The 115,343-nt window shown below is 42.1% G+C and carries 105 protein-coding genes, 1 riboswitch and 2 other annotated features (2 of these 108 running past the window's edge); of the genes, 77 read left to right on the plus strand and 28 right to left on the minus strand.

Features of this window, described 5'->3' with window-relative positions:
- On the plus strand, positions 1-1,367 hold the 3' portion of the coding sequence (gene recJ, locus NQ488_05220) for a single-stranded-DNA-specific exonuclease RecJ (protein ID UWN96696.1). 367 nt of this gene lie to the left of the window's left edge; 1,367 of the gene's 1,734 nt are visible here — the last part of the coding sequence; the start codon falls outside the window, past its left edge; its stop codon occupies positions 1,365-1,367.
- 56 nt (positions 1,368-1,423) lie between these two features.
- Here the strand turns inward: recJ and NQ488_05225 are convergent, their stop codons facing one another.
- The gene (locus NQ488_05225; GenBank protein ID UWN96697.1) at positions 1,424-1,951 is read right to left on the minus strand and encodes a YcxB family protein; all 528 of its coding nucleotides are present in this window, start codon (positions 1,949-1,951) and stop codon (positions 1,424-1,426) included.
- Between the two features lie 190 nt (positions 1,952-2,141).
- On the opposite strand from NQ488_05225, the gene NQ488_05230 reads away from it, so the two are divergent.
- Genes NQ488_05230 through NQ488_05240 form a run of 3 tightly spaced genes read left to right on the plus strand, consistent with a single transcriptional unit; the run spans position 2,142 to position 5,625 of the window.
- Positions 2,142-4,271, plus strand: coding sequence for an EAL domain-containing protein (locus NQ488_05230; protein ID UWN96698.1), 2,130 nt, complete (start codon positions 2,142-2,144; stop codon positions 4,269-4,271).
- The gene (locus NQ488_05235) at positions 4,268-4,912 is read left to right on the plus strand and encodes an epoxyqueuosine reductase QueH (GenBank protein UWN96699.1); all 645 of its coding nucleotides are present in this window, start codon (positions 4,268-4,270) and stop codon (positions 4,910-4,912) included. The genes NQ488_05230 and NQ488_05235 overlap by 4 nt, the downstream gene beginning before the upstream one ends.
- A 32-nt stretch (positions 4,913-4,944) precedes the next feature.
- Positions 4,945-5,625, plus strand: a complete 681-nt coding sequence (locus tag NQ488_05240) for a hypothetical protein (protein UWN96700.1) — start codon at positions 4,945-4,947, stop codon at positions 5,623-5,625.
- A 179-nt stretch (positions 5,626-5,804) separates the two neighbouring features.
- On the opposite strand, the gene NQ488_05245 is transcribed toward NQ488_05240, so the two are convergent.
- The 11 genes from NQ488_05245 to NQ488_05295 all read right to left on the minus strand — a co-directional run bounded on the left by NQ488_05245 (position 5,805) and on the right by NQ488_05295 (position 18,157).
- Positions 5,805-6,977 (minus strand): PD-(D/E)XK nuclease family transposase, encoded by a 1,173-nt coding sequence (locus NQ488_05245; GenBank protein ID UWN96701.1) that lies wholly within the window; start codon positions 6,975-6,977, stop codon positions 5,805-5,807.
- Between the two features lie 203 nt (positions 6,978-7,180).
- A complete protein-coding gene (locus NQ488_05250) occupies positions 7,181-8,035 on the minus strand; it encodes a hypothetical protein (GenBank protein UWN96702.1) in 855 nt (284 codons plus the stop codon).
- An 11-nt stretch (positions 8,036-8,046) separates the two neighbouring features.
- Positions 8,047-8,784: a hypothetical protein gene (locus NQ488_05255; protein UWN96703.1), complete on the minus strand. Its 738-nt coding sequence runs from the start codon at positions 8,782-8,784 to the stop codon at positions 8,047-8,049.
- Positions 8,785-8,804: 20 nt separating this feature from the next.
- On the minus strand, positions 8,805-9,134 hold the full coding sequence (locus NQ488_05260) for a hypothetical protein (GenBank protein UWN96704.1): 330 nt from the start codon (positions 9,132-9,134) through the stop codon (positions 8,805-8,807).
- Positions 9,127-9,462, minus strand: coding sequence for a hypothetical protein (locus NQ488_05265; GenBank protein UWN96705.1), 336 nt, complete (start codon positions 9,460-9,462; stop codon positions 9,127-9,129). Before NQ488_05265 ends, NQ488_05260 begins: the two co-directional genes overlap by 8 nt.
- A 55-nt stretch (positions 9,463-9,517) precedes the next feature.
- Positions 9,518-10,507: a hypothetical protein gene (locus tag NQ488_05270; GenBank protein ID UWN96706.1), complete on the minus strand. Its 990-nt coding sequence runs from the start codon at positions 10,505-10,507 to the stop codon at positions 9,518-9,520.
- Between the two features lie 23 nt (positions 10,508-10,530).
- The gene (locus NQ488_05275; GenBank protein ID UWN96707.1) at positions 10,531-12,288 is read right to left on the minus strand and encodes a DUF5048 domain-containing protein; all 1,758 of its coding nucleotides are present in this window, start codon (positions 12,286-12,288) and stop codon (positions 10,531-10,533) included.
- A gap of 3 nt (positions 12,289-12,291) precedes the next feature.
- The gene (locus tag NQ488_05280; protein UWN96708.1) at positions 12,292-13,209 is read right to left on the minus strand and encodes a hypothetical protein; all 918 of its coding nucleotides are present in this window, start codon (positions 13,207-13,209) and stop codon (positions 12,292-12,294) included.
- Positions 13,209-14,282 carry a hypothetical protein gene (locus NQ488_05285; protein UWN96709.1) on the minus strand — a complete coding sequence of 358 codons (1,074 nt, stop codon included), beginning with the start codon at positions 14,280-14,282 and terminating at the stop codon, positions 13,209-13,211. Before NQ488_05285 ends, NQ488_05280 begins: the two co-directional genes overlap by 1 nt.
- 22 nt (positions 14,283-14,304) lie before the next feature.
- Entirely contained in the window at positions 14,305-14,583 is a 279-nt protein-coding gene (locus NQ488_05290; GenBank protein UWN96710.1) for a hypothetical protein, read from the minus strand.
- Between the two features lie 25 nt (positions 14,584-14,608).
- Positions 14,609-18,157: a hypothetical protein gene (locus NQ488_05295; GenBank protein UWN96711.1), complete on the minus strand. Its 3,549-nt coding sequence runs from the start codon at positions 18,155-18,157 to the stop codon at positions 14,609-14,611.
- 59 nt (positions 18,158-18,216) lie between these two features.
- Between NQ488_05295 and NQ488_05300 the strand changes: the two genes are divergently transcribed.
- From NQ488_05300 to NQ488_05310, 3 genes are all read left to right on the plus strand, one after another.
- On the plus strand, positions 18,217-18,651 hold the full coding sequence (locus NQ488_05300; protein UWN96712.1) for a hypothetical protein: 435 nt from the start codon (positions 18,217-18,219) through the stop codon (positions 18,649-18,651).
- 134 nt (positions 18,652-18,785) lie between these two features.
- Entirely contained in the window at positions 18,786-19,223 is a 438-nt protein-coding gene (locus NQ488_05305; protein UWN96713.1) for a hypothetical protein, read from the plus strand.
- Positions 19,224-19,357: 134 nt separating this feature from the next.
- On the plus strand, positions 19,358-19,762 hold the full coding sequence (locus tag NQ488_05310; GenBank protein UWN96714.1) for a hypothetical protein: 405 nt from the start codon (positions 19,358-19,360) through the stop codon (positions 19,760-19,762).
- Between the two features lie 597 nt (positions 19,763-20,359).
- Here NQ488_05310 and NQ488_05315 read toward each other — a convergent pair.
- The 7 genes from NQ488_05315 to NQ488_05345 form a co-directional block, all read right to left on the minus strand.
- Positions 20,360-21,493: a phage tail tape measure protein gene (locus NQ488_05315; GenBank protein UWN96715.1), complete on the minus strand. Its 1,134-nt coding sequence runs from the start codon at positions 21,491-21,493 to the stop codon at positions 20,360-20,362.
- Positions 21,494-21,546: 53 nt separating this feature from the next.
- Complete coding sequence (locus NQ488_05320) at positions 21,547-21,822, minus strand: hypothetical protein (GenBank protein UWN96716.1); 276 nt, start codon at positions 21,820-21,822, stop codon at positions 21,547-21,549.
- Between the two features lie 18 nt (positions 21,823-21,840).
- The gene (locus NQ488_05325) at positions 21,841-22,155 is read right to left on the minus strand and encodes a hypothetical protein (GenBank protein ID UWN96717.1); all 315 of its coding nucleotides are present in this window, start codon (positions 22,153-22,155) and stop codon (positions 21,841-21,843) included.
- Between the two features lie 161 nt (positions 22,156-22,316).
- On the minus strand, positions 22,317-23,045 hold the full coding sequence (locus NQ488_05330; GenBank protein ID UWN96718.1) for a hypothetical protein: 729 nt from the start codon (positions 23,043-23,045) through the stop codon (positions 22,317-22,319).
- A gap of 47 nt (positions 23,046-23,092) precedes the next feature.
- Complete coding sequence (locus NQ488_05335) at positions 23,093-23,779, minus strand: hypothetical protein (GenBank protein UWN96719.1); 687 nt, start codon at positions 23,777-23,779, stop codon at positions 23,093-23,095.
- 96 nt (positions 23,780-23,875) lie between these two features.
- Complete coding sequence (locus NQ488_05340; GenBank protein UWN96720.1) at positions 23,876-24,730, minus strand: hypothetical protein; 855 nt, start codon at positions 24,728-24,730, stop codon at positions 23,876-23,878.
- Positions 24,723-27,290 (minus strand): hypothetical protein, encoded by a 2,568-nt coding sequence (locus NQ488_05345; protein ID UWN96721.1) that lies wholly within the window; start codon positions 27,288-27,290, stop codon positions 24,723-24,725. The genes NQ488_05340 and NQ488_05345 overlap by 8 nt, the downstream gene beginning before the upstream one ends.
- A 211-nt stretch (positions 27,291-27,501) precedes the next feature.
- Between NQ488_05345 and NQ488_05350 the strand changes: the two genes are divergently transcribed.
- The 11 genes from NQ488_05350 (at position 27,502) to NQ488_05400 (ending at position 40,850) form a co-directional block, all read left to right on the plus strand.
- Positions 27,502-28,083, plus strand: a complete 582-nt coding sequence (locus tag NQ488_05350) for a sigma-70 family RNA polymerase sigma factor (protein ID UWN96722.1) — start codon at positions 27,502-27,504, stop codon at positions 28,081-28,083.
- Between the two features lie 10 nt (positions 28,084-28,093).
- Complete coding sequence (locus NQ488_05355; protein ID UWN96723.1) at positions 28,094-29,047, plus strand: hypothetical protein; 954 nt, start codon at positions 28,094-28,096, stop codon at positions 29,045-29,047.
- A 70-nt stretch (positions 29,048-29,117) separates the two neighbouring features.
- Positions 29,118-29,214: riboswitch (THF riboswitch) on the plus strand.
- A gap of 69 nt (positions 29,215-29,283) precedes the next feature.
- A complete protein-coding gene (locus NQ488_05360) occupies positions 29,284-29,895 on the plus strand; it encodes a folate family ECF transporter S component (protein ID UWN96724.1) in 612 nt (203 codons plus the stop codon).
- 69 nt (positions 29,896-29,964) lie between these two features.
- Complete coding sequence (yfcE, locus tag NQ488_05365; GenBank protein ID UWN96725.1) at positions 29,965-30,534, plus strand: phosphodiesterase; 570 nt, start codon at positions 29,965-29,967, stop codon at positions 30,532-30,534.
- Between the two features lie 305 nt (positions 30,535-30,839).
- A complete protein-coding gene (gene ftsH, locus NQ488_05370; GenBank protein UWN96726.1) occupies positions 30,840-32,690 on the plus strand; it encodes an ATP-dependent zinc metalloprotease FtsH in 1,851 nt (616 codons plus the stop codon).
- Positions 32,691-32,974: 284 nt separating this feature from the next.
- Positions 32,975-34,537 (plus strand): helix-turn-helix transcriptional regulator, encoded by a 1,563-nt coding sequence (locus tag NQ488_05375; protein ID UWN96727.1) that lies wholly within the window; start codon positions 32,975-32,977, stop codon positions 34,535-34,537.
- Between the two features lie 33 nt (positions 34,538-34,570).
- Positions 34,571-35,314, plus strand: a complete 744-nt coding sequence (locus NQ488_05380) for a polysaccharide deacetylase family protein (GenBank protein UWN96728.1) — start codon at positions 34,571-34,573, stop codon at positions 35,312-35,314.
- A 35-nt stretch (positions 35,315-35,349) separates the two neighbouring features.
- Positions 35,350-35,582, plus strand: a binding site (T-box leader).
- 134 nt (positions 35,583-35,716) lie between these two features.
- On the plus strand, positions 35,717-38,398 hold the full coding sequence (locus NQ488_05385) for a valine--tRNA ligase (protein UWN96729.1): 2,682 nt from the start codon (positions 35,717-35,719) through the stop codon (positions 38,396-38,398).
- Between the two features lie 43 nt (positions 38,399-38,441).
- Positions 38,442-39,683, plus strand: a complete 1,242-nt coding sequence (locus tag NQ488_05390; GenBank protein ID UWN96730.1) for a DNA polymerase IV — start codon at positions 38,442-38,444, stop codon at positions 39,681-39,683.
- On the plus strand, positions 39,673-40,308 hold the full coding sequence (locus tag NQ488_05395; protein UWN96731.1) for an HAD family hydrolase: 636 nt from the start codon (positions 39,673-39,675) through the stop codon (positions 40,306-40,308). Before NQ488_05390 ends, NQ488_05395 begins: the two co-directional genes overlap by 11 nt.
- Complete coding sequence (locus NQ488_05400; protein ID UWN96732.1) at positions 40,308-40,850, plus strand: nitroreductase family protein; 543 nt, start codon at positions 40,308-40,310, stop codon at positions 40,848-40,850. Before NQ488_05395 ends, NQ488_05400 begins: the two co-directional genes overlap by 1 nt.
- 75 nt (positions 40,851-40,925) lie before the next feature.
- Here NQ488_05400 and NQ488_05405 read toward each other — a convergent pair whose 3' ends face one another.
- On the minus strand, positions 40,926-41,417 hold the full coding sequence (locus tag NQ488_05405) for an HD domain-containing protein (protein ID UWN96733.1): 492 nt from the start codon (positions 41,415-41,417) through the stop codon (positions 40,926-40,928).
- Complete coding sequence (asnB, locus tag NQ488_05410) at positions 41,398-43,254, minus strand: asparagine synthase (glutamine-hydrolyzing) (GenBank protein UWN96734.1); 1,857 nt, start codon at positions 43,252-43,254, stop codon at positions 41,398-41,400. Before asnB ends, NQ488_05405 begins: the two co-directional genes overlap by 20 nt.
- Positions 43,255-43,471: 217 nt before the next feature.
- On the opposite strand from asnB, the gene NQ488_05415 reads away from it, so the two are divergent.
- From NQ488_05415 to NQ488_05450, 8 genes are all read left to right on the plus strand, one after another.
- Positions 43,472-44,683 (plus strand): NADP-dependent isocitrate dehydrogenase, encoded by a 1,212-nt coding sequence (locus tag NQ488_05415; protein ID UWN96735.1) that lies wholly within the window; start codon positions 43,472-43,474, stop codon positions 44,681-44,683.
- Between the two features lie 21 nt (positions 44,684-44,704).
- Entirely contained in the window at positions 44,705-45,331 is a 627-nt protein-coding gene (locus NQ488_05420) for a CDP-alcohol phosphatidyltransferase family protein (protein UWN96736.1), read from the plus strand.
- A 28-nt stretch (positions 45,332-45,359) separates the two neighbouring features.
- Positions 45,360-45,953: a putative ABC transporter permease gene (locus tag NQ488_05425; protein ID UWN96737.1), complete on the plus strand. Its 594-nt coding sequence runs from the start codon at positions 45,360-45,362 to the stop codon at positions 45,951-45,953.
- Between the two features lie 73 nt (positions 45,954-46,026).
- Positions 46,027-47,325, plus strand: coding sequence for a GTPase HflX (gene hflX / locus NQ488_05430; GenBank protein UWN96738.1), 1,299 nt, complete (start codon positions 46,027-46,029; stop codon positions 47,323-47,325).
- Positions 47,325-48,152, plus strand: coding sequence for a thymidylate synthase (gene thyA, locus NQ488_05435; protein ID UWN96739.1), 828 nt, complete (start codon positions 47,325-47,327; stop codon positions 48,150-48,152). The genes hflX and thyA overlap by 1 nt, the downstream gene beginning before the upstream one ends.
- A gap of 56 nt (positions 48,153-48,208) precedes the next feature.
- The gene (locus tag NQ488_05440) at positions 48,209-48,697 is read left to right on the plus strand and encodes a dihydrofolate reductase (protein UWN96740.1); all 489 of its coding nucleotides are present in this window, start codon (positions 48,209-48,211) and stop codon (positions 48,695-48,697) included.
- 37 nt (positions 48,698-48,734) lie between these two features.
- The gene (locus tag NQ488_05445; protein ID UWN96741.1) at positions 48,735-50,402 is read left to right on the plus strand and encodes a zinc-ribbon domain-containing protein; all 1,668 of its coding nucleotides are present in this window, start codon (positions 48,735-48,737) and stop codon (positions 50,400-50,402) included.
- A gap of 76 nt (positions 50,403-50,478) precedes the next feature.
- Positions 50,479-50,688, plus strand: coding sequence for a hypothetical protein (locus NQ488_05450; GenBank protein UWN96742.1), 210 nt, complete (start codon positions 50,479-50,481; stop codon positions 50,686-50,688).
- An 83-nt stretch (positions 50,689-50,771) separates the two neighbouring features.
- Here the strand turns inward: NQ488_05450 and NQ488_05455 are convergent, their stop codons facing one another.
- Both NQ488_05455 and NQ488_05460 read right to left on the minus strand, forming a co-directional pair.
- Positions 50,772-51,785 (minus strand): ABC transporter substrate-binding protein, encoded by a 1,014-nt coding sequence (locus tag NQ488_05455; GenBank protein ID UWN96743.1) that lies wholly within the window; start codon positions 51,783-51,785, stop codon positions 50,772-50,774.
- An 85-nt stretch (positions 51,786-51,870) separates the two neighbouring features.
- Positions 51,871-52,197 carry a cupin domain-containing protein gene (locus NQ488_05460; protein UWN96744.1) on the minus strand — a complete coding sequence of 109 codons (327 nt, stop codon included), beginning with the start codon at positions 52,195-52,197 and terminating at the stop codon, positions 51,871-51,873.
- Between the two features lie 265 nt (positions 52,198-52,462).
- Here NQ488_05460 and NQ488_05465 point away from each other — a divergent pair, with 265 nt between their 5' ends.
- On the plus strand, positions 52,463-53,233 hold the full coding sequence (locus NQ488_05465; protein ID UWN96745.1) for a YdcF family protein: 771 nt from the start codon (positions 52,463-52,465) through the stop codon (positions 53,231-53,233).
- Between the two features lie 2 nt (positions 53,234-53,235).
- On the opposite strand, the gene NQ488_05470 is transcribed toward NQ488_05465, so the two are convergent.
- Positions 53,236-54,105 (minus strand): patatin family protein, encoded by an 870-nt coding sequence (locus tag NQ488_05470; protein UWN96746.1) that lies wholly within the window; start codon positions 54,103-54,105, stop codon positions 53,236-53,238.
- A gap of 246 nt (positions 54,106-54,351) precedes the next feature.
- Here NQ488_05470 and NQ488_05475 point away from each other — a divergent pair, with 246 nt between their 5' ends.
- The 22 genes from NQ488_05475 to NQ488_05580 all read left to right on the plus strand — a co-directional run bounded on the left by NQ488_05475 (position 54,352) and on the right by NQ488_05580 (position 77,731).
- Positions 54,352-54,864, plus strand: coding sequence for a hypothetical protein (locus NQ488_05475; protein UWN96747.1), 513 nt, complete (start codon positions 54,352-54,354; stop codon positions 54,862-54,864).
- A gap of 119 nt (positions 54,865-54,983) precedes the next feature.
- Positions 54,984-56,474 carry a threonine synthase gene (gene thrC, locus NQ488_05480; protein ID UWN96748.1) on the plus strand — a complete coding sequence of 497 codons (1,491 nt, stop codon included), beginning with the start codon at positions 54,984-54,986 and terminating at the stop codon, positions 56,472-56,474.
- 95 nt (positions 56,475-56,569) lie between these two features.
- Complete coding sequence (locus NQ488_05485; protein UWN96749.1) at positions 56,570-57,256, plus strand: methionine synthase; 687 nt, start codon at positions 56,570-56,572, stop codon at positions 57,254-57,256.
- 33 nt (positions 57,257-57,289) lie between these two features.
- Positions 57,290-59,722 (plus strand): homocysteine S-methyltransferase family protein, encoded by a 2,433-nt coding sequence (locus NQ488_05490; GenBank protein ID UWN96750.1) that lies wholly within the window; start codon positions 57,290-57,292, stop codon positions 59,720-59,722.
- Between the two features lie 74 nt (positions 59,723-59,796).
- Positions 59,797-60,435 (plus strand): redox-sensing transcriptional repressor Rex, encoded by a 639-nt coding sequence (locus tag NQ488_05495; protein UWN96751.1) that lies wholly within the window; start codon positions 59,797-59,799, stop codon positions 60,433-60,435.
- A gap of 17 nt (positions 60,436-60,452) precedes the next feature.
- Positions 60,453-61,061, plus strand: a complete 609-nt coding sequence (locus tag NQ488_05500; protein ID UWN96752.1) for a hypothetical protein — start codon at positions 60,453-60,455, stop codon at positions 61,059-61,061.
- Positions 61,058-61,423: a holo-ACP synthase gene (acpS, locus tag NQ488_05505; GenBank protein UWN96753.1), complete on the plus strand. Its 366-nt coding sequence runs from the start codon at positions 61,058-61,060 to the stop codon at positions 61,421-61,423. Before NQ488_05500 ends, acpS begins: the two co-directional genes overlap by 4 nt.
- 25 nt (positions 61,424-61,448) lie before the next feature.
- The gene (locus NQ488_05510; protein UWN96754.1) at positions 61,449-63,002 is read left to right on the plus strand and encodes a bifunctional ADP-dependent NAD(P)H-hydrate dehydratase/NAD(P)H-hydrate epimerase; all 1,554 of its coding nucleotides are present in this window, start codon (positions 61,449-61,451) and stop codon (positions 63,000-63,002) included.
- A gap of 26 nt (positions 63,003-63,028) precedes the next feature.
- Positions 63,029-64,204, plus strand: a complete 1,176-nt coding sequence (alr, locus tag NQ488_05515; protein UWN96755.1) for an alanine racemase — start codon at positions 63,029-63,031, stop codon at positions 64,202-64,204.
- Positions 64,205-64,295: 91 nt separating this feature from the next.
- Positions 64,296-64,649 (plus strand): type II toxin-antitoxin system PemK/MazF family toxin, encoded by a 354-nt coding sequence (locus NQ488_05520; protein UWN96756.1) that lies wholly within the window; start codon positions 64,296-64,298, stop codon positions 64,647-64,649.
- 49 nt (positions 64,650-64,698) lie between these two features.
- Positions 64,699-65,559 carry a hemolysin family protein gene (locus NQ488_05525; GenBank protein ID UWN96757.1) on the plus strand — a complete coding sequence of 287 codons (861 nt, stop codon included), beginning with the start codon at positions 64,699-64,701 and terminating at the stop codon, positions 65,557-65,559.
- Positions 65,556-66,836, plus strand: coding sequence for an O-acetylhomoserine aminocarboxypropyltransferase/cysteine synthase (locus NQ488_05530; protein UWN96758.1), 1,281 nt, complete (start codon positions 65,556-65,558; stop codon positions 66,834-66,836). The genes NQ488_05525 and NQ488_05530 overlap by 4 nt, the downstream gene beginning before the upstream one ends.
- A gap of 46 nt (positions 66,837-66,882) precedes the next feature.
- Complete coding sequence (locus NQ488_05535; GenBank protein ID UWN96759.1) at positions 66,883-68,700, plus strand: GGDEF domain-containing protein; 1,818 nt, start codon at positions 66,883-66,885, stop codon at positions 68,698-68,700.
- Complete coding sequence (locus NQ488_05540; GenBank protein UWN96760.1) at positions 68,700-70,109, plus strand: ATP-binding cassette domain-containing protein; 1,410 nt, start codon at positions 68,700-68,702, stop codon at positions 70,107-70,109. Before NQ488_05535 ends, NQ488_05540 begins: the two co-directional genes overlap by 1 nt.
- Positions 70,110-70,179: 70 nt before the next feature.
- Positions 70,180-70,674, plus strand: coding sequence for an acetolactate synthase small subunit (gene ilvN / locus NQ488_05545; protein ID UWN96761.1), 495 nt, complete (start codon positions 70,180-70,182; stop codon positions 70,672-70,674).
- 31 nt (positions 70,675-70,705) lie between these two features.
- Entirely contained in the window at positions 70,706-71,725 is a 1,020-nt protein-coding gene (gene ilvC, locus NQ488_05550; GenBank protein UWN96762.1) for a ketol-acid reductoisomerase, read from the plus strand.
- 100 nt (positions 71,726-71,825) lie between these two features.
- Complete coding sequence (locus tag NQ488_05555; GenBank protein ID UWN96763.1) at positions 71,826-72,350, plus strand: DUF1653 domain-containing protein; 525 nt, start codon at positions 71,826-71,828, stop codon at positions 72,348-72,350.
- 22 nt (positions 72,351-72,372) lie between these two features.
- Complete coding sequence (locus NQ488_05560) at positions 72,373-73,527, plus strand: glutamate-cysteine ligase family protein (GenBank protein UWN96764.1); 1,155 nt, start codon at positions 72,373-72,375, stop codon at positions 73,525-73,527.
- Positions 73,528-73,550: 23 nt separating this feature from the next.
- Positions 73,551-74,915, plus strand: a complete 1,365-nt coding sequence (locus NQ488_05565) for a hypothetical protein (protein UWN96765.1) — start codon at positions 73,551-73,553, stop codon at positions 74,913-74,915.
- 102 nt (positions 74,916-75,017) lie between these two features.
- The gene (locus NQ488_05570) at positions 75,018-76,385 is read left to right on the plus strand and encodes a citrate/2-methylcitrate synthase (protein ID UWN96766.1); all 1,368 of its coding nucleotides are present in this window, start codon (positions 75,018-75,020) and stop codon (positions 76,383-76,385) included.
- A gap of 30 nt (positions 76,386-76,415) precedes the next feature.
- Complete coding sequence (locus NQ488_05575) at positions 76,416-76,766, plus strand: DUF5640 domain-containing protein (protein UWN96767.1); 351 nt, start codon at positions 76,416-76,418, stop codon at positions 76,764-76,766.
- Between the two features lie 110 nt (positions 76,767-76,876).
- Positions 76,877-77,731 (plus strand): hypothetical protein, encoded by an 855-nt coding sequence (locus NQ488_05580; protein ID UWN96768.1) that lies wholly within the window; start codon positions 76,877-76,879, stop codon positions 77,729-77,731.
- Between the two features lie 125 nt (positions 77,732-77,856).
- Here the strand turns inward: NQ488_05580 and NQ488_05585 are convergent, their stop codons facing one another.
- Positions 77,857-79,056 carry a hemolysin family protein gene (locus NQ488_05585; protein ID UWN96769.1) on the minus strand — a complete coding sequence of 400 codons (1,200 nt, stop codon included), beginning with the start codon at positions 79,054-79,056 and terminating at the stop codon, positions 77,857-77,859.
- Positions 79,057-79,238: 182 nt separating this feature from the next.
- Here NQ488_05585 and NQ488_05590 point away from each other — a divergent pair, with 182 nt between their 5' ends.
- The 7 genes from NQ488_05590 (at position 79,239) to NQ488_05620 (ending at position 87,090) form a co-directional block, all read left to right on the plus strand.
- Entirely contained in the window at positions 79,239-79,595 is a 357-nt protein-coding gene (locus NQ488_05590) for a TIGR04086 family membrane protein (protein ID UWN96770.1), read from the plus strand.
- 123 nt (positions 79,596-79,718) lie between these two features.
- Positions 79,719-80,726 carry a deoxyguanosinetriphosphate triphosphohydrolase gene (locus NQ488_05595; GenBank protein UWN97111.1) on the plus strand — a complete coding sequence of 336 codons (1,008 nt, stop codon included), beginning with the start codon at positions 79,719-79,721 and terminating at the stop codon, positions 80,724-80,726.
- A gap of 34 nt (positions 80,727-80,760) precedes the next feature.
- The gene (dnaG, locus tag NQ488_05600) at positions 80,761-82,515 is read left to right on the plus strand and encodes a DNA primase (protein UWN96771.1); all 1,755 of its coding nucleotides are present in this window, start codon (positions 80,761-80,763) and stop codon (positions 82,513-82,515) included.
- A 273-nt stretch (positions 82,516-82,788) separates the two neighbouring features.
- On the plus strand, positions 82,789-83,883 hold the full coding sequence (gene rpoD, locus NQ488_05605; GenBank protein UWN97112.1) for an RNA polymerase sigma factor RpoD: 1,095 nt from the start codon (positions 82,789-82,791) through the stop codon (positions 83,881-83,883).
- A 36-nt stretch (positions 83,884-83,919) separates the two neighbouring features.
- On the plus strand, positions 83,920-84,627 hold the full coding sequence (locus NQ488_05610) for a class I SAM-dependent methyltransferase (protein ID UWN96772.1): 708 nt from the start codon (positions 83,920-83,922) through the stop codon (positions 84,625-84,627).
- A gap of 34 nt (positions 84,628-84,661) precedes the next feature.
- Entirely contained in the window at positions 84,662-85,468 is an 807-nt protein-coding gene (locus NQ488_05615) for a Nif3-like dinuclear metal center hexameric protein (GenBank protein UWN96773.1), read from the plus strand.
- Positions 85,469-85,476: 8 nt separating this feature from the next.
- Positions 85,477-87,090, plus strand: a complete 1,614-nt coding sequence (locus NQ488_05620; protein ID UWN96774.1) for a nucleoside kinase — start codon at positions 85,477-85,479, stop codon at positions 87,088-87,090.
- A gap of 9 nt (positions 87,091-87,099) precedes the next feature.
- Here NQ488_05620 and NQ488_05625 read toward each other — a convergent pair whose 3' ends face one another.
- Positions 87,100-88,200 carry a prephenate dehydrogenase gene (locus tag NQ488_05625; GenBank protein UWN96775.1) on the minus strand — a complete coding sequence of 367 codons (1,101 nt, stop codon included), beginning with the start codon at positions 88,198-88,200 and terminating at the stop codon, positions 87,100-87,102.
- Positions 88,201-88,355: 155 nt separating this feature from the next.
- Here NQ488_05625 and NQ488_05630 point away from each other — a divergent pair, with 155 nt between their 5' ends.
- The 5 genes from NQ488_05630 (at position 88,356) to NQ488_05650 (ending at position 96,499) form a co-directional block, all read left to right on the plus strand.
- Positions 88,356-89,408 (plus strand): PAS domain-containing sensor histidine kinase, encoded by a 1,053-nt coding sequence (locus tag NQ488_05630; protein UWN96776.1) that lies wholly within the window; start codon positions 88,356-88,358, stop codon positions 89,406-89,408.
- On the plus strand, positions 89,409-90,116 hold the full coding sequence (locus tag NQ488_05635) for a response regulator transcription factor (GenBank protein UWN96777.1): 708 nt from the start codon (positions 89,409-89,411) through the stop codon (positions 90,114-90,116). It begins immediately after the preceding gene.
- Between the two features lie 85 nt (positions 90,117-90,201).
- Positions 90,202-91,677 (plus strand): glutamate--tRNA ligase, encoded by a 1,476-nt coding sequence (gene gltX, locus NQ488_05640; protein UWN96778.1) that lies wholly within the window; start codon positions 90,202-90,204, stop codon positions 91,675-91,677.
- Positions 91,677-93,542, plus strand: coding sequence for an ATP-dependent helicase (locus NQ488_05645; GenBank protein UWN96779.1), 1,866 nt, complete (start codon positions 91,677-91,679; stop codon positions 93,540-93,542). Before gltX ends, NQ488_05645 begins: the two co-directional genes overlap by 1 nt.
- Positions 93,543-93,880: 338 nt before the next feature.
- Positions 93,881-96,499, plus strand: coding sequence for a cation-translocating P-type ATPase (locus tag NQ488_05650; GenBank protein UWN96780.1), 2,619 nt, complete (start codon positions 93,881-93,883; stop codon positions 96,497-96,499).
- An 88-nt stretch (positions 96,500-96,587) separates the two neighbouring features.
- Here NQ488_05650 and NQ488_05655 read toward each other — a convergent pair whose 3' ends face one another.
- A complete protein-coding gene (locus NQ488_05655) occupies positions 96,588-97,043 on the minus strand; it encodes an Lrp/AsnC family transcriptional regulator (protein UWN96781.1) in 456 nt (151 codons plus the stop codon).
- Positions 97,044-97,267: 224 nt separating this feature from the next.
- On the opposite strand from NQ488_05655, the gene NQ488_05660 reads away from it, so the two are divergent.
- The 10 genes from NQ488_05660 to rlmH all read left to right on the plus strand — a co-directional run bounded on the left by NQ488_05660 (position 97,268) and on the right by rlmH (position 105,948).
- Complete coding sequence (locus tag NQ488_05660) at positions 97,268-97,579, plus strand: DUF1292 domain-containing protein (GenBank protein ID UWN96782.1); 312 nt, start codon at positions 97,268-97,270, stop codon at positions 97,577-97,579.
- 28 nt (positions 97,580-97,607) lie between these two features.
- Complete coding sequence (locus NQ488_05665) at positions 97,608-98,555, plus strand: MoxR family ATPase (GenBank protein UWN96783.1); 948 nt, start codon at positions 97,608-97,610, stop codon at positions 98,553-98,555.
- Positions 98,556-98,569: 14 nt separating this feature from the next.
- Positions 98,570-99,688, plus strand: a complete 1,119-nt coding sequence (locus NQ488_05670; GenBank protein ID UWN96784.1) for a DUF58 domain-containing protein — start codon at positions 98,570-98,572, stop codon at positions 99,686-99,688.
- On the plus strand, positions 99,681-100,928 hold the full coding sequence (locus tag NQ488_05675) for a hypothetical protein (GenBank protein UWN96785.1): 1,248 nt from the start codon (positions 99,681-99,683) through the stop codon (positions 100,926-100,928). Before NQ488_05670 ends, NQ488_05675 begins: the two co-directional genes overlap by 8 nt.
- Positions 100,929-101,025: 97 nt before the next feature.
- Positions 101,026-101,312, plus strand: a binding site (T-box leader).
- A gap of 130 nt (positions 101,313-101,442) precedes the next feature.
- Positions 101,443-103,101 carry a 2-isopropylmalate synthase gene (locus NQ488_05680; GenBank protein UWN96786.1) on the plus strand — a complete coding sequence of 553 codons (1,659 nt, stop codon included), beginning with the start codon at positions 101,443-101,445 and terminating at the stop codon, positions 103,099-103,101.
- Positions 103,102-103,680 carry a Maf family protein gene (locus NQ488_05685; protein ID UWN96787.1) on the plus strand — a complete coding sequence of 193 codons (579 nt, stop codon included), beginning with the start codon at positions 103,102-103,104 and terminating at the stop codon, positions 103,678-103,680.
- The gene (locus tag NQ488_05690; protein ID UWN96788.1) at positions 103,670-104,326 is read left to right on the plus strand and encodes an HAD family hydrolase; all 657 of its coding nucleotides are present in this window, start codon (positions 103,670-103,672) and stop codon (positions 104,324-104,326) included. The genes NQ488_05685 and NQ488_05690 overlap by 11 nt, the downstream gene beginning before the upstream one ends.
- Positions 104,323-105,096: a Cof-type HAD-IIB family hydrolase gene (locus NQ488_05695; GenBank protein ID UWN96789.1), complete on the plus strand. Its 774-nt coding sequence runs from the start codon at positions 104,323-104,325 to the stop codon at positions 105,094-105,096. Before NQ488_05690 ends, NQ488_05695 begins: the two co-directional genes overlap by 4 nt.
- Positions 105,097-105,168: 72 nt before the next feature.
- Positions 105,169-105,435, plus strand: coding sequence for a glyoxalase (locus NQ488_05700; GenBank protein UWN96790.1), 267 nt, complete (start codon positions 105,169-105,171; stop codon positions 105,433-105,435).
- A gap of 30 nt (positions 105,436-105,465) precedes the next feature.
- The gene (gene rlmH / locus NQ488_05705; GenBank protein ID UWN96791.1) at positions 105,466-105,948 is read left to right on the plus strand and encodes a 23S rRNA (pseudouridine(1915)-N(3))-methyltransferase RlmH; all 483 of its coding nucleotides are present in this window, start codon (positions 105,466-105,468) and stop codon (positions 105,946-105,948) included.
- A 217-nt stretch (positions 105,949-106,165) separates the two neighbouring features.
- On the opposite strand, the gene NQ488_05710 is transcribed toward rlmH, so the two are convergent.
- Positions 106,166-106,846 carry a GntR family transcriptional regulator gene (locus NQ488_05710; protein ID UWN96792.1) on the minus strand — a complete coding sequence of 227 codons (681 nt, stop codon included), beginning with the start codon at positions 106,844-106,846 and terminating at the stop codon, positions 106,166-106,168.
- A gap of 191 nt (positions 106,847-107,037) precedes the next feature.
- On the opposite strand from NQ488_05710, the gene trkA reads away from it, so the two are divergent.
- The 6 genes from trkA to NQ488_05740 all read left to right on the plus strand — a co-directional run.
- A complete protein-coding gene (trkA, locus tag NQ488_05715) occupies positions 107,038-108,405 on the plus strand; it encodes a Trk system potassium transporter TrkA (GenBank protein ID UWN96793.1) in 1,368 nt (455 codons plus the stop codon).
- Between the two features lie 11 nt (positions 108,406-108,416).
- Complete coding sequence (locus NQ488_05720) at positions 108,417-109,862, plus strand: TrkH family potassium uptake protein (protein ID UWN96794.1); 1,446 nt, start codon at positions 108,417-108,419, stop codon at positions 109,860-109,862.
- Positions 109,863-109,892: 30 nt separating this feature from the next.
- The gene (locus NQ488_05725; protein UWN96795.1) at positions 109,893-110,882 is read left to right on the plus strand and encodes a peptidylprolyl isomerase; all 990 of its coding nucleotides are present in this window, start codon (positions 109,893-109,895) and stop codon (positions 110,880-110,882) included.
- Positions 110,883-110,909: 27 nt separating this feature from the next.
- Positions 110,910-112,832: a DNA gyrase subunit B gene (locus tag NQ488_05730; protein ID UWN96796.1), complete on the plus strand. Its 1,923-nt coding sequence runs from the start codon at positions 110,910-110,912 to the stop codon at positions 112,830-112,832.
- A 33-nt stretch (positions 112,833-112,865) separates the two neighbouring features.
- Positions 112,866-115,175 (plus strand): DNA topoisomerase 4 subunit A, encoded by a 2,310-nt coding sequence (locus NQ488_05735; GenBank protein ID UWN96797.1) that lies wholly within the window; start codon positions 112,866-112,868, stop codon positions 115,173-115,175.
- A 65-nt stretch (positions 115,176-115,240) separates the two neighbouring features.
- Positions 115,241-115,343, plus strand: the beginning of a protein-coding gene (locus NQ488_05740) for an HAD hydrolase-like protein (protein UWN96798.1). The gene runs 584 nt beyond the window's last position; 103 of the gene's 687 nt are visible here — the first part of the coding sequence; the start codon lies at positions 115,241-115,243; its stop codon lies off the right edge, out of view.

Here is a 115,343-nt window from a genome sequence, read left to right on the forward strand (position 1 = left end):
ATCTGATACGCAATGCGATTGCAGACGGCATAGACATGATTATAACATGTGACAACGGAATTGCAGCATATGATGCGATTGCATATGCAAAGGAAAATGGTATAACCATTATAGTAACAGACCATCATGATGTGCCATTCAGGGAGAACGCAGACGGAACAAGAGAATATATCATCCCGCCTGCAGATGTTGTGGTTGATCCCAAACAGTCAGACTGCGGATATCCGTTTAAAGAATTGTGCGGTGCGCTTGTAGCATGGAAGATGATACAACATCTGCTTGGGCAGAAGCCCAAGGACAGTGAATTTCTGATGTATCTGCTTGAACTTGGAGCGATTGCCACGGTCGGGGATATAGTAAGTCTTCAGGGAGAGAACAGGACAATAGTCAAGCAGGGACTGCGGCATATTCATGCGGGAACGAGAAATGTCGGACTTAAGACACTAATGGATGTGTGTGGAGTTGCAGAGGCTGATTTTAATGCATATCATATAGGATTTGTTGTCGGACCGTGTCTTAATGCGAGCGGAAGGCTTGACAGCGCGGTTAAGGCGATAAGGCTTCTTGAGACGGATGATGAAAAGCAGGCGCAGGCGCTTGCTGCTGAATTAAAGCTGCTTAATGACGAACGCAAGGATATGACGGAAAGGGGAGTCGAGAATGCATGCAATACGGTTGAGCGTGAGTATGGAAACAATATACCACAGATTATAGTTGTGCATCTCGATAACTGCCATGAGAGCGTTGCCGGTATTATAGCGGGAAGAGTAAGAGAGAAATATTACAGACCGTGTATAATATTCACGGATTCAATAGGCGAGCACGGAATATACAAAGGTTCAGGAAGGTCAATTGAGCCTTATGATATGTTTGCAGGAGTTAACAGATTCAGGGATATGCTGGAGAAGTTCGGTGGACATCATATGGCAGCGGGAATGAGCATAAGAAGCGAAAGATTTGAAGAGTTCAGGGAATGTCTTGTGAATTCAATGGACATGAGCGATGAAGAACTTACACCGGTAACATGGATAGATGTGCCGATGCCGCTGGACTATGTGACAGAAGAGGTGACAGAACAGCTGCAGCTGCTTGAGCCGTTTGGTAAAGATAATCCCAAACCTGTTTTTGCAGATAAGAATCTTACAGTTGTAAGAAAGAATATAATAGGAAAAAACCGCAATGTACTCAAAATGATACTTCAGACTGTCAACGGACGCAGACTTGAGGCTGTGAAGTTCCACGTCACGCAGGAAGAGGCAGATAATATGAAGACAGGGGATATTATTTCAATTGTTTATTATCCTGATATAAATACATTCAATGGCAACAGCACGCTCCAGATGATTATCTCTGAAATAAAACATTAAAAATATCCCCCGGATGACAGGCGTGGTACGGTCTGAAATCCGGGGCGTATTTTGTATTATGAACGTTTTATCTTTATAAGACATTTATTCTGGTCAGCGTGCTCGAATATGTAATCAATAAAAGTTTTTTTGAATTCTTCCGGAATGTCAGCCTTGCGTATCATGACAATCATCCGGCCTTTGTTAAACATCATGTAGTATCCGAGCTTATCATATATTGTGGTAAATTCATCCCAGTTGTAGGTGTAGGATATGTTAAAATCCTTTATCTCTGCGAGAATTCCTGTTGGCATAAGTGTAATCTCACATGGGGCACTCTCTGATGCATCACGGTGTTTCAGATGGTAGCTGATGCTGCTTTTGCACTGTGAAAATATGAAAAACGGATATGCACAGAATATTACATAAACAATCATTAAAAATGATGAACGGAATCCACAGGCAAAGAGCACAATCGATGCTGCGGCCGGAATGCACGAAAGGATGAGTTCAGTCTTATTGCGCCAGAAACGGTTCCAGTATACAATCCGGGAGTATTCTTTGCCATCAGCCTTTAGCCTGGTATTAAATTTTATAATATCCATTATATAAATCCTCATTTCTGCTAAAAAATAATCTTTGATTAATATAACACACGCTGCAGCTTTACTCAATAAAATAATAATAAAATCGTAATATAGCTGTTCCAAAAAGGGAGAATATAGAGTATAATAAAAAAATAATTAATCAGATAAATATGCGGCGGTAATGCCAGTGTGCGGGGGAGATTTTGTTGTGGAAAAAGACAGCGTACGCGATATTGCAATGACTAACATTGTCAGCAGGCTTGACAAGGAAGGAACATTCACGGAAGTAGTATATGAGATTCTGCAGGAGACTCAGAAGTATCTTGAGGCTACATGTGCAGCACTTATGCAGATTAATTCATCACAGACTAAGATAGGTACTGTAATAGCATGTAATTCTGCAGGTAATTCCAATTATGTGCCTCCTGAAGTCAGGCTCGAAGGAATGCAGGGAGTATTGTTTACGGAAGAGACAACAGTGTATCAGAAGTCAGAAGCTGACAGAGTTCAGTCAGAACTTCTTGAGCAGCTTGATGTAAGCTGTATAGTTACTGTTCCTATTGTAATCAATGACATGATTGCGATGTATTTCGTGATATTTGAGCAGAATGAAGAACATGCATATGATGACAGGAAACTCCAGTTTATACAGGATACGGCCAGGATTATTCAGAGCATTGCACAGAAGAAGATAATTAACAACTCATTGCTTTCTTCGTATGAATTGTTAAGAGAGATATTGAGTAATATAGGAAGCGGGATTATTGTCTGCAGTCAGGAGAATGGCAATGTGCTTTTTGAGAACGATATTGCACAGAATGCAGATGAAGTCCGCAGAACAATGAAGGAATGTATTCAGGATTTCTTCGATAAGGGATGTCCTATGGAGGATATCAGACCCGTTGAGAATTACGATGCACAGTCAGGCCTCTGGTTCGAGGTAAGATTTGCTCCGCTTAACTGGCTTGACGGCAGTCCGGTAATTATATGTACTGCAGTTGACATTACACAGAAAAAGAAGAATCAGCAGAAGATAGAATATCAGGCTCATAATGATTTTCTTACAGGTCTTTATAACAGAATGAAGTGTGAAAGTGACCTGCGCAAGGTTATCAAGAATGCGGTAAAGGATGGCACTACAGGTGCTGTAATGTTCATTGATCTTGATAATTTCAAGCATATCAATGACGGATTGGGACATCAGTATGGAGATGTTCTTCTTCAGCAGGTTGCAGCAGGAATCCAGGGGATAGCAGGGCTTCGTGGACACTGCTACAGAATGGGCGGCGATGAGTTTGTAATAATAATAGAACCGCAATTATATGACCAGCTTGACAGGTTGGTAAGAATAATTTCTGATATGTTCAACAGATCGTGGTATCTTATGGGAACGGAATATTACTGTACAATGAGTATGGGTATTGCACGTTTTCCTGAACATGGGAGCGATGTTAATGAGCTTATCAAAAAAGCAGATATTGCAATGTATGAGGCCAAGAAAGGCGGAAAGAACCGATATGCTTATTACAGTGCCGGCAATGATAGTGGCTCGATAAAGCAGCTTGATATTGAAAATAATATGCGTCAGGCAGTAGCTTCGGAATGTGACGAATTCATTGTATTCTACCAGCCTGTAGTGGATGCTGTTACGAGAGAATGCGTATCATGTGAAGCTCTTATAAGATGGAACAGTAAGGCACTCGGATTTATGGCACCGGGAGAGTTTATACCCCTTGCGGAATATCTTGGACTTATTACATCAATAGGTGACTTTATACTTGAGGAAGCGTGCAGGCAGTGTAAGGACTGGAACGAGCATGGTTTCCCTGATTTCAGGATTAATATTAACCTTTCGGTTGTACAGCTTATGCAAAAAGACGTTGTTGACAATGTTAAGAAGATTCTTGACAGAACCGGCGTTAATCCGCATAACATTGTCCTTGAGATAACGGAATCATTTGCAATTAATGATATGGAGAGAGTCATGAATATCGTTAAGGGATTGCGAAGGCTTGGTCCTAAGATTGCACTTGATGATTTTGGAACAGGATATTCATCGCTCAATTACATAAAGCAGCTCCCACTTGATATAATAAAGGTGGACAAGACATTTATAGATGATATAGTTGATGATGATTACGCAAAGGCATTTGTGAAGCTTATAGTAGAACTTTCCAAGACAATAGGCACTAAGATATGTGTAGAAGGCGTTGAATCAAGAGAACAGTATGAGGTACTGTCACAGATTGGTGTTGACTACATTCAGGGATATTATTTTGGAAAACCTGTACCTGTAGGAGAATTTGCTCACAGAAATCTCCGGAGGGATGCGCAATGAATGCAGATAATTCATATGAAGGAATAAAGAAGCGCAATCTGTCAAAGGAACTTGACAGACTGATAGGCTGTATATCGGCTGAAGATATAGTGCCAAAGCTTCTGCTGCACAGTTGCTGTGCGCCATGCAGCAGCTATGTAATAGAATATCTTTCACAGTATTTTGCAATTACGGTTTTTTATTATAATCCCAATATATCCGAGCGGGAAGAATACACGAAACGTGTTGAGGAGCAGAAGCGTTTTATCAGTGAGTTTCCGGCGAAGAACAAAGTGAACTTTATTGAAGGTGATTATGAGCCTGATGTATATTATGCAGCTGTAAAGGGATTTGAAAAGTGCCCTGAGGGAGGCGACAGATGTTTTATCTGTTATAGGATGAGGCTTGAGGCAGCTGCGGAACTTGCTGCCAGGATGGGTACATTTGATTATTTTACGACAACTCTCAGCATAAGTCCGCTTAAGAACAGCGCAATGCTTAATTCTATTGGATATGAGCTCGGGAAGAAGTACGGAGTTCCATATCTGCTATCGGATTTTAAGAAAAAAGAGGGATATAAGAGGTCAGTAGAGTTATCATCTGAATACAATCTGTATAGACAGAATTACTGCGGATGTATATTCTCAAAAACAAACAAATAATATCAAAACAACAGCAAACAGGAGGTATGATTATGGCAAAGAAGGGTTCATTATTAAAGACAGTAATAGGTATTGGTTCACTTGCAGTGGCAGGTAAGGTAGCATATGACAAGTACAGGAACACAAAGGAAAAGTATGTAAAAGAAGAAAAAGAGAGTGCTGACGATGTAGTTAAAAAGTATAATGCAATTGCAGAGTCTAAGGTCATCGAGATACAGGATGAGGAGTTCGAGGGATGCGAGATTAAGGCTTCTGCATCAAAGGTTGTTCTTGACTTAAGTCTTGCCGTGATTGAAAAAGATGTCTATATTAATTTTAAGAGCCAGGCAAGCAGCGTTGTTATTGTAGTACCGGAGGGAGTTAATGTTACATGTGACATTGAGAAGGTAGCAAGCCGTGTACGCAATGAAGTCATAAATGTTGATGAAGAAGGAATTCACACTGTATATGTTATAGGTAATGCGAGTGTAAGTAATGTTGATATCATTCCTGTTGATTTCTATGGTGAAGACGAAGACTTTGAAGACGAGGATGTGGAAGCTGAGGCAGACGAGAGCAATACAGATGATGCCGCAGATGCAGGAGAATCAGGGGAAAATACTGTAGAAGCAAAGCCTGAGGTTAAGGCAGACGTAGATGAAAAGGCAGAAAAGTCAGACGGTGATAGAGATGACACTGATGAGACTGACGAGATTCCGCTTCAGGAAGTATAATTGAATAATGAGGCAGAGGCTTTGCTGATATGTGGTTATGTATCATGTATCAGTTCAAGGCCTCTTTTTTTAATTAGGAGTCGGGAACTTGCTGAGCCAGTGAAGTACGCACAATCATTACTACCCGTCAAACGGGTAGTAATGATTACAGTCTGATAAGATACATGGTTATATATAGCTTAACTGTTGTGTGCTAAAGCCTCGGCTAACTGAGCTCTGAGTTGGGCTATTACAGCATCCTTTTCATTAAGCTGGGAATTGGCCTCATCAAGCTGGGAATGAGCATCGTTAAGCTGGGAATTGGCCTCATCGAGCTGGGAATGAGCATCGTTAAGCTGGGAATTGGCCTCATCGAGCTGAGCATTGAACAGATTCAGCCGTTCTTTAACTTCACTAAGTGCTGCCCGTGTGCCATCAAGTTCAGCTCTGGAAGCTTCAAGCTCAGCCTTGGCATCTTCAGCTTCTTTTGTCATTGTATCAATCATAAGCTTGGTTGTATTCCTGTCAAGTATACGAAGTTCTTCGGAAAACATATTCATCACCTTCCCTACATCAGTACACATTCTGTAAATAATATCGTAGAGTGGCTTGAAATCAGGATACTTTGTGATGATTTCAATAATGCGTTCAGGTGAATCATCACTCAGAAATGTAAGCCATGCCTCTTCGATAGTTTCTATAGGTTTATTGTGCATGTGCTTATGAAAATTGTCAAGTGATATGAGAATAAAATCCTGTAACATATCAAGACTGATTCCTGTGTTGAAAGATGTCCTGCCGTAGTGTATATAACATTCCGGTCTGCCGGATAATTCATGTGGGCTGCGTTCATATAGGACGATAAGGTATACGGTTTTTACATCACGGTATGTAAAATCACGCTTTTTCTCGCTACGGATACGTTTATACTGACGCAGAAGCATATCAGCAGAATAGCAGGAACAGCGTTGCGCCGGAAACATATAACCTATACGCTGGACTTCTATGTTGGCAACAGAACCATCTTCAAGCTGTACGATAATGTCTGTTACAAGAAGAGAAGCCTCATCTGTAATTCGTGTGGTATCATTGGGAAGTACGTGAAGAATGTGGACCTTGCGCCCAAGAATTGTTGTTAGAAAACCCTCAAGAGGTTCGGGATTGCTTTCAGCATTCATAACTTCTTTAAAGAATGAATCATACATAATCTTAACGCCGCATGCTCCGGAACAAAAGCTTATAAATTCATTCTGCTCCTGCTCGTTCCATGAATAGAATATACTGCTGAGACCGGCGTTATTCTTAATCTCATCCATAATCTCATCACGAGACCTGATATATGGAAAGTATTCTTTTAATTCAGACTTATTCAATAAAAATCCTCCTTTGTAAATAATTAAAACAAATAATATCCGGATATTACTGAAAGTGAAATAATATTATCATGCAACGGCAGTAAAATACAATGGCAATAGTATATAAAAAAATAATTTATGTTTGGAATGGTTTAACAAAGTTTTATCAAAATTAAAAATAGTATCTGTAGATATAGAATATATGTATCTGCATGATACAGTTATATATATTCATCCCTGAATGCTTCGTAGTTTTCAGCAAAGCGTCTGCACATAAGCGATTTATTAAGCTCATAATGGAGTACATATTGTGCATACCACCAGTTGATTTCCGATTGGGCAGGGATTCTTCCAAGTATATCTGCAAAAAGAGTATATTTTATCCAGCGTTTGACGGCTTCCTCTGATTCCTGAAGCCTTTTGGTGAATTCATACCAGTCAAGCTGGCCTGTGCTGAGAAGTTCCACATAAGTGTCTGCATCACCGATTTCTCGACCAAGAACAGTCAAAGCATAGCGGTTTACCTCGTATTTTAACTGTTCAGGACTAATAGCTCTATTCATAATGTTGCCTCCTTCAAAGATTAAAGAATTGCCTATATCCGAAAAGTGTTCATTGATAGCGAAATAATCATGCCAGTCAGATACGGTTCTGCTCAATATCTCATCACCATACCAATGATTGTTTTTATATCCGCCATTGCCACGCGTGTCGAGGTGTACGGCGTTACCCATATAGCCAATGCCCTCGCATCCGAGATCCTGTGCGATACAGCATATAATACTGCCGGGAATCACGTCATTATCAGAGTAAAATACTATATCCGCAGCCATACCGTAAGCGTGGGCATCCTTATCAAGTCCGCTTATCGAACGGCAATAAGCTCCAGGTTCCCTGTAACCATCATTTACAGTGGCACTTGAAGCATCGCTCACCCTGAATACCTTTTCGAGCAGATCAATAAGTGCATCGTCAATAAGTACCTCATCACAGCCGTTACGGGACTGGAATTCGTGCAGCATAAAGTGAGGGGATAATTGTATATCCCCGTCAGAAAAATAATAACTGTTAATCATAAAAGCTCCTTTCATCCAACTGCAATAAGCGTCATTGATGTTGAAGAATCAGGTTCACCACGATAAAATGCAGCATTTCCGGAATGGTCCCACTTAAACAAATTTGCAGTAAATATTCCGGTATTGGTGTCATAACTGTAATCAATTATAAAACGGGTTGTTGAGTCACTGAAGAATGAGTAATTTATCTGACAATACACATTTGTGTAACCTTTACCTATGTTATATTTAAAAGTATGATTCCAATTCTCATAATGACCATCTTCATCTACGTCATCAGGGTTGGGATAATCATAAAGACTTACAGTGACAACCTTGTAGTCAGCCTTCCCCTTACTATAGCCGGCATTATACCCGCTCTTGTAGTTGGTGCTTCCGGTGTTGACACGGTTGTCGGCGGCAATAACGCCCTGTCCGAACTGATAACCTGCCATGAGTCTTACATTATCAGACATGACCTTAAAAGAAGCGTCAGTTGCCGTAGTAACACCCTTATCAGTGATGGCAGTGGCAACTGTACGTTTGCCGTCACTGACAGATTTTTTTAATTCGGCAATCTCCCTGTTGATTTCTGTAATTGAACCTGATGAGCCGCCGAGCTTCTCTTCAACATTGGTGCCATCCGAGAAAATGACATCAGAGGCATCGGTTACGAAGGAATATCTGTCATAGTTTCTTGTGCCGTCAGAGCTGGTGTCCTTTAATACTCTGTAATATTGTCCGTTTTTCTTGTTTTCTGTAAAATTCATATAAATAAACTCCTTTCAGATTATTCAGATATACTGCCGGATATCCATATGGATATTGCGGGGTTATCAGGCTGAGAATCTCCGTGGAATGAGATTACTGTTTTTGTAAGTGTTTTAACAAAAAGCTGAGTCTGATAGATTCTGTTTTCCAGCATATTAAAAAAGCCGGCATCGACAGGTGTGACTGCCGACCGGCTGTTAAGGTATTCATGCGCTTTGGCGTAGCTGCCATTGTTTGTAAGATTATTGTGCTGCCGTGATATTCCGATGGTATCAAGGGAGACATCCGATATAAACATAATGTCATCCACAGCCTGCGGATATGCTGAAGTGCTGTTATAACTACTCATGCAGACCTCCAATCCATACATCACCGGTTTCAATGACCTCCGGCTCAGTATCAGATATTCTGATGCTTTGGCATCTCTTGAGAGCAAGAATCTGTGTGTTACGGATTTCTTCCTGCAAGGTCATAAGAGTATCATTGCCTACAAGACATGAGTCAAAGAAATCACTGTTTCTTTTTGCGTAGGCGGCTGCCGAATCATACTGTCCGTTCCGGATGTATTTTCTGTAGGTGTTAATAATACCTGCATTTTCATCAGTGACATCTTTATAGTGCTTAAGAGTAATGAGAGCATCAGGAAAATGACTGTATTCGTGTGTGTATGCTGCCATAAAAAACCTCCTTGATTAGTAATAATTATATTAGTGAATTTTGATGAATAATAAATCATATTGAAAATGTTATTGACCAATTTACAAGACGTTCATAGATTCTGGTTGACCATCCGTCATAACGTGGACCTAATTCGATATCCTTCAAAGGCTTGCCATTAATATAAAATACAACATGATACAGATCATTTTCTGAATCATCGTCCACCTTTGAGGTATATCCTCCGGTTGTAAGAACTGCCGTACTGTTGGAAGCTTTACCCTGTGTGTAGCCTGAGTTGTACTGAAGCTTTGAGATAATACCGATATTATCGGTAAGTGTCTGAAATGCCGCATCAGCCGCCGTAGCTTTGCCGTTTTCAGTGATGGCAGCGGCGACTAAAGCTTTGCCATCACTGACAGATTTTTTTAGTGATGATATGGCATCATTAACGGTCTTCTGAGTTACGGAGCCATCTGTGGCTGAGCCGAGAGAGCTGTACAATTTTGATACTCCTGCGGTGCTTGAGCTGGCGGCAGAGTAGACAGTGTTGGCATCAGGACCCCATACGGCAGTGCCGTCAGCACTCCATCGAAGAATCTGACCGGCTTTGCCTCCGCTTGGAATATGCCGGTATCCGGATGTTGCGGGATGTGAATATACACAGGTGTCAGTTCCGTTAATCAGGATATTACCATTTACAGAAGAATTCCGGATATTAGTAGCATCTGTGCGTGCGTGAGCAGACAGACTGTGTGTGTACGCCGCATCATAACAGGATTTCAGTGCATTGGTAAGATTGTTGTCGGATAGTGCCTTGCCGTCTGTTTTGTCAACCTTGGTACTGCTTATAACACCAATACGGGTGTCGACATCAACAAGCTGCTTGTCAACATCATCAAAGTGTTTGTCAACATCATTAAAGTGCTGCGGGATTCCTGCAATAGCATTGCTGATATCAGTAATTGATGAGTCGATAATGTCTGCATTCTCATTGAAGAGCGATATATCATATTTGTCACTGATATCCGGTTTGTTAAGTTTGAGATTTGTGGTTGTTAGCATTAAGATTGCACCTTCTTTCTTTTTTAACGTGATTTTACAAGAGCAAGCTTCGCATGTGTGAAGCGGGAGAGCCTTGCATGGGAATAGGATGAGAGAACTCTGTATGTTCCGGATTCTGAATTGTCCTCATATAGCGGATAGAATGTATACATGCCGACAGTTGTAGTTCCGTTGGCAAAATCGAGGGATACGGATTTTGTTATATATTGTGAAGGAACATTATATTGGCGGCTTGTGTACTCTATCTTCATATTCTCCTTAAGCCAGGGGATGATTGTGTTAAGGGTGATGGTAATATCATCCGTAAGCCTGCTGTTTTTCCAGTTCTCATACCGAGCGCGTTCAAGTGCGAGAGAGTCAGAGGTGATATTGTCATATTCCTGACCCGACATAACGGCACATCTTTCGCCGATACGCTGTACAGTGAAGGGTGAATCGGGAACTATAGTCAATTCGACATTGCTGCAATTATAGACCGTCTCAAAATATTCGGAGCTGTACAGGTCAAGCACTGTTCCGTCCGGAGCAGTGTAACCGTCCTCAATGACAGAGCCGTCTGTTAAAACATTAACGGCATGGGGCTGCCATTGACCGAGAAGGTACAGCATGGTTACAAATGAGGCGGTATCCGTATCGTAGCGGCGCCTGCAACGGAAGGTATAGACATTTCCGGCAAGGCAGGCACATGCACTGATTGGATTATCAGTGTTTTCATCACATACCGGTACTATGCCAAGACCATTAATATTCACCTTCTGCGCGGCAGTATTATCCTTATCAACACGGAAAGAGATAATGTCACCTGTGTAGTATGATGTCTTGTAGTTGTCTATTTCGACGTTATAGCAGCCGTCCAAGGAAGAGCATTTTTCGGAATAAAAGTCAGTGTCAAAGGTTCTTCCCCACACCTCACATACATTGCGCACACAGGACAGGTCAGAGGAGATGCTTTCAGATATGAGAACCTCATTTATATCGGAATCATCCATGATGACCGGGTCACTGTAGCAGTCGGGAACAGGCTGTACTACAAATGTTCCGTTTTCGTCAAAAGCGGCATCATAGCCCGGATATAATTCAATCATGTCGGTTATGACAGAGCTTATGGAAGAACCGGATGAGTACTCAAGGTCATACGGCAGGCAGTTCCAGCGTGGATTATTGATACGATATTGCTGATAATCCGTGTTGTGTTCCCGGAATCCACGGTACTCACCAATGTCACATACGAGATAATTGCGTATTTTTCCGAAAGTTGATATTGCTAAGATGAGGGAGTCGCGGATAGTGTTGTACCGGTCATCCTTTACACTGCCGTCAGAATCCTCGGCATATGCGGGGAATACCGTCTTGTATGCGCCTAAGGCTCCGTTTATCGTACCATCGAGCGTCACATACAGATCACTGCAATTAATCGTTAAATTATCAGATGAGCTGTCATATGACAGGTTAGTGCCGGTAATCAGAAAAATGCCCTGATTATACCATGTGAACTGCTCCTGTCTCGGAGTGCGCACACCAAGCCTCAGCAGGCAGGTGCGGCCTGCCCAGCCGCTTATCCGTGTGCCGAGATTATAGTCAGTAAGGGACGGTGTGATTGTAATGCTGTATGTGCGCCGCACAGAGGATGAACTGTCAATGTTGAGAGTTCCTGCATTGGCAATTCCGGTCAGATCGTCAAAGACAGAATTATCATCATTCAGTATGAGTAATTTTACTGACAGCTCAAGCCATCTTGAAAATGCAAGCTGTCTGTCAGCAGATGTTATTGTATAATTCATAGCTTATCCTCCGTAACTCCAATATTCAGAATCAATGTCAATGAGATCCGCATCGTAGAGGTCACATTCATTCAGGCAGTCACCGGACTCAAACCAGTTAAATGAGGTCATACGGTGCTGCCAGTGGTCACCCTCATTATCACTCACAGAGCCGCCATCGACATTTATAAGCCACATACGGCCATCACTGACTTTAAGTATCTTGGGTCTGCCGTCAGTAAGAAAATCCATCAGCTCGTGCCTGTATGAGCAGGAATCATCGGGATGGAAGGCATGCCGTGCCGTATCATATCGGCAGAAAAATGCTTCAACTGAGCCGGAATCGTAATTGACCGAGGAATTGTATATTGCGCGCGGATATCTGTTACGAAGTGATGTCTGGCATATAAGGGAATTCTTTCTGGAAGTGCTGCATTTGATATCAAGAGTTGTACCGAACATTCTGTTTTTATCAAAAATGTATATGCCGTCAAAATCAGAATGTACGGACACAATGTAATAATTGCCCTCTGCACCGTTGAGAATAGGCACAAGAGCATATTCATAGTCTGTATTACCGGCATTGAAAAGGTCAATCCCGGCAAACTGAAGATCCTCCTTTGAATCAATATTGCGGACACATACGGTAGTCCAGTTAAAGGTACCGTATTTGCGGCGCCTGACGGCAAGCTGGCTGATTGTGGACAGAGAAAAATCAATGTTGCCGGCATTGATTGATTTTTCATAATCGGCGCAAAATACCGTATCTGTGTCCCAGATAAGGGAAGGAGGGTCAATAAGCGGCATTGCAGTGCTGCGTGATGCATATATGGAATCATATCTGCCTGTGCCAAGCTCCAGACCTGTCAGTTCCTCAGTCGGGACAACATACGGAAAATAAGAATAATCAGAGCCAAGCAGTAATAAACCTGAAATAAACATTATATTTCACCTCCTGTTGCAACGTACAGGCTGTACAGATTATTTTTCCGCCGGACATAGACAGTCCGCATGGCATCCTTATCGTAAAAGTCTGAGTAAAGAATGACAGGTGGAAGAACACCGTCGGATATGCTGAGACGGTAATGGATTCTGCCTTCATATTCCAGACTGCTGAGAGTTATGCGGCTGCCTGCTACGGAGGAATCTGTGTCCGGTGAGCTGTAGAGGCATACCGATGTACCTCCCATGAAGCGTACGGCAAATGTAAAATCAGACGTAATGCTGAAACCCGTGTTATAGTAAACGGTGCCGCTTATTATGTTAAGTATGCCGTTATCAATTACATATTCACCTGACGAATGCCCCTGCACATCGATTATATTAGTGCTGTACTTTACATAGCCGGCATCCCTGTCACAGACGGCATTAAGTGCCGAGCAGGACGCAGGGGTGCTGTAATATACACTGAATTCAATCAGCGGGGAGTGTATACATACATTGTCAATAGATATTACGTCAATGGAGAAGTAATATGTGCAGTCACTTATAAGGGACCTTAAAGGACATGTGATAATATTGCCGTCCCCGGCAGACTGATATTTTGAACCGCTTGAATATACCGGTGTCTTATATGAATCATACAGCGTGTAGGAATATTCACTGATCGGACGGTTTTCAGCCTGCGAATATGTTACCGTGACGTTGAAGCCCGATACATTAAGAATGGTCGAGCCGTCAGTCTCAAGCCCCGTGAATGTAAGAGCCGGGGCAGAGTAGCAGGAAAAATACTGCCGGTATGATATCTCTGACGGATTGCCGACTGAATCATACAGGATTATTACAGCGTAGTATGAATGGCTGTTTTTCAGCGTATTGGCAGGAATCTGCTGCCTGAGCCGTATGCTTTCGCAATATTGTGTGAAAACAGGCTGGCTGCTTTCGGAAGAGGCATCTGATTCATATATGTACAGCCGGCTTGCATAGGGCTGTATGCCCTGCCAGCAGAATTCTATATCTGCCGGCATTGATGCATCAAATACATCTATTTTGTTGATGGTGGGTCTGTTAACCAATTTTTATGTCCTCCTTAGAAAATTAGTGCGGCTGGCGGGGTTTTACAGCGATTATAAAGCGCTGCTTATAATCGCCGTCCGGTATGCATACAATGACGCGGGTACCCGGAGAAAAAGTCATTGCAGTACCGTTGGGAAGCTCATATTCCTGTCCGTCAATATTGCCGTAATAGCAGCCTTCCGCATTAATGCGGCTTATAATAACTGTTTTAAAAAGAGTGCGTTCTTTTTCAAAACGGTTAATAATGCGGAAAAACTGGTCTATAAGTGTAAATAAACCTTCTGAAGTCTTATCTTTCATAAATCCTCCATTCTTCGTAAGAGTATCAGCGGTAATTGAGCCGCTGTGTCACATAGTTGGGAACTATGCTGAGTATTGCTTCACCGACACGCTCTGCGTCATCAACCTCATTAAGCGTTATCGCACCGCTTTCAATATTGACAACAGGTGCGGACGAATAGCAGGAGATATCGCTGATATCTGATACAATAGCCGGTGCGTCAGGAATATCATGCAGATTCACTGACTGGACACTGAAGCCTGTGCTGTCCGGATGTACTGAAACTGTATCAAGGGCAGCAAGCTGTTCAAGGGCGTTACGGGCTTCGTCAGCTTTGGAGCGTATATCGTCAAGAGAGCCGCAGATGCTTGAGGATGATGCTGTTGTACTGTCAGCAAGTGAGAGCAGGGCGCTGCTTCCAATTTCCATCAGACTGTTAAGGGAATCTTCACCGGTCTGTCCGGAGGATTGCAGGACATTGCCCATCAGGGCTATCTCATCCGATGAGGCATCCGTTACATACTGAAGCTGTTCCTGTACTCTTGTATATTCATCGCCGAACTGTGTGAGCAGCTCCTCATCAAGGTTCAGGACACTGCTTTGCCATTCCTGCCCCAGCAGCATGGATGCATATATCTGATTCTGTGAATCCTCAAACTGTTGAGGAAGGGCAGCCCATCTGTCGCGGTACTGTGTAAGTGCCTGTATCTGTGCGTCAATCCCTGACGTTATGCTGTCGAGTTCTTCCTTTAGCGATGATATGGAGGAGCTGATTGCCGCACTCTTGTCATCAATGGCATTGATGCTGTCATCAAGAGAGTCAATCTGTTCCTGAACTGCTGCACGCTTCTGCTCGTCCAAAGCCTCATCAAGGGCTTCTGCGGCATCAGATACGGCAGAGGAATCATTGCGCCATATCATCTGGCCGTTTACCATAACGCGCATTGAATTCTGGTTCTCTGCCCGTGCAAGCTCATACTCCTTTTTTCGGAGATCAATGGAACGCTGTCGGGCCTCATTAGCCTTATTAATAGCGTTGAGCTGTTCCTCAAGCTCTTTCTTCTGGCCTTCAATGGCGGTCTTCTGTTCAAGCAGTGCAGCCTGCTCATCTTCAAGAGCCTCGATCCTTGCATTGTATTCAGCCTCCACGGCAGTTTTCTGAAGCTCAAGTGCTGACTGCTGCTCGTCAAGACATCCGGTAACCGCTTTGGCTGCTTTATCCATGCTGTTTAGCTGTTCATTAAGGGAATCCGTATAGAACTGCTTAAGGCCTGTATATATCTTCTCAGCATATGAGCGGTAGTCATCAAGATACTGCTCCTGATTGGCAAAATATTTTTCGTTAAGGACGTTAAGTGCGGCATAATATTTGTCCTCACTTATAAGTCCCATGTTGTGATGATGCTCAAGCAGTGCGAGCTGGCGGTCAAATTCCTCACGCCATGTATCAGTGACATTGCCGGCAGCATCGGAAGGGTAACCGGAGTCATCCTTAACCGTATTGTTATCCTGTACATTGTTCCATGAAAGATCCATTGAAGAAGCAATAGCCTGATATGCAGTATTGTGAAGCTCACGCGCAGGCTCTGTTATCTCCTTGAGACACTCCTTTTTCCGGTCAAATAATGTATTCAGCCGTTCAGCTTCTTCGGGATCATATAGTGCGAGGTCGCTGTCATCAAAGCTCATTGACAATATGCCTGACGCAGAATCGACAATGATGTTAAAGTAATCTGCCCATTCTTTGCCAAGCTCAGCCCTGAGGGCATCATCAATGGTTTTCTTGGCATCCTCTAAGGACTTCCAGTTAAGTACATCGTTACCGTATACAGCGGCAAGCTTATCAAAGAGAACAGGATAATTAGTTTTGATGGAATTGAAGAAATCCCTGTCAGCAGCCGATTTGCTTAAAACAGAATTAATATATTGCCTGCTGTCGCCGGCGTATATATCAGCCAGACTGTTGAAAAGCTCTTCTGATGACATCAGACCCTGTGAGAACTTCAGGACTGCATCGGTTGCTTCCGGAAATTGCTGAAGTATCTGTGAGAGAAATGAACTGTTCAGAGAGCCTGATCCGTCAAGCAGGCTTCTTATTGATGAGAGCGTGGAGGCCTCAGCGTTAAGATCTGCAAGAGTGGCAGAGGAGAGCTTATTGGTGGATTCTTTAAAAAGTGAGGATACGCTGCTTAAAGATTCGGATACGGCAGCAGTACCGCTGCCTGCATTCTTGAGGTACTCAAGAAACATATCGCGGGCAGATTTGCCGTCTTCAAGAATAAGACCTGATTCCTCAAGCTTTTTATTGAGCCTGTCAATCGAATCGGCTGAGGTATCAGCTTCTCCGCTCAGAAGGGCGCTGATATCTGTGGCGAAATCAGAATTGCCGGCTATTGATTCAAATATATGCTTGTTCCATGTGGAAGCTTTGCCGGTTATCTCATACATATACTTTTCAGCGGCATTAATGCTGTTCCACAGCGCCTGATCCGCTGTATTGTCAAAGGTTCCGTCAGACTTCATGAGCTTGATAAGATTTTCCTTGTAATCCGACAGTTCGGATATTGTGTCAAAGAATACAGTATTAAGCGAGTCGGTAATATACCGTGTATTTTCCTCCAACATGGATATGGCAGCTCTATTGGCAGGACTGTCATCTTTGGAACTCAGCTCTTGGAGCTTCTGCCGGTTGATTGCATAGCCGACAATAAGACTGCTTATATCAGAGCCTTTTTCATTAAGGTAAGCCGTGGCATCGGGAACATCATGGGAGCTGAGATAATCACGGGCAATATTTTCCGAGTCAGACAGCTTATCCATATCGAATTCCTTGGAAAATGTCTTTCTGTTTTGCTCTGACAGCTCCTTTGCTTCAGTCTTGACCTTTTCATTCTGAAGCTCTATGCTTTCGCGGAGAAGGTTGTTCCGTTCCTTAAGGCGCGCTATTTCAAGTTCCTGATCCGAAGAGAGGGACTTAGAGCCTGACAGTGTTTCAAGTTCATTTATGCGGCTGATATTGGAGCTTAGTTCGCTGTTATAGGAATTGAGCACAGAGGAAGCTTCATCAAAACTGTTGCTGACCTCTTTCAGCTTATCCTTTGCAATATCGAGGGCATGCGTGTAGTTGTGGTATACAGCTATGCCGCCGGCTACAACGGCAGTTAACGCTGATATGGCAATCGTCGGAAGATTGGCAGCCGCAAAGCTCTTCAGACTGAGCGCAAGTCCTTTAAGTGGGTCCGAAAGCCCTTTAAAGACGCTGCCGCCACCTTTTAAAGTGCCGATAAGTCCGTCAGAGGAAGCCCTGAACTCATCAGAGGCTGATGCGGCAGCCTTTTCTGCTTCAGCAATACGGTTGAGCTCAGTTATTCTGGAGAGCTCAGAGGTGGTGGATTGGAGAAGGTCGCCTATGTAACCGCGCGCTGTGAGAATACTTTTAATTGATTTGTCATCAAGTGTTGATTCGGATATGGCGGATTTCAGAACGTCAGAGGTGTATTTTTCCCCTATAGAATCTAAAATATTGCCAGACTTAGAGACATTATTTATATCATTCAGAGCATTGTTAATCTGGGCAAGAGATTTTAATTGCATATATAACTGATAATGATATAATTATATTAATGATAAATAAGTAGGAGGCGTATAAAATTATGACACCACAGCAAATATATGATGATTTTAATAAATTGGAAAGCGATTCAATGGGGGGATATATTTGGAAGGAAAATCCAAGGACGGGAGAGGCAATATATAATGAAATTAAGGAATTATATTATGCTGGCAAGGAAGAGGAAGCTGTTCAGTATATAAAAGAAGTTTATGAATGCGAAGAGGAGGTTGCACGTCAGGTATTCGATATATTTAAAAGCAAAACACATAAGGTAACTCCCCTGATGAAAGCAGAGGTCGAAGCGTATGAGAGAGCATGCAGAAACAAGAACGTCCCAAAGTGTCCTACATGTGGCTCAACCAATATAAAAAAGATATCATCAATGAGCAAGGCAGTGGGAATGCTTACACTCGGAATCCTTGACGCGGATATCCACAGAACCTTCTATTGTAAGAACTGCGGATATAGGTGGTAGGTATCACGTATAGACCGGTTGTATTACGATAATTTACAGTCACAGGGTAATTACAAGGTGCAGGGTAATGTGAATTACGGTGTAACGATAAATGATACAGTGCGATGACAAATAGGTAGGAGGCGTATAAAACTATGACACCACAGGAAATACATGATGATTTTAGTAAATTGGAAAGAGATCCAATGGGGGGATATATTTGGAAGAAAAATCAAAAGACGGGACGTCCAATAGCTACAGAAATTCTTGAGTTGTATTATGCTGGCAAGGAAGAGGAAGCTGTTCAGTACATAAAAGAGCTTTATGAATGTGAGGAAGAGGTTGCACGCGAGGTTTTCAAAATATATAAGAGAAAAATTGGAGAGCCACCAACTCCTCTGATGAAAGCAGAGGCAGCAGCATACTTTGGTGGACTGTATGAAAAGAACGTCCCAAAGTGTCCTACATGTGGCTCAACCAATATAAAAAAGATATCATCAATGAGCAAGGCAGTAGGAATGCTTACACTCGGAATCCTTGATGCGGATATACACAGAACCTTCTATTGTAAGAATTGCGGATATAGGTGGTAGGTATCGCAGTATAGTCCGGTTGTATTACGATAATTTACAGTCACAGGGTAATTACAAGGTGCAGGGTAATGTGAATTATAGCGTAACGATAAATGATACAGTGCGATGACAAATAAGTAGGAGGCTCATAAATTATGACACCACAGGAAATATATGATGAAATTAATTATCTGAAGGAAAATCCTAAAACAGGAAATGCAATATTTGACGAAGTTATTGCTTTATACTATGCAGACAAAGAAGAGGATGCCGTTCAGCATATAAAAGAAGTTTATGATTGTGAAGAGGAACTTGCACGTCAGACATTCGATATATTTAAAAGCAGAATAAGTAAGCCAACTCCCCTGATGAAAGCAGAGGCAGCAGCATACTTTGGTGGACTGTATGAAAAGAACGTCCCAAAGTGTCCTACATGTGGCTCAACCAATATAAAAAAGATATCATCAATGAGCAAGGCAGTGGGAATGCTTACACTCGGAATCCTTGACGCGGATATCCACAGAACCTTCTATTGTAAGAACTGCGGATATAGGTGGTAGGTATCGCAGTATTTCTTAGTATCGTATTATCTGTATTACAGGTTATTAATATTCTTTGGTAAAATCTGAATTTTACTCGCCGGATGTAACACGCATCCGGGCATATTACTGAAATTCATAATCGCAATATGCACTATGCATTATAAGCAGATGCTGCATTATGGCCGCAGCCTGCTCAGAGGATGGGTATGTCTGTGGGGATTGCTCTCTGTGCGCTGGCACAAGACTCTTCATTACTATATACAGTCATGCACATATGTGCAGAGTGCCGTCCTGCTCGTTGTCTGTTGTCAGGATATCCTGTGGCACACAGGCGTCTCAAGGGTCTCCCCCTGATTACCATATACCGGCATAATCAGTTATTTCTGCTTTCGCAACCCGATGAATGAATATTCAGGGGTCTGATATGCTCTGAGAGTTTCAAGCATTTACTCCTCCATGTAAGTTTATACTCCGTTAATTGTGTTATACAGAGTTTTTAATAAAGAATCCCATGTATCCGCAGACTTGTTCACAGCGCCATTATGCTGTGTCCTTATCTGCGATTGACCTGATAAAATCTCTTGCCGGATTTTATATGATTGTCACCTTAAAAGGTCAATCAAAATTCTTTATAAAGCTTGCGAGACCTGCGGCACCTGCACTGAGTGCGATGGCACCCTTGCCGCCGATAACGTCTGTTACGGATTCGACAACAGACAGAAGCTTGGTGAGCGCGTTGACAGCGTCAGCAATATCATCTGTATCGATAAGATTGCCTGCTGTGGCGTCCCATGCAGCGCTGAATTTGTTAACAGCCTTGTTAAGCTCAGATGATGTCGCGGCAGAGCTGTCAATTAAAGAAACAGCAGATGCCCGGTACAGTGCCAGATTATCGCTGTAGGACTTCATATTGGACATGAAAGCTGTGAGCGAGGCGGAATCCGTGCCGAGAATACCGGCAATGCTGTTCTTTGAAGAGCTGTCAAGAGTGTTGAATTGGTCAGCAAGCTCGCTGATTAGCTGTATTGGGGATCTGAGTGCATTACTCCCCTCCGATATTTCTGTAATTGATATGCCTACAGAATTCAGGGCTGAGATTATGGAAGGGTCGGTAAGATTACTGAGAGTGTTAAAAATGCTGTTAAGCATGCTGCCGGCTGCTTTGCCGGACATTGCTGTACCGTCCAGCGCGGTGGCTGCCAATGCAGAGAATTCATCTGCGCTTATACCGCACTGTGCTGCTGATGCGGCGGCAAGGATAGTGGCTTCAGCCATATCCTGAAGTCCTGCCGAAGTGCTGTTTATGATGCTGTTCTGACCGTCAAGAATATCAATAAGACTGTCCACGCCGTCATGCAGTGTGTAGGCAGAGTTGGCGGCAAGAATATAACCGGAGCTCATTTCCGATGACATTCCGGCAGAATTCTGCAATGCGGCACACAGGTCAGTTAGCTGTGCGGCATTGGCTGCACCGGAATCATAGATAGCTCCGGCAGCGGCAACATAATCAGATGCGTGCTTTCCGTACCGTGCTGCGGCGTTGGCGGAAGCAACGCTGATTTCATTAAGCTCCTTTGAAGTAAAGGATGACGTGCCGGCAACCTTTGAGAGAGCAGAGTTGTATTTCTCAAGCTCTGACGTTGCCGCAACAAGCCCTGATGTCAGTACACTGAGGAATTCCGAAAATGCTTTTGAAGTATTTCCGTTACTGAGACTCAGGATAATTGAGAGTAATGAGTTAAAATTCATGTAGTATTTAACCTCCTATCGTATAAATGCATAGATATAACTGCCGGACAATGTCAAAAGACACCGGGAAGGACATTGGCAAGAAGAAAGCCTGCAATGCCTGCGGCAAACAGCCAGATAAGCTTGTCTGAAAGCGAGTCCCAGCGTGCCTTTGTCTCAATTGCGGGGCGGTTTTCAAGAGTAGTGACCTTATCAGCAAGTTCACGTTGTGAATCCCTTATATCATGGATATCTGTTTTCAAATCTTCTATGCGAAGTTCTATAGAACGGCAGTGACTGTCAACATCCTGAAGCTTGACAGCCATTTCCATAAATTGTTTATCATCCATATATGAATACCTGCCTTGTCATATATTGGTAGCCGTTATATTTACACCAAGTATTTTACCGAGGGATATCATGGCTTTTCCCACATACAGACCTATAGCGGAGGTCATGATAAACATGGGTGTGACACCGGTTGCTGATAAGTCGGTGGCATCGAAGCAGTAGGCTGTTCCGATGAACATAAATGTTACGATTGCTGCCTTAAGGAGTCCTGATGCCAGCAATGACAATTCAAAATGCATCCGGCGTGTACCGATATTGTAGTACATTCCCGCAGCAATATTCATTGTGATTGCTATAGCAAGTGTTGGCAGCAGTGATATAAGCTCTTTCATACTAATCCTCCGTTCTTGCGCCGTCTTTGGCGCATACTAAGTTTGTGCTTGCAGGCACGGATTACGGAAAAACGCGGGCAGGCTTCATGCCTGACCCGCGTATGCTGTGTGGTGCCTGCATCACAGACAGCCTTGTGCAAAGCTGCTGTAAAGCTGCTGCACTATTCCTCAATCTCTATCATATCAATAAAGTTGTTATCCTTGTCAGAGAGAAGATCAAAGGTCATTGTAAGTGATGCAGGGTCGCCCTCACTTGACTGTGACAGTTCAAAGCTTCTCTGTGGCTGTGCCTTATAAAGAATAATCTTATAAGGTGTAAGGATATCATTCTCATCCTTCTCAACAGTGTTCATTGAGATATAGTATGACTTAGGGAGACGGCTGTTGTTGAATGAAATCTTCTTAACGCCTGAGCTCTTTGATGCAATGTAGCCTACCTCATACTCTTCACCGACAGCAATGTCGGATGCATTGGATGCTGTGAAACGGTTCTCCGAATATGTACCGCTGATCTCGTCATTGCCGAATGAGCCCTTGCAAAATGCAAATACCGTGCCTGCTATGGCATCCTCAGGAATTGCAAGAATACCGGCTTCGGTACATTTTATAAGCTCTCTTACAGGATAAGATGCAGTTGACTCTATTACACCGTCTGTCATGAGAGAATAGAATTCAAAAGGATATACCTGAGCTTCAATAGTTGCAGTACCTGTCATGGGATTTGAAAATGCGATTTTTCTTGAACCCTTAGACATTGCGTATACTGCATCGGCAGAGATGCTCTGTGTTGTTGTGTTGGCTGTTTCAAAAAACAATACCGGCTTCATTGTTGATACGTCACGAATATCTACGTCACATACCTGTCTGTTTGCTTTGTTGATTGTTGGCATAAAAAATTCCTCCTAAAAATAATTTTTATAAAAAAGGTCTGCAGCCCTTAGTTATCGGATACATTTGAAAACCATAGGGAATCATCAAACTTACTGTCCTTGTCACCCCATATGGAAACACTTCTTGAAAGTATATGGTAGTAGTCAATATACCGCTGTCTTTTAAACTGGTCATTGAGCTGGTAGACAGTCAGATCCCAGATGTTAATAATGTTAAGGCTGTTGTGGTGCGCCGCAAGCGCTGAAATAATATTTGGCATTTCAAGGCGCCTGTCTGCTTTTTTGACGCTTTTTGAGGCGCCCTTCCTGATTTTTGAAAGAAGACGTGCTGCGGTGCTGTTCTTAAGCTTAACATTATTACCTGTAACAGCTTCTTCGGATAAGCAGATACGCTGCAATATAACATCAGCAACTAACGGATAATTATCAGAAGCGATATATCCGCAGACAGAGCTAAGGTTATCCTTATACAGCACATATTTCTTTAAATTTTCTGAGTAGGTGACTGTTTCAACTATAAAAAAGTTGAGAGCGTCGCATAATAATCTGCATGTTGAATTTTGGGCTGTAAGGGCATCATAGCTGTTAAAAAGACATGACACATACATCATGTAGGTATTATAGGAAATTATTGAGATGTCTCTCAGAGTGGGGCATCTGATGTTTCCTGTCTGTGGTATGTACACAGGCTGTGGTGACAGAAGCGTAAAATAATCAAGTTTAATAGTAATCACCTCCAAGCTTTTGTGTGCCACATTGTGCGGCACTGTATCCACATATGAAATATACGAAGCAAAAAAGTGGATGCAGTGCAGCATCTGTGCGGATTGCTAAGAATTTTCAATAACTTCACAACTGCGTTTTTTCATCATTGACATGCGCTGCCATTCAAGCTGTCTTGCGTGCCTGCATTCGGGACAGTACATCGTGCGGCTGCCTTTTTTCTCGATAAGGCGCTTGCATATATGACATCTTATATAATGTCTGTGTTCTTTAAGACCAAGCTGCTGTTTCAGCCACCGCTTTATATCTCCGCTGAGTGAGCGGCAGATATATGCAGTATAGACATGATCCTCGCTTAAGAATTCAGGCTGCGGGCTGCTGTCCTCCGTCTCAGCCGCTTCATCGGTAAGACGGCAGTTTTCAAAGCATTTGCGAAGAAAAGGGGTAATAACATTCAGGTATTCGTCCCATGACAGCCGTGGTTTCTGCATGGAAAGCTTTTTCTTAAGCTGTACGGAGCTGTCAATGGCATCATCGATAAGTCCCGTAAGAACCTCAGGGTCTGTGTCAATACCCGATATCCATTCGTAATACAGTCGCTTTGGAGTCTTTATAAGCTGCATATATTCTTTGTCTACAACTATCTCAGGGTCAAAATAAACAGAATATATATTGTTGATTTTCTGGCGTATTATATCGCACCAGTTGTCTTTATCGGTCATTGAACGGTAGTAGGTGTATTCAACGTCTGACCATGCATCAAAAATCTTTCCTGTCTCAGTATTGATAAGATCATTTCTTACTCTGTAGCGTATGGTCTTTGTCATGCGTGTACGATTGTTGCCGCATGACCAAAGTGCGGAGCAGAAAGCATCGAATATTGCGTCTTTTTCTGAAATGTCTTCAGCATATTTGTAGTCCTCAAGAATTTCGTAAAGGTACATATCATTACAGTTATACATTGGAATCCTCCTCTTTAAGTTCATAATATCTGCCAAGATATTCATATGAATTATCTGTGGCGTGTGTCAGTTGGCTGATTGAAATATTTGGTCTGTCTGGTGAGTTGGCACGCAGATTATCAATGATATAATCGCTGTAGGCAGACCATGCAAGTGCTTTGCTTATGGATAATGACTTATATGAGACCTTAATGATGTAGTTGGCTGCTGTATTTTCATCAGTGCCAAGTTCACCGGAGATTTTCTCGCGGTACAGCGAAGCGAGATTACGGATGGCTTCAAGTCTGTCCTTTGTATCATTGTAATTAACATCATCATGAATGAGCTCTTTAAGTGCATCTGCATAACGGTTGACGAAGCGCCGGCACTGACGGAGTATTTTGTCATCCTCAAGCGTGAGGGAGTGGTCGAGCAGCAGCCGGAGGGATACATCGGGTGTGTTAATATTTTTGTCACGGATTATGTGTTTCTTTTCCCAGACTGATATATAATCGCAAAGCTCATTCATGGGTGACGGCGAGTGATAGGCATTAAGCTTTACCTGTTCATTGCTGTCGGGATTTTTGCTGCGTTTCGCAAGCATGTTTTTGTAGCGTTCCATTTCCTTCGGGTAGTTAAACAATAAGAAATACGGAAGCTGGCGTAGGTATTTCTTCAGGCCTGCGCCCATGTGCCACCTGAGACCTGTTTTTAAGAAATCAATTTCCTTGCCCTGATATATTCTCAGCAGCGAAGCAAAGTCAGAATAGAGGCTGCGGACTGCTTCATCGGTCGCGTAACGGTTTTCTATGCATGTAGCTGCGTTGGTAATATCCCCTATACGGTTATCACGGGTCATAAGCTCGTACTCGACAAGATTTTCAGCGGTATATTCCTTTGCCTGTGCGGTTGCCTTGTCATTAATGTCAAGAATTATAGGCTTGTCTGACTTTGCCTGAACAATATGAGGGTCATTGCATAACAGGAAAATGTCACCGTCAAAATCAGCTCCGCCCTGCTGTGGCGCGGATATATCATACGCATTGAACATTACGATGTCCTGATCCTTAAAATGTGCGAACCATTTGTCTGTAATGTCATTATGGACGATACGGACACGGTTGACCTCAGACGGGTCAACCAGGGGTGAACGCAATGACAGACAGTCACCGTCAGGCATGCAGCCACTGTACAGCTCATGTGCATTCAGACAGCCGACAGGCTCAAGTCCAGCCGCATACTGAAGATATGCAAGCATGTCACCCACACCTGTGTGATAGAAGCCTGAGCAGTATATCTTTCCGGTACGCGCTTCGTTAATTGCTTTGGACAGCTTCATATGGATATAATGACGCACAGCGGGGTCATGCAGCATTATGTCATTAATGAGAATTGCTTCGTTGTACCGGCTGTCAGTCTTGCAGTCCTTTGTGTCGCGGATACCGAGAAAACGGTAGGTGTAGAATTTATTTCCGTTTATGATATTTTCAAAAAGGTCTGTTGTGTATCGCGCAATGCTTACAATTCCGTCTCCGTCATTATCGGGATTGAGAATGTCATAGCTTTTGAAGGCTTTGTCCTCAAAGCATCGTATGTAGTTGGAATTCCATAGCTTGAGGCACTGGATGTACTGAAAATTCATGCGTGTATACAATTCAATGTCCTTTATATGATGGCTGTATTTGCTTATGCCGAGGCGGAGACTGTATTTATTGATGGCTGCCATATACATGTTCCATGCGTCACTGCCGTATTGCTTATAAAACATTGAATGTCCTTTGAACATTGATGTATTCCATATGCAGTCAATATCATCTATATGATGACTTACGCCGTATATATCAGTTATGTATTCAATATTCCATTCCCTGAGAATCTTTCTGAAAGGAACATATACGGAGTAGCCCTTTATAAACGGCATTCTTACCTGTACGCCGGCAGCGTTGTAATCAAGCTTAAGCCGGGAGCTGACGGTGTGCATAAAGCCTGCTTCATGGCAGCCACAGCCGTCAAAGGGTGAAAGCTTTATATCTGTATGGCCCTCGGCAACACGTCTGTTATCCGTAACATATCGTATGAAAATATCGTTCAGCGTCTTTTTGTATTCACCTATTATTACAATATTCGGCATATAGTCCTTTATAATCGTGCATGAGCTGAAGATAAGGCAGCGCTGCGCCTCATATTTGGATATTACACAATTAGCTACGGGAATATCCATCTGTGAAATCCTGTAAAGCACGTCATAATACTTGTCGCATACAAAAGCCGTTATGCCGTTCTTGGCCTGAGATGCGGATTTGCCGAATCTGCGGTAGTGAACACCGTTATAGGTGAAGCCGCATGAAAGTACATGCCTGAGGTCATCTTCGCCGGAATTTTTATTCCTTGAACGTATGAGTATCATTTCGGTGATATGGCTGCATGGATATCCTCTCAGACGTGCAAGCTGGTCAATTATGATTGAGTCCTCTGTGCTTACTATGTACTGCCTGGCAGCTTCTTCATCACCGGTTACATTCATGTTGAAATCACATGAGCTTAAGTCTTTTAGCGGAATTCTTATTAATGTGTATGTCATTGTCATTCTCCTGCCTGTAAAAAAGTTTTTGGGTTATATATAATAATTCACTACTTGGCGAACGAATGTTCATGAAAAATAATTAAATTAGTCTTATATAAAAACTATATTGACATATATGAACATTAGTTCTATCATAGAGACATGATACAGAAGGCGGTGTGAAAGATAATGAACAACATAACAAACATATTTTTGAAAGAAAGGAAAGATGAATATGAATCCAGAGAAGAAGGACAGGGTGCTGTCACGATATTGTGGTAACGGCATGGAGGGCTTGAGGAAGCTGTGTAATCCGCTTATAGCAAGGCTTGGAGGAATCACACAGGCAGATTATGATGATTTTTACAGCATAGCACTTGAGGTACTCAGCCAGAGTGTTGAACGGTATGATGAGAACACAGGATGTACATTTGCAGCATATTATATAGGGAATGTTGAGCGCAGATATATTAACGAGCTCAGAAGACGTAATACGAAGGGCAGAAGAAGTGAATATGGTATGGTTGACAGTCTGGACAGGTGTGTCGGCGAGGACGGATTAAGGCTGGCAGATACTATAGCATCGGATTTTGATGTGTTTGACGAGGTTATGGAGCATGAAGGCTGCAATTCGGACAGCATGATGATATATCTGAGCCGCCTTTCCATCATACAGAGAGCCGTGCTGATTATGATGGCAGAGGGCTATTCTTCAGATGAGATAAAAGAGGCACTGGCTATAGATGCCAGACAATATAGGGAAAGCATTGCGGCGATACGTGCATATGAGAATATACGCGTGCTTATGTGAGGTGACGGATATGATGGGGATAAAAGAGCAGTATATTACCGTGGCGGAATATCTTAAGAATATAAGGAAGGGAAGCATTGATGACAACGGAAGCATGAGAAGGGCATTCTGCTGGGATAACAGGACATTGAACGAGTTTATTATATCTATAATGGAAGATGCCTATATTCCACCGATAATATTAGCACCGGTGATTGAAGCTGATTCAGCGGTAATTGTGGACGGAATACAGAGAAGTGCTGCCATGATGCTTTTCAGATACGGCAATTACAGAATCACATCGGTTGTAGAGAAGCCTGTTATTGAACGTGATGATATTGCGCTTGACATGAGAGGTGCGGCATATGACGAGCTTCCTCTGCAATTCAGAAGGATATTTGACAGCTATAAGCTGAGAGTAGTTACAATAACCGGAAGTAATATTGATACAGGGAGGCTAATCAGAATCTACAACCGGCACAGTAAGTTGAACATTACACAGCATGGGCTTACATATCTGGGACAATATGCAGAAGGTGTGAGAGTGGCTGCAATGTCGGGCTTTTTCAGAAACTGCATGGAATACAGTGATGATGAACGCAGGAAGGGACTGTACGAGAGAATTGTATGTGAGGCTGTCGCATGGCTTTTTCACAGGGAGTATGCAGAATTGAATTTTACCAATATGTGTGACCGCCTGAGAGAACATATGTCATATGATGAGCTTGCTGAAGTGCAGTATTATCTTGATTGTATGGAGAGGATATGCGGAGATGATTTTAAAGGAGTGCTTACGGCAGACAGCGTGGTCATGTGGCTTCGTATATACAGGCACTGTGTAAGAAGCAGCCGTACTGAAGAGGATTTCTATAAGCTTATCTCATATATGAACGGCAATGACCATATGTACTCTGTGATGAAGAAGGACTTACGCAATGGAAAGCCTGTTGGAAAGTTTATTGATAAGCTTGTTGAAGCATATTGAAGTTCATTGATATGCTTGCCATTAACTGATGTATGTGCTATAATCAGTTTCGCGTAAAGCATAATTTAAGAGCAGAGTAGAATTTTGTGCGTTAAGTGCTGAGTGAACAGGGAGTTGTCATTCGGACGAAAAGATTTCTTGCGGTACAGAATTCGCATCCCGCTGCTACATAATATGATATGGACATCACATACCTCTTATGTAGGGCTCGGACTACTGCAAAGGAGGTATTTTTTATGAAAAAATTTGTAACAATGCTGTCAGAATCAGCTAAGGAACTCAGAAGTACACGCAATCTTACGTTGTGTGCCATGTTTGCGGCAATAGCTGTTGTGCTTGGATATTTTACAATCCAGATTTCAAGCTTCCTTAAGATTGGTTTCTCAGGAATACCGAATCAGATTGTGTCATGTCTGTTTGGTCCGGCTGCGGGTGCCATGTTTGGCGGGGCGCTTGATATAATTAAGTATATCATTAAGCCTACAGGTGCATACTTTCCGGGATTTACAATCAGTGCAATAGTGGCAGGACTTATATACGGTTCATTCTATTATAAGAAGAATCCGGGATTCATGCGCGTGCTTGCTGCATCATTTCTTGTTAATGTCATTGTTAACATCGGACTTAACACATTATGGCTTGCAATTATGTACAATTATGACGGCGTAAAGTATCTTGCCGTGCTTCAGACAAGAGCAATCAAGAATATAGTTATGACACCGGTAGATGCCATCGTATTCTGGACAGTCATGAGACCGGTAGGTGCGATAATCAGTGAACTTATGCCTGGACGCCTTACTAAGGAACACAGTAAAATAACAGCCGCTATATTCAGCAGCGGTAAGTAAAAAGATTTGTGCGTGCGCACAAACTTGGGATGCCCGAAGAAGCGGGCGGAAAAGGAGATTATACAATATATGAGACTTGTAATTGCATCAGACATCCACGGTTCAGCAAAGTACTGCGCACAGCTTCTTGAGTGCTATGATAAGGAGCAGGCAGAACGTCTTGTGCTTCTTGGAGATATACTTTATCATGGCCCGCGTAATGACCTTCCTGACCAGTATGCACCTAAGACTGTAATTGAACAGCTTAATGAGAGAAAGGACGAGATTATCTGTGTCCGTGGCAACTGCGATACTGAGGTTGACCAGATGGTTCTTAAGTTCTCTGTAATGTCAGGACAGGGCGTGATATTTGCAGACGGATATACATTTGTAATGGCGCATGGTCACAAGCTTAACGGGCCTGACAGACCGGCACTTTGTGATAAGGATGTGCTTCTGTGCGGACATACACATGTGCCTAAGGCAGAATGGCAGCCGGTAGACCCTGAGGATGAGACTAAGGGTACATATCTTTACCTTAATCCGGGCTCGGTATCAATTCCGAAGGAGAATAGCTGGCACGGATATATCCTTTATGAGAACGGAACATTTACAATGAAGGATTTTGAGGGCAATATCAAAAAGATAATAAATCTATAATAATAGTTTATATATTTTTAATGTGATTTTTCAGCTAATCATGGTAAAGTATGTCATGTAAGAAGTATTTAGTGGCGTTGAGGTATTATTGCGATGAACAGTTGGAAAGAAAAACTTCATGTTGTTATATTGAAAAGCATGAATAATATAGTCTTTAAGTGCCCTAACTGCGGCGCTAAGATAACGGTTCCGAGGGGGCATGGCATAATATGCATCAAGTGTCCTGAATGTAGAATAGAATTTAATAAAAAGACATGATTCTGATAACCATATAATTATCACGTGAATGTCAGAGGGAGGCGTTGATGAAGGAAGTCAAACAACCTAAGAAGCCGTTGATGTTTTACTATATGATTGCTCTTGCAATCATTCTTGTACTCAATATGGTAGTAATGCCATGGTTCTATGAGAAGAGTATTAAGGAAGTTGATTACGGTACGTTCCTTAATTGGGTAGACAGCGGTTCTATTGCCCAGGTAGAGATAACAGATAATGATATCAAGTTTACAAAGACAGATGAACAGTATGTTGTCTATAAGACAGGCAAGATGGATGATTATAAGCTGGTGGACAGGCTGTATGAGGCAAATAATAATATTAAGTTTACCAAGGAGATTCAGCAGCAGACATCACCTATAATCGAATTCCTGCTTACGTGGATACTTCCGATAGCGGTATTTGTAATTATCGGGCAGCTTCTTAATAAGAAGATGATGAACGGAATGGGCGGTGCCAATTCGATGAGCTTTGGCAAGAGTAATGCCCGCATATATGTCCAGTCTACAGGAGGTGTGACATTCAAGGATGTTGCAGGACAGGAGGAAGCAAAGGAAGCACTTACTGAGATAGTTGATTTCCTTCATAATCCTGACAAATATGCAGAGATAGGCGCGAAGCTTCCTAAGGGAGCACTGCTTGTAGGTCCTCCGGGAACAGGTAAGACTCTTCTTGCCAAGGCGGTTGCAGGTGAAGCGGATGTTCCGTTCTTCTCGATTGCAGGTTCGGAATTCGTTGAGATGTTTGTCGGTATGGGTGCATCCAAGGTTCGTGATCTGTTCAAGCAGGCGAATGAGAAAGCACCGTGTATAGTATTTATCGATGAGATTGATACGATAGGTAAGAAGAGAGACGGCGGCTCTTACGGCGGTGGTAATGACGAGCGTGAACAGACGCTGAACCAGCTTCTCACGGAGATGGATGGCTTTGACGGTAAAAAGGGTGTTGTAATTCTTGCAGCAACCAACAGGCCCGAATCACTTGATAAGGCTCTTTTAAGACCGGGAAGATTCGACAGAAGAATTCCTGTAGAACTTCCTGACCTTAAGGGAAGAGAAGCTATTCTGCGTGTACATGCTGATAAGGTAAGAGTTAACGAATCAGTTGACTATTCTGCAATAGCAAGGGCGACTGCGGGTGCATCAGGTGCGGAGCTTGCCAACATTGTGAACGAGGCAGCCCTTCGTGCCGTAAGACACGGAAGAAGAACTGTCGGACAGGAAGACCTTGAGGAGAGCGTAGAGGCAGTAATCGCAGGACAGAAGAAAAAGAACTCTTCAGTTACGAATAAGGAAAAGCTTATTGTATCATACCATGAAGTCGGACATGCACTTGTCGCAGCAATGCAGACACATTCGGCTCCGGTTACCAAGATTACGATTATTCCAAGAACCTCAGGAGCACTCGGATATACAATGCAGGTTGATGAGGATGAACACAATCTTATGAGTAAAGAAGAGCTTGAGAATAAGATTGCGACATTCACCGGAGGACGTGCGGCTGAGGAGCTTATATTCCACTCAGTAACAACAGGCGCGTCTAATGATATTGAGCAGGCAACCAAGCTTGCAAGAGCTATGATTACCAGATACGGTATGAGTGATTTTGACATGGTTGCATTTGAGACAGTCAGCAATCAGTATCTCGGCGGCGACACGTCGCTTGCATGTTCGGCACAGACGGCAGCGAAGATTGATGAGATGGTTGTAGAGGTTGTCAAGAAAGCACATGCAAAGGCAACAAAGATTCTTGAAGAGAACATTGGAAAGCTTCACGAGATTTCTAAGAAACTGTATGAGGAAGAATCAATAACAGGTGAGCAGTTCATGGAGCTGCTTTCAAGAGAGGTTATTGTGGATGATGCAGGCAGTGATGCATGATAGCATGAAAAGGATATGGGCTGTATAGCACAAGCTATGCAGCCCATATTCTTTTTTGGCATCCACAGTCTTTTCACGCCGCTAAAACGCCATTTCGTGCAAAATACGATACAACCGGAAAATAATGTTGTAAAATCACCTCACAAACATCAAAACAAAAGTGTGACAGGTGTTGGAACACAAAATCGAGAAGTTTTGTCACACTCGTTGTCACATATTGAAAAGTGTTTTTAGATGTGAGAAAATGGTAATTGTGATACATTTTACAGACAGAGGTGTTGAATATGAGCGGGTTCTCAGAATTGTTGACAGAGTACGTTGGACGAGGAGTATATAGTAAACGTCAGGTTGCGGAGATGTGTGGTATTGACCGTACCATGCTGCAAAAGATATTATCCGGTGGAAGAAAACCAAAGAATGAAGACTTCGTGATTAAGATAGGAAGCAAGCTTGCAATATCGGCAGAGGAGCTTAAGAGGCTGCTTGAAGAATATCATATTCTTGATGTTGGAACCGATACATACTATCAGAGAAAAGAAGTGGAAGGCTTTATAAAGGATTTTTATAAGGGAATCAAGAATCCGCCGAGAAGTGAGAAGTTCAAGATAGCCCCGTATGATGATAATGATGATGAGATATCATGCAAATGTGGTAAATACAATATAGCCAACAGACTGTACAATCTGCTCGCAAGAGAGCTTAATGATGATGGCGGAGATATACTGCTTTATATTCAGCCTGATTACAGTGACATTATAGCAGCGCTTCTCAATGTATGCGGAGAGAATACAAGAATGCGCCATATCATATGTCTGGGAAATGGAAGTGAACGTGATACGCTCAGACAGAACATGAGTATTTTTCATAAAATACTTCCGTTTGTTCTTACTGACAGTGAATATAATGTAAGATATTATTATGAAAATGTTCTGTCGCATAGAAACAGTATGCAGCTATTTACAAATTATATAATAGTGAACAGGACTGTGATAATGTTTGACTATAATGAGGACAATGCAATATTTATAAAAAATGAGGATGTGTACAATATGGTACACAACAGCTTTGAGAATATATGGCGTAATTCTGAAGTGCTTATAAATTATAATGATGATGCAACGGCATATGTTAAAAATATCTTCAGACCGGGAAGCTTACAGCACAGAATGCTCGAATATGGTCCTGATATCAGACTCGAACTTATAGATGGCATATGTAAGGATATTCTTGCGAATGATATTCCGGAGCGTGAGACTTACATAGACACCCTTTTGCAGGATATTGCAAAATTCAGGACAAGTATTGAGGAGGATGAGAAACCTGTTAAGGTGTATTTTACAAGGGCAGGGCTGAGACGCTTTGTTGAAAGCGGAAGAGTTGATAACATGCCGGTAAAACTGAAGAATAACAACATATCGCAAGAGATAAGATTTAAGCTTCTGGAACAGCTCATTGATGATATGGATAATAATATACAGAGCATATATATAGTAAATGATGACGTATTTGGCGTTACGGATAAGGAGATGCTGGAGCTTGATTCTAACGGACATCTTATAATGACACGGAGCTCACAGAGTGGTGGAATGCAGTTTATGGATGTAAGTGAGCAGGGGCTGATAAATGCATTTCATGATTTCTTTGAAAATCTGGAAACTGATTCCCGCGTGACAATGGGAGATTCCGCAAAGATGTACATACAGGATATTATTAATGAATATAATTCTAAATTATCATCCGGGGGGGGGTACAGCCTCGTAAAGGAACCGGAAGAATGGCAGGACGCACAACACCCACAACGGCCGGCAGCAGGAAATAATATAGAGAATAATATCAGCCCGGCGTAATATAATATACTGAGTTGCAACGGAGCCCGGTATATGAGTAGACACAGAAATATATTATTAATGGTAGTATTTGTTGTGATGACTGTTCTGGCATGTATCCCGGCAGAGAATATTAATGCTGATAATAAGTATAATAGCAGCGCGTGGAATGGAACAGCTGATGTGGCGGAAGAAACGGATGCAGGAGCAGATGCGCACCTCGAGTATCCGGAAGTATATACATACGAGAACGTAGTTGCCTTAACCTTCGATGACGGACCCGGGCAGTCAACAGAAAAACTGCTTGACGGGCTTAAGGAGAGGAATGTTAAGGCAACTTTTTTTCTGGTGGGAGAGAATATTGAAGGTAATGAAGAGATAGTAAAAAGGATGTATGACGAGGGGCATCTTATCGGCAATCATACATTCAGCCACGTTCAGCTTACGGCAGTATCTGAAGGAAAAGCCCTTGAAGAGGTGAATGAGACTAATGAGGCAATCAAAGCAATAACTGGAGTCCGGCCGTATTATATAAGACCACCATATGGAATGCTGAGTTCATGCATGGCAGAAGAGATTGACATGCAGTGTGTGCTGTGGACGGTTGACCCCGAGGATTGGAATACATCTGACTGCGGTGCCGTTGTCAGGCATGTTGTGAAAAATGCAAAGAATGGTGACATAATACTTATGCATGATATCTTTGACTCATCAGTGACGGCGGCTCTGGAGATTGTTGACAGGCTTAAGGAGCGCGGATATGTTTTTGTTACGGCAGACCAGCTTATTCTTGATTAGGGGTTGATTTTTTTATTGTTTCATATTATTATACAATAAATGCGGTGAGGAAGAGGAGTACCTGACAGCTATCGCAAGAGAGAACAGCTCACAGGCTGCAAGGCTGTTTCGTGAATGGTCAGGGAAGGTAGCTTCTTAGCAGCACATCTGAACAATCATAATCTGACGGATTGTGACTTAAGTAGGATGTGACGGGGTGACTGACGTTATTACAGTCGATAAGGCCGGAAGGTGAAGTAAGGTGGTACCGCGTTAATACGCCCTTGCATTGCAGAGTCTCTGTAGTGCAGGGGCTTTCTGTTTAGTTGGTGCATTTTTGCACACGTGATAATCAGATATTAATCTGATGTTCACACTAATATTATAAGATAAAGACAGATTGAAAAGAATGGAGAAGAGAGAATGAGCAGGAATCTCGAAAAGAATTATGACCCTTCTGCGATTGAGGACCGTCTCTACCAGAAGTGGCTCGACAAGAAGTATTTCCATGCGGAAGTAGACAGAAGTAAGAAACCATTTACAATAGTTATGCCGCCTCCGAATATAACAGGTAAGCTGCATATGGGACATGCACTCGATAATACGATGCAGGATATCCTTATAAGATTCAAGAGAATGCAGGGATATGAAGCATTATGGATTCCGGGAACTGACCATGCAAGTATCTCAACGGAGGTTAAGGTAATCAATGCACTTAAGGAAGAAGGCATTGATAAGAATGAACTCGGACGTGAAGGCTTCCTCAAGCGTACATGGGAGTGGAAGAAGCAGTATGGCGGAACAATAACAAGCCAGCTTAAGAAGATGGGTTCTTCCTGTGACTGGGACAGAGAGCGTTTTACAATGGACGAGGGCTGTTCTAAGGCTGTACAGACAGTATTTATCAATCTTTATAAGAAAGGTCTTATCTACAAGGGTTCAAGAATCATCAACTGGTGTCCTGTATGTAAGACATCTATCTCAGATGCTGAGGTTGAATATGAGGAGCAGGCAGGACATTTCTGGCATATCAAGTATCCAATCGTAGGAACAGATGATGCCATCATCATCGCAACTACACGTCCTGAGACACTTATCGGTGACTCGGCGCTTGCAGTAAATCCTAATGATGACAGATACAAAGACCTTGTCGGAAAGATGGTTGAACTGCCTCTTATGAACCGCCAGATTCCTATTATTGCAGATGAATATGTAGATATGGAATTTGGTACAGGTGTTGTTAAGATTACACCTGCACATGACCCTAACGATTTCCAGGTTGGCAAGAGACACAATCTCCCTGAGATTAATATGCTCAATGATGATGCCACAATTAATGAAAATGGCGGCAAATACGCGGGAATGGACCGTTACGAGGCACGTAAGGCAATGGTTGAGGACCTTAAGGCAGCAGGACTTCTTGTTAAGGTTGAGGACCATGTACACAACGTAGGTACACATGACCGCTGTAAGACTACTGTAGAGCCTATGATTAAGCAGCAGTGGTTCGTTAAGATGGATGAGCTTATTAAGCCGGCTGCAGATGCGGTTAAGAACGGCGATATCAAGCTTATGCCTGAGAGAATGGAAAAGACATATTTTAACTGGACAGATAATATCCGTGACTGGTGTATATCAAGACAGCTCTGGTGGGGACACAGAATCCCGGCTTATTACTGTGATGACTGTGGTGAGATGGTTGTGTCAGATACTGAGACAACAGTATGTCCTAAGTGTGGCGGACATATGACACAGGACCCTGATACACTGGATACATGGTTCAGTTCAGCACTCTGGCCTTTCTCAACGCTTGGATGGCCTGAAAAGACTGAGGAGCTTTCATATTTCTATCCGACAGATGTGCTTGTAACAGGATATGATATCATATTCTTCTGGGTAATCAGAATGATTTTCTCAGGCTATGAGCATATGGGCGAGAAGCCTTTTGGCAAGGTATTGTTCCATGGCCTTGTAAGAGATTCACAGGGACGCAAGATGAGTAAGTCTCTTGGCAATGGTATCGACCCGCTTGAAGTAATTGATAAATATGGTGCAGATGCACTCAGACTTACACTGATAACAGGCAATGCACCGGGTAACGATATGCGTTTCTACTGGGAGCGTGTAGAAGCAAGCCGTAACTTTGCAAACAAGGTATGGAATGCTACAAGATTTATCATGATGAATGACCCTGAAGGCAGGATTAAGCCTGGCAACATCAAGGTTAACGGCAATGGCGGAAGCAGCAGCGCATATAAGCTTCCTGAGAATCTCACAGCAGCAGATAAGTGGATTCTTTCAAGAATGAATAAGGTTGTTGCAGAAGTTACAGAGAACATGGAAAAATATGAACTTGGAATAGCAGTTTCAAAGCTTCAGGACTTCATCTGGGATGAATTCTGTGACTGGTACATTGAGATGGTTAAGCCAAGACTTTACAATGACGAAGATACAACCAAGGATGCAGCAGTATGGACACTTAAGACTGTTCTCGTTGATGCCCTTAAGATGCTTCACCCATATATGCCATTCGTAACAGAGGAGATATTCTGCAACCTTCAGGATGATGAGGAATCAATAATGATTTCTGACTGGCCTGCATATAAGAAGGAGCTGGAATTCGCAGAGGATGAGAATGCAATCGAGACAATCAAAAATGCAGTCCGCAATATCCGCGCATTAAGAACAGATATGAATGTAGCACCTTCAAGAAAGGCTAAGGTATATGTTGTATCTGAGAATAACAGCGTAAGACAGATATTCGAGAACGGCAGAGTATTCTTTGCAACACTTGGATATGCAAGTGAAGTATGTGTACAGAGCGATAAGACAGGAATTGCAGATGATGCGGTATCAACAGTCATCCCTGAGGCTGTAATATATATGCCATTTGCTGACCTCGTAGATGTCAAGGCTGAGATTGAGCGTCTCGAGAAGGAAGAGAAACGCCTTAACGGAGAGATTGCAAGATGTAACGGCATGCTTAACAACGAGAAGTTTACAAGCAAGGCACCTCAGGCAAAGATTGATGAGGAGAAGGCAAAGCTTGTAAAATATACGCAGATGCTTGAGCAGGTTAAGGAAAGACTTGGACAGCTTAAGTAAGCCGGAACCTGTATGGCATATATAGTGATTTGGAGTCAGATATATGGAAAGAGTTTTCTTTCACGTTGATGTAAACAGCGCATTTTTATCATGGTCAGCCCTTAAGCTTCTTAAGGAAGGCCATGATGACCTGCGGCTTATAGCTTCTTGTGTCGGCGGGGATGAGAAATCAAGACATGGAATAGTGCTCGCCAAGAGCATCCTTGCCGCACAGGCAGGGGTGCGCACCGGCGAGCCTTTGTATATGGCAAGGAAAAAGTGTCCGGGGCTTGTTACAGTAAAACCGCAGTTTGACTGGTATGTGAAGAACAGCAGGGCGATGATAGCGATAATGCAGGAATTCACGCCTGACGTGGAACAGTACAGTATTGATGAGGCATTCCTTGATATGACCGGAATGCAGACACTGATGGGGCCGCCGCTTGAGGCAGCAGCAAGGCTTAAGGACAGAATCAGGGATGAGCTTGGATTTACTGTCAATATAGGAATATCATCTAACAGACTGCTGGCAAAGATGGCATCTGATTTTGAAAAGCCTGATAAGATACATACGCTGTTTCCTGATGAGATAGACAAAAAAATGTGGCATCTTCCGGTGGGGAGCCTGTTTGGAGTAGGAAAAAGCACTGCAAAGGCACTGAATAATATGGGCTTTTATACAATCGGAGATGTTGCGGCGGCAGACAGGGGGCTGCTTGTGTCGAAGCTCGGCAAAATGGGCGATATGGCATGGAATTATGCCAACGGAATTGAGTCAGTTGCGATTGTAAGGCATGAAGCCAAAGAAAACAGCTATGGTAACAGTGTCACAACCGGTGAGGATGTGTCATCCATAGATGTGGCACTTGGGATAATTATGTCACTTGCAGAGAGTGTTGCACTCAGGCTGAGAACTGATGGCAAAAAAGCCGGAGTTGTGACAGTAACGCTTGTGGATACTGAGTTCAACAGGCATTCGCATCAGTGTAGTCTTGAATATCCTACCAATACAACTGATGTAATATATGAGAATGCGCAGCAGCTTCTGTATGAGATGTGGAAGGCTGACAGACCGGTAAGGCTTATAGGTATATCAGCAGGAAAGGCAGCACATGAGGAATTTGAGCAGATGAGCCTGTTTGCGGATGAACGTACCGATAAGCTCAAAAAGCTGGATGCAGCCATGGATGAGATACGCAATAAATTCGGTGAAGAAGCGGTTGTCAGGGCAAGACTTCTTGGAAGTGAAAAGCATGAAAGACTGAGCAAAGCAAAGAATGCACAAAAAAGGAGAAATGATGAATAAAGCTGTTATATTTGACCTTGACGGTACTCTGTGGGATTCGGCAGAGCAGGTTGTGTGGGGCTGGAATAAGACATTTGAAGAAGAGGGCGTTGATAAAAGAACAACTGTCGGAGAGTTGAAAAGTCTTATGGGAAAGCCTATGGAGGCAATAATAGAGGCACTTGTGCCGGATATGGAGCCACAAAGAAGAACAGGACTTCTTGAGAGATGCTGCCGCAACGAGGAAGCAAGGCTGCTTGAAAAAGGCGGAATACTGTTTCCGGATATCACAAGGACTTTAACTATGCTGCGTGACGAAGGCTATCATCTTTCGATAGTCAGCAATTGTCAGGATGGATATATAGAAACATTTCTTGAACATCACAAGATGCAGCCATTCTTTGATGACTATGAATGTCCAGGCAGAAGCGGAATGCTTAAAGCAGAGAACATAAAACTCGTCATGGAGCGCAATAGAATAGAAAAAGCAGTATACGTTGGAGACACACAGGGCGACGCAGACGCATGCACCAAAGCAGGTGTGCCGTTCATCTGGGCGAGATATGGCTTTGGGGATGTAAAAGATGCACAGTATGTTATAGATTCACTTGCAGAGCTGCCGGATGTAGTCAGGGAGGTATTATAATGGAATTCGATAACGTCCTTAAGGAAAGAAGAAGTGTGAGAAAGTACAAGGCTTCAGCAGTCACAGGAGAGCAGCTTGAAAAGCTTATTCAGGCCGCACAGTATGCTCCGTCATGGAAGAATCTGCAGACATCAAGATATTATGTGATAGATGCCCCTGATGTCGTTGCGAATCTTAAGAAGGAATGTCTGCCGGAATTTAATGCTGCTAATGTCGCCAATGCGCCTGCACTTATAGTCACAACATTTGTAAAGAATGTATCAGGATACACTATTGAAGGTCAGCCCCGCAATGAATGTGGCAACGGATGGGGCTATTACGATCTTGGACTTGCAAGCGCTAACATTATACTTGAAGCACGCAATCAGGGACTCGACACACTTATCATGGGAATACGCGACGGAGAGAAGATAAGACAGATGCTTGCAATTGATGAGTCTGAAGAGATTGTTGCAGTAATCGGTGTCGGAGTACGCGAGGATGGTTTTGAACCGAAGATGCCAAAGAGAAAAGAGATGAATGAGGTAGCAAAGTTCATATAATCATATAAAGTATAATAGCGGATAATAAAAAATCACATGGGAGATGATATCGCTCATGTGATTTTTGTTAAATCTTTAAAACATGTTATCAAGAAGTCTTGTACCGGCAGAAGTCCTGAATATCTGCCTGCGTGCATTCTTAACAGCTTCGGCTGATACGTTATCTTCATACAGATTAACAAGAAAGTCTGCTTCGACAAGAATCTGATAATCAATTCCGTCAATATTGTTGTATGTGTGGTGATGTCCAATCAGGTACATGACACGTTCTATCTGCGAAGCATTGTAACCACCAACCTTCTGCATGAGCTTTTCAGCCTCGGCAGGGCCTTCAAGCTCCTGATAATGACCGCTCGCAGAGCCGTATTTTGCTTCACTGATATGGATTCCTATATCATGGAGTATAGCAGCCGTCTCAAGGATGAATGTGGTCTCTTCGTCTGCATTCTCAAGTGCTGCGATAGTGGCAGCAAGGTCATGAACCTTGATAAAATGCTGGATTCTTCTCGCGTCACCTTTATCATATTCTATCATTGCATCTATAAGCTTAGCATGCTGCGTGTACATGTGATGCCTCGTTCTTTCCAAAATACTCCTCATACCATACAAGGAACATATAGATAGTCCATATCTTACGTGAGTTATCGGCATTGCCGGCTTTGTGCTCGTCAAGGAAGGAAACTATCTCATCAACATTGAAGTACTCCTGTGCCGCATCGCTTGTAAATGCTTTCCTGACAATGTTATAGTACTTGTCGTCACGAAGCCATATTCTTATCGGAACAGGGAAACCGAGCTTCTTCTTCTCAGCAACCATGTCAGGCAAATAGCGGTGCGCAGCCTGACGCATTGCAAACTTGGTATTCTTGTTATTGACCTTGTACTTTGTTGGAATATGTCTTGCAACTTCAAAGACTTCCTTGTCGAGAAATGGAACACGCACTTCAAGTGAATGTGCCATACTCATCTTGTCGGCCTTAAGAAGGATGTCACCGATAAGCCAGAAGTGAATATCAATGTACTGCATCTTGGTAACGTCATCAAGATTGGCGACTTTGTCATAGTAAGGTCTGGTAAGCTCCATATGGTTGTACTTGCCTGTAGGGTGCTTGAGAATCTTGGCACGCTCCTCTTCATTAAACATAAATGCGTTGCCTATGAATCTCTCCTGCAGATCCTTGCTTGCGCGGATAAGGAAGCTTCTTCCCTTCATATGAGGAGGGAGCTTGCCGGCAATTGCGGCAAGACCTTTGCGCAGTCCCTTAGGAAGCTTCTGCATCGGTGCAAGTGATAACGGTTCGTGATAGATGTTATATCCGCCGAAGAACTCATCGGCACCCTCACCTGACATCGCAACCTTGACATGCTTTGCTGCTGTCTGGCTTACAAAGTAAAGTGCAATGGCAGAAGGGTCAGCCAGTGGCTCGTCCATCTGGTACTGGATATGGCTTATTGCATCCCAGTATTCTTCGGTAGTTATAAGCTTGCTGTAATTGTCAATCTTAATCTTCTCAGAGAGTGCCTTGGCATAGTCAATCTCATTGTACTTTTCATAATCGAAGCCTACGGTGAATGTCTTGTCACCGTTAAAAGTTGCTGCAACGTAGCTTGAGTCAACACCGCTTGAAAGGAATGAACCGACCTCGACATCACTTATCTTGTGGTGTTCAACTGAATCGTGCATAACCTTATCAATCTCATCAACGCACTCCTCGAGTGTCTTATTCTCATCAGGCTCAAATACCGGCTCCCAATAGCGCTTAATATTAAGCTCACCCTTGTGGAAGGTGAGACAGTGTGACGGCATAAGCTTGTATATTCCCTTGAAAAATGTCTCATCCAGTACGGAATACTGGAATGTAAGATAATTCTCCAGCGCCACGTTATTAACAGCCTTCTGGTAAAGAGGGTACTCAAGAATACTCTTAATCTCGGATGCAAATACAAGGTTACCGTCTACAAGTGCATAATAGAAAGGCTTGATTCCGAAGAAATCCCTTGCTCCGAAGAGAGTCTCCTTTTTACTGTCCCATATAACAAATGCAAACATTCCGCGAAGGCGGTTAAGCATATCTTCGCCATATTCCTCATATGCATGAATAAGTACTTCTGTATCGGAATTGTTGCGGAAGGTATGTCCTTTTTCTATCAATTCTTTGCGCAGATCCTGATAATTATATATCTCACCGTTAAATGTTATAACAATGTCATTGGTCTCGTTGTACATAGGCTGACTTCCGCAGTCAAGGTCAATGATGCTGAGGCGCCTGAAGCCGAGAGCGGCACCATTGTCAATGTGCTGACCGGCACTGTCAGGACCTCTGTGGATAATTCTGTTCATCATATTAGTGAGAACTTCCTCACTATTCTCCAAGTGTCCTGTAAATCCTGCAAAACCACACATAATTTCCTCCAAAAAACATTGCGGCTTAAGCTGCTGCGTAAACTGATGTATAAGCCGCTTTACTTTATATATAGTATAGGTAATCTTTTTTGGATTATAGCAAATCACATGCAGAAATACAACAATTTGGAGCGGATATATTTACAAAAATTAATTAATGTAGTAAATTTAAGAGTAATATTGATAAAATTAAGGCTGAAAGGATAAGGTGTGAACAATGGCTAAAATTAAGATGACAACTCCACTCGTAGAGATGGATGGAGATGAGATGACAAGAATTCTGTGGCAGTGGATTAAAGATGAGCTCTTAAGTCCGTTTGTTGAACTGAATACAGAATATTATGATCTTGGTCTTAAGCACCGTAATGAGACAGATGATAAGGTAACAGTTGATTCGGCAGAGGCAACAAAGAAGTATGGTGTTGCTGTAAAGTGTGCAACTATTACTCCTAATGCAGCAAGAATGACTGAGTACGATCTTAAGGCAATGTATAAGAGCCCTAACGGAACAATAAGAGCTATCCTTGATGGTACAGTATTCCGTGCGCCTATCATAGTTAAGGGCATTGAGCCACTTGTTAAGAACTGGAAGAAGCCTATTACAATAGCAAGACATGCATATGGCGATGTATACAAGGGAGTAGAGATGAAGATACCTGCAGCCGGCAGGACAGAACTTGTATACACAGCAGAAGACGGAACACAGACAAAGGAGCTCATTCATGAGTTTGACGGTCCGGGAATCATTCAGGGCATGCATAATATCAACGCTTCAATAGAGAGCTTTGCAAGAAGCTGCTTTAATTATGCACTTGATACAAAGCAGGATCTCTGGTTTGCAACAAAGGATACAATATCTAAGAAATATGACCATACATTCAAGGATATTTTTCAGGAGATATATGATGCAGAATTTGCTGATAAGTTCAAGGCAGCCGGCATAGAATATTTCTATACTCTTATTGATGATGCCGTAGCAAGAGTTATGCGTTCAGAGGGCGGATATATCTGGGCATGTAAGAACTATGACGGAGATGTCATGAGTGATATGGTTGCAACTGCCTTCGGTTCACTTGCAATGATGACATCAGTGCTTGTATCACCTCACGGATATTATGAGTATGAGGCTGCCCACGGAACAGTACAGAGACATTACTATAAGCACCTTAAGGGCGAAGAGACATCAACTAACTCAGTTGCAACAATATTTGCATGGTCAGGGGCTCTGCGCAAGAGAGGCGAGCTTGACGGCAATAAGGAGCTTATGGAATTTGCAGATAAGCTTGAGACAGCATGCATCAGGACTATTGAAGATGGTAAGATGACAAAGGATCTTGCACTTATCACAACGATTGAGAATCCTGTTGTGCTTAACAGCCTTGATTTTATTAAGGCTATCCGTACAACACTTGAAGGGATGCTTGCATAAATAAATTCTAGAATGGAGATTATGATGAAGGACCAGCAGAAGACGTTATTCCGTATGCATTTTGAACCGGGAGACCTTATAAAGTTACCAAATATTCTTTGTTACATAAGAATTATACTTGTGCCTGTTTTCTGCTGGCTTTATCTTAATGCCGGCACACCGCATGACTTTGCAATGGCAGCAGTTGTGGTAATTGTATCAGGACTTACGGATTTTCTTGACGGACAGATTGCGAGAAGATGTAATATGATTACAGATCTCGGTAAGGTTCTGGATCCGATTGCGGATAAGCTTATGCAGCTTGCAATGCTTGTATGTGCAACGGTACGTGTTCACTATATGGCGGTGCTTGTGGGCGTTCTTGTAATAAAAGAGATAGTTACGGCGGTGGTAGGAGCTGTTGTAATTAAGACATGCCGGAAGAGGCTTAACGGAGCAAAGTGGTATGGCAAGGTATGTACATTTGTGCTGTATGTGATAATGATAGCATTCATACTTCTGCCGGATATACCGTCTAATATAAGAACGATTCTGTTTGCGTTATGTCTTATTTCGCTTGCAGTATCATTTATCATGTACATAAGAATATACGCAATTATGATTGCAGATACTAAAAAACGCGGAGATGCAGAATTTAAAGTTTATTAAGGTACAGGTCGCAGCAGGGAGATAAATAATGAAGATTTTTATGTTTCATGGAATGGATATATTCCAGTTTTTTGTATGGTTTTTTATATACAGCTTCTTAGGATGGGGAATGGAGTGTATTGTTATCAGAAGACAGAAGGGCTACTGGGAGAACAGGGGATTTGCCAAGCTGCCGTTTTGTGTAATATATGGCTTTGGAGTGTTTATTGCATGTTATCTATTTGCACCGATACAGCATAATTATGCTGCACTGTATGTATGGGGCTGCATTGGAGCAACCGTATTTGAGTATATAGTGGCAATGGCAATGATGAAGCTTTTTGGAGAAGTATGGTGGAATTATGACCATCTTAAGTTTAATTACAAAGGAATATTATGCCTTGAGAGTACTCTTGCGTGGGGACTTCTGGCACTTATCATATTTGGTTATTTCAATATAAGACTTGAAAGCTTTGTTATGCATATTAACCACAGATATGTTATGATAATGGGTACTGCGCTGCCGATAATGTATGTTACGGATTTTACATACCACTTCATAACAAGATTGAGAGATAATAGAAGCAGCATGGCAGAGTTTCAGGAAGATGCTGATAAGGTTAAAGAAATAAAAAAATGCTGACAGTGCCGGAAAGAGCCGGTGCATTGAGCTGTTTTAATAGTATTTAGGATATTTAGGAATGGAGAAAAGCCTGATGGCAAAGACTCATGATATGGAAGAGCGCGAAGAGCGCTTTATTCTCGTGGCGGTGCAGACTGATGAACGTGATGACACCAGGCAGTCACTTGCTGAACTCAGGGAACTTGTAAAGACTGCAGGAGCACAGGTGTGTGATGTAGTTATCCAGAACAGGGAGGCTGTACACCCGGGAACATATATAGGAAAGGGTAAGATAGAAGAGCTGGCATGTCTTGCTGCACAGTATGATGCAGACGGAATAGTGTGTGATGATGAACTTTCACCGGCACAGCTTAAGAATCTTGAAGAGGAGCTTAATTGTAAGGTACTTGACAGAACTCTGGTTATCCTTGATATATTCGCTGCAAGGGCATCAACAAGCGAAGGTAAGATTCAGGTTGAGATGGCACAGCTTAAGTACAGAATGTCACGTTTGGCAGGTCTTGGCCTCGGACTTTCAATGTCACGTCTTGGCGGCGGTGTTGGAACAAGAGGTCCCGGTGAGAAGAAGATTGAGATGGACAGACGTCTTATCCGTGACAGAATCGCACAGCTTAAAAGTGAGCTTGATGAGGTCGTAAGACACAGAGAAGTAACAAGACAGCAGAGAAAAAAGACAAGTATGCCGGTTGCTGCAATTGTAGGATATACAAATGCCGGCAAATCAACGCTGCTTAACAGACTTACTGATGCGGACGTGCTGTCAGAAGATAAGCTTTTTGCAACACTTGACCCTACAACGAGGGAACTGGTTCTTACTGATAAGTCAAGAGTGCTGCTTACCGATACGGTCGGATTTATCAGAAAGCTTCCGCACCATCTTATAGATGCGTTCAGAAGTACACTTGAAGAAGCGAGATATGCGGATATTATAGTGCATGTTGTTGATGCATCCAATGATGATATGGAACGTCAGATGGAGATTGTATATGATACACTGCAGGAACTTGAAGTCGGGGACAAACCGGTTATAACTCTCTTCAACAAATGTGATATGCTGGATATGACGGATTCATCAGCAAAGCCAAGGGATTTTAAGGCAGATAAGACCGTATATATATCTGCAAAGACGGGACAGGGACTTGATGAGTTTGAAGAGGCACTTGGAGATATCTTAAGAGGCTCCAAAGTATATATAGAGCATTGTTACGGATTTGCAGATGCAGGAAAGATACAGGTCATAAGACAGTACGGACAGCTGATGAGTGAAGATTATACGGCTGATGGTATTATGGTAAAAGGCTATATCGGAAAGGAATATCTCGACAGAGCCGGATTATCATCATATCTTAAGAAGGAGGATAATGAGTACTGATGAGTTACGCTGATAAAGTTTTTATAGATATGTGTAATGATATAATTGACAACGGGTACAGCACAGAGGGCGAGAAAGTCAGACCTAAGTGGGATGATGGCTCGTATGCATATACAATCAAGAAGTTTGGTGTTGTGAACAGATATGATCTTAGCAGAGAATTTCCGATTATGACATTAAGACGGACAGCATTCAAAAGCTGTATAGACGAGATACTCTGGATATGGCAGAAAAAGTCCAATAATATAAAGGATCTTAACAGCCATATATGGGATGAATGGGCCGACGAGAACGGCTCAATCGGCAAAGCGTACGGATATCAGCTTGGCGTCAGGCACCAGTATAAGGAAGGAATGATGGATCAGGTCGACAGAGTTCTGTATGACCTTAAGAATAATCCATACAGCCGCCGTATAATGACTAATATATATGTACACCAGGATCTGCATGAGATGAATCTTTATCCTTGTGCATACAGCATGACCTTTAACGTTACCGGTAATAAGCTTAATGCTATACTCAATCAGCGTTCTAATGATATTCTTACTGCGAATAACTGGAATGTAGTACAGTATGCGGTACTTGTACACATGATTGCACAGGTGAGCGGACTTGAGGCGGGAGAGCTTGTCCATGTAATAGCGGATGCGCATATATATGACAGACATATTCCTCTTGTAAAAGAACTGATAAAGCGTCAGACATATGATGCACCTGTATTCCGCATGAATCCGGATGTTAAAGACTTTTATGAGTTCACGGTGGATGATTTTGAACTTGAGGATTACAAGTATGGTACGCAGATAAAGATACCTGTTGCGGTCTGACGGAGGAAAATGAAAGTTAATTTAGGAAAATGTTGCAGAAAGAGAGGTCATTTTTTATGAATATGATAGTTGCTGTAGACAGTAACTGGGCTATAGGACACAAAGGGAAGCTTCTTGTGAGTATTCCGGAAGATATGCAGTTTTTCCGCAGGGAGACGACAGGAAAAGTAGTCGTTATGGGAAGAAAGACACTGGAAAGCTTCCCTAATGGACTGCCGCTTAAGAACAGGGTTAATGTTGTCATAACAAAAGATAAGGAGTATAATGTTAAAGATGCCATCATCTGCCATAGTATCGAGGAGGCACTTGAAGTGCTTAAGCAGTATAATGATGAAGATATCTATGTTATAGGCGGAGAGTCAGTATACAGACAGTTCCTCACATATTGCAGTGTGGCTCATGTTACTAAGATCAATTACTCATATGATGCAGATACATATTTTCCAAATCTTGATGAGATGGACGAATGGACAATTGAGGAGAGCAGCGACGAACGTACATATTTTGATCTGGAATATGAATTTGTCAAATATGTGAAGAAGTAATTGACAGGAAGAAATAATTAATATGGGAGGTGTGGATATGTTTTGTCCAAAGTGTGGTAATGAAGTAGAACAAGGGGCAATGTTCTGCCCAAAGTGCGGCAATATGCTTATGCCGCAGGAACCGGTGGATCTTACAAAAAGTATGAGTGACAGCGTTGGACCGGTGCAGAATAGTGGTAACGGATATGGTGCACAGCCGGTACAGCAGCCATATCAGCCGGTACAGCCGCCGGTAGGAAAACATGTAGAGCCTAAGAAGAGTAAGGCTCCGCTTATTGCAGCGATAATTGCACTTATAGTAGTTGCACTTGGTGTTGCGGGATTCTGCATGAGATCAACACTTGCAATGATTATTAACCCTGAAGAACAGGTTAAGGAAGCTCTTAAGAGCTCAGCAGGCAATCTCCAGACATCATTTGACACAGTTATGTCAGATAGCAGCTTAGCATCAACACAGGTTGCTGGTAAGAATGATTTTACATATTCGCTTCATATTGACAGGGCAACTGTCAACGGAAGTGATTATCTTTCATATGTTAAGGCAGACACGCTTAACATGCATCTTCAGATGTCACCTGAAGATAAGGTTATTGCAGGAACGATGGGACTCGCACAGGGAACCGGTAAGTCTTCGGTGATTGAGATGAAGATTTACATGGATACTAATAATGTATATTTTAGTATTCCTGCACTTTGCAGCAAGTCATTCTATATGAAGACAGATGATGTATTCAGAGATAGCGGAATCAGCTACAGTGATATGTTCAGCTACATGGGCAAAGCTGCTTCAACAAGTAATATTTCTGCTTATTCGGGAATTATACAGGCTGTTGTTAAAGATGTATTCGGTGCGGTTGATTCATTTATCGATGAATTATCATATGATAAGCTTGGCAGGGTAACATTCAATGGCGAGCAGGGAGATGTCAAAGCTACACAGTTCGCGATAACGGTGACAGAGCAGAATGTCAAGAATTTTGCCAATAATGTTATTGAGAATGTATTTAATGATGATACGCTTAAGCCTTATCTGGCATTCGTATCAGGATATGTCACAAAGGATACATGTAAGAATGCAGTCACTAATGCAGAACTCGGATTCGGACAGTTTGTTGTGAATGCTGCAATAACCAATAAAAAAGAGCTCGTGTCAGTTTCATTTGATACTAATTCAATTACAACATACAAGGGGTCAGCATTTAAGGCAGAACTTAAGCTCCTCGGCAGAGAGAAAAAGAATGACTGCATCTACGTCAATATAGGCTCAGACGAACTTGATATGGATGCAATGGCTTCATCAAGCGGAGATAATATCAAGATTGACGTAAAGGTTACACCTAAGTCAGGCAATATATCCAACCAGTATCTCAGACTGTATATGGATGCTGCAATGAAGGGTATGGATGCATCAAGCGGTTCACTTGTTATTAATTCATTAACACTGGATGGCAATATTGATGGTACATCATTAGATGTTGCAATGTCAGGTTCGGCGGATTATAAGCAGATTAGTTCACTTGATTTCAGGTCATCGGATTTTGCTAATGCAATTAACGCATCAAGAATGACTGCATCACAGGAGAACGAAGTGTCTTCGGAGGTTATAAAGAATATATCGGTTCTCAAGAATGTGCTTTCTGACGATATGTATAATAATATCTATCGTCAGATGTTCGGTTCATCATCAATAAAATCATTTTACTAAGATATGATGGCTCCGGCTTGTAAGGCACATTGAAAGGATGACACGATAATATAAAACAAGAAGGAAGGTTTGAATTATGGACAACAGGGAAGTAATGTTGATTGATTCAATTGATAAGGCAAAGAAGGATAGACTTGAGAAGCTGCTTCTTAAGAATAACATCAGCTATTTTGAAAGATCCAAGGGTGACCATGGCTTCTTTTCAAAATCATCCAACCGCAAATATTCCATCTATGTACATATCGATTCCTTAGAACGTGCCAAGAGCATATTAGAAGAAATGTAATTTATAATGTGAATCTAAAAGACATCATACAGCGCAGTTAATCAATTATTGACCGCATGTATGATGTCTTTTTTAGCATAATGTTATTTTGCACGTTCTGCGAATTCAGTATTAACGAGTACTTCATAAGGAACACGCGATTTGAGTTCACCTGAGGACTCAAGAATATCGAGAAGCAGATTGAAGCTGTCTTCTGAAAATACAGTGTTATCTTTCCAGGAATCCTGCTGCTTGTAACGGTCAATTATCTTTACAAGGTCTTTGGACTCGGTCTCCGGAAACTGTGGTGCGATAACTGTGGCAATTTCTTCCGGCGTGTGCGTATTTACATAGTTAATACCCTTTTGTATTGCATTTGTAAATGACTGTATTATCTCCGGGTGATTTTTAATATAACTTTTTTTTGCACAGTATGCAGTGTATGGTACATATCCGCTCTCAATGCCAAGAGAGCTTACAACGTAACCGGCACCTTCGTTTTCCAGAAGTGTCGCATGCGGCTCAAACTCAACTGTATAGTCATAATCATCAGGGCTGCCTTTGAAAGCACCGGCAGTGGAGCCAAAGTCAATATTCTGTATGATTGTAAGATCATTTTTATAATCGATTCCCTTATTTTTGAGAATGTATTCAAGAATCATCTCGGGCATGCCACCTGCGCGTCCGCCAAGGACAGTACTGCCCCTGAGTGAGTCCCAATTGAAGTCTGGTTGCGGTGTACGGGATACAAGAAAATTACCTGCTCGCTGTGTAAGCTGCGCAAAGTTGACAGCATAGTCTGTGGAACCTTCGTTATATACATACACTGAGGATTCTGAGCCCATAAATCCTATATCGGCATCTCCGGATACGAGTGATGTCATTACTTTATCAGCACCAAAACCGGTGACGAGCGTAAGGCTGATTCCTTCTTCCTCAAAGTATCCGTTCTCGATTGCAACATACTGTGGAGCGTAGAATATAGAGTGGGCAACCTCATTAAGGGTTATCTGAGTGAGTCTGTCAGAAGAGTCCTGTGGAAAACAGGCTGACATTGAAATGAGTGTGGTGACAGAAAGAGCAATTCCTGTGATGCCACCAAGCATCCTGTGTTTCATATAAAAGCCTCCGTAATCTGGATTCATTTATATTCTATGCATATGGATGCTGTGGTGACAGCAGGAGAGTAATATTCAGATAAAACTATTTCTTTAGAAAATCTTCTCTTGCGGGATTGAATACATCTACAAGAATTCCGTCCTCGAGAGCAACAACTCCATGAACAGCATCAGACGGCATGTATACACTGTCTCCCTGCTTTACTATTCTGGTTTCCCCATCAATTGTGAATTCAAAGCTTCCTTTTGCGATATATGTAATCTGAAGATGTGGGTGTGAATGAGTGTTTCCTCTTGCCCCCTTTTTGAATGTTATCTCGCACATCATAAGCTCATCTGAATGGGTGAGAATCTTACGTGTTACGCCCGGCTCGCAGTCGGTAGGAATTACATCATTGTTGAATACGAACATAATTAGTCCTCCATTAGCATTTATTTAAAATGCATTATACACCAAACTGAAGGTTTGTACAATTATGTTAAAATATGTTTCGGTGAGGAAAATTGACAAATACATGTCGGCATCATATGATAAAATATGATAAATTGAAATAATAACTGATTTTTATAAAGCAATTAGTGCCGCAGACACCACAAATTGCGTCTGTAGCAGAGCTGAATCTGATATTTGGCTTGTGATTTTTTGACGCTTTGTATGTCTGCGGAAAGGAGATAATATGCAGTATACATGGCTTACAATTGCGATTTTAAGCGCGGGATATTTTATTACATGTCTGGCTGTAACCGGACCATCGTCAATGTTTAATTATATATGGCTTGCTATTTCGTTATTTTTTGGATTTGTTTTTTATATAAGCAGAATGGAAGCCTGCGGAAGAATTGTACTTCATGTATGGACTAAGACAGCATTTACGGTTGTGATGATATTGGGATTTGGCTATCTTGCCGTGCTTGAGGGACTTGTGATAAGTAAGATGAATGCAAAACCTGACGGCGGGTGCGATTATATGATAGTGCTTGGAGCACATGTCAAAGGGGATGTGGTCTCAAAATCACTTGCGCAGAGGCTGGATACTGCATATGAGTATGCATGCAGTGAAGATGGAAAGGAATGTACCATAATAGTTGCAGGCGGTAAGGGAAAAGGAGAGAGTGTAACAGAGGCATTCGCAATGAAAAGATATCTTACTGAAAAGGGGATTAATCCCGACAGGATACTTATGGAGGATAAATCAACAGATACACAGCTTAATATAAAGCTGAGCAGGGAGCTGTATATAGATGATACCGCTTCGGATGTTGTAATTGCCAGCAGCAGCTTCCATATATTCAGGGCACTTAAGCTTGCGAATGCCCAGGGGCTTAATAATGTACAGGGCCTTGCGGCCCCGTCCAATAAAATACTGCTTGTCAATTACATGCTGCGTGAAGCGGTAGGAATTACAAAAGAGATTGTATTCGGTAATTTCCGATATGCCGTAATTTAATGTTAAGATTCAGCACCGGTGCCATAGAATGACTTTACGGTGCCGGCAATGTCCATGCCTTTTTTGAATCCGTCATTATAGAGGGCATCAATCTTGGACAGGTCTTTTTCAAGACGGCTGAAGCCTTTGGTACTGTCAGGACGTATTACGATGACACGTCCGTCTTTTTCATATTCTGCAAGCCTGTCGAGACAGCTGTTATATCTTCTGGCACGTTTCATAAGGTCCTTTGCAAGCTCCGGATATTTCATGTATGCATGTGCAACGGCTCTGGTTGAACGCCCTGTCTGCTTGCGGTAGCCATCCTCTCTTGTGAGCACAACAACAACTCTGTCACATCCGTCTGCAAATGCTTTTTCAAAAGGAATTGAGTCGCTTAAGCCTCCGTCAAGATATGGCGTGTCATTAATGTAAATGAAAGGAAAAAGCAGTGGAAGCGCACAGGTTGCCTGAAGGACTGTGTTCTGCGGATCATGTGCACTAACATGCATATATTCGGGACGTCCTGTGAGAACATTAGTCACAACGGCAATGAACTCTCCATGGCTGTTATATCTGTCAAATGCTTCATAATCAAAAGGAACAAGCTCATTTGGAATTGTATCATAGGCAAATTTGAGACCATAATAACTTTTGTTAGACGGATTGATAAGATTGCCGGCACCCATGTAACGCTTGTCATGGCAGAACTGCATAATAATGTCATAGTTACGCTTCGCCTGTCCTGATGCATATGAAACACCATAAGCTGCTCCGGCGGATACTCCGATCATGTAGTCAGGCATTATATTATTGGCAAGGAATGCATCCATTACGCCGCATGAAAATATTGTTCTGAAAGCACCACCCTCAAATACTATTCCGGTTTTCAATGTGTATATCCTCCATTCTTAATATTGCGATATAATTATGCTTGGGGCAGAATCCCCAGGCTTTGATGATATAAAGATATAAAAAGAATTATAGCACTCATGTCTTTATCGTGCAAATGCATGAGGTAATGGAAATATTTTGCATATGTGATATGCATATTATGTATATCTGCTTGAGAATATATCAAATGAAGTGTATAATTGGATTGTTGCAGGCAATATCATGCAGTGTAGCGGAGGATTGGCATGAAGAGTGAAGACAGATTCGATAATATGAGTCCGGATGAACTTGATAATAAGAAAAAATGGTTCTTTAAAGAAAGTCTGCGTCTTGAAGAGATGAAGAAGGAGCTTGAGGACGAGCGCAAGCTTATAGATATTCAGAAGAATCTGCTGGAACGCCAGCAGAGCAAGAATATGCTGCTTCGCAAACAGCTTGAGAACCAGAAGATTTTGTTCGACAGACAGTGGCAGCTCCTTGAGAATGAGACAAGAAGGCTGGCAATAGACAAGGAACAGTTTGAAAGAGATAAGCTGTGCTTCAGGGACAATGCCGTTAGGGAGGCAAGAAGAAGCATGTCTGTGGAGGCTAATGTGAATGTATTCTTCAGGGGTGTTGATGATATGGCATCGCTTAAGAAGAGATATAAGTCACTTCAGAAGATATATCACCCGGATAACATGCACGGGGACAGCACAGTAATTCTGGCAATTAATGCTGAGTATGACAAGCTGTCACGTTTTTATTTGGGAACATAGTACGATTTGTTAAACATTTTATTGCAGATGATAATTCTCTGTGATAAAATATTTTTGTTTATGTAAAAACGCGTCTGCCTGACCTTAATGGCAGTATGCACTGTATATGGAGGAAGAAGATGGAATTAATGTATAAGAGTACGAGAGACGCTAATGTAAGTGTTAAGGCTTCACAGGCAATACTTAAGGGACTTGCACCGGACGGAGGTCTTTTTGTACCTGATAGTATACCTGCACTTGACGTAAGTCTTGATAAGCTTGCTTCAATGGATTATAAGGGAGTTGCGTATGAAGTAATGAAGCTTATGCTCACTGATTTTACAGAGGAAGAGCTTAAGGACTGCATTAATAAGGCATACGACTCAAAGTTCGATACAGATGAGATAGCTCCGCTCGTAAGTGCTGATGGCGCATATTATCTGGAACTTTTCCATGGTGCAACGATTGCATTTAAGGATATGGCACTTTCAATACTTCCACATCTTCTTATAACATCTGCCAGAAAGAATAATGTTACTAATGACATAGTTATTCTTACAGCAACATCAGGTGATACAGGTAAGGCTGCACTTGCGGGATTTGCTGATGTTAAGGGTACTAAAATTATCGTATTCTATCCTAAGGATGGTGTCAGCCCTGTTCAGGAGAAGCAGATGGTAACACAGAAGGGTGACAATACATATGTAATCGGAATTAAGGGTAATTTCGATGATGCACAGACAGGCGTTAAGAATATATTCGGTGACAAGGAACTTGAGAAGGTTATGAATGCTGCGGGATATCAGTTCTCATCAGCTAATTCAATCAATATCGGACGTCTTGTACCACAGATAGTTTATTATGTATATGCATATACAAGACTTCTTGCCAATGACCGGATTAAGGATGGCGAGAAGATCAATGTTGTAGTACCTACAGGTAACTTCGGTAATATCCTTGCTGCATTTTATGCTAAGAATATGGGACTTCCGATTAATAAGCTTATATGTGCATCCAATGACAATAAGGTTCTGTATGATTTCTTTGCTACAGGTGAGTATGACAGAAATCGTGATTTTATCCTTACAACATCTCCTTCAATGGATATTCTTATCTCAAGTAACCTTGAAAGACTTATCTATAGAATTGCAGGTAATGATGCAGCTAAGAATCAGGAGCTTATGTCAGAACTCAAGTCTCAGGGCAGATATGGAATTACGGATGAGATGAAGAAGCAGCTTGCAGATTTCTATGGTAATTATGCAACAGAGGAAGAGAATGCAGCTACGATTAAGAAACTGTATGAGGATACAGGATATATTATTGATACTCACACAGGTGTCGCAGCAACTGTATATGAGAAGTATAAGAAGGATACAGGTGATACTACTAAAACTGTAATTGCATCTACAGCAAGTCCTTACAAGTTCACAAGAAGTGTGCTTACAGCAATAGATCCAAAGTATGATTCAATGGGTGATTTTGAACTTGTTGACGAACTTAACAGACTGTCAGGTGTTGATATTCCTAAGGCAATTGAGGACATCAGAACAGCACCGGTTCTTCATGACACAGTATGCGAAGTTAATGAGATGTGTGATAATGTTAAGAGGATTCTTGGCATCAATTAACAGATAATGGAATGGTTAAGCCAGTCTGCAGAAGTTTTGGGGCAGGCTGGCTTTTAAGTTTATATGGGTATTAGGTTAAGATAAGAATGAATGACATGAATAATGATATAATAAAGCTGGATGCCCTGGACAGACAGGAGGCACTGCGTTACCTTGGAATGGGAAAAACAGAGCCTGACGATAATACACAGAGACTGCTTGATGAATGTGAGAAGCTTCTTCTTGAAGCAGCAAGACCACAATATGTATACAGATGCTTTGAATGCATACACAGGGAAGAAGGTGTTGAAGCGGCAGGAACTAATCTTATCCTTACAGGCAATTCAATTAAAGAACATCTCAAGGGATGTGACCGTATGGTGCTGTTATGTGTAACAATATCGGCAGAAGTTGACAGACTTTTGAGAAAGCTTGAACTTAAAGATATGGCTGCAATGGTGGTTGCCGACAGCCTTTCAAGTGTAGCTGTGGAACAGGTATGCAGTAAGGCGGAACGGATAATTGCCGATAAGTTTGAAGGGACTTATCAGACATGGAGATTCGGAATAGGATATGGAGACCTTCCGCTTACATTACAGCCGGATTTTTTAAGGATACTTGATGCCGGAAAGAGGGTTGGCGTATATGCAACTAAAAGCTGTCTGCTCACACCGAGAAAGTCGGTTACTTGTATAATAGGAGTGTCGGATAAACCGCTTCCGAAGTCACAGCGCGGATGTCAGACATGTAATATGAAAGGGAAATGCCCTTACAGCGGAACTGATATTGGGTGTGGAAGATAACAGGAAAGATAACAGATAAAAGAGGACAGAATAATGAACAATAGTTTCAGGGATTTACTTAAAAATGAATATGTTATTCTTGACGGGGCAATGGGAACAATGCTTCAGGCAGCAGGGATGAAGATGGGAGAAACACCGGAAGTCCTGAGCATTACGCAGCCGGAACTGCTTGAGAATATTCATTCACAGTACATAAAGGCCGGTTCACAGATAGTATATGCCAATACATTCGGAGCCAATCCATACAAGCTTGAGGGCTGCGGATATTCACTTGAGGAGATAGTCAAAGCGGCGATTGCCAATGCGAGGCGTGCAAGTGATGCCAATCCGGCAGAAGACGGAAGCAAAGCGCTTGTAGCTCTTGATATAGGACCTATCGGACAGCTTATGGAACCTACGGGAACTATGAGCTTTGAAGAAGCTTATGATATGTATGCACAGCTTATAAAAGCAGGAAGTGATGCAGATCTCATTGTGTTCGAAACAATGACAGACCTGCTTGAGGTTAAGGCAGGAGTACTTGCGGCAAAGGAAAATTCCGACCTTCCTGTCATGGTTACAATGACATTTGAGATGAACCACAGAACATTTACAGGTGTATCCGTACAGTCAATGGCATTAACCCTTGAAGGGCTTGGCGTGGATGCAATAGGTGTAAACTGTTCCCTCGGACCGAAAGAACTTGAACCGGTTGTAAAAGAACTTGCGGACTGGACTAACCTGCCGATTGTCCTCAAGCCTAATGCAGGGCTTCCTGACCCTAAGACTAACAAATACAATCTGTCAGCTGCCGATTTTGCTGAATCAATGAAGATTCTGCTTCCGTATGGGATAAAGGTATTTGGCGGATGCTGTGGTACAACACCTGACTTTATCAGGGAACTTAAGAATATGCTTAAGACAGAGGGTAATCCGGCAACACACAGCAAAAAGACAGGTGCAGCAGTGTGCTCACCTACACAGGCGGTCGCAATATCGCAGCCGAGAATAATCGGTGAGAGAATTAACCCGACAGGCAAGAAGCTTTTTAAGGAGGCACTCCTTAATAATGATATAGATTACATACTTAATCAGGCACTTGAGCAGGTTAAGGGCGGAGCTGATATCCTTGATGTCAATGTCGGACTTCCGGGAATTGATGAAAAAGAGATGATGGTCAAGGTGGTTAAGGCGCTTCAGGGAATTGTGGATGTGCCGCTCCAGATTGACTCAACAATACCTGAGGTGCTTGAAGCTGCACTCCGTGTATATAACGGAAAGCCGATAGTTAATTCTGTTAATGGTGAGGAAAAGTCTCTTGCAACCGTACTTCCGCTTGTTAAGAAGTATGGTGCTGCTGTTGTCGGGCTTACTCTTGACGAGGGAGGAATACCGAAGAAGGCAGAGGACAGATTCCGTATCGCACAGAAGATACTTGACAGGGCGCAGGCAATAGGCATCCCGAAGGAAGATGTATTTATTGACTGTCTTACACTGACGGCGTCCGCGGAGCAGGAGAATGTAATGGAGACGATTAATGCGCTCCACCGTGTCAAGACCGAGCTGGGGCTTAAGACAGTCCTCGGAGTATCCAATATATCATTCGGACTTCCTAACAGAGAGCTCGTTAATCACATTTTCCTTGCAATGGCTCTTAATAACGGACTTGACCTGCCTATAATCAACCCTAATAACGAAGCAATGACAGGTACGGTAAGGGCATACAAGCTTCTTGCCAATTATGATGTCAATTCAGTTGAATATATTAAGGCATATGCCAATATGCCTAAGGTTAAAAAGATAGTAATAGATGACAATGCGTCAGGAGCGGCTGCAAAGGCGGATGGCAATGCACCGCTTGGCGGCGGGGATACGCTTATGCATGCAGTGCTTAACGGACTTAAGACTGAGGGAGCACAGTGTACTGAAGAGCTGCTTAAGACAATGGATTCAATGGAGATTGTGAATGATATTCTTATTCCGGCACTTGACAGAATCGGAGCTGATTTTGAAAAAGGTAAGATATTCCTTCCACAGCTTATACAGTCAGCAGGCGTTGCCCAGGCTGCATTTGAAGTAATTAAAAAGCAGATGGCAGGTAAGGATTCCAAGCCTGTTAGCAAGGGAAAGATAGTTATAGCAACTGTTAAGGGAGATATTCATGATATTGGCAAGAATATTGTAAAGGTACTCCTTGAGAATTACGGATATGATGTGATAGATCTTGGTAAAGACGTAGAGTATCAGGCTGTTGTAGATGCGGTGCGTGAGAGCGGTGCAAAGCTTGTAGGTCTGTCAGCACTTATGACAACAACTCTTGTTTCAATGGAAGAGACAATAAAGCTTATCCACGAAAATAACCTTGACTGTAAGATAATGGTCGGGGGTGCTGTACTTACTCCTGAATATGCAGAACAGATACATGCGGATTTTTATGCAAAGGATGCCAAGGAATCGGTTGATATTGCCAAGCGTGTTATCGGATAATTATTTTGACATGATTTTAACGAGGCGTTATAATAATAACGGCTTAAAGTCCTTATGATGAAAAGGGGTGCTATATGAGCAGCGATAAAAAAATATCATCTGCGGTTATACGCAGACTCCCAAGATACTACAGATATCTTGGAGAGATAAAGGAAAGCGGCATACAGAGAATATCATCCAACGAACTCAGTAATCGTATGAAAGTTACTGCGTCACAGATACGTCAGGATCTTAATAATTTTGGCGGATTCGGGCAGCAGGGCTATGGATATAATGTTGAATATCTGTACGAGGAGATAGGCAAGATTCTCGGAATAGATAAGACACACAGCATGGTTATAGTAGGTGCCGGTAATCTCGGACAGGCAATAGTTAATTCTGAAGACTTTGCCAAGAGGGGATTTATCATAAGGGGAGTGTTTGATAATAATAAGGAGCTGGACGGCAGGAAGATAGGAGAACATCAGATAATGATGTCTGACAGGCTGCCACAGTTTATAAAAGACGAGAATATAGAGATACTTGCAATAACCGTTCCGAAAGATGCGGCGCGGGAAGTCGCCAGAGTGGCGGTTGAAGCGGGGATTAAGGCAATATGGAATTTTGCACATACTGATATTAATGTCCCGGACAATATTGTCGTTGAGAATGTACATCTGTCAGAGAGCCTTATGAGACTTTCATATAATATGGCCAATCATGCTAATCAGTAAGAAAGGGGGAATGTTTGATGGCTGAGATAACAAGCGATTTCATAAAGAGTAATGCAGCCTTTAAACAGATTCCGATACTGACTCTGGACAAGAATTATTACAGCCTTTTCCCGGATGAGAGTGATAAGCCGGAGACTATAAGGGTACTTGAAGAAAGAGTTAATAATCTGCTTAAGAAGCAGGGACAGGTTAATAATGACCTTAAGGAAGTTAAGAAGATTAAAAGCAGACTGATTCAGGGCGTTGTTGATGATATGGAGATGGACAGTAGTGATCCGAAACACCTTAAGAAGATGAACGAGAGCCAGAGACTTATTCAGGAGGCAAAGGGCAAGATTGCCCAGCTTGAGGATGAATCACTTGATGTTCCACACAAGCTTGCAGCAGCTAATCTTGATCTTCTTACTGCAACTATACGTTACTGCTATGGCAGGATGAATTCAAACAGGGCAGATATCGCACTGCTTGATAAGTGGATTAATGATACAAGAGTTAAGCTGAAGAAGAATCTTGTGATTAAACAGGATAAAGAGCTAGGTAACGAAGAGATGTACGGTCATCTTCATGATATACTCGGACAGGGGCTTATGGGTCTGCTTGATGAGAGAAATGAGCAGCAGGAATGATAGTCGGAATCGGCAATGATATTTTGGAGATGGAGCGGGTCAGAAAGGCATGTGAAAAGGAGTCCTTTCTGGGTCGCTGTTTTACAGATAAAGAGATTATCCAGTCTGATGGCAGTGCGAGTTTCTATGCCGGCAATTTTTGTGTTAAGGAGTCGGTGGCAAAAGCACTTGGCACCGGATTCTCAGGCTTTGGCCCAAGAGACATAGAGGTACTCCGTGATGACATGGGCAAGCCATATGTGGTTCTGTACGGTGAAGCAGGAAGACTGGCTGATTCTATTGGTGTTACGCATATACATGTAAGTATTTCAAACCTTAAAGAGCTTGTCGCGGCAGTAGCCGTGGCTGAGAAATGTGACTGAAAATGTGACTGAATGGAGGTTAACTATGCAGTATTTACTTAATGAGAGACAGGCAAGAAAAGTTGATGATGTTACAATCAGCAAGATAGGCATTCCATCGATGGTCCTTATGGAACGTGCCGCACTGTCAGTGGCATCAGCAGTTGAGAAATATCTTCGTAAGACATATGCAAGTGCAGATAAAGCAATGAAAAAAGCAAGGATAATAGCTGTATGCGGAAGCGGCAATAACGGCGCAGATGCTGTTGCAGCTGCAAGAATACTTCATGAGAGAGGCTATGCTGCGGATGTATTTGTGATGAGAAAGACAGGCTCTGATGAGTTCAACGCCCAGCTTGGAATCGCAAAGGCATCGGGCGTTAAGATTTTCAACAAGGTCAGGCTGACGGAATATAATATTATCATAGATGGACTGTTTGGCATTGGAATAAGCAGGAACATTGAGGGCAGATATGAGCAGGTAGTAACACAGATAAATGCATCTGATGCATGGGTCCTTTCGGTTGATATTCCTTCAGGAATAAATGCGTCTGATGGCAGAATCATGGGAACTGCAGTAAAAGCAAACAAAACAGTTACATTCGGGTGCGTCAAGATAGGCAGTGTCCTATACCCGGGAGCAGAATATTCAGGCAAAGTGAAGGTGGAAGACATAGGATTTGCCGGCGCAGCACTTAATGCTGTGCGTAATAAGGCATTTACATATTCAGTTGAGGATCTGGAACGTATTCCTAAGCGCAAAGCGTATTCCAACAAAGGAACATATGGAAGGGTTCTTGTCATTGCAGGCTCGTTTTCAATGGGAGGAGCAGCAAGCCTTGCGGCACTCTCGGCATATCGCAATGGTGCAGGGCTTGTAAAAGTGTTTACGCATGAGAATCAGCGTGTCGCTGTCCAGAAGAATATACCTGAGGCGATTGTTGAGACATATCGCGATGTTGAGACACAGGAGGATCTTGAAAGCAGGCTTAAAAAAGAACTTGAGTGGGCAACATGTGTTATTATAGGCCCGGGGCTTGCAAAGACACAGATAGCAGTGTGCATGACAAGATACATACTCATGAACAGCAGTGTAACTACTATTGTGGATGCAGATGCACTTAATATAATAGCTGAAGACAAAGAACTTAAGAATCTGCTGGCATGCCGTAACACGGAGGAAGCCGATTTTATACTTACACCACATATTGGAGAGATGGCAAGACTGGCAGGTACATCAGTTGCATCAATCCAGGGCAGGCTGATACAGACGGCAGTTTCGTTTGCATCGAGATATAAGGTTATATGTGTGCTGAAGGATGCAAGGACAATAGTGGCTGATTCTAAGAAGACAGTATATATAAATACATCAGGTAACAGCGGAATGGCAACAGGAGGCTCGGGAGATGTCCTTACAGGTGTTATTGCCGGCATGAGCGTGAGCGGGCTTAATGCATATGAAGCAGCGTGCATGGGAGTGTTCCTTCACGGGCTTGGTGGTGATTATGCAGCATCCAGACGCGGCGAACACGGTATGAAGGCCGGTGATATCATAGACGGAATAACTAATCTTATGGCAGCAGCACAGAACCGCAAATAAGCTGTGTCTGCGGAATGGAGAGTAAAGTGAAAAAGTATACAAGGGTATATGCAGATATAAATCTTGACAACATAGAATACAATGTCAGGGCTCTTATGGCACTCACAAAGCCGGGGACAAAGGCTATGGCTGTTGTAAAAGCAGATGCTTACGGGCATGGTGATGTGGCAGTTGCAAAAGCTGTAAATGACATTGTTGACGCATATGCAGTGGCTACTGTTGAAGAGGGAATTAATCTTAGACAGAATGGAATTGAGAAGATGATTCTTGTGCTTGGATATGTAGACGAGATGCATTATGACCAGGTGATAAGATATGCTTTGTCAATACCTGTATTTGATACAGAGATGGCAAAGAAGATGTCTGCAGCAGCTGTCGCTGCCGGGGAAAATATCAGGTGCCATGTTAAGGTTGACACGGGAATGCACAGAATCGGGCTCAGACCTGATGATGATGGCATTAAAACAGTTCTTGCGCTTGCAAAGTATGATGGCCTTGATGTTGAAGGAATCTTTACTCATTTTGCAACCGCAGACGAAAAGGATAAGACAGCAGCATACAGGCAGTTTGAACTTTTTAAAACTTTTGTTGAAAAGCTTGAGAATGAAGGTATGCATTTTAAATACAGACACTGTTCTAACAGTGCGGGTATTATTGATATGCCTGATGTTAATATGGATATGGTGCGTCTTGGAATTGCAATGTATGGAATGTATCCGTCTGAAGAGGTCAGCCATGATGTGGTTGAACTGAAGCCTGCGATTGAACTCAAAAGTTCAGTTACAATGGTAAAGACAATACAGCCGGGCGAACGTGTAAGTTATAATGGAACATTTGAAGCAAAACGTGTTACGAGGCTTGCAACTATAGAAACAGGATATGGTGACGGATATCCAAGAAGCCTGTCTAATAAGGGATATGTACTTATAAGAGGCAGGAAAGCACCTATAACAGGGCGGGTATGTATGGATCAGTTTATGGTCGATGTTACTGATATACCTGATGTCGGAAGACTTGATGAAGTAACACTTATAGGACGCGATGGAAATGAGTATATATCTGTTGAGGAGATTGCGGCACTTGCCGGCACATTTAACTATGAGTTCGTGTGTGATCTCGGCAAGAGAATCCCACGTAATTACTATAGAGACGGCAGATATATAGGCAGCGTGGATTATTTTTATCGCAAGTGGGACATTTAATAACCGGATTTTAATCTGAAATCACTGTATACACACTGTTAAGCGGGGAATAATAGGTACATACAAGCTTATATATGGAGTGTGATTTGATGTGGTTGTTAAAAGAGGAGATATATTTTATGCAGATTTAAGACCGGTGGTCGGATCTGAACAGGGGGGAATCAGACCGGTTCTGATAATACAGAATGATACCGGCAACAGACACAGCCCTACAGTGATATGTGCAGCGATTACAAGCAGGCAGAACAAGGCGAAGCTTCCTACTCATGTCGAGATTGATTCAATGAAATACGACATAGTGAAAGATTCCGTTATACTGCTTGAACAGCTGAGAACAATAGATAAAAAGAGGCTTAAGGACAAAGTGTGCCATCTTGACAATGAGATAATAACACAAGTCAATAAAGCTTTGCAGGTAAGCCTTGAAATGCCTGAAGAAGAATGATACAATTAATTTGATTTTATTTTTTAATAGTACGAATGGAGGAAGTGTTTTGGGTGCCAAAGAGCCGGGTCAGTCGTTCTTAGATAAGATTTTTCGTAAGAAAGATGATAATGTGACCGATGAGATTAAGAATATCGTGCAGGAGGGACATCAACAGGGAGAGCTGCTTGACAGTGAGGCTGAGATGATAACGAACATTATTGAGTTCGGTGACAAGGAAGCTCACGATATTATGACACACAGAAAAAATATAGTGGCAATTGATGCCGACACTACAATAAAAGACTGTTTTGAATTCGTCCTGGGGGAGAATTATTCGAGATTTCCGGTGTATGAAGGCGATATAGACCATATTATAGGTGTTATGCATCTGAGAGATCTCCTTAAGATATATGCGGATTCGTATAAGCGGAATCATACGATATACGAACTTAAGGACGAGATGCTTTTTGATCCACATTTTATTCCGGAGACACGTAATATTAATGCACTGTTTAAGTCTATGCAGTCTGAGAAGGTGCATATGGCTGTTGTTGTTGATGAGTATGGGCAGACAACAGGAATAGTGACTATGGAGGATATCCTTGAGGAGATTGTAGGCAATATCATGGATGAATATGATGTTGAGGAACAGTATATTGTCCGTGACAGTGACGGTTCATACATAATGGACGGATATACACAGCTTGATGATATAGAGGACATGCTTAATATAAGTTTTGCAGATGAGGATTCCGATACACTGAGCGGATTTATTATATCGAGAATGGAACATCTTCCTGAAGATAATGAACAGTTTGAAGTATGGTACAGCGGATACAGATTCAGTGTGCTTGAGGTAGATAATAAAAGGGTAAAAAAGGTACGTGTGACGTATGAGCCCCATGACGAAGAGGGAGAAGAAGAATGAGTAATTACAATATTGAAACCAAATGTGTCCAGAGCGGCTGGCAGCCTAAGAACGGGGAGCCGAGAGTGCTTCCGATTATTCAGAGCACAACCTTCAAATATGAGTCGAGTGATGAGATGGGAGCGCTGTTTGACCTTGAAAAGAGCGGATATTTCTATTCAAGGCTACAGAATCCTACTAATGATTATGTGGCTCAGAAGATATGTGATCTTGAAGGCGGATGTGCTGCAATGCTTCTTTCGTCAGGACAGGCAGCTAACTTCTATGCAACATTTAACATATGTGAGGCAGGAGACCATATGATAAGTTCTTCTGCAATATACGGAGGTACATTCAACCTGTTCGGAGTTACTATGAAGAAGCTCGGAATAGAATGTACATTTATAGATCCTGATGCAAGTGAGGAAGAGATTGAAGCAGCCATAAGACCGAACACAAAGCTTATATTCGGTGAAACGATTGCTAATCCGGCGCTTACGATACTTGATATTGAGAAGTTTGCTAATGTTGCACACAGGCATGGTATGCCGCTTATAGTTGATAATACGTTTGCAACACCGGTTAACTGCAGACCTTTTGAATGGGGTGCAGATATAGTAACACATTCAACGACAAAATATATGGATGGACACGCAGTTGCGCTTGGCGGATGTATTGTTGATAGTGGCAATTTTGATTGGGAAGCACATGCGGACAGATATCCTGGGCTTACTACTCCTGATGAATCGTATCATGGAATTATATATACTAAAAAGTTTGGCAGGGCGGCATACATTACTAAAGCTACATCACAGCTTATGCGTGATTTGGGCTCAATGCAGTCTCCGCAGAATGCATTTCTGCTTAATCTTGGTCTCGAGTCTCTGGCACTCAGAGTAAGGAAACACTGTGAGAATGCTGACAAGGTGGCAGAGTATCTTAATAACAATGATAAGGTTGCATGGGTTAATTATGCGGGACTTCCGGGCAACAGATATTATGATCTTGCCAGAAAATATATGCCGGATGGCATATGCGGTGTGATTTCGTTCGGGCTTAAGGGCGGAAGGGATACTGCCGTTAAGTTCATGGACAGTCTCAAGCTCGTTGCTATAGTTACTCATGTTGCGGATGCAAGGACATCAGTGCTTCATCCGGCAAGCCACACACATCGTCAGATGACAGATGAGCAGCTTATTGAGGCAGGTGTACAGCCTGATCTTATAAGACTCTCGGTCGGAATCGAGAATGCGGATGACATAATTGCTGATATAGAACAGGCATTAACAGATATTTAGGCGGATTTTAACAAGAATGTACTACAGACGGAGCCAATGAATCAGTATGAATAATGAGATTGATTTCAGACATGCTGTCAACGATATGGCATGTTCGATAATTACATTTGACAGCAATTACATTGTGGTAAAAGCTGACCAGCGTGCATATCAGTTTGTGTATGAGGAATATACAAGATTCGACAAGCTTATTGCAGATGATGATGTAGAACGATTTTACAGATATATAGAGAATGAAGATGCTCCATCTGAGCAGTTTGTTGTTGTTAGAATGAGGAGAAGAGACGGCGTATACAGACCATGTCTTATTATTGCGCTCAGACGTGCATATCCGGTTAACGGAACAAAATATACTGACGTGGAGCTCAGAGATATTGTAACGCTGAATGCCAGATATAAGAAGATGGATCTTGATGTGCGCAAATACCGCAGCATAATGGGAATGCTTGCGGAATATTTCTTTGAGTATAATCCGTCTGACGGGATGTTTACATTTTTCTGTTACAGGGGATACAGGGCTGATAATATTGAAAAGGCTGATATAGATGAAGTCCTGAAGAGACTGATTGAAGAAAAGCATGTTGACGGCGATAATATTGATAAGCTGTATATGCTTTTTGAGAAGATAAAGAGTTGTGAAGCAAGCTTTACGGTTGAACTTGAGACCAATATATTCCGCGGGGGAGAGAATTATGAGCTTATGTCATTCCACGGACAGACATTGTACTATGATAATGAGCTTGCAAGAGTGATAGGGATTGCTTCACATGTATCGCGTATAGGCAAAGCAACATCCGGAGAATTAAGTGATGATGCGGCGGAGAAAGATTCAGCTACAGGGATTCTCAACAAAAAAGCAATGACCGACTTTGTTGAGAATAAGATAAGACATTTTAACGAAAAAGGCAGTCAGGAACCATTCTGGCTTGCAATATGTGATATTGATTATTTTAAGAATGTTAATGATACATACGGACATCTTTTTGGTGATGAGGTAATATACAGATTTGCCCAGACTATAAGAACCTGGGTAGGAGATAAGGGTGTTGTCGGGCGAATCGGTGGTGACGAGTTCATGATAATGCTTGATAGTGCAGATGATGTTACAGAATTGAGAAGTATCCTGATTGGCATAAGGGAAGAGCTTGAATGGGCATTTCAGAATAAAGCACCGGATTACAGATTTACAACATCTATAGGAGTTGCTAATTACCCAAAAGATGCAGACGATTATGTCAGACTGTTTAAGATTGCGGATAAAGCACTTTATATAGCCAAGGAAAAGGGACGTGACAGATTCATAATATATGATAAGGAACTTCATGGAGAGCTGGAAGAAGAAAAAGAAGGTGCTTATGCTGCACATACATGTGCGGAGCTTAAGCCGATAGCAAAAGCAGAGCTTGCGTCTAATCTTATATTACTGCTTACCAAAGCCGGCAGGGATGTTATACCGCATGTTCTTGACAGTATTATAGAGAATCTTAATATACATGGCATAACGATATATGAGAGTGATGCAGATGGACGGATACGTACATCAATGACAGCGGGCAGATATAACATGTCTGTCGGAGATATATCGGATATTATGGACAGCAGGTATCTGGAACTGTTCAACGCCAATGGAATCAACCAGATACATAATGTCAAGGAATGTGAGATTCACTGTCCTGAAATGTATGATTTCTGGAAAGATCACGAGATATGTTCAACGCTTCAGTTTATGATAGGTTCTAGTGAGCACGTTATGGGAATTGTATCATTTGATATATTTGGTGCTCACAGAAGAAAGTGGAGCGAGAATGACGTTAATACGTTATATATGATTGTAAAATTCATCGGCAATGCATTGGAGTCATAATGACACATAACAGATTTAATAAGAATATATTTGCATATATACCGGCTGCTTTGATGTGGCTTGTTATATGGCAGATAGCAAGTACTTTGACGGGGCTGGATATTGTACTTCCGGGCCCCGTTAAAGTATTTTTTTGCATGGCAGGAATGCTTGGACAAAAAAATACTTACATAATTACGATGCATAGTCTCATCAGGATATTTGCCGGATATACGGCTGCGTTTGTGACGGCAGTTTTGGCGGGATTGGCGGCAGGATATGTGCGTGCGGTAAGAATAATGTCAGCACCACTGATAAGTGCGATGCAGGCATTACCTGTAACCGCATTTATAATTCTGGTACTGATGATAGCCGGAGCAAAGAATGTATCAGCAGTAATTGCATTTATCGTTGTATTTCCTGTTGTATATCACGGTATGGTTCAGGGAATTGATAATATGGATAAGAATCTTGCACAGATGGCAGATGTGTTCAACATACATGGAATGAGAAGATTCAGATACATATCTCTTATGCAGTGTATGCCTTATATAAGAACGGCTGTAAAAAGCTCAGCGGGAATGTGTTGGAAAGCCGGTGCGGCCGCAGAGGTTATAGGACTTACACGCAATTCAATTGGAGAACAGATGTATCTTGCCAAGCTTTATCTTGAGACGGATGTATTGCTGTCATGGGGTATAATAATTATTATTGCAAGTGTGGTATTCGAGAAGCTGCTTCTGCTTATATCAGATGCGGCTGCAAAGTCATGCTGCAGATATGGAATGTCATGCAGAAGTCATGCGTCAGCAGATAATTGCGGTGGACATAACAGCAGACCGGGTGCAGCTGATATAGAGCTTGATGATGTAAGTGCGGGATATGGTTTGGAAAATGTGATTAATGGCATAAGCGTGAAAATACCGCCCGGAGGACATCTGTGCATTATGGGAGAATCAGGTATAGGCAAGACTACTCTTCTGAAGGTTATCGCCGGACTGCTTGAGTGCCATAAAGGGAGTGTCACAGTTCCGCAAAAAGTATCGGTTGTGTTTCAGGAAAACAGGCTGTGTCCATGGCTTTCGGCATATGATAATGTCAGGCTTGCCGTACCGGATATGCCGGCAGATGTTGTAAGGCCGCACCTTGAGAAGCTCCTTGGGGAAAGCGGCTGTGACAGAAGAGCAGATGAATTAAGCGGAGGTATGAAAAGGCGCTGCGAGATAGTAAGGGCGATGCTTGCAGATTCGGATGCGGTGGTTATGGATGAGCCGTTTGCAGGGCTTGATGAGGATAACAGGAGCATTGCGGTTAAGTACATACTCGATAATATAGGATCAAGGCAGCTTATAGTATCTACGCATGATTTAAAAGATGCCGTGAGGCTTCAGGCAGATGTATTTTTTATTGACAAAAATGGTAATGGTTGATAAGATAATTTTATGCAGTCTTAAGACGTCTTTGACGCACGGCGGACGTAAGTGAAAGGATATGATAATTATGAGACAGGCAGTTTTTTCTATTCTTGTTGGGAATGAGTCAGGTGTATTAAGCCGTATCGCAGGACTTTTCAGCAGAAGAGGATATAACATAGACAGCCTTACTGTAGGGGTAACGCAGGATCCACAGTATTCAAGAATGACTGTTACGGTAACTGGAGATGATGATGTTCTTGAGCAGATTGAGAAGCAGTTGGCTAAGCTCGTAGACGTAAAAGAGATTATGGAGCTTCCTCTTGATGCTTCGGTATGCAGAGAACTTATACTTATCAAGGTAGAAGCTGACGCAAGCAGAAGACAGGATGTTGCTGCAATTGCAGATATATTCAGGGCTAACATTGTCGATGTCAGCAGCGAAGGTACTATGACTATTGAGCTTACGGGAAGCCAGTCCAAGCTTAGTGCGTTTATTGAACTTTTAGATGATTTTAAAATTACAGAGCTTGCAAGGACAGGTATCACAGGACTTGCAAGAGGCGCTGCAAGTTTAAAATAAATTTTTATTATTATATGGAGGTACCATTAAGATGGCAAAGATTTATTATCAGCAGGATTGCAACTTATCAATGCTTGATGGCAAGACAATTGCAATCATCGGCTACGGCAGCCAGGGACATGCACATGCACTTAACGCTAAGGAGTCAGGATGCCACGTCATTATTGGTCTTTATGAAGGAAGTAAGTCATGGGCTAAGGCTGAAGCACAGGGATTTGAAGTATACACAGCAGCAGAGGCAGCTAAGAAGGCTGACATTATTATGATTCTTATTAACGATGAGCTTCAGGCAGCTATGTACAAGAAGGATATTGAGCCAAACCTTGAGCCTGGTAACATGCTTATGTTTGCACATGGTTTCAACATCCACTTCAATCAGATTATCCCACCTAAGGATGTCGATGTAACAATGATCGCACCTAAGGGACCTGGACATACAGTACGTAGCGAGTATCAGGCTGGTAAGGGTGTTCCTTGTCTTGTAGCTGTTCATCAGGATGCTACAGGTAAGGCACTTGATATTGCACTTGCTTACTCACTTGCAATCGGTGGAGCAAGAGCAGGTGTCCTTGAGACAACATTCAGAACAGAGACAGAGACAGACCTCTTTGGTGAGCAGGCAGTTCTTTGCGGCGGTGTATGTGCACTTATGCAGGCTGGTTTTGAGACACTTGTTGAGGCTGGTTATGACGAGAGAAATGCATACTTTGAGTGTATCCATGAGATGAAGCTTATCGTAGATCTTATCTACCAGAGCGGCTTTGAAGGAATGAGATATTCAATCTCTAACACAGCTGAGTATGGCGATTACATAACAGGACCAAAGCTTATCACAGACGAGACTAAGAAGACTATGAAGAAGATCCTTAAGGATATTCAGGATGGTACATTCGCTAAGGACTTCCTTCTTGATATGTCACCTGCAGGCGGACAGGCTCATTTCAAGGCTATGAGAAAGCTTGCTGCTGAGCATCAGTCAGAGAAGGTTGGTAAGGAGATCCGTAAGCTTTACAGCTGGAACAACGAAGAGGATAAGCTTATCAATAACTAATGAATAATAGCAGTATAATCTGCACATAAGTACGGCTTAAAGCGGAGTTACCCGCTTTAGGCCTACTTTTTTAGCAGATATTATTAAGATCGGAGGGCTTATGAGAGAGGTATTACCCGGAGAATTCTACAGGCATTTCAAAAATAAGTTATATCAGATAAAGGGAATTGCATATCATTCAGAGACTAAGGAAAAAATGGTTGTATACCAGGCTATGTATGGGGACTTCAAATGGTACGTAAGACCGTATGATATGTTCATAAGCGAAGTCGACCATGAGAAGTATCCGGATGTTAAGCAGTTATACAGATTTGAGAAGGTAACACCGGAGACGGAGACAATAAAGCCAGACACTGCGCCACAGGCAGTACAGGCGGATGGTACGGAATATGATGAGTCAGGTGTTAATCCTGCACTTATTCAGTTCCTGGATGCCGGGGATTACAGAGAAAAACTGAATGTGCTGACAGCAATCAGGGCAAAGCTGGATGACAGGCTTGTGGATGATATAGCGACAAGCATGGATATAACAGTGCCGGACGGCTCGATTGATGAGAGATTTATGTCTCTTAAGGCATGTATACTGGCACATGCCAAATATGAAGAAAGCAACCGCCTCAGATAATATAGTTGGAATGAGGATAGATATGGATATTTACAGAATGAATATTGATGCCATAGTAAGTCATCTCAAGAGGGGATTTAAAAGAAGCGATGATTTTAAGATAGGCATTGAGATAGAACATTTTGTCTTTGACAGCAATGACAGATCAGCAGGATATGAGAAGATCCTGGATGTTATGAAGGATATAATGGGCGAGGATGACAAGCCATACTATCTTGAGGGACATCTTATTGGGTTTTATAATGACAGATACTCTATATCACTTGAGCCGGCATCACAGCTGGAGATAAGTATTGCACCATGCGCATCAGCCGATGAACTTGTGTGCATATACAGGGATTTCAGAAGGATACTTGATCCTGTACTTAGCAGATATAATCTCAGAGTGGAGTGCTATGGTTACAATCCGTATGAATCAGCACAGGAACTGGACATAATCCCTAAGAAGAGATATGAATATATGGACCGCTATTTTCAAAAAGCCGGTACAAGGGGCAGGAATATGATGAGGGCAACAGCATCTGTCCAGGTATCGGTGGATTATAGTGATGAGAATGATGCAATACGAAAGTACAGACTGGCAGCAATTCTTTCACCGGTCTTATCGTTAATGATGGATAATTCACCTGTATTTGAGAAGCAGCCTGCTGCAATGCACATGGTACGTGCATATGTTTGGGATGGAGTTGATGCAGACAGGTGCGTTATTATGGATGGTTGTCTTGCTCCGGATTTTTCATTTGAAAAATATGCGGAATATATTATGAATATGCCGGCAATTCTCGTGATGGAAGGTGAGACTGCCGTATATACGGATGATAAGAAGATAAAGGATATATATGCGGAACGTGTAATGACTGATGAAGAGGTTATGCATGTGCTGTCAATGGCATTTTTTGATGTAAGGCTTAAGAATTACATTGAGATAAGAATGGCAGACAGCTGTAATATAGATAAAGCGGCATGGTATGCACGTATTATATGTAATATATTTTATAATGATGATAATATGGGAAAGGCTGAGGAGTATTTTGCGGGCGTAGGACAGAAAGACGTGCTTGAGGCAAGAGAATCTCTTATACAGCATGGAAAAGATGGAATTATATATGGAAAGAAGGCTGAATGCGTAGTCAGATTTGTTACTGAACTTGGCAGTAATGCTGCTGTTAAAGAATAACCGGATACGCAGATCGAATAAATATGAGTAAGATTACACAGATATATAATGAATATGTGGACATTGTCAGAAGCGATATGCCACAGGCTAAGAAATCAGCGCAGGATATGCTGGATTATATACTTAATTCAACGGCAAAGTATCATGGAAGATGTGTTAAGAGCCTGCATGTGCCTAAGCTTATAACAGATGAGGAAGTTGAACTTTTTAAAAATCTTGTTACAACGCTCTATGGGATATTTGACAAAGTAATTGCTGAATACATGGTCAACTCCGAATACCGTAAGCTGTTTGGTTTTGATAAGCGCCTTGAGGAACTTATAATGAGAAAGCCTGTTTACTCATCTAATATACCTATTGCAAGAGTTGATATATTTCTTGATGAGAACACGCATGATTTTAAATTTTGTGAGTTTAACACAGACGGTACAAGCGCAATGAATGAGGACAGGGAACTTTGCAAGGCTGTTGCAGTTACACAGGCTTTCAGAAAATTTACTGAGAAGCACAGGGTGAGAACATTTGAACTGTTTGATTCATGGGTAGATGCTGCAACGGATATTTACAGGGATTACTGCAGCAGAAAGAATATCGGAGCGCATAAGGCAACAGTCTGTATAACTGATTTTATGGAGAGCGCAACTGAGAATGAGTTCAATATTTTCAGGGAAGCTTTTGAAAATGCAGGATACAACGCATATGTATGTGAGATAAGAGAACTCAGGCACCATGACGGAAAGCTGTACACTCCTGACGGGCATGTAATTGATATTGTATACAGACGTGCGGTTACGAGTGATATTATGGCTCATTATGATGAGGTTACACAGTTTATAGATGCAGTGAAGGAAGAAGATGTATGTCTGCTTGGTGACTTCAGGACGCAGATAGTGCATAATAAGATGATATACAAGGTACTTCATGATGACATGACTAAGAAGCTGCTTACTGATGATGAGCAGAGTTATGTTGAGGCACATGTTCCATATACTGTTGTATTCAATGATGAATCGCTTGGACGTAAATACTCAGATACAACTCTGGGGGAAGCTGTTACCGGCAACCGTGAAGGATGGATTATTAAGCCGGAGGATTCATACGGCTCCAAAGGTGTACATGCGGGTGTGGAATGTACTCAGGAAGAATGGGAGAATTTCCTTAAAGAGAATATAAATAAAGGTTATATACTTCAGGAGTTTGTGCATCCTTATAAGACAGAGAATGTCGACTTTTCAAAGGATGATGACTGGCATCTGTACAGCAATCTTACGGGACTGTTTGTATATAACGGGAAGTTCGCCGGAGTATATTCCAGAATATCAGCCTGTGAAATGATATCAACACAGTATAGCGAGATGTCAATTCCTACCTTTGTTGTTGAAGCGTAATTGTTATAACGCAATTGTTTTAGACATTGTTAAGAAAATGTTTATTGGAATGAGTGAGCAGGGTATGTTATTCTAATAGCATCACATAAAGGGGGATAATGAATGGACGAGAAATCATTTTCAACAATAACACCACCGATAAGGGAATTGGCTGCAAAATGCAGAGAGTGCAACAGAATCGAGAATTCACTTTATGAGAAACATCAGGTAAAAAGAGGCCTGAGGGATCTTAACGGCAAAGGTGTCCTTACAGGACTTACAGAGATAAGTGAAATCAAATCAAGCGAGACACTGCCTGATGGTACAAGCGTGCCATGTGATGGTAAGCTCTACTACAGGGGGATTGATGTGGAGGATATAATCCGCGGCTTTATGGCAGATAAGCGCTTTGGTTTTGAAGAGGTCACATATCTGCTTGTATTCGGAAAGCTTCCCAATGAGACGGAGCTTGCGGAATTTAATAAGCTTCTTGGAGGCTACAGATGTATACCTCCTAACTTTGTCCGTGATATTATAATGAAGAAGCCGAGCCGCGATATTATGAATGCCATGGCAAGAAGCGTACTTATGCTGTATTCTTATGACGATAAGGCAGACGACATAAGCATACCTAATGTTGTAAGGCAGAGTCTTCAGCTTATATCGGAATTTCCGTTGCTTGCTGTATACAGCTATCAGGCTTACAGACATGCCCATGTAGGAGGAAGTCTTATAATTCATGAGCCGAGACCGGAACTTTCAACAGCCGAGAATATTCTTCATCTGCTGCGTCCGGACAGTAAATATACGCCATTTGAGGCAAAGGTGCTTGACCTTGCACTTGTTCTTCATGCAGAACATGGCGGCGGTAATAATTCAACATTTACAACACATGTAGTTACATCATCGGGAACAGACACATATTCATCGGTTGTTTCATCTCTTGGTTCACTGAAAGGCCCTAAGCATGGCGGTGCCAACATAAAGGTTGTTAAGATGTTCCAGGATATTAAGGAACATGTCAAGGACTGGGATGACGAAGATGAGATAAGTGAGTATCTTGATAAGATTCTTCATAAACAGGCATTTGACAAGACAGGACTTATATACGGAATGGGACATGCAGTGTATTCACTGTCAGATCCGAGAGCTAACGTGTTCAAGGGCTTTGTTGAACAGCTTGCAGAGGAGAAGAACAGGCATGATGAATACAGACTCTATGCTAATGTTGAGAAAATAGCAGCGCAGCTTATAGCAAATGAGCGTAAGATATACAAAGGTGTCAGCGCCAATGTTGATTTTTACAGCGGATTTGTGTATAGTATGCTTGATCTGCCGCTTGAGTTATATACGCCGATATTTGCAATTGCAAGAATATCGGGATGGAGTGCTCACAGGATAGAAGAGCTTATTAACTGCGGTAAGATAATCCGTCCGGCATATATGAATGTTTGTCCGAGAACTGAATACATTCCAATGTCAGACAGATAAGGATATGATAAAAATAATATGGAGGGTGCAATGATTAACAGAAGAACAGGTTTGTTAAAAAAGACAGCATGTGCCGTGTGTATGGCGGCAATGGTGCTTTCACTGGCTGCATGCGGTAAGAAGAGCGTTGAAGGAAAGTGGAGCTGTCAGCAGAATGGAGCTGAAACAACATATGAATTCAATGCGGATGGGACAGGGAGCATGGATATCGGAGAAGGAATTGTTATGCCAATAACATATTCTTTTGACAATGGCAGGCTTAAGATATCTTACACAACTCTTGGAACACAGAATGATATTGAGTACAATGCCGTAATTGACAAGAATACATTAACACTCACCAACGATACAGCAAGCCTTACGCTTGATAAGCAGAATTGATTATTAATTCATTATTAATTAAAAGTATACTTTACTTTTGCGAAATGTTATATTAAAATCAATTTACCTGTTAATTTAGAAGTTTCACGGATATGCGCAGAGCCTGCCATATGCAATATATGTGTGATGCCGGACTGCATGCAGTTCTTGAAAAGGATGCGAGGAAGTATGCAAGGCTGCCAGAGTTCTGGCAGCTTGCATCATGCGCATCGGGAACATTTAATTCAATAATAAGCCATGAGGGCAGTTGTAATATTCAGAATGCACGCCGGGATATGCTGCGTCGTGCGCTGATGACCTGCGCACTTGGCGATGACAGCGCAAGACGCTGTATCAAGTCGATGTTCAGAGACATACTTATCGAGAAGTACCGCGTCAATGAACGTAATATCAATGAGGTAATCGTTTTTGATTCACCTTCACATCTTAACCATCATGACAAATTCCACATACTTTTATATGTATTTGAAAAAAGCTATGGCTGCAAAGCATTACAACAGCTCATAATATGTGCGGGGACCGGGAAACACAGAACTGTGCATGCACATGATATAGACAGATTGTACGAAAATTATATGCCGGTGCTGAATTTTTATGAGAAGCTTGAGGTGCTGACACAGAAGATATACAGCACATATAAGGGGATAGGTGCTGCCGATTCAATAATGACAATGGATATAGACGGGCTTGCGGGAGGCTGGGGACAGAACAGGACTATCTGGGTTATGTGCGATGGCAGACCTGTTAATCTTGAATTTTTAAGATTTGATAATCAGAGAGAATTCAGGAGAATAATGAGCGGCTTTGAAAGGCATATATATAACACATCGTGCCGCAGAAGCAGTTCAGGTGTGGAAAGAAAGGAAAAAACAGGGTATATATCAGGTTATCTTTATAATGGAGCAGAAGTTATAGTTGCTTCATCACCCGTATGCAGTTCAAAGATATTTTTTATAAAAAAGTAATTGCACAGCCTTGTACAGACACTGTCTCCGGCTCAAAGGAGACTGTGTGAATAAAATAAGCACGCAGATAAAATATATACCTGCGTGCTTATTATCGTCTCTATATACTCATATTAACATAATTATCAGTCAGCGTTATTGGTGCTGTTTTCACCGGATGAGCTGTCTTTAAGCGTCAGAAGAACAGAATCTACACGCTTGTTGGTTGTTGCCGTAACGAGAATTGTCATATCAGGGAACTCAAGCTTATCGCCCTTCTCGGGAAAACGGTCAAGCTGCTCAATGATGAATCCACCGATAGAATCATATTCTTCGGAATGAAATGATGTTCCAAGAATATCATTAATGTCATCAAGCTTGGCTGCACCGCTGAGATGATACTGCTTATCGGATATCTTCTCAATATCATCACGCTCATCATCATCATATTCATCTCTGATCTCACCGACAATCTCTTCTAAGAGATCTTCAAGTGTAATGATACCGACTGTCGAACCATATTCGTCAATGACAATTGCAATTGTGTTGGATGTGCTTCGCAGATCCTCAAGAAGTTTGGCTGTATTCTTGTACTCATAAGTGAAATAAGGCTCACGCATTATTTCTCTTATGTTAAAATCATCTCTGGCATCATAAAGAAGAAGATCCTTAATATTGAGAATACCGATTACATTATCAGTTGTTCCCTCATATATTGGAAATCTTGTATACTTATTCTGCTTGAATAATTCAATGATATCATCGTATGTACTGTTGACATCAGCCATAGTCATGTCAATTCGTGGAATCATGACATCTTTGGCGAGGGCATCACCAAAATCGAACACATTATTAATCATCTTCTTTTCTTCTGTCTCAATCTCGCCGTCCTCGTAACTCTCCTCAACGATTGTACGAATCTCATTCTCAGTCATAGAACTCTTGGAATTAGAGGTATTAACACGAAGAAGCTTCATAAGACTGCCTGCCATACCATTAACGATAAATATAACCGGCGTGAAGACAAACATTACAAATTTGATAATGTTAGCGTATGCGAGAGCAATTTTCTCACTGTTAACGGAAGCGGTTGTCTTAGGTGTTATCTCTCCGAATATAAGTATAGCCAGAGTAAGAATACCTGTTGCGATTCCTACGGCAGAGCTGTTAAAGTAACGGCTCACCAGAGTTGTTGTGAGAGATGAAGCAAAAATATTAACAATATTATTGCCAATAAGTATTGCACTCAGCATCTTAGAGGTGTTGTCAAGAATATATAACACCTTGACAGCTCTCTTGTTGCCTGAATCGGCAAGCGTTTTGATGCGGATTCTGTTCACTGACATGTAAGCTGTCTCCGCTGATGAGAAAAACGCTGAAAGCATTAAGAAAATAACAATGGTTACGATTTGTAAGACACTACTGGGGTCCAAAAATTATCACTCCTTTTTTATATAAATGTTTCATAATTGTACCGCATTATGAATATTCTGTCAATAACATTAAGTATGAATGGAGCATGGAAAATATGAAAGATAATGCAATAAGAATTGTGAAAGCGGTAGTTGCTTCATATGTGGCAAGTTTTGTATTTATACTGATAATCGCATTAATGATGTATCGGCTTAAGCTGTCGGAAAATCAGGTGAGAATAGGGATAATGGTCGTATATTTTTTGTCTGCGGCAATTGGAGGATTCCTTCTTTCAAAAAGTATGGGGAAAAGAAGACTTATAATGGGGCTTAGTGCAGGGGTTATATATTTTATCGTACTTACGCTTATGTCGCTTGTGATAAACAAATCGATAGACCGGGATGCGGCAGAGATCATCAAAGCACTTGCGGCATGCAGTATCGGTGGAGTTATCGGAGGAATAGCAGGCTGAAAATAATTATAAAAAATGTCAAAATAAAAAAGGAAAAACAGAAGTTGCACAGAATATAAATAATGTAGCGTAAGAAAACGCCGTTTGGAGAAAGGCGAATGTATGGATCTGAACGAATTGGGAATAAACATAAGGGAAGAACAGGAGAGACGGGAACATCAGTATCTGAGCAGATATGCGTCATTCAGCGATGAGTCTCGCGGACGTGACCGTACAGAGGAGCCCTGCCCGATGAGGACAATATATCAGAGGGACCGGGACAGGATAATCCACTGCAAAGCATTCAGGAGACTGAAGCATAAGACGCAGGTATTTCTTGCACCGGAGGGTGATCATTACCGCACAAGGCTTACACACACGCTTGAGGTATCTCAGATAGCCAGAAGTATTGCAAGGGCACTGAGGCTTAATGAAGACCTTACTGAGGCAATAGCACTCGGTCATGATCTTGGTCACACGCCATTCGGGCATGCAGGAGAGAGAACGCTTAACAGGCTGTGTCCGGAAGGGTTCAGTCATTGCAGGCAGAGCATAAGAACTGTTGAATTTCTTGAAAAAGATGGCAGAGGTCTTAACCTTACAAGAGAGGTAAGGGATGGAATACTCAATCACAGGACAGAAGGAATGCCATATACACTTGAAGGCAAGGTAGTAAGGCTGTCAGATAAGATTGCATATATAAATCACGATATAGATGATGCAATAAGAGCCAGAATATTCAGCGAGAATGATGTTCCGCACGAATATTCGGATATACTTGGCAATAGCACAAAGACAAGGCTTAATACGCTCATCAATGATATAGTGGCGAACAGCTATGGCAGGGATGACATCCTTATGTCGGATGATATTGAGCATGCAATGAAGTCACTGAGACAGTTCATGTTTGATAATCTTTACAGTAACCCTCAGGCTAAGGCAGAAGAAGTCAAGGTGTATAAGCTGATAACCGAACTGTATAATTATTATGTAAGTAATCCTGACAAACTCCCGGGAAATTACATCCGTTTTATTGAAGAGTATAATCAGTCCAAAGAACGGGTTGTATGTGATTATATAGCAGGAATGAGTGATCATTATGCAATTGCCCGGTTTGAGGAGATATATGTTCCCAGGTCATGGAAAGTATAATGAGACATGATGAGGGAAGCAGGTTGGAGATTGGATGAGATATTCAGAAGAATTAATAGAGGAAGTACGCTCACGCAATGATATTGTTGATGTCATTTCAGGATATGTGAAGCTTAAGAAGAGCGGCAGCAACTACTTTGGTCTGTGCCCGTTCCATAATGAAAAGTCAGGTTCGTTCTCTGTGTCACCATCAAAGCAGATGTATTACTGTTTTGGCTGCGGTGCCGGTGGCAATGTAATAACATTTATCATGGAATATGAGAATTACACGTTCATGGAGGCTGTACGGATGCTTGCCGAGAGGGCGGGGATTGAACTGCCGCAGATGGAAGAGACCCCTGAAGAGAGGAAAAGCCGTGATATAAGGTCACAGCTTCTAGAGATTAACAAGCTTGCAGCAGTTTATTATTTTCATCAGCTGAGAGGACAGAATGGCAGCACTGCAATGAATTATCTTAAGAAGAGGGAACTGGGTGATGAGACAATACAGAGGTTCGGACTTGGTTATTCAAGCATGTACAGCGATGATCTTTACAGGTATATAAAGAGTAAAGGCTACAAGGATGATATCCTGAAGGAGTCGGGACTTTTTACATATGGTGACGGCAAGGTTACGGACAAGTTCTGGAACCGTGTAATGTTTCCGATTATGGACATGAATAACCGGGTTATCGGATTTGGCGGACGTGTTATGGGAGACGGCAAGCCAAAGTACCTTAATTCCCCGGAGACAAAGCTGTTTGATAAGAGCCGCAATCTGTATGGCCTTAATATAGCAAGGACATCAAGAAAGCCTAACATAATAATCTGTGAAGGATATATGGATGTTATTTCACTGCATCAGGCAGGCTTTAATCAGGCTGTTGCGTCACTCGGAACAGCGCTTACATCGGGACAGGCATCACTTATGAAGAGATATACGGATCAGGTCCTTATAACATATGACAGTGATGGCGCAGGCGTTAAGGCAGCGCTGCGTGCAATACCGATTCTTAAGGAAGCGGGACTTACAACCAAGGTGATTAATATGAAGCCGTACAAGGACCCGGATGAATTCATAAAGGGACTTGGAGCGGAAGCATTTCAGGAGAGAATCGATAAGGCGCAGAACAGCTTTATGTATGAAATAAGCGCCATGGAGCAAAACTATGACCTGACTGATCCTGACAGTAAGACAAGATTCTTTAATGAAGTTGCCGGGCGTATAGTAGGATTTGAGGAAGAGCTTGAACGCAACAATTATATAGAAGCAGTTGCGGATAAGTATATGGTATCAATGGATGCGCTTAAGGCGATGGTTGGCAATTATGGCAATCGTGTCGGAATTGTGAAGGACAGGCATGACAGCCGGAGAACTTCATCATCGCACAAAGAGAAGGAAGATGGAATAAGCCAGGCACAGAAGATATTGCTGACATGGCTTGTACAGGATATGTCGTTATATCCGAAGGTGGCAGCTTATCTGTCACCGGATGATTTTATAGAGGAGCCGTTCCATGATGTCGCTGTAAGGCTGTATGAGCAGCTTGACAACGGACAGATTAATCCGGCAGCAATAATAAGCACATTTGACGATGGAGAGACCCAGAAAAAGGTGGCATCCATATTTAACAGGGAACTCGCGGAAGAACTGAGTGACTCTGAAAGGGAGAGAGCTCTTAATCAGACTGTAAAAAAGATAAAGAAAAACAGTCTTGATATAAAGAGCAGGAGTGTCACGGATGTGGCGCAACTGCAGAATATAATAAAGGAGCAGAAAGAGATACAGAATATCCAAATACATCTGTAAAATAAAAGGAGAAGAGACATTATGGCTAAGAAGTCAGAAAAGGCAGTTACAGAGGCAGTACAGGCAGAAGAGGTCAGCACCGCTGAAGTAAAAGAGAAAAAGAAGCCTGCGGCAAAAGCTAAAAAAGAAGCTGATGCAAAGAGCGGGACAAAGACAACAAAGAAGACATCTAAGAAAGAGTCAAAAGCTGAAGAAGAAAAGACAGCTGCAGCAGATGTCGTATTAGAGGCAGAAGAGACTCCGCAGGCAGCCGCTGAGAACAGTGCTGATGATATGAATGCAAGATTCGAAGAAAAGTGCAAAGCACTTCTTGCACTTGCAAAGAAAAAGAAGAACATGCTGGATTATCAGGAAATTATTGATTCATTTACAGATGCTGAGTTCGATGCTGACAAGGTTGAGAAAGTATTTGATTTCCTTGAGGCGAATAATGTAGATGTCAAGATATCTGATGATGTTGAAGAAGAGGAAGATATAATACTTGATCCTGAAGATGATATTGATATCGAGAAGATTGACCTTTCGGTTCCTGAAGGTGTAAGCATAGAGGATCCTGTAAGAATGTACCTTAAGGAGATTGGTAAAGTGCCGCTTCTTAGTGCAGAGGAAGAGATTGAACTTGCAAAGAGAATGGAGAATGGTGATGTTGAGGCCAAGAACAGGCTTGCCGAGGCAAACTTACGTCTGGTAGTCAGCATCGCAAAGAGATATGTAGGAAGAGGAATGCTTTTCCTTGACCTTATTCAGGAGGGTAACCTTGGACTTATCAAAGCTGTCGATAAGTTTGATTTTAGAAAGGGATTCAAGTTTTCAACATATGCAACATGGTGGATACGTCAGGCTATAACAAGGGCAATTGCGGATCAGGCAAGAACTATAAGAATTCCTGTTCATATGGTAGAGACAATCAACAAACTCTTAAGAGTTTCAAGACAGTTACTGCAGGAGCTTGGACGTGAACCGACTCCGGAAGAGATTGCCAAGGAGATGGACATCCCTGTAGAGAGGGTACGTGAGATTCAGAAGATTTCACAGGAGCCGGTATCTTTGGAGACACCTATTGGTGAAGAGGAAGACAGCCACCTTGGAGATTTTATTCAGGATGATAATGTCCCTGTACCTGCTGAGGAAGCAGCAAGCACAATACTTAAAGAACAGCTTGTAGAGGTGCTTGGCACACTTACCGAGAGAGAGCAGAAGGTTCTCAGACTCAGATTCGGTCTTGATGACGGACGTGCAAGAACACTTGAGGAAGTTGGACGTGAATTCAACGTAACAAGAGAGCGTATACGTCAGATTGAGGCAAAAGCTCTTCGTAAGCTGCGTCATCCAAGCCGCAGCCGTAAGTTGAGAGACTTCCTTGATTGATTAATATTTACAGGGAGATTTGACAGGTATAATTATATGTATCAGATTTCTAAAAGACTTGAAACTATTGCTTCCTGCGTTCCGGCAGGAAGCACAGTTGCTGATATAGGCACTGATCATGCGTATATGCCGATATATCTCATACAGAATTCCATAGCTTCGCATGTTATTGCAATGGATGTAAACAAAGGACCTCTTAAGAAAGCAGAGACTAATGTGGAGGAAGCCGGAGTACGGCAGAGCATTGATCTTAGACTTTCTGACGGGCTTGCCGGGCTTAAGCATGGCGAAGCGGACGTCATAACAATAAGCGGTATGGGTGGCAAGCTCATAGAGAAGATTCTTACTGACGGACAGGATGTTATCATGGATGGACAGCAATTTGTACTGTCACCGCAGTCCGAGATAATGCATTTCAGGAAATTCCTTGAAAAACGGGGGTTTTGCACTGATAATGAGAAGATGGTTGAAGAAGATGGCAAGTATTATGTAATTATCTGCTGCCATTATGATGCTGAATATGAGATAAGACGATATGCGCAGCTTTTGTATGGAGAAAAGCTCATAGAACAGAAGGACCCGGTACTTCTGAAAATGTTGGCAAAAGAACTTGAATCATACAGAAAAGTAAAGGCAAAAGTTGAGGCCAGCAATTCAGTGCATGCGGTTGTAAGGTTAAGAGAACTTGCCAGAGACATAGAAGCAATAGAATATGTGATTGACCAATGCGCGGCACGCAGCTGAAAAGTTTTAGTGGATAATTGAGGTGACTTGAATTATGAAGGTTAGAGACATAACAGATGCCCTTGAACGTATGAGTCCGCCATCTGCAGCATGTGACTGGGATAATGTAGGGCTTATGGCAGGTGACAAAGATGCCGGTGTCTCAAGAGTACTGGTGACGCTTGATGTTGATGAGGCGGCAATAGATAAGGCGGTGAGCTGTGGGGCAGATATGATAGTTTCCCATCATCCGCTTATATTCGGAAGCATTAAGAATGTTACATGTGACAGTCTTACGGGAAGCAGGCTTGTGAAGCTCCTTGGCAATAAGATTGCATGTTTCTCGATGCATACTAATTTTGATATATGTGGAAGCATGGGAAGCATCGCAGCAGATACACTTGGACTGAGAGATGCTGCAACACTTGAAGTTACGATGCCTGACGGAAACGGACTTGGCAAAGTAGCTGAATATACCGGAGACGAAGTAATAACAGCAGGAGAATGGGCATCCCGTGTCATGAAAAGTTTTGAACTTGATACTGTAAAAGTATTTGGAGATATGGAAAGACCGGTAAGAAAGATTGCAATATATCCGGGCTCAGGTTCAGGTGCAATTAAGACGGCACTGATGCAGAAGGTTGATCTGCTTGTCACCGGAGATATCGGGCATCATGCGGGCATAGATGCCAAAGCAGAGGGCCTTACAGTGATAGATGCCGGACATTATGGAATAGAGCATGTGTTCATAAAGTACATTGCCGGATATATTGGAAGAGAGTGTCCCGGCGTTGATATAGTGACCGCTGATATATGCAGCCCTTTTGAAGTAGTATTTAATCCTGACAGAATGGAGAATTAGTGATTGATATGAAGACATTACTGGAACTGGCAAAAGAAGAACAGTTAAAGACAAAGGATACAATAATTCTTGCCAAGGTAGACGGTAAGCTCAGCGAACTTAATAACTGGGCAATAGAAGACCAGAATGTTGAATTTATAACAACTGCAACGGTACTTGGCAATGAGGCGTACAGGAGAAGCGTACTTTTTATGATGCTTTATGCAATTCACAGAATAGCTCCGGATATTCCCGGAAAGGATGTGAATGTTCAGTATTCACTAAGTAAAGGACTTTTTTGTGAGATTAAAAATGATGCATGTGCCGTCAATCAGGAATTTATTGATAAAGTAAAACAAATAATGTGTGAGACTGTTGCAAAAGATGTGCCGATCATCAAGCATGTTATGCATACGGATGAGGCCGTAAAGGTATTCAGAAAGTTTGGAATGAGTGACAAAGAGCGCCTTTTCAGATACAGAAGAGGCTCAAACGTCAATGTGTATGAGCTTGAGGGCTTTATGGATTACTATTACGGATATATGGCACCATCGACAGGAATGCTTTCGGTATTTGATATATTCCTGTATGAAGATGGATTTGCGTTGCAGATGCCTGTGCCATCAAGTCCGGAAGAAGTTCCGCAGTTCAGGCCGCAGAAAAAGTTATTCGGCGTACTTAAGGAATCATCGGAATGGGATGACATACTTGACCTTGATACTGTGGGAGCACTTAATGATGCAATTGCGGGCGGAAGAATGAAGGAGATCATGCTCGTCCAGGAAGCACTTCAGGAGCAGAAGATTGCGGAGATAGCAAGAAAGATTGCATCAGACAGAAGCAAAAAGTTTATAATGATAGCCGGACCGTCGTCATCGGGCAAGACAACATTTTCACACAGATTATCAATACAGCTTAAAGCCTGTGGTCTTAAGCCGCATCCTATTGCGGTTGATAATTATTTTGTTGAGAGAGAACAGACTCCTCTTAATGAAGACGGAAGCTATAACTTTGAAGATATACATGCAATAGATATTGAACTGTTTAACAGACAAATGACTGAGCTGCTTGAAGGAAAGCAGGTTGAGATTCCTACATTCAATTTTAAGCTTGGAAAAAAGGAATACAAAGGAGATATAAGACAGCTCGGACCTGATGATATTCTTGTGATTGAAGGAATTCACTGCCTTAACGATGAGCTTACGCAGCATATTCCTAATGACAGTAAGTTCAAGATATATATAAGTGCACTCACATCTCTTAACATAGATGAGCATAACAGAATCTCTACAACAGATGCACGTCTTATAAGGAGAATGGTAAGGGATGCCAGAACAAGAGGTGCATCTGCACAGCACACGCTTAATATGTGGCAGTCAGTCAGGCGTGGAGAGGAACAGAATATATTCCCATTCCAGGAGCAGGCTGATGTTATGTTCAATTCATCACTTGTGTATGAGCTTTCAATACTGAAACCGTTTGCAGAACCTATTCTGTTCGCGATTGATAATGACCAGCCTGAATATCAGGAAGCAAAGAGACTCCTCAAATTCCTTGAGTATTTCCTTGCTTATGGTACGGAAGACATACCGAACAATTCACTGCTCAGGGAATTCGTAGGAGGAGGCTGTTTTGATATCTGATAGCAGATATCAGCACAGAGAGTAATTATTAGCTTTTAGAAGTTTGGCAGCAAGCGTACGGGATTCATCATTATAGAATTCCATGCACAGTGCTCCGTGTTCAAATTCACGATTATGTACAATGCCGATATTCTTGATGCTTATAGAGTTAGCTGCAAGAAGTGTTGCAACACTCGCTATGGCACCTTCACGATCTGCAATATCAAGATGAAGAAGATATGCCTGAGGCACAAAGCCTTTTGAAGCGTCACTTATTGAATTGCGGTATTCGCTTGAGCGTTCAAACATGTTATATATGTATCCCTCATTGTGCTCTGCAAGATTGTTGCGGATGTCAGTGAGGGAATTTATATATGCGTCAAGAAGTTCAAGTATTGCAGACGTGTTAGTCATGCATATCTGTTCCCACATCTCAGGTGAAGATGAAGCAATTCTTGTTATGTCCTTAAAACCACCGGCTGCAAGACGCTTCATGAGACCATCACCGGAATCACAGTCGTGTACAAGATTAACGAGACTGCCTGCAATAAGGTGTGGCAGATGGCTTATGCCTGCAACACTGTGGTCGTGTGTCCGGCAGTCCATGACTATTGGAATTGAACCGATTGAACGCACGATTGCAACATATTCATCAAGAACCTCATGTCTGGTAAGAGGAGTCGGCGTAATTATATAGTATGCATTCTCCAGGAGAATTGCTGAGGAATTGGCGTAACCGGTCTTCTCAGAGCCTGCCATGGGATGACCGCCTATATAATTGCTTTCAAGACCTGCCGATACGGCTGCATCGTACACATATCCCTTGACACTTCCTACATCAGTAACCGTGCATGACGGATTGATAATATCTTTGAGCTTCATAAAATATGAGGAAATGTACTGTACCGGAGTACATAAAAATATATAATCGCAGCGCCCGAAAGAATCAGCATCTATTGAAGTGGTGATGTTATCAACGTTGCCATCAGACTTTGCAAGTTCAAGAGGAGCAAGAGTCCTGCTGAATGCTGTAATTGTGCAGTCAGGATAAACATTCTTAAGCGCCCGCGCAATTGAACCGCCTATAAGTCCAAGACCGATAAATCCAAAATGATAATTAGTTCCAATCATAACTTCTCCAATCCCCTAACATTATTGCTTACATTTTAAACGCTTTAGGGAAGAGTGTCAATAAAGCAGGAAGCGTTTTACAAATTCGACATTTAGCTGTATCTTAATTATGTATATGATAATATTTGACAAAAGATTATACAGGAGAGTTATATATGAGCCGTATGCAAAAATGTATAAAAAATATTCTTATTACGGCATTTGTGCTTGCAGGTGCTTTTATAATAAGTCTTGTTTTCCAGCATGTATTTGAGATAGAGGAGAGAATAACAACACTGTTTGTATTTGCGGTATTTCTTATCTCTATGCTTACGGAAGGATATATATATGGAATTGTATCTGCAATTGCAGGTGTCCTTGCTGTTAATTATGCATTTACATTCCCTTTTTTTGAGTTTGATTTTGCAACGCCGGTTAATGTTATGTCGGCGATAGTCATGATAGTGCTTGCAATACTTACCAGCACGCTGACTACTAAGGTAAAGCAGCATGAGGCATTTAAGGCGGAGAGTGAGAAAGAGCGAATGCGGGCGAATCTTCTCCGGGCTGTGTCACATGATCTGAGAACACCGCTTACTACTATATACAGTTCAGCATCAGCCCTTGCGGATAACAGGGAGAATCTCAGCATACAACAGCAGGACGAGATTCTTAACGCAATAAAGGAGGATTCAGAGTGGCTTGTGAGCATGGTAGAGAACCTCCTTTCAATAACCAAGCTTGGAACCGGCAATGTGAAGATAAACAAAAAGCCGGTAGTGCTGGAGGAGCTTATTGATTCCGTAATCTTTAAGTTCAAAAAAAGGTATCCGTCACATGATGTTATTATAGACATCCCTGGAGATATAGTGATGATACCGATGGATGCGATGCTTATAGAACAGGTTATAATTAATCTTCTTGAAAATGCTGTCCAGCATGCAACAGGCATGAAGCATCTGTGGCTCAGCGTATTTGTGATTGGCAATAATGCTGTGTTTGAGATAAAAGATGACGGATGCGGTGTTTCAGACGAAGCTATGAAATCAATGTTCAGCGGCGCTTATGTAAGCAAAGCTTCGGTGCCTGACGGAAACCGCAATAATGCGGGGATAGGTCTGTCAGTGTGTGAGACAATCATCAAGGCACATGGTGGGGACATAAGTGCGTCAAACAGCATGAACAAAGGAGCAGTATTCAGATTTACACTTGGTATGGAGGAAAATTAAGTGGGTAATAATAAGTACAAAATCCTTTTGGTGGAAGATGAAGATAATATAAGAAAGCTTGTTTCAACGATGCTCGAGACATCAGGATATCAGGTTCTTATGGCGCAGACATGTGAATTGGCACAGATTATGTATTCTTCATATGTACCTGACCTTATACTTCTGGACCTGGGACTCCCTGATAAAGACGGAATATATTTTCTCAAAGAAGTAAGAAAGGAATCTCCGGTTCCGGTAATTATTCTGTCGGCAAGAACTGAGGAACATGATATAGTAGGGGCTCTTGATATGGGTGCCAATGATTATATAACGAAACCGTTCGGCTCGTCGGAACTTCTTGCACGAGTGAGGGCAGCACTCCGTAACAGCCACCAGATGTATGCTGCCAATATAGAGAATGAAAAGTTTGTGCTGAATGATATGGTTATAGATTACAGTGCAAGACAGGTATTTATAAAAGGTGAAGAGGTAAAGCTTACACAGACAGAATATAATATCGTGTCACTGCTGTCAGAACATTGCGGCAAGATGATGACATATTCCGCAATTATAAAGGGCATCTGGGGATATCCTGACGAAGGAAGCATTAAGAAACTTCAGGTGAATATGGCTAATATCCGCAAAAAACTGGGTGCAAAACCCGGAGTGAGAGGATATATAATAAATGAACTCGGCGTGGGATACCGCATGAATTCAGAAAAAGCATAATAGTCTGCAATGGTTGCAAAATGCGTGTTAAAATGTTATTCTAATTAATATAATTTTTACAAAATTGGAAAGGCAAGGTTTAATTATGACAAAAGTCAGAACTAGATTTGCACCAAGCCCTACAGGAAGAATGCATGTTGGCAACCTTCGTACGGCTCTTTATGCATATCTTATAGCAAAGCATGAGAATGGTGATTTCCTTCTTAGAATAGAGGACACAGATCAGGAACGTTTCTTTGATGAAGCACTTGATATAATCTACAGAACAATGAAGGCTACAGGACTTGAGCATGATGAAGGACCCGATAAGGACGGCGGTGTAGGTCCTTATGTACAGAGTGAGCGTCAGGCACAGGGCATATACATGAAATATGCAAAGATGCTTGTGGAGAAGGGAGAGGCATATTACTGCTTCTGCGATAAGGAGAGACTTGAAAGCTTAAGACAGACTGTTGTAGGCGAGGATGGAGAGAGCAAGGAGATAGTGGTATATGACAAGCACTGTCTGTCACTTAGCAGGGAAGAGGTAGAGGCTAATCTTGCGGCAGGTAAACCATTTGTAATAAGACAGAATAACCCACGTGAAGGAAGCACAACATTCCATGATGAACTTTATGGTGATGTAACAGTACCTAACGAAGAACTTGATGATATGATTCTTATGAAGTCTGACGGCTTCCCGACATATAATTTTGCTAATGTTGTAGATGATCACCTTATGGGGATTACACATGTAGTAAGAGGTAATGAGTATATATCATCATCACCGAAGTATACAAGACTTTACGAGGCATTTGGCTGGGAAGAGCCTAAGTATATACACTGTCCTCTTATAACAGATGAGAATCACAAGAAGCTCAGCAAGAGAAGCGGACATGCATCATTTGAGGATCTTATTGAGCAGGGCTTTGTTGCAGAAGCAGTAGTTAATTATGTTGCACTGCTTGGATGGAGTCCTGAGGATAACAGGGAGATATTCTCACTTGATGAGCTTGTAAAAGTGTTTGACTATCACAGAATCGGTAAGTCACCGGCTGTGTTTGACATTAATAAGCTGCGCTGGATGAATGGCGAGTATCTTAAGGCAATGGATGATGAGAAGTTCTTTGAAATTGCGGAGCCATATATCCGTAAAGTGATTAAGAAAGACCTTGATTTAAGAAAGATTGCAGCACTTGTCAAGACAAGAATAGAGGTTCTTCCAGAGATTGAGGGGCATATTGATTTCTTTGAGGAACTTCCGGAGTATGATACAGCAATGTATACACACAAGAAGATGAAGACAAATTCGGAGAATTCACTTGCAATACTTAAGGAGATGCTCCCTATGCTTGAGGCTATTGATGATTACTCAGCAGAGAATCTCCATGACAGAGTTATGGAATTTGTTGCAGATAAGGGAATTAAGAACGGGCTTGCATTATGGCCTCTGCGTACGGCAGTATCGGGCAAGCAGATGACGCCTGGTGGTGCATTTGAGATTATGGATATAATCGGCAGGGATGAGAGCATTGCGAGAATACGCAAGGGAATTGAGATGTTAGAGAAGGAACTTGGCTGATGAATAAAAGCGAAGCCCAGATACGGGCAATTAATCATTTTAATGGACCGTGTCAGGTAATTGCCGGTCCCGGTTCGGGCAAGACTACTGTGATTACGCACAGAACACTCAGCCTTATACGGGACCATGGGGTATCGCCATCGAATATTCTCGTAATTACATTTACAAGAATGGCGGCAGGCGAGATGAAGGAAAGATTCTTAAGGCTTGCCGCAAAAGAAGATACTGCAGGAAGAATGACAGGAGAAGCAGGCCGCGTGACGTTTGGTACGTTTCACGCGGTATTTTTTACTATTCTGAAGCATGCATATAATTACAGTGCACAGAATATAGTGCGTGAAGAGCAGCAGCGTGAAGCTATCAGACAGAGCATAGCAAGATATCAGATTGAGACGGAAGATGAGAATGAATTCATTTCACAGCTTCTGGCAGAGATAAGCAGGGTTAAGAGTGAGGGAATCAATCCCGATATGTATTATTCAATTAACTGTTCTGAGACTGTATTCAGGGATATATACAGGGATTATGCACATATGCTTGAAAGTAACAGGCTTATAGATTTTGATGATATGCTTGTGTATTGTTATGAGCTGCTTTCAAAAAGACCGGACATTCTAAAGGCATGGCAGAATAAATTTAGATATATTCTTGTGGATGAGTTCCAGGATATCAACAGGATGCAGTATGAGGTGGTAAAGCTCCTTGCCGGAAAGACACAGAATATATTTATTGTAGGCGATGATGACCAGAGCATATATGGATTCCGCGGTGCTAAACCTGAGATTATGCTTAATTTTGAACGTGATTTCAAGAATGTGATGAGAATAAAGCTTGATGTGAATTACAGGTCAACTCCGCAGATTGTTAATTCGGCAAGGCGTGTAATTGAGCATAATATCAAACGCTTCAAAAAAGATATAAGAACAGTTAATGCCACCGGAGAGCCTGTAGATGTGAGAAATTTTCAGGATACTATAGCAGAGAATTCAGCCATAGTGGATATGATAAGACGGGAAGTAAGCGCCGGCAATGCAGCGTACAGTGATATTGCCGTACTTACAAGAACTAATATCGGCGGACGACAGCTTATGGGTAAGTTTATTGAATATAACATACCTTTTGTTACAAGAGACAGCATCCCCAATCTGTATGAACATTGGATAGCAAAAAATATATTTGCGTATATAAGGCTTGCAATGGGATCAAGAAGCCGTGATACATTTTTGCAGGTAATGAACAGACCTAAGCGTTATATAAGCCGTGATATGCTTATGGAAGAGGTTGTTGATTTTAATATCCTGAAGAGCAGATATTCAGACAGGGACTGGATGGTTGAACGTATAGCAGACCTGGAGGGAGACATTAAGGTACTTGAAAGGTGCAGTCCGCTGGCGGCAGTTAATTATATAAGGCGTGCAATCGGATATGACTGCTATCTCAGGGAATATTCGGCGGAACGAAGGATAAGTGAAGATGATCTGTTTGCTGTTATCGATGAATTACAGGAGAGTGCATCACAGTTCAATACATATGATGAATGGTTCGCATATATTGAACAGTACACTGAAGAGATTAAGACACAGACGGCTAAGCACTATGGCAGGAGTGCCGACAGCAATGCGGTAACAATATGCACGATGCACAGTGCTAAAGGGCTTGAGTACCCGGAAGTGTTCATTATAGATGCTAATGAAGGCGTTACGCCATACAGCAAGGCGGCGCTTGATGAGGAGATAGAGGAAGAGCGCAGGATGTTCTATGTTGCAATGACAAGAGCAAAGTCGCGGCTTCATGTGTATTCTGTACGTGAGAGATATAACAAAACACTCGAAGTATCGAGATTTGTAAAAGAAATTTTAAAATAAGGGTTTACAAAAGCTGCTTATAATGTTATAAAATATACATCACAAAAAGGGAGTAGTTGCATGCCGGATTGCCGGGATACTGATTGATATCAGGAACACCGGAGCATGTTGCGGAATCTCGTCAGTACGATTATTATGTGACAATGGTCTTTATGGACATAGTCTTTGGACATAGTCTTTTGGTAATCCGGGGTCTGCACAACCTATGTTGAACAAGACTTTTTGCGTATACATTTTTATTTGTATACGCAAAAAGTCTTTTTTTATTCTGATAATATGTTCATACGTAAACTGTGTTACGGCAGCTGCAACAATAACCTGAATAAAGGAGGCCCACAATGAAAGATAACAAAGAATTATACCGTATGAGCAAAGAAGAACTGTTTATGTACATGAAAGCTGACGGCAACGGACTTACAACTGATGCTGCCAGTGAGATACTTGAAGAAAAAGGGCATAATGTAATTAGCGAATCTAAAAAGAAAAGTGCATTGGCGGTATTTTTTGGACAATTTAAAGATATGCTTGTAATAATTCTTATTATGGCGGCAGTGATATCAATGTTTTCAGGGAATGCGGAAAGTACTGCGGTAATATTTGCAGTAATAATCATGAATGCAGTGCTGGGAACAATCCAGTATGTCAAAGCTGAAAAGTCACTGGAATCATTGAAAGCAATGTCAGCTCCTCATGCGAGAGTATTAAGGGACGGCAGAAAAATAGAAATTCCGGCTGAGAATGTGGTGCCGGGAGATGTTCTTTTATTAGACGCGGGGGATATGGTTGCAGCAGACGGAAGAGTCCTGTGTTCTTATTCACTTCAGGTGAATGAAAGTTCACTTACCGGTGAGTCAACTAGTGTTGATAAGACAGACAGGGTGCCGGAAGGAGAAGCAGGAATTGCTGACAGAACCAATATGGTGTATTCCGGAAGTCTTGTCACATACGGAAGGGCAGAGATACTTGTGACGGCAACAGGTATGGAAACTGAGATGGGTAAGATTGCAGGGCTGATGAATGCAACCAAAGAGAAAAAGACTCCGCTTCAGGTAAGTCTTGATGATTTCAGCAGGAAGCTTGCAATAGCAATAATGATTATATCAGCAATTGTTTTTGGTATAAGAATATATCAGAGACAGCCGCTGCTTGAGTCCCTTATGTTTGCAGTTGCATTGGCAGTTGCCGCAATACCGGAGGCCCTGGGCTCAATAGTTACGATTGTTCAGGCTATGGGCACACAGAAAATGGCAGCAGATAACGCAGTAATGAAGGAACTGAAGGCGGTTGAGAGCCTTGGATGTGTATCTGTAATCTGTTCGGATAAGACCGGTACGCTTACACAGAACAGAATGACTGTTGAGAATGTATATATAGATGGTGCCTGCATAAATCCTGATGAAATTGACATAAAAAAGCAGCTCCACAGATATCTGCTGTATATTGCTATACTTAATAACGATTCTTCTATAGATGGGGAAAAGGGGATAGGGGATCCGACGGAATACTGTCTGCTTACAATGGCACGTAATGCCGGACTTAGCAACGCAGGCATATCGGAAGAAAATATAAGACAGCTTATGCCGAGAATGGCAGAACTCCCTTTTGATTCGGACAGGAAGATGATGAGTACCAAATATATGATTCATAACATTCCTATGATACTTACAAAAGGTGCAACAGATATAATTCTTGAGAGAACAGAGAATATTGCTGTATCTGACGGCGTACGTCCTATAACGCCGGATGACAGGAAAAAGATATACAGGCAGAATGAGATTTTCTCAGAACAGGGTCAGAGAGTTCTTGCATTTGCATATAAAGAGACAGACAACAGCCAGAGACTTGAACCGGATGATGAGAGCGGATATACGTTTGTCGGACTTGCCGCAATGACAGACCCTCCGAGGGAAGAATCGGAAAATGCAGTTATGGAAGCAAAATCTGCAGGAATAAAAACAGTTATGATAACAGGGGACCATAAGGTTACAGCAAAAGCCATAGCCGAAAGAATCGGAATATTTGAAGATGGCGATATTGCGGTTACAGGTCAGGAGCTTGACAGAATGACAGATGAAGAGCTTGATGGCATAATTGAAAATGTCAGCGTGTATGCAAGAGTCTCGCCGGAGAATAAAATACGTATTGTAGAGCACTGGCAGAAAAAAGGAAGAATAGTAGCGATGACGGGAGATGGTGTTAATGATGCACCGGCACTTAAAAAAGCTGATATCGGAATTGCAATGGGAATAACAGGTACAGAAGTATCAAAGGATGCGGCATCAATGATACTTACGGATGATAATTTTGCCACAATAATAAAGGCTGTGCTTAACGGAAGAAATGTATTCAGAAATATCAAAAACGCAATCCAGTTTCTGCTTTCGGGTAATATGGCAGCAATAATGGTGGTGCTGTACTGTTCTGTTGCTGCATTGCCAACGCCGTTTGAACCGGTGCATCTGCTCTTTATAAACCTGCTTACAGATTCACTTCCGGCACTTGCGATAGGTATGGAGCCGGTAGATAAGTCGCTGATGAAGCAAAGACCAAGGAATCCAAAGGAAGGAATAATTACACGTGATTTTGCATTAAACCTTCTGCTCTATGGTGTAATGATTGCTGTATCAACACTTACAGGATTTTATACAGGCCTGTCTGTGAATGCAGCTACGGCAAGCACGATGGCATTCGCGGTACTCACACTTGCAAGACTTTTTCATGGATTTAACTGCAGAAGCAGCAAATCTCTGAACAGAATAGGAATAGGAAGCAATAAATGGAGTATTGCTGCATTTGCGGCAGGAACATTGCTGCTTGCAATTGTGCTCACAGTTCCGGCACTTGGAAGACTGTTCTGTATCGCACCGCTTGGAATGGCACAGATTACAATGATTATAATACTGGCACTTATACCGTCACTTATTATCCAAATGTCAAGGATAGTGCGTGGAAGATAGGCAAAACAAAAGCTTCACCGGATATGGAGGTCATGGAAAATATCTTCATGACACCGACAGGGTGAAGCTTTTTATAATATTATAATCATTATTTATCGTCAGGCATCTCTGCATTTACATCGATTCCGCGTGGCTCGACAGGCGTAGAGAATACAATCTGCGTGCTTGTTCTGCCGAATTTCTGCAGCTGGCCGATGAAAGTATCAAGTTCCATAGTGCTTGGAAATGCAACCTTAAGCAGCATCGAATAATTACCGGTAACACAGTTGCATTCTATTACATTAGGGCATGATTTGATAAAAGGATAGAATTCCGGCTTCTGTACGGGTGCAATCTCAAGATTGATGAATGCTGTTATGTGGTAGCCTAATTTGAGCTGGTTAATCTTAGCCTCATAGCCTACTATAATCTCTTCTTTTTCAAGACGTTCAATTCTGGCAGATACCGCAGGGGATGAAAGAAATACTTTTTCGGCAAGAACCTTGAGCGGCATTCTTGCATTTTCCTGCAGAAGTGTGACAAGCTTTTTATCAATTTTATCCATGGCAAATACCTCTTTCCGCTGTCTGACATAAAAAAAGACAATTATAAGACTTAGGATGCCTCACAATTGTCGCCGTCGACTTACTTTATTTATGGATATATGATACATTATTTATTTTAATAAATCAATAAATTTTTCAAAAAATTAATGGAATATTTGGGATTGGTATAATATAATTCATTTATGCGCTAAAAATGCGGATAGAAAACGGAGGTTTATTGATTATGGCTAAGAATCATAACGAAGATGATGAAGAGATGACACTTGTACTCACACTTGACGAGGGGGATGTTGAGTGTTCAATACTTACAATATATGAATGCGGCGGAAAGGATTACATTGTAGTGCTGCCGAAGGACAAGGACGGCAATCCCAAGGATGAGGTGTATATATACAGATATCTTGAGGATGAGGAAGGTAATCCATCAATAGAATATATTGATGACGAGGAAGAATATGAGGCTGCTGCTGACAGATACGACGAACTTCTTGATGAAGCAGAGTATGAAGAGCTTGCAGGGGATGACGAAGAGTAATAAGTTATAATCAGGAATGGAGACAGGTATGCAGGCTGGAATTAATGATATTAGAAAAAATATGGCAGGAGTGATTGTCGGCAAGGAGAAGGTTACGGATTATATACTTACGGCAATGCTTGCCAGTGGACATGTTCTCCTTGAAGATGTTCCGGGAACAGGTAAGACTTTAATCGCGAAGACACTGGCAAAGTCAGTTGATGCGCAGTTCTCGCGTATACAGTTTACACCGGATCTTGTGCCTTCAGATGTTACGGGAATACATTATTATAATCAGAAAGCAGGCGAGTTTGTATTAAGAAAGGGACCTGTGTTTGCCAATATAGTTCTTGCGGATGAGATAAACAGGGCGACACCGAGAACGCAGTCAAGCATGCTTGAATGTATGGAGGAAAGACAGGTTACTATAGATGATGAGACGCTTAAGCTTGAAGAACCGTTCGTGGTTATAGCGACACAGAATCCTATCGAGACAGCAGGTACGTTTGCATTGCCTGAAGCACAGCTTGACAGATTTATGATGAAGATTTCAATGGGATATCCGGACAGGGATGGGGAACTGCTTATGATGAACAGATTTCTGTCAGATAACCCGGCAGAGAGCATAAGACCTGTATGCACAAAACAGGATATTATAAAAATGCAGGATGAATCCCAGAAGGTATATATACATCCGCATCTTATGGAGTATATTGCTGACATAGTCAGGATGACAAGGGAACTTCCGGAAGCAGCAATAGGTGTCAGTCCGAGAGGAACGCTTACAATGCTTCGTGCTGTAAGGGCATATGCATATATTAATTCAAGAGATTATGTCGTGCCTGAGGATATACGCGAACTTGCTGTTCCTGTTCTTGCACACAGAATAGTTCTGAAGTCAGGAGCAGTCATGAAGGACAACAGAAAAGCAATGGTAGAGGCAATACTTGACAGGTGTCCGCTTAAGACTGAAGACTGGAATACACAGCATGATTAGAAGGGCCGGAATATATGGAGATAGTTATAATGCTTGCAGCTGCAGCAGCAGTATATCTTGGGCTGTCAGGAATATATACGCACATATGGACAAAGAATCTTGAGGCGGATGTACGATTCTCGACAGATTCAGCAGTGTGCGGTGATGAGATTGAGATTGTTGAAGTCATTTCCAATGACAAGTGGCTTCCTCTTCCTTTTGTCAATGTAAAGTTCCAGATGGACAGAAAGCTTGAATTTGAAGGAGAAGACTCTAATTCGAGTGTTACGGATAAGTCATATAAAAATGATGTGTTTTCTCTGCTTTTTCATCAGAGGATAACCAGGAGACTTCCGGTACGGTGCAGGCGGAGAGGAGTCTATTGTATAGACAGCATTGAGCTTGTCTCAAAGGGAATATTCATGAATCAGGTCATGAGCTGTCAGAAGTATATGCACAGGGAGCTTATTGTGTATCCGAAGATTGCAGACGTAAACGGAATAGATATCCTGAGCAGAAATGTGCTTGGAGACATAATAACCAGGCGTGCGATGTATGAAGATCCGTTTGAGATACGTGGCATACGCGATTATACAACTTATGATTCAATGAAGATGATTAACTGGAAGGCTACTGCAAGGACACTCGGACTTAAAGTTAACATTCATGACTATACATCAAGCAGGAAAGTCTGCATTATCATGAATCTTAAGCCTGATGGCATGATTATAAATGGAGCACTGCAGGAAGAGAGCATATCGATTGTGGCAGGACTTGTACAGAGGCTTAGTGCGCAGGGCGTAGTCACGGGGATAGTCAGCAATGGACGTGACCGTGTTACAGGTACAGAACTTATTGTAGACGGAGCACAGGGACTTGCACATATTAAGACGGTTAATACATGCCTTGCGCGGATTGATCTCAATCTTGATATGGAGCCGGTTGAGAATCTGTTTGACAGAATAGATGAGCAGTCCGTATGTATTATGGTATCTCCGGGAACCAATAAAGCTCTTCAGTCAGGATACAATGATATGTGCAGACAGGGAAAAGCCGTATCATGGATACTGCCATATCATGATGGAATGGATACCGGACTGCAGTTTTGTCCGGATGTATCCGTAACACCATGGGAGGTGGCAAGATATGAGTAATAAAAAGGTAATGTCAATAATAGAAATATTACTGGCGGGAACTGTGTTTCTTGTTATGGCTGTCGTGATTGGATATGAACCTCTCGGATATGGCTTACGGGATTACTGGAGATGCCTTATGGTATACGCAGTGGCTGCATGGACATGGTTCCTGCGTCATGCGGGATTGACAAACCGGAGATTTTACGCCGGTCACATGGCGGCGGTCATTGCGGCTGCACTTTTTGGACGTAATGATAACGAATCATTTATGTATTGCATCATAGTACTTATAATTACATTATACTCGTCATATGTTATGTATAAGAACCAGAGACCTGATAAAGAACGCATATCGTATGTGGCACTCATTGTAATGGTTGCAGCATATATATCAGGGACGGCATATGGCTGCAGTACAGTACGGGAGACAGCGGTGCTGGCAGCGGCAGCATTTGCAATATTGTCAGTAGTTTATCAGAATATGTTCAGAATTAACGGCGTTTCAGAGCTGAACAAAAGCACAACGAACTTTCCGGCAGGACAGCTTGGCAGAGTTAACGGCTGGGTGCTGGCTGTTACTGTAATATGCATGGCAGCGGCAATGCTGGCTGTACTTGCATTGCCCGGAGGACATCTCGGATTTGCCGGTGACGCATGCAAAGTACTTGGCAGAGGGATAGCAACAGCTATTATATGGATAATTGAGCTGCTCGGTAAATGGCAGAAAACGTCATCATCAGGTCAGACAATACCACGGGAAGATGCACAGGATGAAATTCTTGGCTATATGACATCAGATAACGGTGACGGTAATATAGAGAATCTTATCAATGCTGTTATTGCAGTGACGGCAATAATAATAATTGCGGCTGTAGTAATTGCCGTAATTAAGACACTTAATGCTTTTATGCAGAAAAAAGGCTGTATTAATGAAGGCAGTGATGTTATAGAGTTTATTAAGAGTACTGACAAAAAAGAAAAGATAAAGCATAACACGTATGCTATGGAAGAAAAAGAAACCGGCTCATCAGATGAAAGATACAGGAAGCTTTACCGTAAAGCAGTAAAAAAAGGCATGAAGCGTTCGGGAACAAAGACAATGCCGCAGGCGATGATTCCGGGAGACATCACAATACAGAATATTACATCTGATGAAAAGATTGCAGGAGAGATCACAAGAGCGTACGAGATTGCGAGATATTCACACAGATCTGTATCTGACGGGGATATAAAACAGCTTAAAAATATTAGCAGATAGCCGGCAGATAATAAATATTTTATATTAACTATTTTAAAATTCTGCTGGACTTTTATCGGATAGTTGTGTATAATTAGCGATGTAAGTTTTATAATAAGTAAATGCCATGAAGAGGAATAGTATTTGCGGACCTGTTGCAGAGAGCTGCCGGTTGGTGCGAGACAGCAGATGGAAAGCAATGAACTCACCTTGGAGCAGCTACCCCAAAGCTATATGGAATCAGGATTATCAGAATTATGATGTATATGGCAAGTAGACGTAGCCGGGAGCCGGCCGTTACATCGGACAGGATATAATGTATATATATACACGTATCCGGTGAGAGCACAGGAAACTGTGAATTAGAGTGGTATCGCGTGAGATTATATGTCTTTCGTCTCTTACATGCACAACAGCATGTGGAGGCGGAAGATTTTTTTTGTGACAACTCTGTGCCATTTACTTATTAAATATGAGTTAACGATAAATATTAAAAATGTGAGAGTGCGCAGACCGCACAGGAATGGAGGAGACAATGTTTGATTACAGACAGTACAAGAAGACTTATTTTATGCCACCCGTGGATTGCTATGACTGGGTTAAGAAGGACTGCATCGATAAGGCCCCTATATGGTGTTCTGTAGATTTAAGAGACGGCAATCAGGCACTTATCGAGCCGATGAGCCTTGAGGAGAAGCTGGAGTTCTTCGAGATGCTTGTCAAGATTGGCTTTAAGGAGATAGAGGTAGGCTTCCCTGCTGCTTCAGATACAGAGTACCAGTTCTTGAGAGCACTTATTGAACGCAATATGATTCCTGATGATGTTACAATCCAGGTACTTACACAGGCAAGAGAGCATATCATCCGCAAGACATTTGAAGCATGCAAGGGTGCTCCTAATACGATAGTACATGTATATAACTCTACATCTGTTGCACAAAGAGAGCAGGTATTCAGAAAGTCTAAGGAAGAGATTAAGCAGATTGCAGTAGATGGAGCGAAGCTTCTTAAGGAACTTGCAGACAAGACAGAGGGCAACTTCTCATTCAAGTACAGTCCTGAGAGCTTCTCACAGACAGAGGTTGATTATGCACTTGATGTATGTAATGCGGTTATTGATGTATGGCAGCCTACACCGGAGCATAAGGCTTATATTAATCTCCCTACAACAGTTGAATGTGCAATGCCTCACGTATTTGCAAGCCAGGTAGAGTATATGTCCAAGAATATGCATAACCGTGATTCAATCATTCTTTCAATTCATCCGCATAATGACAGAGGCTGCGGCATCAGCGATGCAGAGCTTGGTGTGCTTGCAGGTGCGGACAGCGTTGAAGGTACTCTGTTCGGCAATGGTGAGAGAACAGGTAATGTAGACATTATGGTACTGGCAATGAATATGTATTCACAGGGCTTTGATCCTAAACTGGACCTGTCAGATATGCCGGGTATTGCAGCAACATATGAGAGACTTACACAGATGAATATACATATGCGTCATCCTTATTGCGGTAAGCTTGTATTTGCTGCATTCTCAGGTTCTCATCAGGATGCAATTGCCAAGGGAATGGAGTGGAGAAAAGAAAAAGACATGGATCACTGGAATGTGCCATATCTGCCAATTAATCCTGAAGATGTAGGACGTACATATGACAGCGATGTAATAAGAATAAACAGCCAGTCAGGTAAGGGTGGAGTTGCATATGTGCTTGATCAGAGCTTCGGAATTAAGGTGCCTAAGAAGATGAGAGAGGATCTTGGATACGCAGTCAAGGCTGTATCTGATGTTGAACATAAGGAACTTTCACCTGAAGAGATTCATGATATATTTGAGAAGAGATATAAGAAGTTTGTACCTGATTTTGATATTGTCGAGGTACATTTCAGACAGGTTGACGGTATCCAGACAACTGTAACTGTAGAGCAGGATGGAGTAAGGAGTGTTATCGAAGCAGGCGGTAACGGCCGTCTTGATGCGGTTAGCAATGCACTTGCAAAGCATTTTGACAGATCATGCAGAATTATCTGCTATGAGGAGCATGCACTTCAGGATGGTTCTGATTCAAGTGCTATCGCTTATGTGGGAATTGAAGGCGGCGATGGCAGGAACTACTTTGGTATAGGTATAGATCCCGATATTATCAGAGCCTCAATTGACGCACTTGTATCAGCCATGAACAGGAGCATGCAGTAAATGAAGCCGGACAGAATTGTGCTTGCAAGCGGTTCGCCAAGAAGAAAGCAGCTGCTTGAGCAGGTTGGCATGAAGTTTGATATTATTGTAAGTGATGTTGAGGAAATAGTGACAAAGACGCTTCCGAAAGATGTGGTTTGTGAACTGTCTGCGCAGAAGGCGCAGGCAGTATATGACCGGCTGGAAGATACAAAGAATGTACTTGTTATAGGTGCGGATACTGTTGTAAGTGCAGAGAACAGGATACTTGGTAAGCCTCATGACAGGGATGATGCATTCAGGATGCTTAAGCTGATTCAGGGAGAAAGCCACAGTGTATTCACGGGAGTGACACTGATTCATAATGATACGGCAGAGACATTTGCTGTAGAGACAAAGGTTCATGTAATGCCGATGACTGATGAGCAGATATATGCATATATAGATACTAAGGAGCCTATGGACAAAGCGGGTGCATATGGAATACAGGGGCGCTTTGCCGCATATGTAAGCGGAATAGACGGAGATTATAATAATGTTGTGGGGCTGCCTGTAGCAGCAATATGTGACAAACTCAGGAGTGACGGATATGAGATATAAAGCATGCATCTTTGACCTTGATGGTACAACAACCGATTCTGTCGGAGCAATTGCGCATACAGCGAATCTTGTGCTTGAAAAATACGGACTGCCTGCACAGCCGGAAGAAGCATATAAGCATTTTGCAGGAGACGGTCAGTTTGAACTCATTAAAAGAGCATTGAGAGCTGCGGGAGATACTAAGCTTGAATATTATGATGCTGTTATGGCAGATTACATTGAAGAGTTCAGGACAGGCTGTACCTACAATGTTGTTCCTTATGACGGGATACTGCCAATGCTTGAAGAACTTAAGCATATGGGGATAAAGACTGCAACACTCAGTAACAAGAGGCATGATAATGTTATACACGTAGTTGAAACGGTATTCGGAGACGGACTTTTTGATGTTGTGATGGGGCAGTCCGATGACATCCCCAAAAAACCGGCACCAGACGGAGTATATAAAATTCTTGACAAGCTGGGTGTTGATGTATCACAATGTCTGTATATCGGAGATACTAATACGGATATATTCACGGGAAAGAATGCCGGAGTTGATACTGTCGGAGTAACATGGGGCTTCAGAGGAAGAGAAGAACTTGAAGAAGCCGGAGCTGTATATATCGTAGATTCTCCTGAACAGATATTGGAGATATGCAGATGATTAAGTTTATTGCCAGTGATTTGGACGGAACTATATTACAGAATAAGGCACAGCATGTTGATGATACAACAATGCAGGTTATCAGGCAGCTGGTAGACAAAGACATGCTGTTTGCACCGGCAAGCGGAAGACAGCGTGAGAGTCTTAAGAAGCTTTTTGCACCTGTTGCTGATAAGCTTGTATATATATCGGAGAATGGGGCGCTTGTAAGTTACAAAGATACAATTATCAATAAGATGCCTATTGAACGCAGCCTTGCGATGGATATGATTGCGGATATTGATTCAATAGAGAATTGTGAAGTGCTTGCGTCAGGCGAGCATTATGCATATATACGCCCCAAGTCTGAGCTGTTTCTCAACAGGATGACTAAGGTTGTCAATTATGAGACGCGTATAGTAAAGAGCTTTGATGAGATAGATGAAGATATCATAAAGGTATCTGTGTGTGATATCAGCGGTATAGACAACTCACAGAAGCATTTTCATGATATGTGGGGAGATAAGGCGAGTGTTGCGGTATCGGGAGATCTGTTCCTTGACCTTACGGCCAAGGGTGTTAACAAGGGTGTAGGAATAAAAAAGATTCAGGAATATTTTGGATTGTCAGCGGATGAGTGTATGGCATTCGGAGATAATTACAATGATATTGAGATGCTTGAGAGTGTGACACATTCATATGCAATGGAGAATGCAGTTGATGAGATAAAAAGACATGCTGCCAACGTCACGCAATCGGTTGAGAGCGTTATAAGAAAATTATGCAATTAGAATGAAAAACGGCACTTTGTGCTTGTATACAAACCTGAGATGCCATGAAAAAGGCAGGAATGAGGATTTATTATGGATGAGAGAGATTTAAGAATATGTGCAGAATATTTTCTTGAGCATCAGAATCAGCTTTTTGATGAACCTGTTGCTGAGAATATGGAGGAAGCCTGTGAATTTCTTGATGAATGTATGGCACAGGTGTTTAATGATATTCATGAGGTAAAGGATTATTTTGAAGATGCCGGAATGGATGTAGATGGAATGGATGATGATGAGATACGCGGGCAGATGGAAGTATTTTCGCTTCCTGACGGAAGATATCTTATAGTGGAAGGCTGATTAATAAGGACAGGCAATCAGGAAGCAGATATGCAGAAAATCAGAGTTATATGTGTGGGTCGTATCAAAGAAAAGTTCTACACACAGGCAGTAGAGGAATATTCAAAGAGACTGTCACGGTATTGCAGGCTGGAGATTACGGAGCTGGCAGATGAGAAGACGCCTGATAACGCAAGTGATGCGATGAATGACAGAGTTAAGGAAAAAGAGGGAGACCGCATTCTGGCGGCAATCCCTGAAGGAGCTTATGTAATAGCACTCGCAATTGAAGGCAGGATGTGCGATTCTGTTGAACTTTCAAAAAAGCTCGAAAGTCTTGGTGTAGAAGGACACGGAAGTATTGTGTTTATAATCGGAGGCTCACTCGGACTTGACAGAAGAGTGCTCGACAGGGCTGATTATAAGCTGAGCTTTTCACGGATGACATTTCCGCACCAGCTTATGAGAGTAATTCTTCTTGAACAGGTATACAGGGCGTACAGAATAAGCAACAATGAGCCTTATCACAAATAAAAACAACATAATGCACAAAAAATACCAACAAATAGTATATATTTGTTGGTATTTTTGTATTTTGTGCTATTTTTAAACGGATACCGTGTACCGCAGATTAGGAAAGCTCAGAATCCGGTGCATGGTATCTGTTTTTATGCGCTGGTTATGTGATTTATATCCTATATTGTTATTACCGAAGCATTTTCATAAGGAATGCCTTTTAATAAAAATTATATTATTTTTTGAAATAGTCAGGAAAGTTCTCTTTGAGAGTGTTGAAGTTCTCAATGTAACGAGTCATGTGAAGCTTTGCAATCCGTGCTGCCTTCTCTTTGTCATGCTGTTCAATGGCAGTCACAAGCTCCTGATGATCATGGATTATATTGTCGGTCTTGTGGCATTTGACGCTCAAGATGGATGTACGGTCAAAGTGCGGTGAAGCACTTTCGATAAGTTCAAGCCAGAAAGACTTGCCACACATCTTATAAATCATTGCGTGGAATTCTTTGTCGAGCAGGAGAGTTTTCTCATCATTGCCGCGGGATATGTACATCTGCCACATTGCAATATTCTCCCACAGTTTATCTATCTGTGTCGGAGTCAATACATCACATGCAATTACAGCAAGCTCGGCTTCAAGAATTGAGCGTAACTGGCGTACTTCCTCAACAAGTTCTGCATCAATGTATGAGACAAATGCGCCGATTTTGGGACGTATATCTATAAGCTGTCTTGACGCAAGGTCAAGCTCTGCTTCTCGCACAGGACTGCGGCTTACTCCGAATAATGTGCAGAGCTCTGGGATGTCAATCTGCTCTCCCGGAGTGAGATTCGCATTAATGATGTTATATGTAAGCTGCCTTAAGACATAGTCTTTGGCGGATTCTTCGGATAATCTGTCAGATACAGTAATCATTATACCCTCCATAGCGTAATAGTATGAAATGTATGCGTAAACATACGGATGTATGAAACTTGCTACTATTAAAATAACATGTTATAATTCATTTTTAAAGAAAAATGTGATAAAATATTTATTTAGAGTTCGGTTTTTGCCTGTGCGCAAATCCGGAATGCCATAAGAGACGGCAGGAATGGAGAAGCAAGATGAATATTATAGTTGTTGGCTGTGGTAAAGTCGGTTACACACTGGTAGAACAGCTGAATAATGAAGGTCATTCAGTGACCCTTATAGATAAGAATCAGGCAGCACTTGAAAAAGCAGTTGCAAAGCTCGATGTACTCGGAATATATGGTAATGGAAGCAGTTACCGTGTGCAGGAGGAAGCAGGTGTATCTAATGCAGATCTGCTTATTGCAGTTACCAATCAGGATGAAGTGAATCTGCTCAGCTGCCTTATAGCAAAGCAGGCAGGGCATTGCCAGACAATAGCAAGAGTGCGTAATCCGGAATACTATGAAGAGATTAATTTTATAAAGGAAGAACTGAAGCTTGCTATGGCTATTAATCCGGAACGCTCAGCGGCATATGATATATTAAGGCTTGTGCAGATACCATCGGCAATGGAAGTCGATACATTTGCAAGAGGAAGAATTAATCTTATCAGCTTCAAGATACCTGATTATTCTCCACTTGACGGAAAAAAGATTATGGATGTATCCGGAATCCTGGGTAATAATGCATTGTTCTGCGTTGTTCAAAGAGACGGGGAAGTGATTATACCAAGTGGTAATACAGTACTTCACTCAAAAGATAAGGTATCTGTTGTAATGCCGCTGCGTGAGATGCCGGATTTCTTTGACAGAATAAAGCTTGCCAATAAGCCTATAAAGAGTGTTATGATTGCAGGAGGAGGAAGCATATCCTTCTATCTTGCCAAGGAGCTTATTAAAGCGAATGTACAGGTTAAGATATTTGAGACTGACAGGGCAAGGTGCGAGGTGTTAAGCGAGCAGCTTCCGGAAGCCGTTATTATCAACGGTAATGCGGTAGATGAGAGCCTGCTGGATGAGGAAGGTGTAAGACAGACGGATGCATTCGTGGCGCTTACCAATATGGATGAAGAGAATATCATGTTGTCGCTGTATGTTAACAGCATATCAGATGCTAAGCTTATAACTAAGATTAACAGGCTTTCTTTTGAGAAAGTTATTAATGGAATGCCTCTCGGAAGTGTTGTATGCCCTAAGAATATTACGGCAGAAAAGATAATAAAGCATGTAAGATCTATGCAGAATTCCGCTGATTCAAGTAATGTTGAATCACTGTACCGCCTTATGGATAATAAGGTTGAGGCACTTGAATTCAATGTAAGAGAATGTTATGAGAATAAGGCTCTTATAGGCAGGACACTTATGGAATTAAAGCTTAAGAAGAATCTTCTTATATGTTCAATTAACCGTGACGGCAGGATAATAACACCAAGCGGTAAAGATACTATAGAAGTCGGAGATACTGTTGTTGTGGTTACAAGTAATCTTAACCTTTCCAGAATAAGCGATATTCTTGAATAGGAGCTGTAATAATGAACTATGGTATTATTCGTTATATAATAGGTAAAGTTATAGAGATTGAAGGTGCATTCTTTGTCATACCGGTGCTCACGGCACTTGTATATCATGAATGGAGCGGACTTGGAGTGTATGTGCTGCTTGCATGTCTTTATATGTTTGCAGGATTTATCATGTCATCAAAAGAACCGGAGAAGAAGGAATTCTATGCAAGAGAAGGATATGTACTTGCAGCGCTTGCGTGGATTATTATGAGTATTCTCGGTGCCATTCCGTTTGTGATTACAGGAGACATACCATCTATGGCTGATGCAGTCTTTGAGATTGCATCGGGATTTACAACAACCGGAGCAAGTATTCTTGCAAGTCCGGAGCCTCTGCTTAAGTGCAATCTTATGTGGAGAAGCTTTTCACACTGGATAGGAGGAATGGGAGTCCTTGTATTTCTTATAGCAATACTGCCTTCAGGCGGTGGTGAAAGCATATATATAATGAGGGCAGAGAGTACGGGACCATCTGTCGGAAAGATTGTTCCGAGAATTAAGCAGACATCCAAGATACTCTATGAAATATATACCGCACTTACGTTTATTCTTTTTGTACTGCTGGTGCTTGGAAGAATGCCGGTATTTGATGCAATCTGTCTTACATTTGGTGCTGCCGGAACCGGTGGATTTGGTATACTTGCAGACAGCGTGGCATCATATAACACATACTGTCAGGTTGTGATAACAATATTCATGCTGCTGTTCGGTGTGAACTTTACATTTTTCTATATGCTTCTTATAGGCAAGGCCAGGGATGCATTCAGGATGGAAGAAGTCAGGGGATATCTGGCAATATATTGTGCGATAACACTGCTTATCACGCTCAATCTGTGGGCGCAGAACGGACATTTCATGCATCAGCTTCAGCAGGTGTCGTTCCAGACATCATCTGTTATGACAACAACCGGATACTCAACACAGGATTTTAATGCCTGGCCACAGTTCTCCAAGATACTTATGGGGCTCCTCATGGCAATCGGAGGATGCACGGGAAGCACAGGCGGAGGAATAAAAGTATCAAGAATTCTGGTATATGTAAAGGGAATAATTAAGGAGATATCAGAACAGGTTCATCCGAGGCGTGTTAAGGTTCTTAGGGTGGATGGCAAGAGAGTTGATGATTCGATACTCAGGGCAATATATATATATCTTGCCCTGTATACGCTTATATTTGTCATATCACTTGTTATCGTGGGAATTGACGGATATGACTGGGAGACTACATTCTCAGCGGTTCTTGCGACGATCAATAATATCGGTCCCGGATTCGGCCTTGTCGGGCCGACAGGCAATTTTGGAATGTTTTCCGTTATGTCGAAGCTTGTGCTTACGTTTGACATGATTGCAGGAAGACTGGAGCTTATTCCTTTATTCGTGCTCCTTATGCCGGATACATGGAAGAAAAATGGTTAATAAGCGCATGGCGCAGGAATGGAGATTACAGTGAAGAGACGCAGAAAAAGACTGGTTCGTATTATTGCAGCACTGGCAGTGCTTGCACTTATCTTTATATATAAAGGAATGTTTAACGGCAAAGGTCTGTACTTTACAACGGGCTTTGGCAGACATGAGATACTTCAGGCAGGCAGTCAGAAAGCATATGATTATGAAGCATCAATTCTTTTTGCAGATGTCAGGAAGCAGTATGAGTCGCTGTTCGGAAGCAATGTGTGGAGCCGTGAGATAGACGGTCAGAGTTTTGAAACATACGCAAGGCAGCAGGTACGGACTAAGCTGATACGTGTTGCGTATATGAATGAACTTGCGGACAAAAGAGGCGTTGTTCTTAACAGGGAAGAAAGCACTAATATAAGTAAGGCAGCAAAAGAATATCTTGCATGTGTTGATGACGCATCTGCTAAAAGGCTGGGACTTACGCAGGAGCAAATTGAGCAGATGTTTACGAAGTTTGCAATAGCATCACGGCTTTATAATGACATGACTGCCAACCTGCAGACAGAAGTAAGTGCCGATTATGCGAGGGTAATCACAATCCAGTATATAAGTGCCGATTCAGAGAATTTAATAAATAGCGCCAAGGCAAGACTTGATGGCGGAGAGAGCTTTTTCTATGTTGCAAGGGATATTAATAACGGCGGAGATTATGAGTGTGAATTAAGACGCGGCGAGATGGAAAAAGAATTTGAAGAGGCTGCATATAATCTTGCAACCGGTGAGACAAGCCAGATTGTAAGCTGCAAAGGAAGATATTATATCATCAGGTGCGTAAGTGATAATGAGAAGACAAAGACCGAGGCTAATAAGAATGATATAATCGAAGCAAGAAAGCTTGAAGAATTTAATAAGAATTTTGAGGAATATGAAGGCTCAATATATCTGCATTTTAATGATAAGCTGTGGGATAAGACAGACTTTAATACGGTGAATGAAAACACGGCTTTTGAAGATGTATTCAACAAATATTTCAAGTAGAAGATTCAATATAGAAATGGAGAAAGTATGGCTGGAAATAAATATGATGAGAGCAGTATATCAATCCTTGAAGGGCTTGAGGCTGTAAGAAAAAGACCCGGAATGTATATCGGCAGCGTGGGCACCAAGGGATTGAATCACCTTATTTATGAAATTGCTGATAATGCCGTTGATGAGCACCTTGCGGGATTCTGTTCGGAGATTACGGTAACACTTAATGCCGATGGTTCGGCAACAATTGCTGATAACGGGCGCGGTATACCTACGGGAATACATCCCAAGGCAGGAATATCAACAGTTGATGTAGTATTTACAATGCTTCATGCCGGGGGCAAGTTCGGTGATGGAGGATATAAGATATCAGGCGGTCTTCACGGCGTTGGCGCATCTGTCGTCAATGCCTTATCTGTGTGGCTGGAAGTTACAATAAAAAGAGATGGCATAGTATGGCATCAGCGTTATGAAAAGGGCAGGAGAACAGGAGAACTTACACAGACCGGAACATGCCGTAAGCACGATACCGGCTCTACGATTACATTTCTTCCTGACGGAGAGATATTTGAGAAGACAGTATTCAAGGCGGAAGCTATAAAGAGCCGTCTGCATGAGACTGCGTATCTTAATCCCGGACTTACAATCCATTTTGAGGACAAAAGGCATATAGAGACACCTGGGGATGACATAGAGACTTTTCATGAAGAAGACGGGATCAAGTCATATATAAAGGATCTCAACGAAGGAAAAGAGTGTATACATGATATAATATATTTTAAGAAGAAGCGTGAAGGAATAGAGGTAGAGGCTGCATTCCAGTTCGTAAATGAGTTCGAGGAGAATGTCCTCGGCTTCTGCAACAATATATATACGCAGGAGGGCGGAACTCATATAACGGGCTTTAAGAGCAAGTTCACAACAATAATTAACCAATATGCAAGAGAACTTGGAATTCTGAAGGATAAGGATGCTAACTTTACGGGACTTGATGTGCGTAACGGAATGACGGCAATTATTGCAGTCAAACACCCGGAACCGAGATTTGAGGGACAGACCAAGACGAAGCTTGATAACCCTGATGCGGGCAAAGTGGTTGCAGAGATAACGGGAGAGGAGCTTCAGTTATTTTTTGATAAGAATCTTGAGACACTTAAGAGTGTTATTGCATGTGCCGAAAAGTCAGCTAAGATAAGGAAGGCTGAGGAAAAGGCTAAGACCAACATGCTTGTTAAGCCGAAGTTCTCATACGATACCAATGGCAAGCTTGCCAACTGTGAGAGCCGCAATCCTGAGGAATGTGAAGTGTTCATTGTAGAGGGAGACTCAGCCGGAGGTTCCGCAAAGACTGCACGTAACAGAAGAACACAGGCGATACTTCCTATAAGGGGTAAGATACTTAATGTTGAGAAGGCGTCAATAGACAAGGTGCTTGCCAATGCAGAGATAAAGACAATGATAACGTCATTTGGCTGCGGCTTCCTTGAGGGATACGGCAATGATTTTGATATAAGCAGATTAAGATATAACAAGATAATAATTATGACGGATGCAGATGTTGACGGTGCACATATTGATACGCTGCTGCTTACATTTTTCTACAGATTTATGCCGGAGCTTATCAATCAGGGCCATGTGTATATTGCAACGCCGCCTCTTTATAAGGCGATACCTAAGAAGGGCGAGGAGCAGTATATATATGATGATAAGGCTCTTGAAAAATACCGTAAGACACATACAGGAGCTTTCACGCTGCAGCGCTACAAGGGACTTGGTGAGATGGATGCGCAGCAGTTGTGGGAGACAACACTTAATCCTGAGACAAGAATATTAAAGCAGGTGGAGATAGAGGATGCGAGAATGGCAACGGAAGTAACATCAATGCTTATGGGAAGCGATGTTGCACCGAGACGTGAATTTATCTATACACATGCAAATGAAGCAGAGATAGATGCGTAATTATGCTTCTTAATGATAGAAATGGAGACCATAATGGCAGAACAGATAGTAAAAACAGAATATTCTGAGCTTATGCAGAAGTCATACATAGATTATTCAATGAGCGTTATTACGGCGAGAGCTCTTCCTGATGCCAGGGACGGACTTAAGCCCGTACAGCGCCGTGTGCTCTATGCTATGGATCAGCTTGGACTTAATTATGATAAGCCACACCGTAAGTCGGCGCGTATAGTTGGAGATACAATGGGTAAATACCACCCTCACGGGGACAGTTCAATATATGAGACGCTTGTTGTGCTCGAACAGGATTTTAAGAAGGGGATGGCACTTGTTGACGGACATGGCAACTTCGGTTCAATAGAAGGTGACGGGGCCGCAGCCATGCGATATACTGAAGCTAAGCTTAAAAAATTCACTCAGGATGTATATCTCGCAGATCTTGATAAGGATGTTGTTGATTTTATTCCTAACTTTGATGAGACTGAAAAGGAGCCGGAGGTTCTTCCGGTAAGAGTACCGAATCTTCTTATTAATGGTGCTGAAGGTATTGCTGTTGGTATGACAACCAATATACCTACACACAACCTTGGGGAAGTGGTTGATGCATGCTGTGCATATATGGATGACGAGAATATAACAACTGAAGGGCTTATGGAGTATGTCATAGGACCGGATTTTCCGACAGGAGGACTTGTTGTCAATAAGAGCGAGCTTCCCGCAATATATGAATCAGGCACTGGTAAGATCAAGCTCCGCGGCAAGGTTGTATTTGAACCGGCAGCAAAGAAGTCAGAGCGTGATAAGCTTGTCATAACTGAGATTCCATATACAATGATAGGCGCCAATATTGGTAAGTTCCTGTCAGACGTAATTGACCTTGTTGAGACCAAGAAGACATCTGATATTGTAGATATTTCTAACGAATCGTCCAAGGAAGGAATCAGAATCGTACTTGAGCTTAAGCGTAATGCAGACGTTGAAAAGCTTAAGAATATGCTCTATAAAAAGACAAAGCTTGAAGATACATTTGGTGTAAATATGCTTGCAATCGTTGATGGAAAGCCTGAGACATTAGGACTTAAGTCAATAATAAAGCACCATATTGATTTCCAGTATCAGCTTGCAACAAGAAAATACAATACGCTTCTTGCAAGGGAACGTGACAATAAAGAGATTCAGGAAGGTCTTATTAAGGCGTGTGACATAATAGACCTTATCATAGAGATATTAAGAGGCTGTAAGAACCGCTCACAGGCAAAGGACTGTCTTGTTAACGGTAATGTAAAGGATATTAATTTTAAGTCGGAGACATCGAGAAAAGCAGCGTCCGGACTTCATTTCACTGAACGGCAGGCATCAGCGATTCTTGAACTGCGTCTGTACCGTCTCATAGGACTTGAGATATTAGAGCTTCAGAAGCAGTATGAGCAGACACTTAAGAAGATTGCGGAATACGAGAAGATACTTGGAAGCAGAACCGCAATGAAGAATGTAATCAAGAAAGATCTTCAGGCAATTAAGAAAGAGTATGCGCTTCCGAGAAAGACAGTTATCGAAGATGCCAAGGCTGCGGTATTTGAAGAGGAGAAGGTTAAAGAGCAGGAAGTTGTATTTATTATGGACCGCTTCGGATATTCAAAGACTATTGATATTGCGGCATATGAGCGCAATATGGAGGCGGTGCATAACGAAAATAAATACATATTCAAGTGTATGAACACGGACAAGATATATATATTTACAGATAACGGCAATCTCCACCAGATAAAGGTTATGGATCTTCCGTTTACAAAGTTCCGTGATAAGGGCGTGCCTATTGATAATGTCGGCAATTATGACAGCAGCGGCGAGAATATAGTATTCTTAAGCGCAGCAGGTAATATAACAGGCTGCAAGCTGCTTTTTGTCACAAAGCAGGGTATGATGAAGCTTGTGGATACTTCTGAATTTGAAGCGTCCAAAAAGACTGTTGCCGCAACTAAGCTGGCTGATGGTGACAGTATTGCTGCAATACTTAAGACAGATGCTACAGTAGAGGTATACTCAAGATTTAATTATGATGGTTCAATGGCTGAGGATGAAGTGATTGAGAGCAGCCAGAATGTTGTAGTCCGGACAGAGAATGGCGTATTCTTAAAATTCCCTCTTACAGAGATACCGCAGAAGAAGAAAAATGCAGTCGGAGTAAGGGGAATAAAGCTGGTTAAGGATGACACGGTTGATGATGTGTATCTTATCGGTAATACAGAGGATGTAAGTACGGAATATTGCGGAAAAACAATTGACCTTGGCAGAATGAAACTCGCACACAGGGATACTAAGGGAACTAAGGTAAGAGTTTAGTGTGAAAATAAGATTGATATATGATTTTTTACACAGCTGTTTGTGCCTGCGGAATGGAGAATAATATGAAAAAGTATATCCTTTTTGACCTTGACGGAACGCTCACAGAGCCAAAAGAAGGTATAACAAAAAGTGTTCAATATGCACTTGATTCTATCGGAATACATG

The sequence above is a fragment of the [Bacteroides] pectinophilus genome, assembly GCA_025146925.1.
Taxonomy (GTDB): Bacteria; Bacillota; Clostridia; order Lachnospirales; family Lachnospiraceae; genus Bacteroides_F; species Bacteroides_F pectinophilus.

Bases quoted from the DNA above. Each gene is read 5' to 3' on its own strand.
- NQ488_05225 (UWN96697.1), bottom strand. From the start codon at position 1,951: ATGGATATTATAAAATTTAATACCAGGCTAAAGGCTGATGGCAAAGAA.
- NQ488_05235 (UWN96699.1), top strand. From the start codon at position 4,268: ATGAATGCAGATAATTCATATGAAGGAATAAAGAAGCGCAATCTGTCA.
- NQ488_05240 (UWN96700.1), top strand. From the start codon at position 4,945: ATGGCAAAGAAGGGTTCATTATTAAAGACAGTAATAGGTATTGGTTCA.
- NQ488_05250 (UWN96702.1), bottom strand. From the start codon at position 8,035: ATGATTAACAGTTATTATTTTTCTGACGGGGATATACAATTATCCCCT.
- NQ488_05255 (UWN96703.1), bottom strand. From the start codon at position 8,784: ATGAATTTTACAGAAAACAAGAAAAACGGACAATATTACAGAGTATTA.
- NQ488_05260 (UWN96704.1), bottom strand. From the start codon at position 9,134: ATGAGTAGTTATAACAGCACTTCAGCATATCCGCAGGCTGTGGATGAC.
- NQ488_05265 (UWN96705.1), bottom strand. From the start codon at position 9,462: ATGGCAGCATACACACACGAATACAGTCATTTTCCTGATGCTCTCATT.
- NQ488_05270 (UWN96706.1), bottom strand. From the start codon at position 10,507: ATGCTAACAACCACAAATCTCAAACTTAACAAACCGGATATCAGTGAC.
- NQ488_05275 (UWN96707.1), bottom strand. From the start codon at position 12,288: ATGAATTATACAATAACATCTGCTGACAGACAGCTTGCATTTTCAAGA.
- NQ488_05280 (UWN96708.1), bottom strand. From the start codon at position 13,209: ATGTTTATTTCAGGTTTATTACTGCTTGGCTCTGATTATTCTTATTTT.
- NQ488_05290 (UWN96710.1), bottom strand. From the start codon at position 14,583: ATGAAAGATAAGACTTCAGAAGGTTTATTTACACTTATAGACCAGTTT.
- NQ488_05295 (UWN96711.1), bottom strand. From the start codon at position 18,157: ATGCAATTAAAATCTCTTGCCCAGATTAACAATGCTCTGAATGATATA.
- NQ488_05300 (UWN96712.1), top strand. From the start codon at position 18,217: ATGACACCACAGCAAATATATGATGATTTTAATAAATTGGAAAGCGAT.
- NQ488_05305 (UWN96713.1), top strand. From the start codon at position 18,786: ATGACACCACAGGAAATACATGATGATTTTAGTAAATTGGAAAGAGAT.
- NQ488_05310 (UWN96714.1), top strand. From the start codon at position 19,358: ATGACACCACAGGAAATATATGATGAAATTAATTATCTGAAGGAAAAT.
- NQ488_05315 (UWN96715.1), bottom strand. From the start codon at position 21,493: ATGAATTTTAACTCATTACTCTCAATTATCCTGAGTCTCAGTAACGGA.
- NQ488_05320 (UWN96716.1), bottom strand. From the start codon at position 21,822: ATGGATGATAAACAATTTATGGAAATGGCTGTCAAGCTTCAGGATGTT.
- NQ488_05325 (UWN96717.1), bottom strand. From the start codon at position 22,155: ATGAAAGAGCTTATATCACTGCTGCCAACACTTGCTATAGCAATCACA.
- NQ488_05330 (UWN96718.1), bottom strand. From the start codon at position 23,045: ATGCCAACAATCAACAAAGCAAACAGACAGGTATGTGACGTAGATATT.
- NQ488_05340 (UWN96720.1), bottom strand. From the start codon at position 24,730: ATGTATAACTGTAATGATATGTACCTTTACGAAATTCTTGAGGACTAC.
- NQ488_05345 (UWN96721.1), bottom strand. From the start codon at position 27,290: ATGACATACACATTAATAAGAATTCCGCTAAAAGACTTAAGCTCATGT.
- NQ488_05350 (UWN96722.1), top strand. From the start codon at position 27,502: ATGAATATGAATCCAGAGAAGAAGGACAGGGTGCTGTCACGATATTGT.
- NQ488_05355 (UWN96723.1), top strand. From the start codon at position 28,094: ATGATGGGGATAAAAGAGCAGTATATTACCGTGGCGGAATATCTTAAG.
- NQ488_05360 (UWN96724.1), top strand. From the start codon at position 29,284: ATGAAAAAATTTGTAACAATGCTGTCAGAATCAGCTAAGGAACTCAGA.
- yfcE (UWN96725.1), top strand. From the start codon at position 29,965: ATGAGACTTGTAATTGCATCAGACATCCACGGTTCAGCAAAGTACTGC.
- ftsH (UWN96726.1), top strand. From the start codon at position 30,840: ATGAAGGAAGTCAAACAACCTAAGAAGCCGTTGATGTTTTACTATATG.
- NQ488_05375 (UWN96727.1), top strand. From the start codon at position 32,975: ATGAGCGGGTTCTCAGAATTGTTGACAGAGTACGTTGGACGAGGAGTA.
- NQ488_05380 (UWN96728.1), top strand. From the start codon at position 34,571: ATGAGTAGACACAGAAATATATTATTAATGGTAGTATTTGTTGTGATG.
- NQ488_05385 (UWN96729.1), top strand. From the start codon at position 35,717: ATGAGCAGGAATCTCGAAAAGAATTATGACCCTTCTGCGATTGAGGAC.
- NQ488_05390 (UWN96730.1), top strand. From the start codon at position 38,442: ATGGAAAGAGTTTTCTTTCACGTTGATGTAAACAGCGCATTTTTATCA.
- NQ488_05395 (UWN96731.1), top strand. From the start codon at position 39,673: ATGATGAATAAAGCTGTTATATTTGACCTTGACGGTACTCTGTGGGAT.
- NQ488_05400 (UWN96732.1), top strand. From the start codon at position 40,308: ATGGAATTCGATAACGTCCTTAAGGAAAGAAGAAGTGTGAGAAAGTAC.
- NQ488_05405 (UWN96733.1), bottom strand. From the start codon at position 41,417: ATGTACACGCAGCATGCTAAGCTTATAGATGCAATGATAGAATATGAT.
- asnB (UWN96734.1), bottom strand. From the start codon at position 43,254: ATGTGTGGTTTTGCAGGATTTACAGGACACTTGGAGAATAGTGAGGAA.
- NQ488_05415 (UWN96735.1), top strand. From the start codon at position 43,472: ATGGCTAAAATTAAGATGACAACTCCACTCGTAGAGATGGATGGAGAT.
- NQ488_05420 (UWN96736.1), top strand. From the start codon at position 44,705: ATGATGAAGGACCAGCAGAAGACGTTATTCCGTATGCATTTTGAACCG.
- NQ488_05425 (UWN96737.1), top strand. From the start codon at position 45,360: ATGAAGATTTTTATGTTTCATGGAATGGATATATTCCAGTTTTTTGTA.
- hflX (UWN96738.1), top strand. From the start codon at position 46,027: ATGGCAAAGACTCATGATATGGAAGAGCGCGAAGAGCGCTTTATTCTC.
- thyA (UWN96739.1), top strand. From the start codon at position 47,325: ATGAGTTACGCTGATAAAGTTTTTATAGATATGTGTAATGATATAATT.
- NQ488_05440 (UWN96740.1), top strand. From the start codon at position 48,209: ATGAATATGATAGTTGCTGTAGACAGTAACTGGGCTATAGGACACAAA.
- NQ488_05445 (UWN96741.1), top strand. From the start codon at position 48,735: ATGTTTTGTCCAAAGTGTGGTAATGAAGTAGAACAAGGGGCAATGTTC.
- NQ488_05450 (UWN96742.1), top strand. From the start codon at position 50,479: ATGGACAACAGGGAAGTAATGTTGATTGATTCAATTGATAAGGCAAAG.
- NQ488_05455 (UWN96743.1), bottom strand. From the start codon at position 51,785: ATGAAACACAGGATGCTTGGTGGCATCACAGGAATTGCTCTTTCTGTC.
- NQ488_05460 (UWN96744.1), bottom strand. From the start codon at position 52,197: ATGTTCGTATTCAACAATGATGTAATTCCTACCGACTGCGAGCCGGGC.
- NQ488_05465 (UWN96745.1), top strand. From the start codon at position 52,463: ATGCAGTATACATGGCTTACAATTGCGATTTTAAGCGCGGGATATTTT.
- NQ488_05475 (UWN96747.1), top strand. From the start codon at position 54,352: ATGAAGAGTGAAGACAGATTCGATAATATGAGTCCGGATGAACTTGAT.
- thrC (UWN96748.1), top strand. From the start codon at position 54,984: ATGGAATTAATGTATAAGAGTACGAGAGACGCTAATGTAAGTGTTAAG.
- NQ488_05485 (UWN96749.1), top strand. From the start codon at position 56,570: ATGAATAATGATATAATAAAGCTGGATGCCCTGGACAGACAGGAGGCA.
- NQ488_05490 (UWN96750.1), top strand. From the start codon at position 57,290: ATGAACAATAGTTTCAGGGATTTACTTAAAAATGAATATGTTATTCTT.
- NQ488_05495 (UWN96751.1), top strand. From the start codon at position 59,797: ATGAGCAGCGATAAAAAAATATCATCTGCGGTTATACGCAGACTCCCA.
- NQ488_05500 (UWN96752.1), top strand. From the start codon at position 60,453: ATGGCTGAGATAACAAGCGATTTCATAAAGAGTAATGCAGCCTTTAAA.
- acpS (UWN96753.1), top strand. From the start codon at position 61,058: ATGATAGTCGGAATCGGCAATGATATTTTGGAGATGGAGCGGGTCAGA.
- NQ488_05510 (UWN96754.1), top strand. From the start codon at position 61,449: ATGCAGTATTTACTTAATGAGAGACAGGCAAGAAAAGTTGATGATGTT.
- NQ488_05530 (UWN96758.1), top strand. From the start codon at position 65,556: ATGAGTAATTACAATATTGAAACCAAATGTGTCCAGAGCGGCTGGCAG.
- NQ488_05535 (UWN96759.1), top strand. From the start codon at position 66,883: ATGAATAATGAGATTGATTTCAGACATGCTGTCAACGATATGGCATGT.
- NQ488_05540 (UWN96760.1), top strand. From the start codon at position 68,700: ATGACACATAACAGATTTAATAAGAATATATTTGCATATATACCGGCT.
- ilvN (UWN96761.1), top strand. From the start codon at position 70,180: ATGAGACAGGCAGTTTTTTCTATTCTTGTTGGGAATGAGTCAGGTGTA.
- ilvC (UWN96762.1), top strand. From the start codon at position 70,706: ATGGCAAAGATTTATTATCAGCAGGATTGCAACTTATCAATGCTTGAT.
- NQ488_05555 (UWN96763.1), top strand. From the start codon at position 71,826: ATGAGAGAGGTATTACCCGGAGAATTCTACAGGCATTTCAAAAATAAG.
- NQ488_05560 (UWN96764.1), top strand. From the start codon at position 72,373: ATGGATATTTACAGAATGAATATTGATGCCATAGTAAGTCATCTCAAG.
- NQ488_05565 (UWN96765.1), top strand. From the start codon at position 73,551: ATGAGTAAGATTACACAGATATATAATGAATATGTGGACATTGTCAGA.
- NQ488_05570 (UWN96766.1), top strand. From the start codon at position 75,018: ATGGACGAGAAATCATTTTCAACAATAACACCACCGATAAGGGAATTG.
- NQ488_05575 (UWN96767.1), top strand. From the start codon at position 76,416: ATGATTAACAGAAGAACAGGTTTGTTAAAAAAGACAGCATGTGCCGTG.
- NQ488_05580 (UWN96768.1), top strand. From the start codon at position 76,877: ATGCAATATATGTGTGATGCCGGACTGCATGCAGTTCTTGAAAAGGAT.
- NQ488_05585 (UWN96769.1), bottom strand. From the start codon at position 79,056: ATGTCAGTGAACAGAATCCGCATCAAAACGCTTGCCGATTCAGGCAAC.
- NQ488_05590 (UWN96770.1), top strand. From the start codon at position 79,239: ATGAAAGATAATGCAATAAGAATTGTGAAAGCGGTAGTTGCTTCATAT.
- dnaG (UWN96771.1), top strand. From the start codon at position 80,761: ATGAGATATTCAGAAGAATTAATAGAGGAAGTACGCTCACGCAATGAT.
- rpoD (UWN97112.1), top strand. From the start codon at position 82,789: ATGAATGCAAGATTCGAAGAAAAGTGCAAAGCACTTCTTGCACTTGCA.
- NQ488_05610 (UWN96772.1), top strand. From the start codon at position 83,920: ATGTATCAGATTTCTAAAAGACTTGAAACTATTGCTTCCTGCGTTCCG.
- NQ488_05615 (UWN96773.1), top strand. From the start codon at position 84,662: ATGAAGGTTAGAGACATAACAGATGCCCTTGAACGTATGAGTCCGCCA.
- NQ488_05620 (UWN96774.1), top strand. From the start codon at position 85,477: ATGAAGACATTACTGGAACTGGCAAAAGAAGAACAGTTAAAGACAAAG.
- NQ488_05625 (UWN96775.1), bottom strand. From the start codon at position 88,200: ATGATTGGAACTAATTATCATTTTGGATTTATCGGTCTTGGACTTATA.
- NQ488_05630 (UWN96776.1), top strand. From the start codon at position 88,356: ATGAGCCGTATGCAAAAATGTATAAAAAATATTCTTATTACGGCATTT.
- gltX (UWN96778.1), top strand. From the start codon at position 90,202: ATGACAAAAGTCAGAACTAGATTTGCACCAAGCCCTACAGGAAGAATG.
- NQ488_05645 (UWN96779.1), top strand. From the start codon at position 91,677: ATGAATAAAAGCGAAGCCCAGATACGGGCAATTAATCATTTTAATGGA.
- NQ488_05650 (UWN96780.1), top strand. From the start codon at position 93,881: ATGAAAGATAACAAAGAATTATACCGTATGAGCAAAGAAGAACTGTTT.
- NQ488_05655 (UWN96781.1), bottom strand. From the start codon at position 97,043: ATGGATAAAATTGATAAAAAGCTTGTCACACTTCTGCAGGAAAATGCA.
- NQ488_05660 (UWN96782.1), top strand. From the start codon at position 97,268: ATGGCTAAGAATCATAACGAAGATGATGAAGAGATGACACTTGTACTC.
- NQ488_05665 (UWN96783.1), top strand. From the start codon at position 97,608: ATGCAGGCTGGAATTAATGATATTAGAAAAAATATGGCAGGAGTGATT.
- NQ488_05670 (UWN96784.1), top strand. From the start codon at position 98,570: ATGGAGATAGTTATAATGCTTGCAGCTGCAGCAGCAGTATATCTTGGG.
- NQ488_05675 (UWN96785.1), top strand. From the start codon at position 99,681: ATGAGTAATAAAAAGGTAATGTCAATAATAGAAATATTACTGGCGGGA.
- NQ488_05680 (UWN96786.1), top strand. From the start codon at position 101,443: ATGTTTGATTACAGACAGTACAAGAAGACTTATTTTATGCCACCCGTG.
- NQ488_05685 (UWN96787.1), top strand. From the start codon at position 103,102: ATGAAGCCGGACAGAATTGTGCTTGCAAGCGGTTCGCCAAGAAGAAAG.
- NQ488_05690 (UWN96788.1), top strand. From the start codon at position 103,670: ATGAGATATAAAGCATGCATCTTTGACCTTGATGGTACAACAACCGAT.
- NQ488_05695 (UWN96789.1), top strand. From the start codon at position 104,323: ATGATTAAGTTTATTGCCAGTGATTTGGACGGAACTATATTACAGAAT.
- NQ488_05700 (UWN96790.1), top strand. From the start codon at position 105,169: ATGGATGAGAGAGATTTAAGAATATGTGCAGAATATTTTCTTGAGCAT.
- rlmH (UWN96791.1), top strand. From the start codon at position 105,466: ATGCAGAAAATCAGAGTTATATGTGTGGGTCGTATCAAAGAAAAGTTC.
- NQ488_05710 (UWN96792.1), bottom strand. From the start codon at position 106,846: ATGATTACTGTATCTGACAGATTATCCGAAGAATCCGCCAAAGACTAT.
- trkA (UWN96793.1), top strand. From the start codon at position 107,038: ATGAATATTATAGTTGTTGGCTGTGGTAAAGTCGGTTACACACTGGTA.
- NQ488_05720 (UWN96794.1), top strand. From the start codon at position 108,417: ATGAACTATGGTATTATTCGTTATATAATAGGTAAAGTTATAGAGATT.
- NQ488_05730 (UWN96796.1), top strand. From the start codon at position 110,910: ATGGCTGGAAATAAATATGATGAGAGCAGTATATCAATCCTTGAAGGG.
- NQ488_05735 (UWN96797.1), top strand. From the start codon at position 112,866: ATGGCAGAACAGATAGTAAAAACAGAATATTCTGAGCTTATGCAGAAG.